This is a genomic window from Flavobacteriales bacterium, assembly GCA_016712535.1.
GTDB lineage: Bacteria > Bacteroidota > Bacteroidia > Flavobacteriales_F > PHOS-HE28 > PHOS-HE28.
This window is the reverse complement of the sequence record JADJQW010000004.1, coordinates 1-115,343: the sequence shown is the minus strand read 5'-3', so window position 1 is coordinate 115,343 and position 115,343 is coordinate 1. Positions and strand designations below refer to the sequence as shown.

Genomic DNA, 115,343 nt, shown 5'->3' with positions numbered 1-115,343 from the left:
GCATGCACTTCATCAAAGCGTGGCCTATCCGCTTGAAAAGCATGAAGGCGGCCCAATTGGGCCGCCTTCATCACTCGTAGGTATTCGTGTCGACTACTTCTTCAGGTCGAAGCGATCAAGCTCCATCACCTTTGCCCAGGCCTTCACGAAGTCCTTCACGAACTTCTCCTTGCTGTCGTTCTGGGCGTAGACCTCGGCGATGGCGCGCAGCTGCGAGTTGCTGCCGAAGACCAGGTCCACGCGGGTACCGGTCCACTTCAGCTCGCCGCTCTTGCGGTCGCGACCCTCGTAGGTGCCGGTGTGGCCGTTGCTGAGGGCGGTCCATGCGGTGCCCATGTCGAGCAGGTTGGTGAAGAAGTCGTTGGTGAGCTGGCCGGGCTTGCTGGTGAACACGCCGTGCTTGCTGCCGCCCGTGTTGGCGCCGAGCACGCGTAGGCCGCCCACGAGCACCGTCATCTCCGGCGCACTCAAGGTGAGCAGCTGCGCGCGGTCCACGAGCATCTCTTCGGCGGGGATGCTGTAGAGCTTCTTCTGGTAGTTGCGGAAGCCATCGGCCTGGGGCTCCATCACGGCGAAGCTCTCCACATCGGTCTGCTCTTGGCTGGCATCGCCACGGCCGCTGGTGAAGGGCACGGCCACGTTGAAGCCCGCATCCTTGGCAGCCTTCTCGACGGCGGCGCTACCGCCCAGCACGATCAGATCGGCGATGGACGCCTGCTTGCCGCTAGCCTTGAACTCGGCCTGGATCTTCTCCAGCGTGCCGAGCACCTTACCCAGCTGCGCAGGGTCGTTCACCTCCCAGAACTTCTGCGGAGCGAGGCGCACGCGCGCACCATTGGCACCGCCGCGCTTGTCGCTGCCGCGGAAGGTGCTGGCGCTGGCCCAGGCGGTGGCGACGAGCTCGCTCACGCTGAGGCCGCTCGCGAGGATCTTGCTCTTCAATGCGGTCACGTCGGCATCCGCGAGCTTGGTGCCGGCGGGAACAGGGTCTTGCCAGATCAGGTCCTCCTTCGGCACTTCCGATCCGAGATAGAGGCTCTTGGGGCCCATGTCACGGTGCGTGAGCTTGAACCAGGCGCGGGCGAAGGCATCGGCGAAGGCCTGCGGGTCCTTGTGGAAACGGCGGCTGATCGGCTCGTAGATGGAATCGAAGCGCAGTGAGAGGTCCGCAGTGGTCATCGCGGGGCGGTGCTTCACGTTGGGGTCGTGCGCATCGGGGATCATGTGCTCGGGCTTCACATCCTTGGCCAGCCATTGCCAGCCGCCGGCGGGGCTCTTCACCAATTCCCACTCGTAGCCGAAGAGCATGTCGAAGTAGCCGTTGTCCCACTTCGTCGGGTTCGGCTTCCACGCACCTTCCAAGCCGCTTGTGATGGTGTCCTTGCCCTTGCCGCTGCCGAATCTGTTCGCCCAGCCGAAGCCTTGTGCCTCGATCGGCGCGCCTTCGGGTGCAGGGCCCACGTTCGAATCGGGCGCGGCGCCGTGCATCTTGCCGAAGGTGTGGCCACCGGCAGTGAGGGCCACGGTCTCCTCGTCGTTCATGGCCATGCGCTTGAAGGTCTCGCGCACATCCTTGCCGCTGGCTACCGGATCAGGGTTGCCATCAGGGCCTTGCGGGTTCACATAGATGAGGCCCATCTGCACGGCAGCGAGCGGCGCTTCCAGGTCGCGGTTGCCGCTGTAACGGCTGTTGGGCTTGTCGCTGGTGGCGAGCCACTCGCCCTCGCTACCCCAGTAGATGTCCTCCTCAGGTGCCCAGATGTCCTCGCGGCCACCGCCGAAGCCGAAGGTCTTGAAGCCCATCGATTCGAGGGCCACGTTGCCCGCGAGGATGTACAGATCGGCCCAGCTGAGGCTGTTGCCGTACTTCTGCTTCACGGGCCATAGCAGGCGGCGCGCCTTGTCGAGGTTGCCGTTGTCGGGCCAGCTGTTCAGCGGGGCGAAGCGCTGGTTGCCATTGCCGGCACCGCCGCGGCCATCGGCCGTGCGATAAGTGCCCGCCGCATGCCAGGCCATGCGGATCATAAGGCCTCCGTAATGACCCCAGTCCGCCGGCCACCACTCCTGCGAGTCGGTCATCACCTTGGTGAGGTCGGCTTTCACCGCTTTCAGATCGAGCTTGGAGAAGGCCTCGTGGTAGTTGAAGTCGGGGTCAAGCGGGTTGCTCACCGATTGATGCTGGTGCAGGATGCCCAAGTCGAGCTGCTCGGGCCACCAATCCTTGTTGCGGGTGCCGCGGCCGGCCACCGGCAGGCGTTGAGCGCCGTGCATCACGGGGCATTTGCCTTCGGACTTGGGGGTGACGCCCTCGAGCGGGGCGCTGTGGTGATGTTCGTGTGCCATGGAGCTTGAATGGATTAAGGGAGCGCGAAGTTGCGACATCAGAACGCCGACCCGACTGACATGTGACAGTAGTCACGACCGTGGTTATGACCCGGTCCGGAAAAGCCGCTCGTACGCATGCTTCAAGGCAATCGTGTGCCGATGGCGCCCCACCATGGATGCACCTCGTACTTGAGGCGGCCTGCTTTCACGAAGGGGTCCTTCAGCAACTGCTCCTCCACTTCTTCACGCGTCTCGCAATCGTAGAGCAGCAAACCGCGCCAGCCGGATTCATTCTTCCCGAACGGCCCCGCCATGACGATGAGGCCCCGCTTACCCTGCGCATCCTGATGCGCGAGATGCTCTGCCTGCAAGTTGGCGGCGGTGAGGCTGTCAAGCGCTGGTCCATCGCCTTTCGTGTAAAGCACGAACCAATACTGCTTCATGTGGTAGGTGCTGTCGGCGATCGTGACATCGAAGGTCCGCTGCGCAAGGGAAGGCATGGCCGCAGCGAGCAGCAGGAGAAGGAGGTGGTGGCGCATGCTGATCTACGTTGCAGCGCGCAAGGTCGGCAACGTATCGGATGAACGCGTCATCGTTCGGGCCCTGATGCATCTGGTCAATCCCCGTCATCCGCCTACTTTGGCCGCATGCCAGCTCCTGCCAGTCCAACGCGCAAGGCGCCCGATGCGCTTCTGATCATCGCCGCTGTCCTCGCCTTGGCCGTGGTCTGCACCTGGCTGGTGCCCGCAGGCTCCTTCGAACGGGTAGAAGTGCAGACCGAAGCGGGCACCCGCACGGCCGTAGTGCCCGGCACCTACCACGCTGTGGATGCCACGCCGGTGCCCTGGTACGGCTTCTTCACCGCTCCGGTGAAAGGCTTCACGGACCATCAAGCTGCCATGATCATCGCGTTCGTGCTATTGATCGGCGGCGCCTTCGCCGTGCTGAACGCGACGGGCGCGATCGATGCAGGGCTTTACCGCGTGCTGCGATGGGCGAAGGAGCATCCGGGCCGGAAACGAGTGGTGATCCCCATGCTCATGCTGGCCTTCAGCATTGGGGGGAACACCTTCGGCATGGCCGAGGAAGTGCTGGTCTTCCTGATGATCACCATACCGTTGGCGCGCAGCATGGGCTGGGATGCCGTGGTGGGCGTGGCCATCCCCTTCCTCGGATCGGGCGTGGGCTTCGCGGGCGCGGCTTTCAATCCGTTCACGGTGGGCATCGCGCAAGGGCTGAGCGAATTGCCGCTCTTCAGCGGTTGGGAGTTCCGCATGGTGCAATGGGCCGTGCTCACAATGATCGCGATCGTGTTCGTGATGCGCTATGCAGCCAGGATCGAGAAGGACCCGAAGGCCGGACTGCTGCACGGCCGGGCCAGCGCGGGTGCAGATACCGGCGGCTTGGGCGAGCGGCCCTTGACTGCACGGCGCATCACGGTGCTGGTGCTCTTCGCGCTCACCATTATAGCGCTCATCATCGGGGTGAACAAGTTCGACTGGTACATCGAGGAGATCGCAGGCCTCTTCATCGGCATGGGGGTGCTGGCGGCGATCATCGGAGGTGTGAGCGCCGAGAAGGCGGCCAAGAGCTTCGTGGCGGGCGCGCGCGACATGGTGGGCGCGGCCTTGCTCATCGGCCTGAGCCGCAGCGTGCTGATCGTGATGCAAGAGGGCCAGGTGGTTGATACAGTGCTCCACGGCATGAGCGCCGCCATCAGCGGTCTGCCGGCCGCGGTCTCGGCCCAGCTCATGTTCTTCGTGCAGTTCGCGATCAACTTCTTCGTGCCCAGCGGCAGCGGACAGGCCGCGCTCACCATGCCGGTGATGACCCCTTTGGCCGACCTGCTGCACATACCCCGGCAAAGCGCTGTGATCGCCTTCCAGCTCGGCGATGGCCTGTGCAACTTCATCATCCCAACCAGCGGCGTCACCATGGGCATCCTCGAGATCGCCGGCATCCCTTTCAACCTGTGGCTGAAATGGATCTGGAAGCTCATGCTGTGGCTGGTCGTGGCCGGCATGGTGTTCCTCGGTGCCAGCGTGGCGGTGTTCGCTGGATAGGGGCCTCCAACGCTCCTACCTTCGGCCCCGCAACTACAACCGGCCATGGTCTTCGTTCACAGCCTGCTCCGTTACGCCGTGATCCTGCTGGTGCTGGTCGCCTTCCTGGTGAACCTGCGCGGTTGGCTGATGCAGCGGCCCATCATCATATGGGAGCGCATGGCCACGATCTGGGCCATGGTCATCTGCCACATCCAGCTCGTGTTCGGGATCGTGCTTTACGCCACCAACGCCGCAGCCTTCCACAGCAAGGATGCCGGTGCCTGGCAGAATTACATCATGCACGTCCACATCGGCAGCATGGTGCTCGCCATCGCGCTGGTCACAACAGGCCGTATGCTGAGCAAGCGCGCCCAGGATGAGCGGCGGAAGCAGATGCTCATCGCCATTCCTTACGGCATCGCCCTGGCGCTCATGCTCTACGCCACACCGTGGCCGCTCACGGAGATCGGCCGCACCTTCGGCAAGGGATGGCTATGATCCGCGCAGCATCCGTCATCTCGCCGTTGGTGCTGCTCGCGATTGCCTGCGGCAATGCGATGGCCCCTTCGCCCGCCACTGCCGATGGGGCGCCCAAAGGCGCGCAGGTCTATAAGATGCACTGCGAGCTCTGCCACGGCGCCAATGGGAAATTGGGCTTCAACGAGGCCAAGGACCTGACCGCATCGGTGCTGAGCCGAGCTGAGATGATCGCACAGGTCTCCAACGGCAAAGGGAAGATGATGCCCTACAAGAACGTGCTCACGGCCAAGGAGATCGAAGCGGTGGTGGACTACACGCGCACGCTGGGAAAGGCGAGATGATCGAATCGCTCGAGATCGCTGGCAAGGCCGAGAAGGCGGTGCTCGTGGGGCTGATCACCGACGCGCAATCGCCCGAGCAGGTGAAGGAGTACCTCGACGAGCTCGAGTTCCTGGCCACCACCGCGAGCATCACCACGCTGAAGCGCTTCACCCAGCGCCTGCACACGCCCGATGGCCGCTCGTACATCGGCAGCGGCAAGCTCACGGAGGTGAAGGAATGGATGGAGACCAACGGCGCGGACTGCGTGATCTTCGACGACGAGCTCACGCCCGCGCAGCAGCGCAACCTGGAGAAGGCCATCGCGAGGCCGGTGCTCGACCGGCCGCGCTTGATCCTCGACATCTTCGCCCGTAGGGCCCGCAGCGCGCATGCCAAGAAGCAGGTGGAGCTGGCGCAGTACGAGTACATGCTGCCGCGCCTCACCAAATTATGGACGCACCTCGAGCGCCAGCGCGGCGGCACCGGCACCCGCGGCGGCGCGGGCGAAAAGGAGATCGAGACCGACCGGCGCCTGATCCGCGACCGCATCGCGCTGCTCAAAGGCCAGCTCAAGGACATCGACAAGCAGATGGCCACTCAGCGCGGCAACCGCGGCAAGCTGGTGCGCGTGGCGGTGGTAGGCTACACCAACGTGGGCAAGAGCACCTTGATGACCGTGCTGAGCAAGAGCGAAGTCTTCGCCGAGAACAAGCTCTTCGCCACCCTCGATACCACCGTGCGCAAGGTGGTGCTCGGCAACCTGCCTTTCCTGCTCAGCGATACCGTGGGCTTCATCCGCAAGCTGCCGCACCAACTCATCGAGAGCTTCAAGAGCACGCTGGATGAGACCCGCGAGGCCGACCTGCTGCTGCACGTGGTGGACATCAGCCACCACAACTTCGAGGAACAGTACGAGACCGTGAAGCAGACGCTTAACGAGATCGGCGCTGGAGACAAACCTGTGATCGTGATCTTCAACAAGATCGACGCGTACCGGCCTGCGCCCCACGACCCGGACGACCTCGCCCCGAAACGCGTGGAGCAATTCACGCTGGAAGAGCTCAAAGCCACGTGGATCGCGCGCATGACGCATGAAGAGTGCATCTTCATCAGCGCAGCCGACCGCACCAACATCGATGGTCTGCGCAAGCTCCTGTACGAGCGCGTGAAGGCGCTGCACATCGCGCGCTATCCCTACGAAAGCGACCTGCTCTTCAAGGACGAGTACTTGGAGGGTTGAGGGTTGAAGGTTGATTCGAGGCTGAGGGTTGAGCGATACGCATCACCCCTGAACCTGCCCCTCACTCAACCTGCAGCACCCAACCTCAAGCTGATCCCATCGCGAAGCGCCATGAACCGGCGCTCCCAGAAGCGGTACACGAGCCAGCTCAATGCGATGCAGGCGATCCAGTACAGCAGCAACGGAAGCAAGAGACCTGCTTCGTGCTCCACCGCGAACCAGCGGTTGAAGACATAGCGCATGGGCTGATGCACGAGGTAGAGCGCATAGCTCACGAGGCTGATGAAGACGATGGCACCGCCCCAGCGCGGCGTGCGTGTCCATGTGGAGAGCACGGGCAGCAGCAGCGCCATGGATAGCGCATTCAACGTGAAGTAATGCGTGCTGCTGAAGGGGAGCCGATCCGCGCCATAAGCCACCGCGCACCCGAGCATGCCCGCCATGCCAACGATCCCCAGCGGCCAACGCACATGCTTCCACATGGACGGGAAGCGCTGATGCAGCCACGCGGCGAGGATGCCCCAGCCGATGGCATCGAGCCTCGTGATCGCCAGCTTGCGCAAGCCCTGCTCCATGTGCCAAAGCGTGGGTGCTTCGGGCGCCAATTCGAAGCGCACGAGCATCGGCGCGACGACGAAAAGCAGCGCCAGCAGCAGGTAAGCGCGCCGTGCCGCAATGCCCGTGAGCGCGATCGCGCTGAAGAGCAGGACCGGGAAGAGCAGGTAGAACCACTCCTCCACCACCAGCGACCACGACTCCCAGAAGAAGAGGTCCACCGGCTTATAGAGGTTCTGCAGGAAGACCGCGTAGATCCACGTATTGTGATTGATGATGCCGCCAGAGAAGCCAGCGAGGACCAACGCGATGTTCACCGCCAGGAAGAGGTAGTAGTTGGGCAACGTGCGCAGCCATCGGCGCTGCCAGAAGTCGAGCAGGCGGAGGTGCCACGGCGCCCCATCCATGGCCGCGTTGCGCAGCAGGATGCCGCCGATCAGGTAACCGCTGAGCACGAAGAAAAGGTCCACCCCATCGACGTGAGGCGGCAGCGCAATGCCTGGAACGGCCGCCCGCAGCACATCGGCGCTGTGCCAGAACACCACCAGCAGGATGGCCGCGGCGCGCATGAGATCGAGGCCGAAGACGCGGGATTGCATCGGGGTGAAAGTACCCGTGCGCCCCTCAATCGAACGCCTGCATGTCGCAGAGCCTCCGGTAGTGCCCGCCCTTGGCAAAAAGCTCCGCGTGCGTGCCGCGCTCCACGATGGCGCCTTCCACGATCACGCAGATCTCGTCGCAATGCTGGATGGTGCTGAGGCGGTGCGGGATGACGAGGCTCGTTTGGTGCCATACGAGTTCCCGGAGCCTGTCGGTTGCGATGATTGAGTTCCCCCTGCTCACCGTCTCGTGATGAGCAACGCAATCTGCTGCGGGAGGCCCGTTATGCTCAGGTAGTAGGCGCCGGGCGCTAGGTCCAGACTTAAGGGAACGCTACGTTGGCCCGCTTCCGCTCTGCCCCGATGCACGACGCGACCAGATGCATCCTGAATGACGTAATCCGCTCGTGGCAGGTCATGATCCGGTCGGATCAAAGTCAAATTGCCATTACTCGGGTTCGGCACAGCCACCAAGCCCGATGCGCTATGCGCCAATGCCTCAAGACTGACGTTGAAATCACCTTCATCAGCACCTGGCCTGGTAATCAATGGTCCTCGCTGGTCACCATCGATATCCGCGGGTACGCTTTGAAGTCTCGGGCAGCTGAAGAAGTTGGCTCCTGGCTCCAGGTGCGGGTCGTCTTCAGAAACGAAGATTGGTAGCTGCTGCACGGAACCCTGGTCGAGACCCGTGTTGGTCTGCCACCAGGAAAGTGACCGGTTGTAGCTCTGATGCCTAAAGACAATGGTGTAGTCACCTGCCGGCCCTGAACTGAAGACATTGTTGTCAGAGACCCAACCCGTCAGGGCTCCGGGAACATCTAGTGCATAATGCGAAGCCGCCGTCATGAAGATATTGTTCCGCACCACGATAGAATCGGTGCTGAGCGGTGCTGGTGCCGCCAGAAAAGCGACGCCGCGCACTGTATTGTGCAGGAAGTCCGCATTCTTGCAATCGCAGTAGAGAGTTGGTATGACGCTGGTCGTTGTCTGTAGCGGATTGAAAATCATGTTGTTCCGAACGGAATTCCTGACGCCGGATGTCTCGATGTAGTAGAGAAGGACCAGGTATGGATTTGGGCTAGAACCGCCGTTGATCGGAGCGGCCGTTGTGGCGACCCGGATGAAGTTGCGGTCGAAGGCATTCGGTATACTCCCTTTGGTGTAGGCCCTGATGGCAGAATAGTTATCCGCGTTGTAGACATCATCCGAAATGATCGTGTTGTCCTGGATCACCAAGCCGACGTGCGTGTCCAGGAACATGGACCGTATTCTCTGATTCAGGAGGACATTGCCCCTGACCCAAGTCAACGAATCAATGAGTGTTGGGCTGCTCGGACTGTTCACCCCGAAGAGATGAATCCCGGATGACCCGTACTCGAATGTGCAAGAGTCTATACGGATCCTTCGTGAGCCGCGGTCCCCGAGCAAACAAGTTTGCGATGTGTTCGGGGTGCCCACGAATCTGCAGCGGACTACGTTGAGGTCCGTACACCACCTCCGGTAGGTCATGATCACATTGCCCGATCCCTGTACCGTGTTCTCCAGGGTCATGTCCCTGAAGCTCACCCCTTGAACACTATCGTTCAACACGACCACCGAATTGTACGTCAATTCACTGCCTGGCGCGAACCTCAAGCGTACACTGGCGCTGTCATTCAATGCCGAAGCGAAAACAACCGTATCGGCTTGGGTCACACCGGGAATCGGGCGGACATTGACTTGCTCGTGGTAGCTACCTGGAGCTATCCTGATCAGTGTCGTGGAGCTTATGCCGCAATTCGCAAGGGCTTGAGTCACTTCAGCCAAAGCGAGGAAGTCGGCGCCGGCGCTGCCGCAATTGTAGGTGCCGTGCATCGGCTCGAAGCACATCACATGCGTGAGCCGCAGGGTATCGTTGGCCGCAAGGTCGTCCTGAGCGCCATTCACTTGGTCAATCCAGGCCACTACACGGTTCGAATAGCGGTTAAGGTAAGAAAGCGACGTAATCGGGAAGTCCTGGATTGACTCGGTGTAAGCCAGCGAACCGTTCCATTGGACATACTGTGGCGGCCCTTCGTTCACCCGATAGCCAATCACGATTTGATTCGCGGTCACCTGGCCCATGTTGCGCACTGTCACTCGCACCTGAGGCGTCGGGTCATTGGTGTCGCTCAACGATAATGTAAGCAGCGCGGCATCGCGGAACGAAGGGTCATAAGCCGAGAAGCAGCTCGTCGAGCAACCGCCAACGTCAATCACGAATAGCTTCATGTTGTCGGTGCAACCGTTGCAGCTCACCCAACTATGCTCCGTCCCCCAACCGGCGGCTGGGGTGAGCGCAATCACATGGAGATTGCCGCATTCATCCTGCCTAAAGTTGAATGCGGTTCCGGAACCGAATTCACCCTGATCGGCCGCTACGAATCCGCCCTCTGAATCAAAGTGCAGCACGGCATAGTCCGAATTCACCGTTCCCGAACCCATTCCGATGGCTTGTCCATTCGAGCCCTTGAGGACCCCGGTAGCCGTGAAGCCCGCCAACGCGTAAATCGAGTTATCGGGGGCAATGGCCACATCATAGAGCACGGTGAATCGATTGCCCCCGGTCCAGTGCCATTGGGGTTGCAGATCAGCCCCGGTTCGCAGGAGGTAAGAATGGTTCACCAGCGGGAACGGGCTTGCGGGATCCTGCGGCTCCACGCTTACGCCATCATAAATGAACGGGCTCTTGAAACGTCCGCAAAGCACGACTCCTCCATCGGTCGCGATGGACACACCTTGGATGCTCTGCAGGTCTCCGCCAGCTACGGCGTGCGCGGACAGCACACCCATCCCAGGAACATAGCGCAGCACGAATGCTTGGCGCCGGTTCTGCGGTATGGGCGCAGAAGCGTGGCTCACCAGCGCGGCCTGATCGAACCATGCCGCATAGCCGATTTGGGGCGTCTTCATCAAGCCGGCCACAACCAGGCTTCCATCCGGCGCCTTTCGCAACAGCGGATCACAGCGGTAGCGATCATCACTGTCGAGTGGGTCGGAATTCATGTCAATCGTGTTCATCGCTGAAGGGCTCCCGACCAAATGGGTGTAGCCGAACGGATCAAAGTTCAGCACCTCTCCTTGGGCGTTCAGGGCGAGGAGGAAGGCGTTGCCATGCTGCGGGTCGCTCGGGGTAACGGTGTATTGGTGGAGGTTGCCCGAGGGCTGCAGGAAGGTGGCACCCGACCATGCGTTGTAACCAGCCACATAAATGCTATCGCCGCCAAAGACCTGAACACCCTTCAGCTTCGCGCCAGGACTGGTGAACTGCCATTCGAGCTGGCCGAGCGGATCGAACTTCACAAGGAAGTTGGGATTCACTATCGAGACGCCCTGGATCTGGCGCACCTCATGATCGAATCTGCCGGTGACGTACGCATTGCCTTCCTGGTCCGCGGCGATGCCATAGCCATAACTGCCGCCGCTGCCGGATTGCGAGGCGCCGGAATGCGGTCCCATATACCGCCAGATCTCGTTTCCAGCACTGTCCAGCTTCATTGCAAAGAAGCTCTGCTCCATGGGGTTGCCCACTTGCCAATAGCCGGTCAGGTACCGATTGTTGTAGGGGTCCAGGCACATGTCCGCGATGTAAGCCCCAAGGCCAGCGACAGTCTCGCTACAACGCGGCAATTCCGACAGTTCGGCGCTGTCGACCACCATGATGGTCTGCTGTACCGACGCCGTGCAGATTCCCAGCGGCGAACTGGCTAGGAGCGATACGGCCTTGAGGCCCGGTGCGCCGAAGGAAAAGGGCGGCGGGGGCGCGCCGATGTATGCGGGTGGCGTTGCATCCGCACCGAAGTCCCAGGCGTGAATCACCGAAGCAACCGGACTGATGGTGATGGTCCGCTGCTGTCCGACTAGCGCATGCTGGTTATCATTTCCGGGGTCCTGACTGATGTAGAACCCCGAGGTGACCTGATACACCTGAATGCTCTGGGCGCTCTGCACGATCACCCCCGGGCAGGGCGAGCCCGCGAGGGACACACGGACCGTCGCCGTCACAGTGGCATTGCCGATCACTTCGCTCATCGGGATATCGAGCACGCCACCATTGCCCAGGTAACTGGGTCCGCTATTCACATAGTACCGGAACCCGATCTGAGAGTTCTGTACGCGCACGATCGGCGTGTAAGGCGAACAACCTTCAGCCTCGGAGAAGGACCATGCCGTGCCTGGTGGCACGTAGGGGACCGCGATGGGCACGGACACCTCAAAGGTGTCAGAGCCGCAGGAGGTGATACGATAGCCGATCACAGAGAACGTCGTGGGCGTATTGATTGACCCGGTGGGGAAGCTCAACGGCCCGCCACCGCTCAGGGTACCACCCATTGGGACACCATCGCGCAGAAGCCGGTAGATGACGCCGGACTGTGATACAGGAACCGATATCGTGGTGGAGCTGGATAGGCACAGCGTGTCCTCGACGGCAAAAGCAGCGAAGGGTGCAACATCGGGAGCGGCGCCCACGGTCATCTGCACGGTAGCGCTGCCGCTCCCGCTCGCATTAGTGGCCAACAACGCCACCGTGTAGGTGCCGGGAGCGGCGAATACCGTGGTGAAATGGTAGTCGGTTGATTGGGTCACGCCGTTGACGGACCACGCATATGAATAGGACGGGTCGCCCCCATTCGAGAATGTGAGCGTATCGCCCGCGCAGAAGACGCCGATGGGCGAAGCGACGCTTGCCAGCGGAATGCTCTGCCCCCCTGCGTTTGATGTCCGAATCGCATAACCGTTTTCCCCCACCGCGATGCCATTCTGTGCATCATGAAAGTCAATCCGGTTCACGCGTTGATAGCCGGGCAGTAAGAATTGATCCCAGTACTGCCCTCCAGTGGTTGAACGGTAAAGACCATTGTCGCCTGCGACGATGATCGTACTCGTATCCAGGACTTCTAGTACATCGCCCGGAGCCGGTCCAACCAGCACCCAGCTCGCACCACCGTCGCTTGTTCTCCAGAGCTGCGCGCCATTCGTCGCATAGCAGGTGCCCCCAACACAGACGAGGTCCTCGGCTCCGGTCGGTCCGCTCACGGCTGACCAGTTCAGTCCTCCATTTGTGCTGCGCAAGAATGCCGAAGTCCCGGCAGCCAGGTAATTGCTCCCTCCTGCCCATACGACACGCTTCAAGCCCCAGGTCGTTCCAGACGGTATCGGTGTCCAATTCAGACCCATATCCGCGCTACGCAGAATGCGGCCATTGGTGCCTACTGCGTACCCGATTGGAGATTGTGAGAAATCGAAGTCCCAGAGAATATCGATAAGGTCAACGTCCGCCGTGTGAACCATGTTCCATGAAAGACCCGCATCGGTTGTGCGGTAAATCGCCTCCACGGTTCCCGTGAACATGGTTCCCGTTATTACCGCCGTGTCGTTGTCGAAGGCATGCACGGCCAGATAGAGGCCGAAAAGGGGCGAGGGGCCAACCATGGTCGGTCGTTCGATGAAGGTGTTCCCGTTGTTACTGGACCACTGAAGCGTATCGAATGCGCCAAGCCAGACGTTCCCATTTGCGCGATAGTGGACTGACCGTAGGTCCTCAGTGCTGGGGACGGTCAACTGGGACCATTGCGGAAGCGCGGTGCCCGGCACCAGCAGGATGAGCAAGCCAAACAGTAGCGCGTTCCTCATGCTTGTGAGTATCGCGCGAAAATAGCGAGGGCCCTGACACGCCTCGCGGCTGGTCAGCCCTATGCGAACGCCTGCATGTCGCAGAGCCTGCGGTAGTGCCCGCCCTTCGCGTGGAGCTCCGCATGGGTGCCGCGCTCCACGATGGCGCCTTCCATGATCACGCAGATCTCGTCGCAATGCTGGATGGTGCTGAGGCGGTGCGCGATCACCAGGCTCGTGCGGCCCTCCATCATCTTGAAGAGCGCATCCTGAACCAACCGCTCGCTCTCGGTATCCAAGGCACTGGTCGCCTCGTCGAGGATGAGGATGGGCGGATTCTTCAGCACCGCGCGCGCGATGGCGAGGCGCTGCTTCTGACCGCCGCTGAGCCGGTTGCCCATGTCGCCGATCATGGTCTGGTAGCCGTTCTCGAGCTTCACGATGAACTCATGCGCATTGGCCACCCGAGCCGCGCGCTCGATGTCGGCCATGCTCATGCCCGGCTGTCCGAAGGCGATGTTCGCCGCAACGGTGTCGTTGAAGAGGATGCTGTCCTGCGTGACGATTCCCATGAGCGCGCGCAGGTCCTGGATCCTGAGGTCCCGCACATCGACGCCATCGATGAGCACCTGCCCTCCGGTGGCATCATAGAAGCGCGGCAGCAATCCGGCCAAGGTGCTCTTGCCGCCGCCACTGGTGCCCACGAGCGCCACGCTGCGGCCCTTCGGTATCGATAAGTCGATCGTTCGCAGCACGGCTTTCTCGTCGTACGCGAACTGCACGGCGTGGAACTCCACGCGCTCATTGAACGCGGTGATGGCCCTCGCATCGGGCTTCTCCTTCACGCTGTTCTCGATCGCGAGCAGCTCGAAGATCCGCTCCGCGCTGGCGCCGCCCTTCTTGATCCAATAGTAGCCCGTGGTGAACCCCTTCGCTGGCGCGAGCAGCTGGCTGAAGAGGATGATGTAGCCGATGAACTCGCCGCCGGAGAGCGTGGCGTTCTCACCGATCACGAGCTGTCCGCCGAAGTACACGAGCACAACCATCACCAGCGCGCCCAGGAACTCACTGAGCGGTGAGGCCATGTCGCGCCGGCGCAGCGTGAACACGTTAAGCTTGTTCAGCATCTCGTTCTCGCGGCGGAAGCGGCGGCGCATCTGCTCCTCGCCATTGAAGGCCTTCACCACCCGCATGCCCGTCAGCGTCTCCTCCACGGTGCTCAGCAGATCGGCGGCCTTCTGCTGCGCGCGTAGGCCCTCCTTGCGCAGGCTCTTGCCCACCCGGCCGATCAGCAGCCCGCTCACCGGGAGCAGCAGCAGCGCGATGAGCGTGAGCTGCCACGAGATGCCGATCATCAGCGCCAGCGAGAGCAGGATCGTGATCGGCTCCCGGAACACCATCTCGATGTAGTTCATGATGCTGAACTCCACTTCCTGCACATCGTTGGTGATGCGCGCGATGGTGTTGCCCTTGCGCTCCCCGGTGTGGAAGCGCATGGGCAGGTCGAGGATCTTGTCGTACACCTCGTTGCGCAGGTCGCGCACGGCGCGGTTGCGCAGGATGCCGATGGCCCAGAGCGCGAAGTAGCGCGTGAGGTTCTTCAGCAGGAAGCAGCCCGCCACCACCACGCAGATGAAGACGAGGCCGCCCATCTGCCCATGCTCCTGGATGTAGGCGGCCATGCGCCAGTTGAAGAGCTCCGGCAGGCGCTTGATGCCCTCAAGGCTCAACTCGAACGCTGGGCGGGCGCTGGGCGGCGGCGTTTGCCCGAAGAGCAGGTTGAGGAATGGGATGAAGACGAGCAGCGAGCCCAGATGGAACACCGTGCTCACCAGGTTGAAGACCACGTTGAGCACCGCATAGCGCCGATAGGGCCTGGCATAACGGAGGATCCGGAAGAAGTTGCGCATGCTGCGCGGCGAATGTAGGGGCGTGCAAGGGCGCGAAATTTCGCGCCCCCGCAAGCCCCGCCTACCTTCGCTGCCGATGGATAGCCTGAGACAGAACAAGGTGAACAGCCTGCTCCTAAAGGAGATGGCTGCGGTATTCCAGCAGGAAGGGAGGGCGCTGCTGCCCGGCGGCCTCATCACCGTGACCGGCGTGCGCTGCAGCCCGGACCTGGGTGTGGCCAAGGTGTACCTCAGCCTCTTCCCGGTGAAGGACAAGTCCGAAGTGATGTCGCGCATCAAGGAGCAGAGCCACCGGTTGCGCGGAGCGCTCGGCGGCCGCATCGGCAAGCAGATGCGCGTGGTGCCGGAGCTGCTCTTCTACCTGGATGACTCACTGGACCGGGCAGAGGCCATTGACAAACTGCTGAAGGGATAGCGATGCAGTACGATCCGGTCAAGCGCCGCTTGGGGGTGGTGTTCAATCGCACCCCGGTGCTGCGCAAAATCTTCTATCAACTCCTCGACCTGCTGCTGCTGCGCTGCTGGCACATCCAGCGCGAGCTGCGCACCTGGATCGCGAAGCGAGAAGCGGATGGCAAGCCGATCACTGCCATCTACGATGCCGGCGCTGGCTTCGGGCAATACAGCTATTGGCTCAGCGGAAGGCTTCCGAAAGCAAGAATCACGGCCATCGATGTGAAGGACGAGCAGGTGGCGGATTGCAACGCCTTCTTCCAGCGCATCGGCAGGCCACAGGTGAAGTTCGAAGTGGGCGATGTGACCAAGTTCCAGCAACCGGACACCTTCGACCTGGTGGTGTGCGTGGATGTGATGGAGCACATCCTAGAGGACGAAGCAGCGCTGCGCTGCTACAGCACCTCCTTGAAGGAGGGCGGCATGCTCATCATCAGCACCCCCAGCGACCAAGGCGGCAGTGATGTGCATGAGGAGGGCGAAGGCTCCTTCATCGAAGAGCATGTGCGCGACGGCTACAACATCGACGACATCAGAGCCAAGTGCCTGCGCAACGGCTTCAGCAAGGTGGAAGCACGATACAGCTACGGCGCCCCGGGCAAGATCAGCTGGAAGCTGAGCATGAAGTGGCCACTGCTGATGCTCGGCGTGAGCAAGGTCTTCTTCATCGTGCTGCCGTTCTACTACCTGCTGGCCTATCCCATCGCCTTCGTGCTGAACATGGCGGATGTGCGCATGAAGCACAGTACGGGGACAGGACTGGTGGTGAAGGCGTGGAAGTGATCGGACAATTGGTCAATCAGATACTCAGAGAGTGCCACTTTGAATGTCCACCGTGCTGTGATCATCCGATCAACTCATGCGCCGGTCGCCTGATCAATGAACCTCCCCCTCCTCTTCGCCCGACGCTACCTGCTGGCCAGGCGCAGCACCAACGCGATCAACGTGATCACGTGGATCAGCATCGTGGTGATCGCGGTGGTCACCGGCGCCATGGTGGTGGTGATGAGCGCCATGAACGGCATCGCCGAGCTGGTGGACCGCATCTACTCGCCCTTCGACCTCGACATCACCATCACGCCCGCCGAGGGGAAGACATTGGCGCGCGACTCCATCGACCTGGGCGCCCTGCTCGCGCGCGCCGATGTGGAGCAGGCCAGCTTCACCATCGAAGAGAACGTGCTGCTGCGCTGCGGCGACCAGCAGGCCGTGGCCACCCTCAAAGGCGTGGAGCCGCAATACCTCGCGATGTCCGACATGCAGCGGTATCTCTTCACCGGCAAAGCCGCGCTGGAGGGCGCGACCGGCCCAACGGCCATCCTCGGCCTCGCGCTGAAGGCTGACCTCGGCGTTCCAGAGGACGATGGCGTGTTCCAGCCGCTGGAGATCAGCGCTCCCATCCGAGGACGCAAGCTCAGCAAGTACAAGCAGGCAGCCTTCGAGCAGGCGGCCGTTGCGCTCAGCGGCGCCTTCAGCATGAACATGGAGTACGACAGCAAGTACGCCGTGGTGCCCCTCGAACTCGCCGCTGAACTGCTCCACTACGACAGCGCCGCCAGCGCCCTTGAGCTGAAGCTGTTGCCAAAGGCCGACATGGACCGCGCGGCGAGTGAAATCGCCGCTGTGCTGGGCCCGCGCTACACCGTGAAGACCCGCTACCAGAAGAATGCGCTCATGTACCAGACCAACGCCACTGAGAAGCTCGTGGCCTTCGTTGTGCTCACCTTCATCGGATTGATCGGCGCGTTCAACGTGATCGCCTCGCTCACCATGATGATGATCGAGAAGAAGGAGGACATGCGCACCCTGATGAGCATGGGTGCCGAAGCGAGCACGGTGCGCCGCATCTTCCTTCACGAAGGACTATTGATCGTCTTCGCGGGCGCCGCGATCGGCCTCGCGCTGGGCGTGGGCATCGTGCTGGCGCAGCAGCGCTTCGCCTTCGTGGAAATGGCTGAGGCGATGACCGATTCGTTCCCGGTGAAGCTCGTGGGCGGCGACCTGCTGCTGATCACGGCTACGGTGCTCGCCATCGGCTTGCTGGCCACATGGGTGCCTCTGCGCGCACTGAGCCGCAGGTTCCTTTACGCCACGGCGGCAAGGGTGTAGCTCGAGATCACCTCATCAAGGATCTCCTCGATCACCACCGGGTCCTTCTCCGTGCACAAGCGCAATCGCACTTCCTTCACATTCGGAAGCCCCTTCAGGTAGTTGCCGTAGTGGCGCCGCATCTCCACCACGCCTTCCCACGCGCCTTTCCAGGCCAAGGAACTCCGCAGGTGCTGGCGCGCGGCTTCCACGCGATCGGCAACGCTGGGTTGCGGCAGGTGCGCGCCAGTGGCGAGGTAGTGCTTGATCTCGTTGAATATGAACGGGTGGCCGATGCTCGCGCGGCCGATCATCACGCCATCCACACCGTAGCGGTTGCGCTGCTCAAAAGCTCTCTCCGGGCTGTCGATGTCGCCGTTGCCGAAGATCGGGATGCGCATGCGCGGGTTGTTCTTCACGGCGCCGATGAGCGTCCAATCCGCAGGGCCCTTGTACAGTTGAGCACGCGTGCGGCCGTGGATGCTCAGGGCCTGGATGCCCACATCCTGCAGGCGCTCGGCCACCTCCACGATGTTCTTGCTCTTATCGTCCCAGCCCAGGCGCGTCTTCACGGTCACAGGCAGCTTCACGGCCTTCACCACCTTCTCGGTGAGTCGCACCATCTTGTCCACATCGAGCAGCAGGCAGGCGCCTGCGCCCTTGCTCACCACCTTGTGCACAGGGCAGCCATAGTTGATGTCGATGAGGTCGGGCTTGGCCGCCTCGGCGATGCGCGCGGCTTCTTCCATCGCGTCCTCGCTGCCGCCAAAGAGCTGGATGCCGATGGGCCGCTCGGCCTCGAAGATGTCGAGCTTCTTGAGGCCTTTGGCGGCCTGGCGGATGAGGCCCTCGCTGCTGATGAACTCGGTGAACATCAGGTCGGCCCCGTGCTGCTTGCACAGCGCGCGGAAGGGCGGGTCGCTCACGTCCTCCATGGGCGCGAGCAGCAGCGGGAATTCCGGTAGTTGGATCGGGCCGATGCGGGGCATGGATGAAGATCCGCGAAGGTAGGGGCGTCGAATTCGACGCCCCTACCTTCGCGGCCCTCATCACTCACCATGAAATTCGGCACCAAAGCCATCCACGCCGGCGTGGAGCCCGACCCCACCACGGGCGCCATCATGACGCCCATCTACCAGACCAGCACCTACGTGCAGGCCGCTCCGGGCGATCATAAGGGCTACGAGTACAGCCGCACGCACAACCCCACGCGCACCGCGCTGCAGAACGCGCTGGCCGCGCTCGAGAACGGCACGCACGGCCTCTGCTTCAGCAGCGGCATGGCCAGCATCGACGCCATCATTAAATTACTCAAGCCCGGTGATGAGGTGGTGAGCACCAACGACCTCTACGGCGGCACCTACCGGCTCTTCACGAAGATCTTCGAGGGCTTCGGCGTGAAGTTCAGGTTCGTGGACATGGGCGTCCTGAAGAACGTGGAAGACGCGATGTCCTCGAACACGAAGCTCATCTGGGCCGAAACGCCGACCAACCCGCTGCTTCGCATCATCGACATCGCCGGCCTGAGCGCCATCGCGAAGAAGCACGGCTGCCTGCTGGGCATGGACAACACCTTCGCAAGCCCCTACCTGCAAACGCCGATCGATCTCGGCGCCGACATCGTGATGCACAGCGTGACGAAGTACCTCGGCGGCCACAGCGACGTGGTGATGGGCGCGCTGGTAGTGAAGGATGCGCAGCTCGCCGAGAGACTGGCATTCATCCAGAACAGCAGCGGCGCCACGCCCGGCCCGCAGGATTGCTTCCTCGTGCTGCGCGGATTGAAGACCCTGCACCTGCGCATGCAGCGTCATTGTGAGAACGGCAAGGCCGTGGCGGAATGGCTAGCGAAGCATCCGAAGGTGGACAAGGTGTACTGGCCCGGTTTCCCGACGCATGCGAACCATGCGGTCGCTGCGAAGCAGATGCGCGGCTTCGGCGGCATGATCAGCTTCACGCTCAAGGGCGACAACATGGCTGACGCCACACGCGTGCTCAGCAGCACCAGGCTCTTCTCACTGGCCGAGAGCCTCGGCGGCGTGGAATCGCTCAGCGGTCACCCCGCGAGCATGACGCACGCGAGCATCCCGCGTGAGGAGCGCCTGAAGAATGGGCTGGCCGACACGTTGATCCGGTTAAGCGTTGGCCTTGAGGACGCAGAGGACCTGATCGCCGACCTCGAGCAGGCGCTTCACTGATCAGCGCGCGCATCCCGCTGCTCCCGCTCCTTCCGGGCGAGGGAGAGGTAGATGGCCTTGACGCGCTCAAGGTCCTCCTCATCGAGTTCCTCCAGGTCGAGCAGGGCGTTGTTCGCCTCATGCTGTACCCGGATGAGCTCGTCGAGCTTGATCTGCAGCGCTTCCGTATCGCGGTTCTGGGTGTTCTGGATCAGGAACACCATGAGGAAGGTGAGTATGGTGGTGCCGGTGTTTATCACCAATTGCCAGGTGTCGCTGTAACCGAACAGCGGCCCGGTTACCGCCCATGAGATGATGAGCACGAGGGCGAGTATGAAGGTGAAGGGCCGGCCTGTGATGAGCGACACCCGCTTCGCGAAGCGCGAGAATGGGGAATGGACGATGGGGGGCATAGTGCTTTTATGAGCGGTGAAGATCGCGAAACGCCACCATGCTGCGGCCTAGATTCGGGCGCCATGAAAGACCTCCTGCACGATCCCCGCTTCGCCGTGAACGAACCCGGCTCCTTCAGCTTGAAGAGCCACTTGTGCGATCTCCCGAAGGAAGCCGACAAGAAGGAGCTGAAAGAACGGCTGGAGAAGGACCGCGCGCGCATCGCCGAGCAGCAGGACGTGCTCTACGCAGTTGGCAAGCACGCCGTCCTGCTCATCTTCCAAGCCATGGATGCGGCCGGCAAGGACAGCTGCATCCGCCACGTGATGAGCGGCGTGAACCCGCAGGGCGTGCGCGTCTGGAGCTTCAAAGCGCCGAGCTCGTTAGAGCGAAGCCACGATTTCCTCTGGCGCCATTCCCAGGCAGTGCCCGAGCGTGGCCACATCGGCATCCACAACCGCAGCCACTACGAAGAGGTGCTCGTAACGCGCGTGCATCCGGAGTTCATCCTGGCGCAGAACATCCCGGGCATCGCATCCGTGAAGGACATCGACATCGCCTTCTGGGAATCGCGCTACGCGGCCATCCGAGCCTGGGAGAAGCAGTTGGCCGAGAGCGGAACGGTGATCATGAAGTTCTACCTGCACATGAGCCGCGCAGCGCAGAAGGAGCGCTTCCTCGAGCGCATCGACGACCCGGCTAAGAACTGGAAGTTCAATGCAGGTGATGTGAAGGAGCGCGGGCACTGGAACGCTTACATGCACGCTTACGAGCAGGCCATCCGCGCCACTGCGGCATCGCACGCGCCCTGGTACATCGTGCCCGCTGATGACCAGTGGGAGACGCGCGCCATCGTGGGCCGGCTGGTGCGTGAGCGCATGGAAGCCCTTGACCTGAAGCATCCTGCACTCGATGAAGCGGCGCAGGCAGAATTGGAAGCCATGCGCAACACGCTCGCCGCTGAGAAGGGCTGACCTTAGTGCGCCAGCACCCGAGCGGTGAATGAGCGCTGCTCGTCGAGCACGGTCACCATCAGGATCCCGGCAGCATGCACCGGTAGCGGGATCGACCCAAGCTCACCGAGAAATCCTGTGTTGAGGAGCAGCCGGCCGGTCGCATCGGTGATGCAGACCTGTTTGTTTTCCGACCACTCATGCGTCGTTCGGATCAAGATGCCATCGCTCGTGCAACTGACCGAGGCTTCCGTGGGTGATCGAGCTTCAATCGAGGTGGCAAGGCATCCATTCACCAGCGCTTCGAAATCCTCCAGCGCGATGGTCTCGGTTGCGCCCTCGGTGAAGAGCGGACCGCTCACCACGCCATTGCTGTAGCCGAGCCAGTAGATGCCGCACACGGGCAGCTGGTAATGTTCCGGGGCCTCGAACTGGCTGGCGCCGCAGAACATGTTGCCCGCCAGATCGCATGGCTTGATCCCCCAAAGCACCGTATCGCCGTATTCCACCCAGCCGTTGTACGTGCGGCACAGGAAGCCGCAATCGCCCCAGACCCGGATGATCTCGTCGGCCGCCAGGCCGCCTCGGAAATCCTGGATCACCTGCAGGTCCACGCCATACTCCACGGTGGCCAGCTTCACGCCCAGCACCACGTGATCTGGAATTACCCAATCTGGTGGGAACGTGCCCGGAAACGGTTGCATGGTCTCGCAGAACGTTGATGGACCGAAGCAGGAGCACGCCTCAAGAGGTGACGGCACAAGGAGCAGCGAAAGGCCGAAGAGCAGAGTCCGGTTCCACATGGCGGTATTTTCAACGAAGATGAGACCAGGGCCGGCTCCTTCCGCTCGCGCATGGCGGGGTCGTTCAGGGATCCCCATGACGCACGGACTATTTTCGCGGCCCTTTGCACCTTCCATGTACCGTACGCACACCTGTGGCGAACTCCGCCTCGCCGATTCCGGAAAGACCGTCACCCTCGCCGGATGGGTGCAGCGCGCCCGCGATCTCGGGGGCATGACCTTCGTGGACCTGCGCGACCGCTTCGGCATCACGCAGCTCAGCTTCAATGCGGAGCGCGATATGGGGCTGTGCGAGCAGGCCCGACAATTGGGTCGGGAATTCGTGGTGCAAGCCACCGGCACGGTGCGCGAACGCGAGAGCAAGAACACCAACCTCTCAACCGGCGAGGTCGAGCTGATCGTCACCGGGATGAAGGTGCTCAACAGCGCCAAGACCCCGCCCTTCACCATCGAGGAGGAGACCGACGGCGGCGACGAGCTGCGCATGAAGTACCGCTACCTGGACCTGCGCCGCGCCAACATCCGCCGCAACTTCGAGCTGCGACACCGCATGGCCATCGAGGTGCGCAACTACCTCAGCGCGCAACAATTCCTCGAGGTGGAGACGCCCGTGCTGATCAAGAGCACCCCGGAGGGCGCGCGCGATTTCGTGGTGCCCAGCCGCATGAACCAAGGGGAGTTCTACGCGCTGCCGCAGAGCCCGCAGACCTTCAAGCAATTGCTGATGGTGGCCGGCTTCGACCGCTATTTCCAATTGGTGAAGTGCTTCCGCGACGAGGACCTGCGCCAGGACCGGCAGCCGGAATTCACGCAGATCGACCTGGAGATGGCCTTCGTGGAGCAGGAGAATGTCCTGGGCCTTGTCGAGGGCCTGGCCAAGCATCTCTTCAAGGCCGTGCATGGCCTGGAGTCCAATGAGCCTTTCCCGCGCATGACCTACGCCGAAGCCATGCGCGACTACGGCTGCGACAAGCCCGATCTGCGCTTCGGGATGAAGTTCCACGAACTCGGGGACCTCGGCCAAGGGAAGGGCTTCAAAGTCTTCGACGATGCTGAACTCGTTGTTGGCATCAAGGCCGAAGGCTGCGCTGGCATGGAGCCGCAAGCAGACCGATGCGCTCATCGAATTCGTGAAACGCCCGCAGATCGGCGCCACGGGCATCGTGTTCATGAAGTGGACCGACGAAGGCCTGAAGAGCACCGTGGACAAATTCTTCACGGCCGACCAGCTCGCTGGCTGGGCCGAACGTTCCGCCATGAAGCAGGGCGACCTGCTCTGCATCATGGCGGGCCGCCGGGAGAAGACGCTGAAGCAATTGAACGAACTGCGCCTCCACCTCGGCGATCTGTTGAAGCTCCGGGACCCGAAGGTCTTCAAGCCGCTCTGGGTCGTTGATTTCCCGCTGCTGGAGCATGACGAGGAGAGCGGCCGCTGGCACGCGAAGCATCATCCCTTCACAGCGCCCAAGCCGGAGGACGCGCACAAGCTGGAGAGCGACCCCGGAAGCGTGAACGCGAACGCCTACGACCTGGTGATCAACGGCACCGAGATCGGCGGCGGCAGCATCCGCATCCACGAGCGTGAATTGCAGGAGCGCATGTTCCGGGTGCTGGGGTTCACGGATGAGGACGCCCGCTACAAGTTCGGCTTCCTCATGGATGCCTTCGAGTACGGCGCGCCACCGCATGGCGGCTGCGCCTTCGGCTTCGACCGCTGGGTGGCGCTCTTCGGCCACCGCACCGACATCCGCGAGTTCATCGCCTTCCCCAAGAACAACGCTGGCCGCGATGTGATGATCGATGCGCCGAGCCGGATCGATGACATCCAATTGAAGGAGCTGGGGATTGAGGTGAAGTCCTGACATTCGCTGTCATGGACCCCAACGACGAGCGCTTCCTCCGCGAAGCCATCGCCCTTGCACGTGCCGGCATGGACCGCAACGAGGGCGGCCCCTTCGGATGCGTGGTCGTGAAGGACGGTGAGATCATCGGCAGGGGCAATAACAAGGTCACCAGCAGCAATGACCCCACGGCGCATGCCGAGGTGGTGGCGATCCGCGAAGCGTGTCAAGCGATCGGCTCCTTCCAGCTCGAAGGCTGCACGCTCTACACCAGCTGCGAGCCCTGCCCCATGTGCCTAGGCGCCATCTACTGGGCGCGTCCCTACCGCATCGTGTTCGCCGCCACGCGCGCCGATGCCGCCCAGGCCGGCTTCGATGACCAATTGATCTACGACGAGCTGCCGCTTCCTGCTGAACAACGCCGAATCGCCACTGAGGCGAACGTGCTCCGCCACGAGGCTCTGGCGGTGTTCAAGGAGTGGATGTCGAAGCCGGACAGGACCGTGTACTGACCCGCATGCACGCTCTCATCATCCTGAAATCCGTTCTACTCCCGCATGGCCTTGCCCTTCTCGCGTGGCTGGTGGTCGCCATTGTATCCCGTTGGACGCAGTACAAGAAAGATCAGCAACTGCATGCGCAACTGATGCAGGAACTGTTGTTCTACAGACGATTGGACCATCGCCACCAAAGGCGATTCCGCGATCGCGTGCGCGCTGTGGTTGAGGACAAGGAGTTCATCGGGCGCAGCATCGAGGTAACGCCTGCCGTGCAGAACAGCCTCGCCGCCTCACTCGTGCAGCTCACCTTCGGCCTGCATCTCACCACGCTCGCGCATTTCACGCGCATCATCGTTTATCCCGACCGATACCGGTCGCGCATCGGGCAAACGGACCATGTCGGCGAAGTGAATCCCGGCCTTCGCGCCATCGTGATATCGTGGAAGCGCTTCTGCGAGGACAACCATATCACCGATGACGGACGGAACCTCGGCCTGCATGAAATGGCGCACGCGCTCTGGTTCGAGGACCGAACGGGCAACCAGGACCTGATCAGGCTGGACAAAAGGCTGATGGCCCGCTGGCGGGAGTTGGCGAAGGCCGAGGCTGCCCGCATCCATGCCGGCAACAGCAGCCTCTTCAGGGACTACGCAGGCACCAATCAGGAGGAGTTCTTCGCGGTGGCCGTGGAGTACTTCTTCGAGCAGCCGGCCGAATTCAGGCAGGCGCTGCCGGAGCTCTACGCGACCATGGCCGGGCTGCTGAAGCAGGATCCGGCGAAAGGCGTTTCGCCTAACGGGACCTCCACGGCCCGTTGATGCCCATCAGCGAGACCGCCAACGGAAAGCCCCGCTGCTCGCGGGGCTTTCCTGTTGGCCGACCAGGGCTCGAACCTGGACTCTTCTGAACCAAAATCAGACGTGTTGCCAGTTACACCATCGGCCAATACAGCCCTTTTTCCAAGGGCGGCGCGAAAGTAGGGTGATGCGGGAACTCCACCAAACCAGACATCCTGCAACGCGGATGCGGAATGGTACTTTCGCCGCTTCGCGAACGAACCGCTGCTCATGGACTATAAGAAGCTCAATATCATCACCGGCTGGGTGGTGTTCCTGATCGCCGCGTGGACCTACATCACCACCATCGAGCCCACAGCGAGCTTTTGGGACTGCGGCGAGTTCATCGCCACGGCCTATAAGCTGGAAGTGGGCCACCCGCCCGGGGCGCCGTTGTTCATGATCCTGGGCCGTGTGGCCAGCTCGTTCGTGGGCCCGGAGAACGTCCCGATGGCCATGAACATCATGAGCGCCTTGGCCAGCGCCTTCACCATCCTGTTCCTGTTCTGGAGCATCACGCACATGGCGCACAAGCTGGCTTTGCGCGATGGCCGGGAGCTCACCATGGGCGCCGTCTACGCCATACTCGGCAGCGGGGCAGTGGGCGCACTGGCCTACACCTGGAGCGACAGCTTCTGGTTCAGCGCGGTCGAGGGCGAGGTATATGCGCTCTCGAGCTTCTTCACCGCCATCGTGTTCTGGGCCATCCTCAAATGGGAGAGCGTGGCCGACGAGGCGCACAACATCCGTTGGCTCATCCTCATCGCCTATCTCATGGGCTTGAGCATCGGCGTTCACCTGCTCAACTTGCTCTGCATCCCGGCCATCGCCTTCGTGTACTACTTCAAGCGCTACCCGGTGACCCCCTGGGGCGTGGTGCTCACGTTCGTGGTATCGGCGGTGATCCTGGGCACCATCCAGGCCGTGATCATCCCGGGCCTGGTGAAGATGGCGGGCTGGTTCGAACTGCGGTTCGTGAACGGAATGGGCCTGTCGTTCAATTCCGGCGTGCTGGTGTATGCCCTGCTCTTGATCGGTCTTGTCACCTGGGGCCTGATCTGGACGCAGCGCCGCGGCCAGGTGCTCTGGAACACCGTGATCCTGGGCGTGGCCGTGATCCTGGTGGGCTACAGCAGCTACGCCATGATCGTGATCCGCTCCGTGGCCAACCCGCCCATTGATGAGAACAACCCCGAGAACGTCTTCAACCTGCTCAGTTACCTGAATCGCGAGCAGTACGGCGATCGCCCGCTCTTGATCGGCCAGTTCTGGGACAGCCCCTACAGCAGCGAGCGCAAGGATGGAACGCCCGTGCATACCGCCACCTACGTGGTGGAGAAGAATGGGAAGCCGGTGCAGAAGTTCTACGACCGCTGGAGCGCGAATCATTTCGTGGAGCAGAACCCCGGCCACACGATACGCCACGAGTACATCGTGACCGATCCGCGGAAGGGTTCCGAAGTGGTTTACGAGCCCCAGTTCACCATGATGTTCCCGCGCATGTACAGCAGCAGTCCGAGCCACATCTCGGCCTACAAGAGCTGGAGCGAGTTCAAGGGCGTGCCTATGCGCGGCACCGATCGCCAAGGCCGTCCGACCCGGATCCTCAAGCCCACGCAAGGCGAGAACCTCCGCTACTTCTTCGCCTACCAGCTCGATTGGATGTATTGGCGCTACTTCATGTGGAATTTCGCCGGGCGCCAGAACGATGTGCAGGGCCATGGCAGCATCATGGACGGCAACTGGCTCACGGGCATAAAGACCATTGATGCGCAGCGCTTGGGCAACCAGGATCAGCTCCCATCGAGCCTCACGCTGAACAAGGCCCTTAATCGCTACTACTTGCTCCCGCTGATCCTGGGCCTCATCGGCTTCGTGTACCAATTGCTCCGGCACGGCCGCGATTGGAGCGTGGTGATGCTGCTTTTCTTCTTCACCGGCGCGGCCATCGTCATCTACTTGAACCAGACTCCTTACCAGCCCCGCGAACGGGACTACGCCTATGTCGGCTCCTTCTATGCCTTCGCCATATGGATCGGCTTGGGCGTGTTCGCGCTCTACGATGCCGCTCGCGGCTTCGCCATGCGCGATCTCGGGATCGTAGCAGCCAGTGCGGTCGGCCTTGGCGCACTGAAGTACATCGTGGAGGGCATCGCTGGGGACCATCATGCCGTATCGTACATCCTGTTCTACATGGCGGTGGTGGGCGTAGGCGCGGTGGCGCTCTTCGCTCTGCTCGGCCGCTTCTTGCGGTCCGATGCTGCCCACGGCCTGCTGGCTCCGATCGCGGGCCTTGCCGTTCCAGCGATCATGGTTGCTGACGGGTGGGATGACCACGACCGAGGCAACCGCTATCCTGCCCGCGACCTCGCCAGCAACTACCTCCAGAGCTGCGCGCCGAATGCGATCCTGTTCACTAACGGAGACAACGATACCTTCCCGTTGTGGTACGCCCAAGAGGTGGAGAACATCCGCACCGATGTGCGCGTGGTGAACCTCAGCCTGCTGAACACCGATTGGTACATCGATCAGATGCGGCGAAAAGCCTACGACAGCGACCCCGTGCCCTTCTCCATCCCGCCCGAGAAGTACCGCCAAGGAACGCGCGATGCGGTTTACCTGGTTCCGCGCGAGGAGAAGAACGGACCGGCCATGGACCTGCGGAAAGCCATCGCCTACGCGATCAACGACAAGACCATGCAAAGCGCAGGTGGCGACCGCTACGCGATCCTGCCCGCCGATGCTTTCACGATCCCGGTGGACCGCGAGCAAGTGCTGGCGAACCAAGTGGTGGAGCCCAAGGACACCGCCCGGATCGTGGATGCCATCACCTGGCGCATCAACCGCAGCGCGGTGATGAAGAATCATTTCATGGTGCTGGACCTGCTGGCCAACAACGATTGGACCCGGCCCATCTACTTCGCCGTTACCACCGGCCCCGACAGCTACATCGGCTTGCAGGACCACTTCCAATTAGAGGGCCTCACCTACCGCGTGGTGCCCTTGGTAACGCCCAGCGATCCTCGCACCGGCAGTGCGGGCGTCGTGGCCACCGAGCGCATGTTCAGAACGGTCACCGAGAACTTCCGCTGGGGCAACATGGAGACTGAGGGCGAGATCTACCTCGACGAGAACATCCTGCGGATGACCACCAACCTGCGCTTGCAGCTGAGCGCCTTGGCCGAGGAACTCATCGCCGAAGGACGAACCGAGGACGCCCGCACCATCCTCGACCTGAGCATCAACAAGATGCCCGACCGCAACGTGCCGTTCGACCGCGTGCTGCTGCCCACCGTGGAGGCCTACTACGCCATCGGCGAAACGGCCAAGGGCAATGCAGTCGCCGAGCGCCTCTTCACGATCATGGAAGAGAATCTCACCTGGTTCTCGAGCTTGGAGCCGCGCTTCTACGGACCGCTCTCCAAAGAAGCGGACATCACGCATGCGGTGATGGGCAGGCTGGCCGAGGTGGCCGCGAAGCAGGACAGCGCGTACGGCGGGAAGCTCGAAGCGCGATTCCAAGCCGCCGACGAGCTCTTCCGGATGAGCAAGGCCCAGCAGCAACGGAAGACGTCGCGCATGCGCTTCTGAACGGCCATGGTGCCTGTGAGGCCGCCCGCGCTGCTCCGCCTGTTCTGGCCGAGCCTGCTCTGGCGCATGCCCGCGCACCACCGCACGCTCTACCTCACATTCGACGATGGCCCGACTCCAGGGGTGACGCCATGGGTGCTCGACACGCTTCGCGAGCATGAGGCCCAAGGCACCTTCTTCCTCGTTGGCAGAAATGCCGAGCAGCACCCTGCCCTCGTGCAGCGCATCCGTTCAGAGGGCCACGCCATCGGCAATCACACCTACAGTCACCTGAACGGATGGCGCGCAACAGCGCATGACTACGCCGCCGATACGGACCTGGCGCAAGGCTTCACGGGCACGAGGCTCTTCCGGCCGCCTTACGGCCGAATCACGCGCCGGCAATCCGCCGAGCTCCGCAAGCGCTTCACCGTGGTGATGTGGGATGCGCTGAGCATGGACTTCGATGCGCGCGTGGCCCCTGAGGCATGTCTGCGCAATGTGCTGAAGCAAGCACGCGCAGGCTCCATCATCGTGTTCCACGACAGCCGGAAGGCCGAGATACGGCTGCGACATGCGCTGCCCCTGGCGCTTGAAGCGTGGCGTGAACAAGGCTATCGCTTCGCTGCGCTCCCCGAAATGGGCATCACTGCGCCACAGAGGTGACCACGTACTCGGTCCGGCGGTTCATGGCGTGCTCCTCTTCGGTGCACTGCACGCCAGGAACGCAGTGGTTCAGCAGACGGGAAGCACCGAAGCCGCGCGCTTTCACACGGTCCTTGCCGATTCCCTTCTGCGCGAGGTACGCGGCGATGGCGTCGGCCCGCTTCTGAGAGAGCTCCTGCTCTTCCTTCTGATCGCCCCTTGAATCCGCATGCACACCGACCTCGATGACCACGCCTGGATTGACGCCTAGCCGCTCCGCAAGCAGATCGAGCTCTGCGCGGGCGCGCGGATCGAGTTGCGAGCTCTTCTCGGCCCAACGGACATGCTTGAACGGAATGGGCTGCCCGACCGTGATGGGCTCAAGCACCAGCTCCCGCGCCTGACCAAGGTCAATCACGCCGCTGCGCATGCCGATGGTAGAGATCGGGATGCTCAGGCTGAAGTAGCCCGCCTTCTCCACAACCACCTCGAACTCTTCGTTCGTCTGCAGGCGCATGCTCACATCGCCACCGGCGCCCGTGAGGCGGCAATCAGAACTGAAACTGCTCAGGTTCACCGCGCACACCTTGGCGCCGCTCACGAATCCGGGACCATCCTTCTCGCGCAAGGCGCCTCGCAGCCAAACGCCCGCATCGGCCACGAGGTGGATGTCCCGCGAGGCAATCAGCTCACGCTCGATACCGGCGGTGTTCAAGTGCTGCTCGCCCTCGAAGCGGCCCTTCATCTGCGCCGTGATCCGGTACGTGCGGCCTTTCCGGACACTGAACGTGTACTCGCCCTTGGCATCGGTGGTGGTGGTGGCTGCCAAACCGCCATCGAGGTCGGACAGGCGGACCTCCGTGTCGGCTACGGGGACGTCGTGCTCGTCATCGATCACGCGGCCCGTGACAAGGAACCGCTCTTCCAACGGAGCGAGCATATCGAAGGCGAAGAGGTCATCGTCTCCTGCGCCGCCAGGCCTGTTGCTGGTGAAGAACCCGCGCTTGCCTGCGGCGTCGATGATGAAGGCGAAATCATCACGCGCGCTGTTCACGGGTGCTCCGAGATTCAAGGCACCGGAATAGCGGCCATCATCGCCGCGTGCCGCGCGCAGGACATCGAGCCCGCCGAGGCCCGGATGGCCGTTGCTCGCGAAGAACAGGCTGCCATCGGCCGTCACGAAAGGGAAGCATTCGTTGAAGGGGGTATTGATCGCAGGGCCAAGATTCTTCGGCTCGCTCCACTGCCCTTCGGTGAGCTCGCACAGGTAGAGATCGGTGCCGCCGTAACCGCCCGGCATGTCGCTGGTGAAGAACAAGAGCTTGCCGTCGGCTGAGAGCGCAGGGTGGGCGATGCTGACCTCGGAGTTGTTGTAGAGGAATTGCTCCTCCGAGCCATAGCCTGCTCCTGCACGGCTGGCGCGGAAAATGGCCAGGCGGCTCACGCCGCGCTGGCTGCGGCGCGCGCGGCCCTTATAGAAATTGTTCCGCGTGAACCAAAGCACATCACCCGATGCGCTGGCTGTTGCGGGCCCTTCGTGGTAGCGCGTGTTCACGGTGCCTCCCAGCAGGGCCACGTTCGCAAGGTCCCCGTTCTCGGTGACATCGGCGGTGAAGAGGTCAAGGAAGGGCTGCGCGTTCCAAGCGGCGCGCCGCTCGATCAAGCCTGTTCCCTGGCGCGAGCTGCTGAAGACCACGCGCTGCGGGCCGATCCACGCCGCAGCCAGATCCGCACCGCTGGTGTTGATGCTGACCCGTCGCACATTGAAGCGGTCCTGGTCCATTTGGAGCTTGCGCGCGAAGAGGGCGATGTTGCTGCGGCGCTCAACCCCTTCGGCCTCGATCAAGGCGAGGTAGCGGTCCATCCACAGCTCGGCTTCCTCATAACGCGCGTTCGCCTTGAGCGCTTCAGCATAATGGTAAAGGTCGATCGGTTCCCGGTTCAGGAACTTCACCACGACAGCGTACCAGCGCTCGGCCTCGGCCATGTCGCCGAGCCTTGTGCTGCAGATGGCCAGGCGCTTGGTCACGTGCTCGTTCACGGCGCCGAGCTCAGCGGCCGTGCGATAGAGCTCAGCTGCGCGCGCATAGGCCATCTGCGCGTAGTACCGATCCGCCTCGCGCACGTAGGGGTCCGCATTGCGCTGCGATAGCAATGGGCCGGATAAGCCGATCAGCAGGAGCGTGAGCAGGATCGCGCGCATGGGTTCAGAAGTAGCGCGGCGAGGAGGCCCGTCCGGTGAAGAAGCGCAGGTCGTAATTGAGCATGAGCTCGTGCGTCCCAGCGTTGTATGCGCCGATGCGCGTGGTGGTGAGGTCGAACGCGTAGCCGATGCGCAGCTGGTCGTTCACCTGGTATTGCCCGAGCACGCCGAAGGCATTGCCAAGGCGGTACATGGCGCCCAGCCAGATGCGCTCACGGAAGAGGAAGTTCGCATTCACATCCACCGAGAGCGGCGCTCCTTGCACCATGCGCAGCATCATCGAGGGCTTGAACTTCACGCTGCGGTCGATATCAAGCACATAACCGGCTGCGAGGAACCAATGCCTGCGCTCCACCGCGGTCACGATGCCCGCTGCGGGTATCGCGTCGATCTCGTTCTGCAGCAGCTTCGGTGCACTGATGCCGACATAGTAGGCAGGTGAATGCCAGAAAAGGCCGAAGCCGAAGTTGGGCAGCCACTTCCCTTGCACGCTTGCATTGGCGGCATCGGGATCAACAGTGGCCAACGTGGCCAGATCGGCTTGATAGAGGTTGGCGCCGCCCTTCAGGCCGAAGGCAAGACGAGTGTCCTTGCCGGTGCGGATACGGTAGGCGTAATCGCCATAGAAGCCCGTCTGCCGCGTAGGGCCGATCCGATCATTGAGCACCGAGAGGCCCAGCGCCATGCTCTCCTTCTTCAGCGGCGTGTGAGCTAGCAGGGTCTGCGTGCTGGGCGCGCCCGCGAAGCCCACCCATTGGTGGCGGCTCAGCGCCATCGCCGTGAAGATATCCGCGCTGCCCGCATAGGCCGGGTTCACCGCCAGCATGTTGAACATGTACTGGCTGTACAGCGGGTCCTGCTGCGCATAGGATGCGCGCATGACGATGAGCGCAAGGGCAAGAACGGCTATGCGGATGAGGCTCCTCATCGGTTCAGGTAGATGAAGCCCGTGAGGGCATCCTTGCCGTTGCCCAGATCGAGCACGTAGAAGTAAGTGCCTGCGGGCGCCTCGCCCTGCGCGGTGCTGCCATCCCACACCACTGCTTTGTTGTCGTAGGCCGAAGCCTCGTAAAGCTCAGCGCCCCAGCGGTTGAAGATGATGATGCTGTTGCTCGGGAATCCTTCGATGCCAGGGATCACGAAACGGTCGTTGGTGCCGTCTCCGTTGGGCGAGAAGCTCTCTGGCACGAACACATCGTTGGCGAAGTCGCAAGGGGTGGCTCCAGTGATGCGCACTTCGGAGCAGCCGTACTGATCGCGCACGAAAGCCTCGAAATCCTGACCGGTGAGCAGCGGCTCGCTGGTGAAGGTGAATGGTGCCGATGCGCTGATGCTCCCTGTGAGGCCGATCACTTCATAGGTGGCGGCATCGCCTTCCGTGATGGTGAAGGTGACGACATAGGTCCGGTCACGCGTGATGCACTCGCGCTGCACATCGCCCACCTCAACCCCGCCCACCACGTTCACGCTCACCTGAGCCGCAGCCGGCGCACACCCGGGTACGGTCACGGTGTAGCTATAGGCATAGGTGCCCGGATCGATGCCCGTTGTATTGAGCGTACCGCCCGATAGGCCGCCGGACCCATTTACATCCTGCCAGATTCCACCGGCTTGCGGAGATCCTTGCAGCCCAGCGATGAGGTCGAGCGCCTGCACCGTATCGCACGCGAGCAAAGTGCCATCCGACCCGGCATCAGGCGGTTCATTCACGCTGATGCCCACGACAGCGCTCGCGTCGATGCAAGGTGCGGTGCCAGCAACCGTGTAGGTGTAATTGCCTGGCGCATGCGTGCCGGGGATGAAGAAATCGCCGTGAGCTTGCCCGCTCGGGTTGGTCCAGCTTCCATCAACATCGGGATTGCCGGCGAGTTGACTGAAGAGATCGACGGTGCTCGATGTGCTGCAGAGCGTGAGGTTCGCACCGGTGCCCGCCACGGGATAAGGCGCCGCCGTGACGCGCACAACGGCCGTGACCAAGCCGCAAGCGGGGTCGTTGATAGTGTAGGTGAAGGGGAACTGCCCGCCGGTGGGCAACAAGCTCGGATTCAAGATGCCATCAGGGCCAAGCGCTCCGGTTCCGAATCCATCGGTCCATGAACCGCCCGTCTGCGGGCTACCGCTCAAAGCGGTGAAGAGGTCGAAGGCCGTGAGGTTGCCGCAAACCACAACGATGCTATCGCCGCCAGCTGCGCCGCCAACGCCCACATCGACGGTGATGGTGGCCACGGAAGTCGTGCAAGGCGAGATGCCCGCTACCGCATAGCTGAATGGCCAGCTTCCATTGCCGGCTTGGGAGGGATTGAAGCTGTTGCCATCGAATGCGCCCGAACCGTTCACATCCTCCCAGATGCCGCCAGCCTGTGCCCCCGCCCCAAGCGCAGCGAAGAGCTCGATGTCGGTTTGCGACAGGCAGGCCTGAAGGGTATCACTGGTCCCGGCGTTGGTGGCGGGATTCACCGCGAGCACGAGCGTTGCGCTGGCATTGGGGCAAGGGGCGTCGCCAACAACGGTGTAGAGGTACTCGCCCGGCAGATCAGTCGCCGGATCGAAGTTCTCACCGTGCGGCACGTTCCCTCCAGTCACATAAACCCACGAACCGCTGGCTGCGGGCTGCCCCCCCAATAGGGTCCGCATCAATACGGAAGCTCCGTTGCTGCACAGTGCCACGGCGGCATCGGTTCCTGCATTCGGCGCTTGCGGTTCGGCCACCACAACCGTGGCGGTAGCATTCGGACAGGGGTTGTTGCCGAGCACGGTGTACACATAATTGCCAGGCGAGTCGATCTGAGGGTTGTACACGCCGCTATGGCCTACTGCTGGCACCACGGAGGTGTATTGCCAACTGCCGCCAGCTTGCGCATTCGGCCCAAGCAGACCGAAAAGGTTGACAGGCCCATCGGTGGAGCAGATCGAGAATGGGGTGCTCAGGCCGGCATTCGAGGCCGGCGTGACGGTCAGCTCAACCGTGGCCGTATCAGCAGGGCAGATGCCACCGCCGCCCACTACGTAATGGAACACCCCGGATCCATTGCCTGGGAAATAGGTGGCTGGAATCGCGACCCAGTTCTGGTTGAACCATTGGCCGCCGGCATCCGGCCCGCCCGAAAGGCCATTGCCAAGATTGATCGGAGCGCTGATCGAACAGGATGACAACTGGTTGCCCACGCCTGCCCAAGGCCCGTCGAGCACCTCAATCGTCACACGGGCGGTATCACCCACGCATTGCGGCAGCGATGGGAGCACGTAATCGAATCGCCAAGTGCTACCGCCCGCAACGGCGCTGGTGTTGAAGATGAAGCAGCCATTCACGCCCGAAGCGTTGTCCACATTCACGAAGCAGCCGCCTGCTTGCGGGGATCCGCCCAGCAGTGCGAACAGGTCGAGCACATCGCCGCGGCAGGCTTGCAAGGAACTATCGCCGCCCGCATCAAGCGCTGTGACGATGCCGAGGCTCACGGTTGCGCTCGTGGCCGGGCAAGGCCCATCGGCAGCATGCGCATACGTGAATGCGCAGCCTTGGCCGGCGACCAAGGTGCTCGCATCGAAGATCCCTCCATTGAGCAAGCCGAGGCCGCAGTTGTTGCTCCAGACCCCTCCGGGCGTGTAGCCGCTCAGGCCATCATACAGGTCGATGCTCGTTGATCCTTCGCATGCCGTGATCGAACCACCAACGCCTGCAACTGCCTGATCCGTTATGGTGATCACCACCGTGGCGCTCTGGCTCGTGCAAGGGAAGACACCCGGAACCGTATACGTGTATTGCCCTTGCGCGGCCGTATCCGGATCGATCACTGGGCCGATGGGATCGTTGTTGTACGACCACGTGCCATTGCCATCGGGTGTGCCGCCCAGCAAGGCGATGAGCGCCACCGGACCTTGGCTGCTGCACAAGGGGCCGAGCGTGGAAATACCGGGATCCGGAGCTGCGCTCTCCAGCACATTCACGAATGCACTGTCATTGGAGCAAGGGCTCGTACCGAAAACCTTGTACTTGTACTGGCCGGCTTGCGAAACACCGGGCGTGTAGGTGCCCAAGCCGCTATGCGCAGCACCTGTTGGATCATACCAGGTCCCGCCAGGCTGCGGTGCGCCTTGCAGGAGATCGAAGAGCTCGATGGGCGGGGCGTTGCTGCACACGAGGGCGACACCGTTCCCGCCGGCATCAACGGCAGTGAATTGCTGCACCGTTATATAGGCCGAATCGGCGCCGCAACCGTTATTGCCCGGGACGCGGTACTTGTATGCGCCGCTCACATCGATGCCGGGCGAGAAAATCCCGGTGTGGGTGCCGCCTGATGGGTTGAACCATGCGCCGTTGGCATCCGGGGAGCAGGTCAGAAGATTGAACAGAAGGAAAGGCGGCGCGCTGCTGCAGGTGGTTGTCAGCGAATCGCAGCCCGCAGTCGGCTGGGCATGGATGGTGACTGCGACCACCGCCGAATCTTTCGGGCATCCACCGGCAGCCGCATGGCGGTACACGTAATTGCCCGACTGATCAATGCTCGGCAGCACGGTGCCCGAATGAGGCGTGACGCTATTGAAGAACCACTGACCGCCGGCCATCGCGGTTGGCCCAAGCAGCGGGAAGAGCGGCGTGGCGCCATCCGTCTCGCACAACGATATACTCGTTCCCGCACCGGCCTCCCGGAAAGGCGTGATGGTGACGGTGAGCGTTGCAGTGGCCACCGGGCAGCTGCCCGTGCCCATCACCACGTATTCGTAGGTGCCTGGCAAGCTCGTACCCGGCGAGAAGACCTGGCTCACGCTGGCGGTGCTCGGCAATGGACCGCGCCATGTTCCGCCCAAGGCTGGATTGCATCCGAGGAACAGGCGCATGTCGAACGCACCGTCGTTGGAGCATTTCGTGACTGCGCCATTGCAGCCTGCATTGCCGGGAATGCCAACGGCTACGGTGACCGTGCTCGATGCTGAGCCGCAGCTATTCGTCACCGTGTAGGTGTATAAGCCGGGAGCACTCACCCCGGGCGTGAAGGAGCCACTGAATGGCGGATTGCCTGACGATGCAGGGCCCACCCATGTACCGAAGGGATCGGGCGAGCAGCCCAAGTAGTTGAAGAGATTCACTGTGGGGCCTCCGGTGCAGAGTGAGGCCGGGCCTGGGCAACCTGCGTTCGGCGCAGGGTCCACGAAAACACTCACGAGGGCGGTGTCGTTCGAGCAAGGTGCATCGCCCGTAACGACATACAGATAATCCCCGGGCGCGCTCGATCCGGGGGTGAAGATCCCAGAAGGGTGAGGCACCAAACCAGGTGCGAGCCAGAAGCCGTTGTTGTCCGGATTGCAGGTCAGGCCGGAGTAGAGCAGGAAGGGCGGAGAGTTAGTGCAGGTGCTCACGGATGCGTTGCAACCTGCATTCGCGGTTGTGGTCACGCTTACCGTGAGAGATGCAGAGACCAAGGTGCAGGGCGGCGTGCCCGCGACCCTGTACTCATAGACGCCCTGCGCATCGAGCCCCGGCGTGAAGGTCGATCCGTGCGGTTGGTTGTTGAAGAACCATTGCCCGCCAGCATCAGGGGTCCCATTGAGCGCGGCCGTCATGTTGAAGGCCGGATCGCTGCTGCACAATTGCACGGAGTTGGGCTCGCCCGCCACTGGACCATCCTCCTCGGTCACAGTCACCGACGCGAACACCGTGGTGCAAGGCGGGCCTTGGTTGAAAACGTAGAAGAACGTTCCGGGATCATCCATCGATGGGACGTAAGAGCCGCTGAACGGCGCGCCGTTGGGGCTGTTTCGCTTCCATTGACCGCCGACCTGCGGATTGCAGCCGAGGTAGGCGAAGAGCCCCTGGGCCGATTGCACCGTGCTGCAGAACACCGCCGTGCCATTGCATCCCGGATTCTGGGCCGCAGTCACGCTCACAGTCACCGTTGCTGAATCAGCGGTACAGCTCAGAGCGCCTGTGAGACGGTAACGGAACTGGTAGCTGCCCGGGGCTGCAACGAGCGTGGCGTTGAAAACCTGTCCATCCAGCGCCCCAGTCGAGTTGAGATCAATCCATTGCCCACCCGGCTGCGGATTGCCGCCCAAGCCATTGAATAGGATCACCGAGCTGTTGCTGCTGCACGCGGGCAGCGTGCCGTTGGTGCCCGCATCGAGCAGGGCCACGATGATCACATCCACATGCGCATGGTCGGCAGCGCAACTGCCGATTCCCGGCACGTCATATCGGAACTCGTAGGTGCCCGGCGGCAGGCTTCCACAATTGAAGAAGTTGCCGCTGAGCTGGCCCGTGGGAGCACCCTGTTCGGTCCACGATCCATTCAGATCGAAGGTGCCCGTGAGCACGGTGAACAGATCCACGCTCGCCGTGCCTTGGCAAACCGTGATGCTGCCATCGCCGCCTGCGTTGGGCGCAGGGTTGACCGTGACGTTTATTGTTGAGGTGGCATCGGTGCAGGGCGCGGTGCCCTGAACGGTGTACACGTAGTCACCCGAAGCATCGGTCGCGGGATCCAAGAAACCCGAATGCGCACCGCCCGGCCCGCTCCATGTTCCACCGTTGTTCGGAGTGCCACCGAGTTGCAAGAAGAGGTTCACCTCCCCTTGGTTGCTGCAGCGTATGAGTGATCCGCCAGTGCCGGGGTTCGGCGCGGTGGTCACGCTCACCGTCACCACGGCGCTTGCCGCCAAGCATGGGGTCTGGCCCGACACCGTATAGGTGTAGCCGCCAGGTGAGCTCTGCCCGGGGGTGAATGTGCCGCTGTGCGCGGTGCCGTTCGGACGCGTCCAACTGCCACCGGCATCCGGATTCCCGCCGAGCACATCGATCAGCTCGAAAGGCGCATCGTTGCTGCAGACCACCGTTGAAGCGTTGGTTCCTGCATTGGGCGCTTGGTTCACGTTCACCGTTACGAAGCCGGTGTCGTTCACGCATGGCGACGTGGCGAGCACTACGTACTTGTAGGTGCCCGGCGAAGTGGTGCCTGGCGTGAATGTGCCGGAGACAGGCTGGTTCGCGGCATCGAGCCAGAAGCCCGTGCCATTCGGATTACCGCCGAGCGCGCCCAACATTCCGAAGGGCGCATTCGTGCTGCACACGGTGATGGTCCCATTCACGCCGGCATTGGGCGCGATCACACGGTTCACCTGCACGACGGCACTCAAGGGACCGCATGGGCTGTCGCCCTGCACGGTGTACGTGTAGTTGCCGCCCGCTTGCGCGCCTGGCTGATAGATGCCGTTATGCGCGCCACCTCCGGGAGCTGTCCATGTGCCGCCGGTTTGCGGATCGCCACCAAGCAGGCCGAATAGATCAACGGCTGCGTCGCTGCTGCACACCGTTATGCTCCCGTTGGTTCCGGGAACCGGCGGGGCAACCACGTTCACGGTGACGGTGGCTGTTGCGGGTACGCATGGCGCCAGGCCGGTAACGGTATAAGTGTAAACGCCCGGCGCGCTCGTTGCGGGATCGAAGGTCCCACCAATGGCTCCACCGCCCGGCGCGGTCCACGTGCCGGTGGCGTCAGGCGAGCCGCCGAGCACGCCGAAGAGGCTGAACGAAGCATCGTTGCCGCAAACGGCGATGCTGCCATTCGTGCCCGCGTTGGGCGCCGGATTCACGTTCACCGTGATCGTTGCTGCGGCATTCGCGCAAGGCGCCAGACCGAGCACGGTGTATGTGTACGCGCCCGGCAGGTCGCCAGCAGGGTCGAAGGTGCCGTTGTGCGTACCGCCTGGTCCGGTCCACGAGCCGCCTCCATCCGGATTTCCCGAGAGCAGCGCGAAGAGGTTCACATCAGGATCGTTCGAGCAGAGCGTGATGCTGGAGCCATTCCCCGCGTTCGGCGCGGTGTTCACCGACACGTTCACCGTTGCGGTGCTTGGTGCGCACGGCGGCAGGCTCGTGACCGTGTAACTATAGAGGCCAGGCAAACTGCTGCCCGGGGTGAAGCTGCCTGAATGCGGGTTGTTCATTGGGTCCCGCCAGGAGCCACCTACGTTCGGGCTGCCGCCCAAGGCCGTGAAAAGGTTGAAGACGCCATCTGTGGAGCAAAGCGTGATGCTGCCATTGGTTCCCGCATTCGGCCGCTGGTTCACCGTGATCGTGAGCGTCGCTGAAGCATTGGCGCACGGTCCAGCGCCAGCCGCAGTGTACACGTACGCCCCAGCAAGGTCATTCGCCGGATTGAACTGATCTCCATGAGCGCCTCCCGGACCCACCCAGCTCCCACCGCCGTCGGGCGTTCCGAGTAATTGCGCTACCATGCTGAAAGGCGCATCGTCGCTGCATACCGTTATGCTGCGCGATTGGCCGGCATTGGGCGCAGTGGTCTGCAGCACCGTTACTGTGCTCACGGCCGATGGACAAGGCGGCGCACCGGGCACCGTATAGGTGTACACACCGGGCGTTGAAGTGCCAGGGGTATAGGTGCCCACTACAGGCCCACCGCCTGGACCGGTCCAGGCACCAGTGGGCTGAGGACCGCCGCCGAGCACGCTGAACAGCTGGAATGCAGCATCGTTGCTGCAGACACTGATGCTGCCGCTGGTGCCCGCATTGGCCGGCGTGTTCACCGTGACGATCACCGAGGCTGAGGCACTTGCGCAAGGCGAGGTGCCAGTGACCGTATAGGTGTACGTGCCTGCTGGATCAGAAGCCGGGTTGAATGTGCCGCTATGCGCTCCGCCCGGACCGGACCAGGTTCCGCCGGGATCGGGCGATCCGCTGAGGAAATTGATCAGCGCAGCTGAAGTACCGGTCGCACAGAAGGTGGCCGTTCCATTCGTGCCCGCATTCGGCGCAAGCACCTTGGTCATGGACACCGTGGCGCTGGCATCCGGACAAGGGGCGACGCCCGGATGCGTGTAGGTGTAAACGCCGCCGGGATCGGTGCCCGGAACGAAGGTTCCGCTATGCGGCGCACCGCCAGGGGCGGTCCATGTCCCGCCGGGATCAGGCGTGTTTCCGAGCAGGCTGAAGAGATTCACATTCGCGCCGTTCGAGCAAACGGTGCTATTGCCGTTGGTGCCTGGCCATGGCGTGGTGACGATGCGCGCGAACCAGCCCGTTGCCGTTCCGCCGATGTCGCTGCGCCAACGGAAGGTGAGGCAGCCCGAGGCATCGGCGCTGGTGAAGGTGAGGCCGGCGAGTGAATTCGCGCTGGTGCCCGTATTCAGCAAAAGGCCAGCGATGCCCACGCCATCGAAGACCTCGAGCTGATCTCCCGGAGGCGGACCGCCTGCCACATTCCACGAGATGAACCGGACGGAGGTGAATGGACCGGAGCCCGCGCCACCGGCCGGGCAGATGGTCACGGTCACGTCTTCGTTGTTGCCGTAGTTACCGCCGCCGCCGCCCGAATCGTAGAACTCACCTGTGCAAGAATCGAATTGCTGGTCCTGATCCGCGATGCACACCTGGCTTGAGGCGCCCATGGCCCCAAAGAGCAGCATGGCTAGGAGCATCAGGCGCGCGGTCATGCCGGATAGGAAGATAGAGGTGCCCAAAGGAGTGCCCAGCCGTTTCGCGAAAAGGGGCCGCAAAGTACGGCAGTATAGCCCGACAGGGTCAAGCAAAGGCGCGTCGCTCTAAGGCATATCGACCATGGGGCGCAGGCTATCGACGAATCGATCTGGTACTCGCTCGCGTCTAGACGCCGCCGAGTGCTTCCGGTTACTCTGCATGCAGGGCTGCTGCTTGCTTCCGGATGGTCACCGCTAGGGTCACCTCGTGCGTGCCCGTGCTGTAGTTGCGCAGGTTGCTGGTGATCACATCGTAGCTGTAGCCGAACTGGAATTGCTTCTTGTGCCAGTAGCCGATCATCGCGCACCAAGCATCGTTGGTGCGGTATCCGGCTCCTATCCAAACGGCCTCCTTGTAGCGGGCGGTAAGGTTCACATCGAGCTTCATGGGCACCGGCGAAACGTACTTCAGCATGAAGCTCGGCTCAATCCGGAGGTCCTCTCCAACTGGCAGCCGATACCCCCCCATGGCATAGTAGTGCCGTTCCATGCGGCTGAGCGTACCGGTGTTCTCGTGAAGGAAAACCACCTCGTTGTTGAGCAATTGCGGAGCAGCAGCGCCCAACCAGAAGCGCTCGTGGTGCAGGAGGAAGGAAAAGGTGGCGTCGGGTTTCACTTCGCCGCGCAACTGATCATCGAGGATCGGATCGCCTTGGTCGTGGAAGGTGATCTTGCTGCCATCGATCAGGAATTGCAGCATGCCGAAGCCAAGGCCGAAGCCGAGCTTGAGGTCCTCCGTGATGGGGAGATGGTAAGCATAACTGAGCTGGAACCCCGTGCGCCGCGTGGGGCCCACATGATCGGTGTAGAGGTAGCCGCCCACCCCCATGCGCTTGCCGATGGCAGAGTGCCCGCTCAGGGTGAAGGTGCGCGGCGCATCCTGCACGCCCACCCACTGGTAACGGTGGCCGCTGCGCAGCTCGAAGGCCGCGCGGCTTCCGGCCACGGCCTGATTGAATATGTAGTCGTTGTGCATGTACTGCGTGAGCTGCGGCAGCTGCTGCGCATGCATGGGCATCGCGGCCATGAGCACCGCGGCGATCGGAATCAGGAGGCGGAGGTTCTTCATGGCGTCAGCGGATCACGGTGAGCGGACCGGTATAGGGCTCAGGGAAGCGCGGGTCGTTGAGCTTGATCACGTAGTAGTAGGTGCCGACCGGAACGAAACCGCCCGAATAGCGGCCATCCCACGGCGTCTTGTAGCCTACGCTGCGGAAGAGCATGTCGCCCCAGCGGTTGTAGATCTCCACCTCGCACTCCGGGAAGAGGTTGATGTAATCGATCACCCAGGCGTCGTTCCAGCCATCGCCGTTCGGCGTGAAGCCGTTGGTGATCACCACTTCGGGCACCACTGTGACCAGAACAGAGTCGAGGGCGACGCAACCATTGGGAGCGGTGACCAGCACGGTGAACCAGGTGGTCTCCTGCGTATCAGCGATCGGGTCGGCGGTGCTGCCGTTGTTCAGCAGGGAATCGGGCTGCCAGTTGAAGGTCGATCCAGCAGGGCCTGTGGGCGCGCCGCCCAGCTGAGCGGTTTCGCTGAGGAAGATCACTTGGTCAGGACCCGCATCTGCAATGGGCAGGTCGAGGATGGTGACCGTGACCTGATCGCTGTCTGAGCAAGGACCATCGCTCACGGTGAGCGTGAAGGTGTATGTGCCCGGCGCGAGGCCGCCGAGGTCTAGCACCGGCGATCCGCTGATCAGTTCGCCTTGGTCATCGAACCAGGCGTAGGTCACTGCACCGGTGCTGTTCGTTCCATCGAGCGTTACGCCCACGCCCGAGCATTCCGTTTGGTCCGGACCGGCATCAGCAATCACTGTTGCGAGCGCACCGACGTCCACCGTGATGGTGAATGCGCAGCCATTGTCATCCGTCAAGGTGAGCGTGTAGCTGCCCGGAGCCAGATTGCTGATGTCCTCATCGCTGGAATTGAACCCGCCTGGACCGCTCCAGCTGAACGTGTAGCCCGGCGTTCCTCCGCTGGCAGTCACGGTGATTGCGCCATCACTCGCGGTGGCGCAGCTCGCATCCACCACCTGATCCACGGCGACATTGAGTACCGGCGGTTCGGTGATGGCGTAACTGAACGCCTGGCTGCAGCCTGCGCCGTCCGTGATCGTCACGGTGTAGGTGCCGGGGCAGAGCGCGGTGGCCGATGCCGAGCCCTGGCCGTTCGGCGGAACCGGGTCCCAGGTGTAGGTGTAAGCTCCGATGCCGCCGTTCGCGTTCAGCACGATGCTGCCGTCGCAATCGCCGTTGCATTGCACATTGGTCACCGTGGCATTGTCAGTGATCGTGGTATAGGGCAGCACGGTGAAAGCGTAGGTGGTGTCGCAGCCAAGCGCATCCGTGATGGTCACGGTATTCGTTCCGGCGCAGAGCCCGCTCACATCGGTCACATCCTGCGCGATGAGGTTGCCATCGGGATCGCGCCAATCGATGGCGTATGGCTCAGCCCCGCCACTGGGCGTGATCGATGCCGTGCCGTCGCAGGGGCCGAAGCAGGTCTCGTTCGTCCACAGCAAGTTGGCCTCGATCGCATCGCCTTGCGTGATGGTGAAGGGCACGCTGAGCACGCAGCCGTTCGCATCGGCGACAGTCAGCGTGTAGTCACCTGCGCAGAGGCTGCTCACGTCGAGCGTATCCGAAGCGATGATGTTGCCGCTCGCATCTGCCCACGCGATCGCATAAGGCGCCACGCCTCCATTGATCGTCGCGCCGGCTGTTCCCTCGCAATCGCCGAAGCACAGGTTGTCCGTGGTGATCACCTGCGCATCGAGCACCGGCGGATCAACTAACGTGAAGGTCTCCGACAGCGTGCAGCCGTTGGCGTCGGTCACGGTCACGGTCCAATCGCCCGCGCAGAGGCCAGTGATGCCCGGCTGCGTTGGATCGCCTGGAGGCGTCGGTGACCAGAGATACGCGTATGGTTGTATGCCGCCCGTGGCCACCACGGTAATGCTGCCATCGCAGGCGCCGTTGCAGGTGATGGGCGTGATCGTGTCCGTGAGGCTGAGTGGCTGCGGCTCCAGGATCAGCACATCCTGCGTGATGGAGCAACCTGCGGCATCGGTGATGGTGACGCTGATCTGTCCGGCGCAGAGACCCGTGATGGTCGGCGTGATCTCACCGCTCGGTTGCCAGAGTATCTCGTACGGTCCTTGTCCGCCGCTGGGGCCAACGGTTGCGGTGCCATCACAGAAGCCTGCGCAGATGGCTGGCGTGGTACTCAGGTTGGCAACGATCGGATCCGGCTCCGTGACGAAGGCCGTGTCGATGGTGATGCAGCCGATGCCGTTGGTGACCTGCACGAGGTAGAGGCCCGCGCACAGGTTGCTGAGCGTGTTCCCCGGCTCATTCAGGTCGTTTCCATCCGCATCGAACCACGCGGTGGTGCATGGGGGCTGCGAGCAGGCGTAATCCACGCTCACCACGCCGTCGCAATCACCGGGGCAGCTGGTGATGCCATCGGTCATGGTGAGCTGCTCGCCATCGGCATCGCTGATCGCAACGAGCTCCGTGATGCTGCATCCGTTGGCATCCGTGATGATGGCGTCATAGAACCCCGCGCACAAATCGGTGATCGTGTCTCCTGTCCCGATGATCGAGGCGCCGCTCATCCAGGTGATGAAGTAGAGCGGGGTTCCACCGGTGATGGCCACTGAGGCGGTTCCGTTGCACAGCCCGCATTCGCTGAGTGTCGTGCTCACAGTGGCTTGAAGGGGCTGTGGCTCATTCACCGTGTAGTCCAGCGTGAGGCTGCACCCATTCGCATCCGTGACCGTGAGCGTGTAAGTGCCTGGGCACAGATCGGTGATCGTTGGCGTGCCTTGCCCGTTCGCGTTGGGCGACCAGGCATAGATGTATGGCTGAGTGCCGCCGGTGACGATCACGCTGATCGATCCATTGCAATCACCAGTGCAGAGCGCATCCTCAACCGTGGCGGTCGCATCGAGCGGCTGCGGCTCGGTGATGAGCACCTGAACCGTGGTATCGCAACCCGTGGAATCGGCGATGAGCACTTCGTACACGCCAGCGCATAAGCCGGTGACCTGCGGCGTCGATTGACCGCCCGGCGACCAGATGAAGGTGTAGGGCTCGATGCCGCCTGTTGGGCCAACTGTTGCCGTTCCATCGCAGGCGCCAGCGCAGCTCACCGGCGTGCTGCTCAGGTTCGGGACAATCGTCTGTGAGGGCACCACCTCGGCGTCGGTGAAGCTCACGCAGCCGCTTCCGTTGGTCACTTGCGCTGTGTAGACGCCCACGCAAAGGCTGTCCACCATGCCTTCATTCACCGCGATCACATTGCCGCCCGCATCGAACCAGACCAGGTTGCACGGTGGTGTGGTGCACACGAAGCTCACGCTCACCGAACCGTCACAGCTGTTGCCGCATGTGGTCTGGCCGTTCACTGGCGTGAGCGCCTCGGCGTTACTGTCGCTCACCTGCACGACCTGCGAGACCGCGCAGCCATTGTCATCCGTCACCTCCACCGTGTAAAGTCCACCGCAGAGATTGCTGATGCTCTCACCGGTGCCGACAAGCGCGCCACCGAGGAACCAGTTCACGGCATACGGCGCGGTGCCGCCAGTGATGGTTGCTGTGGCCTGTCCATCGCAATCCGGACAAGTGCTGGGCGTGGTGCTCACGCTGACCAGCAAAGGCTGCGGCTCGATCACGTCGTAGCTCGCAATGGAAGTGCAGCCATTGGCGTCCGTCACCGTCGCCGTGTATTGCCCCGCGCAGAGATCCGTGGCCGTGAGCACGCCCTGTCCGTTGGGAGGAACAGGATTCCACACCACGGTGTAGGCTTGCGTTCCACCGGTGATCGTGAGCGCGATGCTGCCATTGCAATCACCAGCGCACGTGATGCCGGTTACAACCGCATCAATGGCAATCGGCAACGGCTCGGTGATCAGCACCTGCGCAGTGGTGTCGCAGCCGCCGTCGTCGATGATGAGCACGGTATACACGCCAGCGCAAAGGCCCGTGGCCAACGGAGTGCCCTGGCCACCTCCCGGTTCGGGGGACCAGGTCCATGTGAAGGGGGGCGTGCCGCCGTTCACCCCTACAGTCGCCGTGCCATCGCAATCGCCCGCGCAGCTCACCGGCGTGCTGCTGATAAGCAGCTCAGTGGGCGCAGGCGCTACCACGGTTGCCGTATCGACGCTCACGCAGCCCGACGCATTCGTGACTTGCACGAGGTAATCGCCGGGGCAGAGGTTCGAGAGTGAATTGCCATTCTGGTTGAGATCATTGCCTTGTGCGTCGAACCAGGCGATCGCGCAGGGTGCATCAGCGCATACGAAGTCCACGCTCACGCCGCCATCGCAGGTGTTCGGACAGCTCGTGCTGCCGTCGTTCGCTGTGATGTCCTCACCCGCCGAGTCGGTGATCGGGACCGCTTGCTGAAGCGTGCATCCGTTCGCGTCGGTGACCACCACCGTGTACACACCGGCGCACAAATCGGTGATGCTCGTTCCGGCGCCAACCAGGCTGCCGCCAGCGCTGTACCATTCAACAGAGAGCGGGTCAGTGCCGCCCCCAACCGTTGCCGTGGCGGTGCCGATGCAGACCTGGCACTCGCTCGTTGTCGACGCCACGCTCAAGGTGAGCGCGTCTGGCTCCGTCAGGTCGAAGGAGAATGGCACGCTGCAGCCACTGTCGTCAGTGATCACCACGTCCCAAGTTCCAGAGCAGAGGTTCGTCGCACTCGATTGTCCTTGCCCGTTCGGAGGGATGGGCGCCCAGGTGTACGTGTAATTGCCGGTTCCGCCCGCAGTGTTCAGCACGATGGAAGCATCGCATTGCCCGTTGCAGGAGATCGGCGTCACCGTGGCGTTTGCATCGATCGCTGGTGGACCGGTGATGATCACTTGCGCATCGGTGCTGCAGTTGTTCGCATCGGTGATCGTCACCGTGTACACGCCTTCGCAGAGGTCGGTGACCTGCGGCGTGTCCTGCATGCCCGGCATCCACATGTAGGTGTAAGGCGCGGTGCCGCCGGTCGGTCCCACTGTAGCAGTGCCATCGCACGCGCCAGCGCAACTCACCGGCGTGCTGCTGCTGTTCGGTTCAATCGGTGCGAAGGGATCCACCGTGAAGGTGAAAGTGCTGTCGCACCCGATGGAATCGATGAGCGTTACCGAATACGTGATGCCCGCGCAGAGGCCCGTGGCCGTGGTTGTGCCTTGTCCGCCGCCTGGCGGCGGTGACCAAGAGATGCTGATCGAACCTGAGCCACCCGTTGGTGTTACCGTGGCGGATCCCGTGCAAGCCCCAGCGCAGCTCTCCGGCAGCACCACCAGGCCAGCACTGAACGGCGGTGGCGCACCTACGAAGAAGGGTGTTGAGGCCTCGCAGCCCACGGCGTCGATCACGGTGACGCTCCATAGGCCTAGGCACAGGCCTGATACCGCTTCAGTGCCTTGTCCAACGGGCGGGTTCGGCGACCAGACATAGGAGTAAGGCGGGATTCCACCAGTGGGGAAAACCTGCGCGGTCCCATCGCAGGCGTTCGGGCATGTCGCATCTGACCATGCCACGTTGTTGTCGATCGGCACCTTGGGCAGGATGTCGAAGACAACCGTGGTGTCGCATCCAATGCCATCGTCGATGGTCACGCTCCAGATGCCGGGGCAGAGCTGCGACACACTATTGGTGCTCTGACCTGCAGGCGGGGGCGGGCTCCAAACGAAGGTGTAGGTCCCCGAACCGCCTATGGGGTTCACCGTGGCGGTGCCGTTGCAAGGCCCGTTGCAGTCTTCATCGGTCTGCGAGGCGTTGGGCTCGATCGGCGTTGGGCCGGTGATGTTGATGAAGAGCACCGTGTCGCACTGCGCGGCATCCGTGATCTGAAGCGTGTAGATGCCTTGGCAAAGCCCAGTCACGTTCGGTGTGCCCTGCCCGCCGCCGGGCACAGGGTCCCAAAGCCAGGTGTAGGGCTCAATCCCGCCTGTTGCGTTCACGGTTGCAGTGCCATCGCAGTCATTGCCGCAACTGGTGGGCGTGGTGCTGAACTGCGCATCGATGCCCGATGGCGTGCTGATCGCGAAGGGCGTGACCAACGTGCAGCCATTCGCATCGGTCACGGTGAGCGTGTAGGCGCCGGGGCAGTAATCCGTGGCGTTGGGCGTGCCTTGGCCTGCGCCGGGAGGCGCCTGCCAATCGTATTGGTACGGCCCTGCTCCACCGCTGACGCTCGCGGTGGCCGTGCCATCGCATGCGCCGCCGCAGCTCGCAGGGGTGGTCACAAGATCAACTGCCAACGGCGGCGGCTCAATGATGGTGAAGGCGATGAGCGTGTCGCACCCGAGCGCATCCGAGACCAGCACGGTGTAGTTGCCTGGACAGAGGTCGATGGCGTCTGGGGTGCCCTGGCCGATCACATTCGGAGCCCACACGAAGCTGTAGGGCGTATTGCCACCGCTCACGGTCACGGATGCTGTGCCATCGCATTCCCCGGCGCAGCTTGCATCCGTAGTGGAAAGCACGGCATCGATCTGCGGCGGGTCGGTAAGGGTGAAGGTGAGCGTGGTGTCGCAACCGCCGCTGGTGATGGTGACTTGATAATCACCGGCGCACAAGGCCGTCGCATCCGGCGTGCCTTGGCCGGTCACGTTCGGCGCCCATGCATAGGTGAATGCGCCATTACCGCCGCTGGCCTGCACGCTGATGCTGCCATTGCAATCGCCGGAGCAGCTCGGATCGGTTACAGTGCTCGTCACCGAGATCGGCGGAGGAGCGGGAACCGTGAAGGCGATGAGCGTATCACAACCGACGGCATCGGTGATGAGCAAGGTGTAGGCCTGCGCGCAAAGGCCCGTCACGTTCGGCGTGCCCTGGCCGGTGGGCGGCGGCTGCCAGTCGTAGGTGTACGGTCCAACTCCACCCGTCACGATTACGCCCGCCGATCCATCGCACGCGTCCGGACAGCTCGCAGGCAGCACTTGGAGCGAGACTTCCAATGGCACGGCATCCAGTATGGTGAAGGCCTGCGTGATGGTGCATCCGTTCGCATCGGTGATCAGCACAGAGTACGGACCTGCACAGAGATCCGTGGCGTTCGGGGTGCCCTGGCCGGTCACGTTCGGCGTCCACAGATAGGTATACCCCGGCGCGCCTCCGCTCACCGCCACGCTAGCGGTGCCATCGCATGAGCTGCCGCAGGTCACATCGGTCTGCGTGGGCACCACCACGATCGGCGGCGGCTCGTTGATGGTGAAGGCGATCAGCGTATCGCAGCCATTCGCATCGGATACGAGCAAGGTGTAGCTGCCCGCGCAGAGCCCGGTAACGTTCGGAGTGCCCTGGCCGGTCACGTTCGGCGCCCACAAGTAGGTGTAGCCCGCCGTTCCGCCGGAGACGGTCACCGAAGCCTCGCCATCGCAGACACCTGCGCAGCTGGCATCGACCGGCGTGAGCTGCGCATTCAGCGGCGGCGGCGAAGGCACATTGAAGGTGAGCGTGGTGTCGCAGCCGTTCGGCGTGGCTACCGTCACGCTGTAGTCACCGGGGCAGAGCGCTGTCGCATTCGGTGTTCCTTGGCCCGAGACGTTCGGCGACCAGGTGATGGTGAAGGGCGGCAGCACGCCGGAGATGATGAGGCTGATCTCGCCATCGCAGGCATCGGAGCAGCTTGCTGGCGTCAAGGTTCCCTGCACGTCGATGGCAGGCGGCGCTGCGATGGTGAAATCCTGGGTCGTGATGCAATTCGTCGCCTGATCGGTGATGGTCACCGTGTAACTGCCTTCGCACAAACCGGTTGCGGCATTGGTGCTTTGGCCCCCGCCGGGCGGCGGCACCCAGCTGTAGGAGTAAGGCCCTATGCCGCCACTGGGATTCACTGTGGCGGTTCCATCGCATATGCCGAAGCAGCTCGCATCGGTCTGCGCCGGGTTCGGCACGATCGGCGGCGGCTCATTGATGATGAAGTTGATCGTGGTATCGCAGCCGTTCGCGTCGACCAGGAGCACGCTGTAAGGACCCGCGCAAAGCCCGGTGGCGTTGTTGGTGCCTTGACCCGCACCCGGCGGCGGCGCCCAGGTGACGCTGATCGCCGGCGTGCCTCCGGTAGGATTCACGCTCGCCGTGCCATCGCACACACCGTTGCATGTCACATCCGTGAACGTCAGGTTGGGCGTGATCGGCTGCAGGTCGAAGGTGAAGGTGGTATCGAAGGTGCAGAGGTTGGCATCGGTGATCACCAGCGTATTGACGCCCGCGCAGAGCTGGTTGAACGAGGAGCCCGTGCCCGCGCCGTTGTTCCAGTTGTAGCTGTGCGGCGCTACTCCGCCGATGGCCAGCGCGGTGCGCGATCCGTTGCAAACGTCAGCGCAGGCAGGCGGTGAGCCTGCGCCGAAGAAGATCACGCCCAAGGGGTTCGGCTCGGTGACATTGATGGGCACGCCGCAGCTCACGCCCTGCCCTTCATCGGTGACCACCACGATCTGCGGTCCGCCGCAAGCGCCGATCCAGGTCTGCGTGTTCGGGCCGCCGAAGAGCCATGAATAGGTGAAGGGGCCAACGCCACCGGTCACGTTCACGGTGATGGTCGCGTCGCATTCGCCCCGGCAACTGATGTTGAAGCCATTGTAGCTGGTCGTGGCGGAGGTCGTTGCCACGAAGGGCGTTTGCCCGCCACCGGTGGCGCACACCACCACATCGCGGTCATTGCCCGCTGGCGGAATGGCGAGGTCAGCGCTGATGGGCGCATTGCCCACCGTGATCACCGCCTGTTGCTGCTCCACCACGCGATCGATCACGCCGGGCTCCGGCGCTTGCGCCAGCTGGATCACGCTGCGGCCGGCCATCAAGCGTTTGGCGCCACGCCCTTCGCTGCAAAGGGTTCGCGCGCGCACGAGTGCGCCCGCTGCATGCACGGTTCCCGCCCTCCAGGTGATATCGCCATCCGTCAGGTGCAGGTCGCTCACGATGCTCCACGAACCGCCGCCATCGAAGCGCAGTTGGCCGCGCAGGGGGATCGCGCGCGCATCGATCACCTTCCCTTCCCCATCACCGCTCAAGCGCACCGTGCCATCGAAGGCCCAATGCACGCTTCCGCTCAGCACGAAGTCGCCATGCACGCGCAGCTCATTGCCGGGAGCACCGGTGAAGCGCGCGAAGCCTTCACGCGCATCCACGCGCAGGTTGTTGCAGCGCGCATTCCCTTCGAGCCTCACCACATCTTCGCCTTTCATCCGCAGCACCGCATCATCAATTGTCCCGGGAATCCCGGCGCCGCCCGGTCCGTGCTCGGTCAGGCTCCAGTGCGCGGCATCGCTCCAGGCGCCGCTGCCGCCCACCCAAAAGAGGGTGCGGCGCTGGCTCAGCGCCGTGCCGGCGGTAAGCAGGAGCAGCGCGGCGATGAGGAGGTGGCGGTAGTGGGTGCGCATCGCGGATCAGGTTCTAGTCGAAAGCGGGGCAGTTGATGGCTCGGCGGCCGATGCTCTCCTGGCTGCATGGCGTGATGGCCAGGATGATCTCGTGCGTGTTGGAGCTTCCGAGGCGCAGGCGCGATGTGGTCACATCGTAGCTGTAGCCCAACTGGAAGAGCTTCGCGAAGCTCACTTTCATGTTGAAGGTGACCGCATCGCCGGCACGGTAGCCCACGCCAAGCCCGAACTTGCGGTTCCACTCCACCATGCCGTTGATATCGAGGGCCCACGGTGCGGCCTTGCTCTTCTTCAGCAGCAGGCTGGGCGCGAGCGAGACCTTGCGGCCGATGCGGTACTTGTAACCGCCGCTGAGCATGAATTGCCGCGCAAGCCGCGAGTCCGTGCCGATGCCGTTGATGCGGTTGGCGAGGATCTGGTGCATGCTGATGCCGCCCCAGGCCTTCTTGTTGTAGAGGAAGATGCCCGGTGTGAGCTCCGGCGCCACCAGGGTGTTGGCTCGGCTATTGAGCGCGGGGTCGTTGTAGTCCACCAAGGTGCTGGCGCCCACGTCGTACTTCACTTGCTGCGCTCCACCGAAGAAACCCATGCTCATATGGTAGTCGCGCGACATCTGTATATGGTAGGCGTAGGCCAGCGAAAGGCGCGTATAGCCCCAGTTGCCCGCGTTGTCGCTCTCGGCGAAGAAGCCCACCCCGTGCTTGTTCTTCTTCACCGCCCCCTTCTTCTGGATGGTGGCATGAATGCTGGCCCAGCCGGTGTTGGGGGCGCCATCGAGGCCCACCCATTGGCGGCGGTAGCCCAAGCGCACGTCGAGGCAGTCCTTGCTGCCGGCCACGGCCGGGTTCACGCTGAAGTGGTTGAACACGTACTGCGTGTACTGCGTGAGCTGCTGGCCCTGCCCCAGGAAGGGCAGCAGCAGGGCCATGAGCAGCGGTGCGGCCTTCATCGGATGATCGAGACGTAGCCCGTGTATGGATCGGAGCGGCCCTCGAGCGGATTCAGCTCGATGTAGTAGTAGTAGGTGCCCTCGCTCAGCGGCCGGCCATTGCGCGTGCCATCCCACGGCTCGCGGTAGCCATTGCTGTTGAACACGCGCTGGCCCCAGCGGTCGTAGATCATCACCACCGCGCCGGGATAATCCTGGATGCCCGGGATCTCCCAGGCATCGTTGCGGCCATCGCTGTTGGGCGTGAAGGTGTTGGGCGGATTCACCAGTCGCACCACATCCACCACCACCGTATCCGTGTAGGTGCAGCCATTGATGGTGGTGGTCACCGCGTAGGTGGTGGTGCTCGACGGGTTGGCGATGGGGTCCGGGATGCCATTTCCGCTCAGGCCGCTGGTGGGCGACCAATCGTAGGTGGTGCCGCCGAAAGCATCGAGCTGCACCGCGCCGCCCTGGGCGATCTCCGCATCCGGGCCGGCGGAGAAATCAACGCCGATCACATCCACGCCGGGGCCGCTCACATCGATGCCGAAATCGCACTGCGCGGGGGTGATGGCGCCTCCATTCTGCGCACCGCTCACCACCACCCAGTACTGCGTATTGGGCGTGAGCGGCTGCGTGGTGATGCTGAACGGCATGCTGTCCGTCTCGCACGGGCCCACGAAGCCGAAGTTCGCGGGATTGCAATTGGCGCTGCCGGAGAGCACCGCCATGCTCAGCTCATTGTCCATGCCGCCCACCAGCGGGCAGTTGATGCCATTGAGCGATACGGTGGCCGTGCCGCCCACGCTGTTGGTGGTGAAGGTGTACCACACCTGGTTGCCGCCCGGCTGGCAGTACACCGGCCCTGCGCCGTTGGCTCCCGTGTTGTTGCCCGTTGCGGCCTGCTGCGCGCAGAGCTGCGATGCCGTGGCGCAATTGCTATTGGCGGGCTGCGCGAAGGCGCTCGCGGCGATCAGCGAAAGCAGGGATGCGAGTACCAGGCGCATGGGTGCGTGCGGGGGGCACGCGCACGCGCGCACTGCCCCGCCGCAAGTTGCCCGCAGCGTGCGCGGCGCCCGGCAAGGGCCGCAGCGCATTTTCACACAGCGTTCTGTTAAGGGGCGCGAAGCAGGAAGGCGAGTGACCCCACCAGGAGTCGAACCTGGATCAAGAGTTTAGGAAACTCCTATTCTATCCATTGAACTATGGGGCCGGGCGCCGGAGCGACTGGGCCTCCCTGCGGAAGGCGGGCGCGAAAGTAGGATCGTGCGCTCATCAAGGCGCGGCATCGAACAGGTCGATCTGGCCCACCTGCGTCTCTCGGCCATCCTCATTGAGCAGGATGGCATAGCTCCCGGCGGGCTGCGCCGAAAGGTCGACTGGGTACTCTTTGTTCAATTGCTCCGGCACCTGCCATTCCATCAGCGCTTCACTGCGTCCATTCTTCACGAATAGGCGCGCTGGCTTGGCGGTGAACACATCGACCACGGCCATGCCCCTTCCCGGACGCCTCAGCAGCAACGCATCCGTGCGTGGCCTTGGATCGAGCGGCGCGTCGGCCTCCACCCTGAACTGGTACAGCGTGCCTTCCTTCGGCGCGCTGCGCACCGCTTTCAGAAGATCAGCCCCCCCGCTGATGATCCGGACCGATGCCGCATCGGCCTTGCCGCTGTCCACGGCATGCAGCAGATAGCTGCCCGGCGGCAAGCGCAGTGTTTCGCTCAGCACCGTGTCGCTGCCCGACTTCCAAGCGTGATCGATGTGCACCGGACCGCGCGTGCTCTCCAGGCGGATGCGGCCGCCATTGCCTGCGGGCAAGCGCATGCGCACGGTGAGCGGGCTTGCCCAGGCATCAGCCGAAGTGAAGGTGCCGCTCAGCGTATTGTCGGCCTTGTTGCGGTCCTTTCGACCGTTGGGGTCGCCGAGCGATACGGTGAAGGTGTTCAGTCCCGGTCGCATGTCGATCAGGTGCGTGAGCTTCACCTCAGTGGTGGCGCCAGGAGCCAGCCGGCCCGTCCAAGCGAACATGCGCGGCGCGAAGCCCACCGTGCCGTAACGCACGGAGATGCCCGACAGCGACTCGGTGCCCTTGTTGGCCAGCACGATGCGCGGCTCCTGCACTGCTGGGTTGAACGCAGCGTTAGCGGGGTCGTCGCTCGGGACGATGATGGCCACCACGGCGGCATCGAAGCGCGCAGGTTTCCGGGCGGCTTTCTGCGCAGAGACGAAGAGCGGCAGGAGCACCGCGACAGGGAGCAGGACTGGTTTCACGGCGCCGAAGCTCCGCACGATGGGGCGTTCGCGCAACAAGCACTTCTACATTCGTAGCTGAACGCATGCCGGCGCGCTACCTCACCCACGTGCTCATCGCGCTGCTGGCGCTGCTTTGCGCGCAGGCCTGGAACCGCATCAGCATCGGCGCCATGGCCGATTCGCCGGCGCGGGCCAATGTCCGCGATGGCCGTGCCCTCATCAGCACCGACGATGCCTCCTACCTGCAAGGCGTCGATCGGCTGCTCGGCGCGCGGCCCGACCTCGAGCAGGCGCCCGAGGCGCACCGTCCATCGCTGCGGGCGCCCGGCTACTCCCTCTTCTACCTGCTGCCCCGCCTGGTGCTCGACCCCCTTCCTGCCATCAGTGCACTGGTGTGGATGCAATGCCTGCTCTATGCGTTCGCAGTGGCCATGCTGTGGGACACGCTGGTGCGCGGAGGCATCGATGGCCGGATCCGCTGGCCGCTGATCCTTGCATTGGCCATGATGCCCACCTTCCACGGCTTCCTCTTCCACACCTTCACGGAAGGCATCACGCCATCGCTCTCGGTGCTGCTGCTCTGCTGCGCGTTTCGCGCTTGCCTGCCGAGGCAGGATCGGCACGCCACGCATCGCCGCTGGCTCTTTGCCGGGCTGGCGCTGTGGTCGCTGATCATGTTCACGCGGCCCGCCTTGCTGTGGACGGGCCTCGCGCTGTTGCCGGGATTGCTGCGGACCGGCTGGCTGCGTGCATCAACCTTCGCGCTGCTCGCTTTGGCACCGCTGCTCGGCTGGTGGCTGATGAACGTGGTCCGCGCCGAAGCCCTGGTGGGACTGCACCCGCTGTATTCCGCCAGCGCTGCGGGCATCGAGCGACCCACGCACGGAGCGTTCTGGGATCTGGCCAAGAGCTGGGGCACACGCGGCGATGCCTTCCATCCGGTGATGGAGGACGCCTTCGCTGCAGCCCTGCTATGCGATACATCTGCCACGCATGCCGAGCGCTTCCTCCGGCTCGCGCCTCCCGGAATGCTCAGCAGCGAGCAATCCGTCGGAATTGAACGCGCCTTCCTGCGCTGGCAGCGCTTCACCTGCGCGCAATTGGCGCCTGCGCTCGGCACGCCGGAGGGCACCATCCGCTCCATCACCCGCGAGGAACAAGGCATCCTGTTCGACCTGGAAGCGATCACCCGGGAATGGCGCCGCGCGCATCGTTGGCATCATCATGTGGTGGTGCCGCTGCGTGTGCTCAAGCAGATGATCGCGCACTCGAACCTCAACCTCTGGGCCTTCCAGCACACGTGGCGCGGCCAACCCCTGATGGAAGCGCTCCGGTGGTCCTCCGCGATCCTGCACGCCGCATTGCTCGCAGCGGCGTCATTGGCCTTCCTCGTGCGCGTGCCGCTGCCCGTGCGCCTGCTCTCCTTCGGCTGCGCCGCCTACCTGTTCTACCTGGCCTACGCGCAGCGCGGCGTGGAGGAGCGCTACACCTTGCCGGTGCTCTTCATCGGCGTGGTGTGCGCTGCGTTCGTGTTCCAGGGGCGTTCCTCTCGCAGTGCAGGTGCCAATTCACCAACTTTGTTGCCATGAAACCGCCGAAGCGCTGGATGCGCCGCGCGCTGCGAGTGCTCATTGGCGTTGGCCTTTTCTGGGGATTGCTCACGTGGTGGGCCGAAAGGCCGGGGCGGCCTTTCAGCGAATACATGCTTGCCGATGAAGCGGATGCGCGCACGGCGCTGATCGTGTTCGACCCGGACCCCATCTATGACCTGGATGCTCAGGTAGCGGCAGCCATGGCGAAGCGGCTGCACAGCATGGGGTGGAACGCCCGTGTACAGGACGCAGCTTCGATGGACACTGAATCGCCCCTCGATGCGGAACTGCGCATTGTCATCGCGAACACCTACAACTGGGCGCCGGATGGAGGCGTGCTGGATTATGTGCAGCGGGAGCCGGGGATGGCCAAGGCGCCTGTGATCGCGATCACCTTGGGGAGCGGCTCAACGGCCAGGGCGCATCGTATCTTCCTTCAGGCGATAAAGGCACGCGGCGCCGACGTTGTGGGCGCCAGGGAGCTCTGGCTCATGCGGCCGAATGATGAATCGCGGACGCAAGAACCGAACACCGCCGTTGCGTGCGACCTGGCCTCTGAGCTCGTGGCGCGCTGCGCAGCGGCATTGCCGTGATGCTCGGCCTTGAGCCAGCGATATTTGCCGCATGACCAAAGCCCGCATGCAGCTTCAGGCCGCTCCGCCCGAATGGCGCGAAGCGAAGGCCTTCACCGACATCACCTACCGCAAGAGCGGCGGCGTGGCGCGCATCGCCTTCAATCGCCCGGAAGTCCGCAACGCCTTCCGTCCGCATACGGTGAGCGAGTTGCTCGAGGCCTTCCACGATGCGCAGGAGGACACCGATACCGGCGTGGTGCTCTTCAGCGCCGAAGGGCCGAGCCCGAAGGATGGCGTGTGGAGCTTCTGCAGCGGCGGCGATCAGCGCGCGCGCGGACATCAAGGCTACGTGGACGGAGCCGGCACGCCGCGCCTGAACATCCTCGAGGTGCAACGCCTGATCCGCTTCATGCCGAAGGTCGTCATCGCTGTCGTGCCCGGCTGGTGCGTGGGCGGCGGCCATAGCCTGCATGTGGTGTGCGACCTCAGCCTCGCGAGCAAGGAGCACGCGGTGTTCAAGCAGACCGATGCCGATGTGACGAGCTTCGATGGCGGCTACGGCAGCGCCTACCTCGCCAAGATGGTGGGACAGAAACGCGCCCGCGAGATCTTCTTCCTCGGCCGCGACATCACCGCCGACCGCGCCTTCGAGATGGGCATGGTGAACGCGAGCGTGCCGCATGCCGAGCTGGAGAGCACCGCCTGGCAATGGGCCCAGGAGATCCTCGCGAAATCACCCACCGCGATCAAGATGCTGAAGTTCGCCTTCAACCTCACCGACGACGGCCTGGTGGGCCAGCAGGTCTTCGCCGGTGAAGCCACGCGCCTGGCCTACATGACCGACGAGGCGAAGGAGGGCCGCAACGCCTTCCTCGAGAAGCGCAAGCCGCAGTTCGGGAAGGGGAAGTGGATCCCGTAGTACCGTCCCGCCGGAGGCCGGGCGATCGCAGCGACGAAGGCGGAATCGGCCATCCGGCGTCTCACGAATCTGCATTCGCGTGATGGCTTGGGTGAGACTCCGGATGCGCGGGTTCCAGCTGCTTCGCAGCTCCCGCGCTCCGGAGTGACGAACGAAAGGAGTCCCGCGTGAGGGGGTACAGCAGGTGATGCGCGCCTTGGGCAATGCTTTCGGCCGGAGAACATACCCGTGCAAAAAGCCCCCCGGTACCCGTGTAAACACCGGTAACAGGGGAGAGTAGGGGCCGATAGGTTCGCTGGTGCAAATCCAGCCCCATGCACAGCAAGGTCGACCCCAACCTCTTCTTCCTCGATTTCGAGCGTGTGAGCGAGGTGCTCCTCGCCATCCTGCTATTGGCCTTGCTCATTGAGCGCGCCCTCGCCTTGCTCTTCGAGAGCCGCGCCTTCATCGAGCGCGTGGCCTATACGGTGAAGCACGAGGGTGGCGCCGACCAAGGCACCATCACCGATGCGCAGCCCCGCAATCGTGGCATCAAGGAGCTCATCGCCCTGGGCGTATCCTTCTATGTGTGCTGGTGGTGGGACTTCGATGCGCTCAGCATCCTGCTGCCGGTGAGCCACAGCAAGATGACCCTGATGGGCATGCTCATCACGGCCATGATCATCGCCGGCGGAAGCAAGGGCGCCGCCAAGCTCTTCAGCGATTGGATGGGCATCAAGAGCACCGCGCAGAAGGAGATCGATGCCATCCGCGAGGCGAGCCGTACCCGCGCCGCCGCGCAGAACAAGCCCTGAGGCCATGCGCGCGCTGCTCCTTCCCCTGCTCGTGCTCGCGCTCGATGCCACGGCGAAAGTGGCCATCGTGAGCCGAAGCAGCTACGTGCGCCAAGGGCCGAGCACGGACACCGAAGAATGCTACCATGCGCAGGCGGGCGACACGCTGGTGCTGGAGGACGAGGACGACCACGACGGCTATTACCACGTGCGCGCGCCGGGCAATTGCCTCGGCTACGTGTACCGCAACCGCGTGCGGCTGCGCGATGCCGAACCACCCCTGTGGGCGCGCGGCGGCGGCACGCCCACGGGCCCCGGGACGCCGGGCGGCCCCATCGCCACCGGCGTGCCCAAGCCGCTCAAGGCCTGCTCCTTCAACATCAAGTTCATCGGGCAGGGCAATAACAAGCAGTACCAGCCGCTGGTGGACCTGCTGAAGGACTACGACCTGGTGCTGGTGCAGGAGCTGGTCTCGGCACCCATGGACCTGGTGTACCCGGACTACATGCTCAGCGGCACGCAACAAGCCCGGACCTTCTTCCAGCTCATGGAGGATTACCGGTTCGCTTACGCCTTGAGCAGCGCCAAGACCGGGCGCAGCAGCAACACCACCAACGGCAGCACCAGCGAGTACTTCGTGGCCTTCTATAAACCGCACGTGCTGCAATACCTGCACGCGCCCAGCGGCTTCGTTGACCAGCCGCTGGTGGGCAACCCCACCTTCGACCGCGTGCCGTGGACCTTCCACTTCGCCACGCTCGATGGCACGCTCGACTTCGCGGTGACCAACGTGCACTTGGCCGCCGACGAAGGCGCCGACGAGCAGCGCCGCGATGAGCTCGCCTTCATCGCCGAGCACGCCGCCAACGGCGAGCCCGACCACCTGATCGTGGGCGACATGAACATCCAGGACTGCGACGAGCTCGTGGATGCCACGCCCAGCGGCTATCAATCCATCAACGCCGCCTGCCTGGCCACCAACGTGGCCCGCACCGGCAAGCCCTTCGACCACGTGATGTACCGACCGCGATTCACCGCCACGGACATCGACCCGCACCACTTCGTGCCACTCGACCTGGTGGCCCTCATGGAGCCGACATGGGACCCCGACGACGGGGACTATCCCGGCACCGGCAACTTCAATGTGGGCACCTACGGCTCCTACTACAGCGACCACAAGCCCGTGGAGTTCAAGTTGATCTACGGGGTGAGGGATGATGATTGAAGCAGGCACCTCCGACATCGCACCATGGAACAGATCAGGAGCACCCGACGACTACGGAGCGATTTCATCCCCGAGGAGAATGAAGACGACCTCTCCAGCAATGCGCACCGCCAACTGCTCGGCATCCTCGGGATTGCCCTGCCGCTGATGGTGTTCATTGCCGCAGGCTGGCGGCCGGTGAATGGCGCAGCCGATCGCTGGGCACTGCTTGAGAGTATCAGCGGATACTACCACACCGGGGCCGAAGCGGTCTTCATCGGGATCGTGGTCGCGCTCGGGATCTTCCTGATCACCTACGATGGCTACGACAACCCCACGGGCTGGAAGGACCGGCTGTCCGCGCGCATCGCGGGAATCGGCGCGCTCGTGCTCGCCTTCTTCCCTACCGAGGTCGAGGGCCACTACCCGCCGCTGACCTGGTGGGAAGACTACATGGGCACCGCCCACTTCATCGGCGCGGCCACGCTCTTCATCAGCTTCGCCTACATGTCGTACTTCCTCTTTCCCATCACCGACAAAGAGCTGGACCCATCGAAGCAGCGGCGCAATGCCTTGCACCGCGCATGCGGGATCGTGATCGCGTGCTGCCTGATCTGGGCAGGCATCGCGGGCTTCGTCCTGGAGCAAAGCATCTTCTGGCCGGAGACCGTCATGCTGCTTGCCTTCGGGGTCTCGTGGCTGGTGAAGGGGAAGGTGGTGGAAACATCAGAAGTGCTCGGACGCCGTGCGAAGCGGGGGATGGGGCAGATGTTCGGCGGGGCTGAAGGCTGAAGTAGCGCGCATGACAATATGCCAAAGCCGCGAACACTGGGAGTGTGCTATCACTAGTGGAGGTCATCTGCGATTGCCCTGAACTCCTTCAACGCCGCCTCTAGGTCTTGCACGATCTCCGCCGCCAGCACCCCCGGCTCAGGCAGGTTGGCACTGTCCTCCAAGCTGTCGTCCTTCAGCCAGAAGATGTCCAGGCTGGCCTTATCGCGGGTCATGATCTCGTCGTAGCTGTACTTGCGCCAGCGGCCTTCCGGTGACTTGTCGCTCCATGTCGCCTTGCGCTTGTGACGGTCTGCAGGGTTGTAGCACTTGATGAATTCCGTGAGGTCTTCGAACTGGAGCGGGTCGGTCTTCAGCGTGTGCTTGATGTTGGTGCGGTAGTCGTAGATCCATACGTCCTTGGTCCAGGGGGTCTTGGCGCCGGGCTTGTTCTCGAAGAAGAGCACGTTCGCCTTCACGCCCTGTGCATAGAAGAGGCCTGTGGGCAGACGCAGGATGGTGTGCAGCTCCGTGGTGCGCAGCAATTGCTTGCGCACGGTTTCGCCGGCGCCACCTTCGAAGAGCACATTGTCCGGCAGCACCACGGCGGCGGTGCCGCCCGGTTTCAAGATGCTGCAGATGTGCTGCACGAAGTTGAGCTGCTTGTTGCTCGTGGTGGCCCAGAAGTCCTGGCGGTTGTAGGTGAGGGCCTCGCGCTTTTCCGTGCCCTCGTCGTTAGTCACCGTCACGCTGCTCTTCTTGCCGAAGGGCGGGTTGGTGAGCACGTAGTCGAACTTCTTCGCAGGCGCCGCGCGCAAGCTGTCATCGCGGGTGATGTCCGCCTCGTGGTCCATGTCGCCCACGTTGTGCAGGAAGAGGTTCATCAGGCACAGGCGCGCCGTGCTGGTGACGATCTCCCAGCCGTGGAAGGTCTCGTACTTCAGGAACTTCAGCTGGTCCTTGTTCAGCTTGAAGTTCTTCGGGTTGGTCAGGTGGTCGTAGGCCGCGAGGAAAAAGCCGCCGGTGCCGCAGGCCGGGTCGGCGATGGTCTTCTCGGGCAGTGGACGCACGCACTCCACCATGGCCCGGATCAGCGGACGCGGCGTGAAGTATTGCCCGGCACCGCTCTTCGTGTCCTCGGCGTTCTTCTGCAACAGTCCCTCGTAGATATCGCCCTTCACATCGGCGCCCAGCAGCACCCAGCTCTCGCCGTCGATCAGCTGGATCAGCTTGTGGAGCTTGGCCGGGTCGGTGATCTTGTTCTGGGCCTTCACGAAGATGTCGCCCAGCATGCCGGTCTTCTTGCCCAGCTCGTCCAGCAGCTTCACGTAATGGCTCTCCAGCTCGGCGCCGCTCTTGCCGCGCAGACTCTGCCAGTCGAAGCCGGTGGGCACTTTGGTGTCGCGCTTGTAGGGCGGCTTGCTGTACTCATCAGCCATCTTCAGGAACAGCAAATAGGTGAGCTGCTCGAGGTAATCACCGTAGCCCACGCCGTCATCGCGCAGGGTGTGGCAGAAGTTCCAGACTTTGTTGACGATGGCGGTGGAGGTCATTCTGCTAGCTTAGGGATTATGACCTTGACGGGAAAATCGACGGATTATAAGCTTGGGCCGACCAAGTCAAATGTTGTAGGTTTGAACCCGCAAAATGCACCTAAGGGTGAAATCGTTGGCGAGGACGGTTCGCTTCTGGGGCCAAAATTCGGCTTTAGATGAACTATCGGATCGTCAAGTACGTTCAACTTTCGGGGAGACGGGCAACGGTTTACACGCTTGTGAGGACCGATGGAAGTGCCAGCCTCTTCGACACCTTGCTGAAGGAATGCGCAACCCAATACCCCAAAGAGACCGAGAATCTGGTCGCCAAGCTGCGCACCATGGGTCAGCAGACCGGCTTGCGCACGGACCTTTTCCGAATTGGCGAAGGCTTGCCGGGCGACTTGGTCGTAGCTGTCTCCGATGATGTGACCGCCACCTTACGCGCCTATGGCATACGATACGGGAACTCGATACTCCTGCTGGGGGCAGGTGGTCCGAAGTTGGTGCGTGCCTGGCAGGATGACCCGAAGTTGAAACAAGCAGCCGAAGAGATGATCGCCATCTCCAAGGCCATGAAAGAGAAAATGCAGAACCGTGAGATCGGTTGGACATCCGACGAGATGGAATGGACCGGTGACCTCACATTAGAATTGGATGATGAGCAAGACACCTGAGCCTTATCGCAGCGCCATCCTGGACGAACTGCTGGCACGCATCACGCCCCAGCAGCAGGAGAAGGTGTCGATCAAGATGCGTGCAGCCGTGCGCATCGCAGATCGCCTCGAAGAACTGCGCATGCAGAAGAAGGAACTGGCCGAGGCGTGTGGCTTGAAGGGTTCCTCCATGGTCACCAAGTGGCTGAGCGGCGGGCACAACTTCACCTTGGATACACTAGTGGACATCGGCCATGCGCTGGGTATGAGCGTTGCCGACCTGCTGCGCCCCGAGGAAGAGAGGGTGGTGTTCTCCACTACGGTCAGCGTGCAAGCACCTGCCCTCTCGCAAGAGCGCCGTACTGTGGCCATGGGCGAAATGGCTTTCGTGAGCCGTTCCTCCAACGCTGCCGGGGCTGTGCCCATGGTGAGCGAACCACTGTACCACTATGGACAGAAGCAACCCTGCTTTGCCTGATGAGCGACGCCAAGCCTCCCTACAAGTACAGCCTGAACCTCCTTCAGCTGAACGAGTCGCACATCCATCCGGTGCCTCCACAGGATGAAGCGGCCTCGGGATTGAACTTCAGCGTGAACCTTGAGAACGCCGTGCATGAGCAGAACGGCTGGGTGCTGTGCAACGTGACCGTTAACATCGTTACCCAGAAGAGCGCCGTGCCCGTGGGTAAGCTCAGTGCAACGGTATCCTTCTCCGTGGCCGACTTCAACACGCTCGTCTACAAGAACGAGCAGGGCATCGCGGTGATCCCGCCCGATCTGCTGGCCACGCTCAACGGCATTGCCATCAGCACCACGCGCGGCATCATGTTCGGCGTGTTCAAGGGCACGCCCTTGCACGGCGCATTGCTTCCGCTGATGGATGTGAAGGCCTTTGCGCCGGAACTCCCACTGGAGGGTAAGTAGGGCACCGCACTATACTGCGCGTGCCATAAATGTGCGGATCCGGCATTTGCTGCATGTCCAGTATAGTGCCGACCGTCGTTCAGCGGGCCTTCTTCCGTTCCCGCAGCACCGCCTTTATCCGCTTCACCTTCTCTGGATCCTCGCCGGTCTCCACATAGCGGGCGGCGATGGTGTGGCAACCATTGCAGGTGCCTTGAAGGGCGATGTCGAACAGATCGTTCACCATCACCCGGTAATTGATCAGGCGGCGGTTCGGCACATGGCAGGTGCCGCAGAAGAAATTGTGCTCCAGCGTGCGCAGCCACTCCTCGTCGCCATCGAAAATGCGCATCAGCTCGAAACGCGTGATCTCCACATCACTTGGGTCTCGACGGTGTTCGGTGCGCTTGGGCATAGTCAGCGGCCGTAGCCCACGCCATCATCGCGCAGGGTGTGGCAGAAGTTCCAGACTTTGTTGACGATGGCGGTGGAGGTCATGGTGTCGACTTGTTCGATGTACTCACTTGATCGGATGAACTGATAGGCTGAAGCATAGCGCGGAACACGACCTCCATGATGGCGAAGACCAGGACCAAGGACAGCAGGTTCACGATGCGCAGGAACAAGATCTCCACCAAGACAAAGGCCAAGAACAGGAACCAGTAGTGCTTCTCTTCCACGAATAGAAGGTGGCCGATGGTCGCGAGCATCCTCCTCCTTGGGGCGGGATGAGAAACGGATCTTTGATCGCTATTCGTCTTGCATTGCTTAAGCAGCGCCCATGTGATACCCGCAAGACAGGCCCAAACAACCAACAGGAAGCCCCAAGAGGCTCGGTGCCCTCCTTCCAACAATTCATGGAGAACCCCGATGACGATAGCGGAACCGTGCATGGCTCCATGCGCCGTTTGGTGGACGTCGCGTTCACCATCGAGGAAATTGCCAATGACGATCACGTGAGGGCCTGATTCTTCCATGCGCTTCTTGAGCATCGCGCGCAGGAATGGTGCCCCTTCATCCTCCATGATCTCGTTGGTGCAACGACCGAGAGGCGTGGCGGCGTTCAGACCTCGCAAAGCCTGCAGTTCGTGCTGATGCGATAGCGAATAGGTGTCGCTTCCGAAGCCTAGTTCATGCCCCAGCCTCTTCAGAAGGCCTTCTGATTCTGGCAGGGTGCCTCCCAGTAGTATCGGATTGAACCAGGTCCGAATGAACCGGTCCACATGTGGCCCATGCTCCCGGGCAGAACCCAACAGCCCACTGAAACGGTCGATGCGCTCCACCTTGTTCATGCGTGTGTACGCGCGGTAAGGCAGGCTCAGCGACAACAACCTATCGCCCTTGACCGAACGCCGAAGCAGTGTATGCTTGTAATAGAGGCCATCCTGTTCCCTTTCCCCCACTTCTCCAAAGGTGCCGATGAGTTCATCGTTGTGGTAGAAGGATACATCACGGCACAGTTGCTCGTCGTGCGCCAAAGCCAACTTTCCCTTCTTGGCCAAGTCAATTAGTGCCGCCTGTAAGGGCTTGTCGTGCGCTGTAGGAATGTCGAAAAGCACATCGACGATGACCATGTCGAACAAGGCCGTGTCAGGCGCCAGGTACTCCAAGAACGAAGCGAGCTTCTCCCGATCGGTAACAGCAACGGATGCGCCGCTGTCGATCTGGTTGGGCGCTGGTATCAATCGCAGGTCCTGGGATACATCGATCAGCGTGCAATTGCGCTCAAGGAACTTCTCAGCCTTCGAACGCGAATCGTGTATGCCTTCCAATACAAATCCACCGAACTCCAAGGAACTGATCTGCTCACCGAACCGCAGCGGCAGGAACGACTGCAAATACACTACGATCGTGGTCAGGGCCAAAGACCACACTAATGTGAACGTTATCGCATTCCGCTGTGACCGCCGGATGAAACCAGCCAGCCCGATGAGGACGACGCCGACGATCAGGAAGAACCCAAGGAAGTGGATCAGCTTTTCCACGCTCAATGGATAAGACCTGCACCTATCAGCAAACGCTCAACATCACTGCGGATGGGAGGACCATAGTATGTCTTGGTGAAGGCTTCTACCCGGTCGACCAGCGCATCCCGGTCCAACCCGGAAGCCTCATTGATCGCGGTGGCAAAGGCGACCAACCGTGTGCGGTCGTAAGCGCTAAGGAAGATGAAACGAGCGGAACCATTCAGCCTTGGCTCTGTGCTGCTGGTCAGGCGAATGTTGCGCACGCAGGTTGTGTCCTGTTCACCAGGACCCGAGGAGGAACAAGGATCCCGGAGCACATGCAGGGCAGGGTCACTCTTTCGCTTCCTGATGGAGGGCATCACCATCTGCTCATCGTTCTGCACGGTGATATACAACTGCCCCGGCCCAGCACCACGTAGTCCCGCAAAGTCCAAAACCAAGGAATCGACCACGACCAAGCTGTCGCTCCAGAAGACATTCAACTGCTCAGGACGAGAGAACTTCAACTGACTATCCCCTCGGACCACGGTGTACTGCACTCCCTTACCAGGTTTGACCCGGTCCACACGATCAAGGACGAAAGGTTGCACTCCATCCTTGGCGACCAATGTGATCGCCGCCTGTCGGGGTAAGTCCTTGCCGAGAGCCGTCCGCAACGCATGCAAAATGGAGGTCTCTGAAGTAGCACCGTCTTGAACTATGCGGAGCTCCACCGCTTTCTCCTGTGCCCGTGTGAATGGAGGCGGTAGCTCAACCCGCGCCGCTTCGACCTGGGCAGACGCCGTCCACGGAAGGAGGAATACGGCCATGCACAACCCGATCCGCTGCAATTGCCCTAGGGCATTCAACGAGCGAAGGGATGTCCTGCCAACTGTGCGGGCGTTCATCGGGCCACGATATTGAAGGAAGCCCAATAGCGGGGGGAAGCGTATTCCGGCATCGCGGCGAAGTGCCGCTGCGTGCTGCGCAGCGCCTCGAACGCATGGCGTTCCTTGCCGCTCCATCGCCGATAGAACTCCTGCATGAACATGGTGGTGAATTTATCATCCACCTTCCAATAGGATACCATCACCGCTTTCGCGCCGACGATGAACAGCGCACTCTGCAGCCCATCAATTCCGTCCGATGTGGCCACGGTGCCTTGGCCGGACTGGCAGGCGCTCAGGACCACCAGCTCCGTCTTGGACAGATCCATATCAGCGATCTCGGCCGCGCTCAGCAAACCATCATCAAGCGCAGCAGAACGGGTTCCGTTCGCGAGGTAATCACCGCTGCCTGCAAGCAACAAACCTGATCGCAATAGGGGGTCGCGGCTGAACGAGGAGAGCGAATCATTCAAGCGGTACATGCTCATGAGCTCGTCCTCATTCTGCTCGAAGAAGCCGTGTGTGGCAATGTGCAACAGGTTCACTTTGCCAAGGGACCGCACGTTCGCTTCCGTTGCATCAACCCCGAGGAAGGTCTTTACCGCCCTTTCGTTCATGGCTACAAGAGGCGCGTCCTTCACGATACGAGCTGAGGCTTCTATCTCGGGTTGCGTATGTGGCAGTGCCTTCACTCCGTCCTTACCGGTGAATTCCCGCACCTCGCCCTGTGCGGTCGAAATGCGTGCGGCATTGGTCACATTCGCCTCGCGGGACGCATTGCTTGAATAGTACGTTGGTGCGCCGAAGAACGCAGCCTCCCTCACGTAATCGAAATAGCCGGTGACCTCCTTGTAGCGCAGCGCGTGCATGCCATGTACGTGCTGTATGCTTCGATCCTCACAGAAGCGTTTCGAGCCTTCCCAGAGGTAGGACCAATTGAGCAGACCCAAAGCACCATCGCCACATACATACACCAAGGATGTCTTTCCCAAGGCCGCGCTCAGGGGCGCTACCAGCGCATCGCTCAACGCTTGGATGGCTTCCGGGGCATCCTTGCCTTGCGTGTGCCGCTCATTCACAACGGCAATAAGGGAGTCGATGCGCTCGGCATCATTAACGCGGATGACTGTGGGTACGCCCGTGTTCCGGCGTACCATGAGCAAGTAAGCCGGTTCATAGGCGGTCAGCCCGGCATCGAACAGGTGGACGCGATGTGCATCGATCACCGCGGTCTTGGGATTCAAGGCTGCTTCCACCGTGAACCGGTCTACATAACCAGGCTGATCCCGAACGTCCTTCATCCATTCCCGGTAGAGGAGGGAGAGCAGTGCCTCTTGGGCGCTGAGGGTGTCCTCCAGCGAGCGCGCGCGTTGGAGCATGGAGGCGGTAGCGCTCCTGTCGGTCATGATCCGACCGATCTCCTTCTTGGTGCGGTGCCAGTCAGCATATGCTTCATCATAGACCTCATCCGTGAAGCCCATCCGCTTATCGTGTGCCGCTTGGATCTGTGCGCTGGCCACCTTCAGTTTCCTGCTGTCCAGAATGGACAGGAGCTGTTGCTCCTTGCCCGGCAGTGCCAACAATGCGGTCAATTCCAACGCATCGGCACTTTCATAGGCCCCCAAAAGGTCCCGGGTGTTCCGCGACGAAAAGGCTGCAAGACCCTCATTGCGATAAGTGTTCGTTACCGTGCGATGGGAGGCAAGGGTCCGTGCTGCTGCTTCAGGATCGCCCTGCGCCAGTTGCAACTTGCCCCGCATGTAAGCCAGCTTGGGACGCATGATTCGCCAGGTGAGCGGTATCCGCTCGGCTACGTTCAACAGCGAATCGCACCGCTGATAGTGGCCGGTCGAAAGCCAGTATTCGAACCATGTGGCCGTGTACGCCGCGTACATGCCACCGTAAGATTCCGGCGTGCGACCGCGCATGCCCATCAAGTGGTAAGCTACCTCGGCCTTGCGCAAGGTGGAGAGCGCGGAATCCGGTTCCCCTGCACTGGTGCGCAACAAGGCTTGCCCGCATGAGCACTGTATGTAACGCATTCTTTCTTCGTTCGTCCTCCCGTTCATCTTCGGACAATCGACCGAGTAGATGGAATCGAGGTAGGCATAGGGCATGGCGACGCAATTATTCGTCGCATAGTCCAGATAGTGGCTCGCATAATTCGTTGCGCCGATGGCATAATCAACGTTGCTCGCCTTATAGCGCTTGCCAAGGGCCAGGTACGCACGCTTATCCAGTTCCAGAGCGGCGGAAGATTTGCCAAGGCCGGCGATGGCATGCGCGTAAGCGATGTCCGCGACGTTCTCATCCCGAACGGTGGAACTGTACCATTTGGCAAAGGCACGATCGAACTTGTAGAAGTGCTCGCACCAGAATGGATCAAGTACCGTCCAGTTGTACAGGGCAGCGTGGTTGAGAAAGCGGGAGTATGCGCCCAGGTCGGTGACCCGGTCGAAAGCCCCCAGTTCCGGGGCGCCCAGGAGGGCCTTGCCTTCGGTATCGGGCACGGTACGATACGCCGGGTTGTAGTATGCGAGCCCACGACGAACGACCTCTTTCACGGTGGCTTCATCTTGCGCCTGCATGTAGAAGGTGAAGAGGTCCGACAGGCCGACCCTGTCGCGCCCCAACGTGGGATCCGCCAACAATTTGGTCTTCACTTCCTTGGCCAGCTCCAACCCTTCTTCCCGGCGCCCTTGCAAGAGTCGGGCGTAGGCGCACTCCATGACCGCATCCAGGTAGTATGGATCGTTCTTGCCAAGGCTATTGGCCAGCAGTTGCCGGGCACGATCGGCCGCAGCCTCGTGTTTCGCAAAAGCCATGCACCCCCGGTACCTGTCCGCATCGTAGTAGAACTGGATGCCGGCAATGCTGTCGCGTTGGAATGCGGGCAGCGAACTTGATCTATGCTCGGAGTAATGCGCGGCATAGGTCGTGTCCGCTTGGGCTTCCGCCAGATCCAGCCTGCCCTCGGTGAGGTACCTGCTGTACAGGCTCTGCTTGGGTGCGGTGCACCCTAGTACCAACATCGATCCAAGGAGGCACGATCCGGAAAAGGCGGTGATGCTATGTCCCATTGGAGTGCCTTGCATTCTTATGTCTCCTGATAATTCCCCTTGATCTTCTGCGCCATCACTGACTTCTAGCATCCGAGGTCGCGACCAAGGCCCACGCCATCATCGCGCAGGGTGTGGCAGAAGTTCCAGACTTTGTTGACGATGGCGGGGGAGGTCATGGGCCGTTATTCGAGCGACAAGATCGGCACAACAAGCCAAAGACGGCGGCTATCTTGCTCTCATGACCACCATCGAGGACGAAGCACTTCAACTGTTGCGAAAGTCCGTCGGTACGCCGACCGCGGAATTCCGCGATGGCCAGTTGGAAGCCATCGTCGCGCTTGTGCGCGATCGCAAGCGCCTGCTGGTCGTACAGCGCACGGGTTGGGGCAAGAGCTCGGTCTATTTCATCGGGGCGAAACTGTTGCGGGAGAAAGGTGCTGGACCCACCCTTATCATCAGTCCCCTGCTTTCGTTGATGCGCAACCAGTTGCTCGCTGCGGAGCGCATGGGGATAAAGGCCGTAACGATCAACAGTGCCAACAAGGAAGAACATGATGCCGTGATCACCGCAGTGCTTGCGAACGAGGTGGACGCGATCCTGATAAGCCCGGAACGGTTGGCGAACCAACGCTTCGTGGATGAAGTGCTGCTGCCCATCGCGGCGCGCATCGGCATGCTCGTGGTGGATGAAGCGCATTGCATCAGCGATTGGGGGCATGATTTCCGGCCGGACTATCGACGCATCGTTTCCATCCTCAAACGGCTGCCCGGCAACCTCCCCGTTCTGGGCACCACGGCTACGGCCAACGATCGGGTGATCAAGGACCTGCAAGACCAACTCGGGGATATCACCATCGAACGGGGCACCCTGGTGCGGACAAGCCTCGGACTTGATGCACTCCGCCTGCCGGACCAAGCTTCGCGGCTGGCCTGGCTCGCGCACTACCTGCCCAAGCTACCGGGCTCCGGGATCATTTACACGCTCACCACGAAAGACGCCGAACGCGTTGCGAAGTGGTTGCAACAATGCGGCATCACAGCCGAAGCCTATCATGCGGGAATCGCCGCCACGGACGATGCGGATACCAACACGCGCCGTGCGCAGCTGGAGGACGCGCTCCTGAACGGGACGCTCAAAGCGCTGGTGGCTACCACGGCTTTGGGCATGGGCTTCGACAAACCCGACCTCGGTTTCGTCATCCACTACCAAGCACCCTCATCCATCATCACCTACTACCAGCAGGTGGGCCGCGCCGGGCGAGCCATTGACAAGGCCTACGGGATACTGCTGGCCGGTGACGAGGATGAAGAGATACACGCCTACTTCCAGGAGAACGCCTTTCCGGCCGCCAGCACCGTTGCGCGAATTCTCGCCCCTACTGGAGAAGGTCGACGCCATGGCCCAATGGCAGATCGAACAGGTGATCAACTTGCGTTACGGCCAGATCGAACGTGCGCTGAAGTTCCTCGCGATGGAGCAGCCCGCACCAGTGGTGCAGGAAGGCTTCAACTGGAAACGCACCGCCGTTCCGTTCAAGCTGGATACCGAACGAATCGAACGGCTCACCGCACAACGCAAGCGCGAATGGGAACAGGTCCACTTGTACCTGGAACACAAGGGCTGCTTGATGAACTTTCTGCAAGCCGCATTGGACGACACTGGCGTGACCTCGTGCGGCCGCTGCTCCAATTGCCTCAGCAAGCATTTCCGGACCGAGCTTGATGCCACCACCATTTCCAAGGCCGCCTTGTTCCTGAAGCATGCTGAGTTCGAGTTGAAATGCCCGACCCGTGTGCCGCCCGGCACCTTGACCGGGCTATCGGAGAAGGGCAAACTCCTGCCGCACCTGCGACCAGAGTTGGGCCGTGTGCTCTGTCGCTGGGGCGACGCCGGCTGGGGAAAGCTGGTGGCCGCACAGAAGCACGCCAACCGGTTTGAGGACGACCTCGTGGATGCTATGACCGAGATGATCACCCAGCGTTGGCGACCAGAGCCGTTTCCGGAATGGCTCACCTGTGTACCTTCATTGAACCACCCGCACTTGGTGCCCGACTTCGCCCAACGACTTGCCGTACGCCTCGGCATCCCATTCAGGCAGGTCGTGTCGAAGACCAAGACCAACGAGCCGCAGAAGCTTATGCAGAACAAGCACCACCAATGCACCAATCTGGAAGGCGCCTTCGCCATCAACACGCCTTTGCCGGAAGGTCCTGTCCTCCTGGTGGACGATGCGGTCGATTCCGGTTGGACCTTTGCCATCATCGCCGCGCAACTGCGCCAAGCCGGAAGTAACTTGGTGTATCCCGTGGCGCTTGCCAGTACTTCGCACGCCTGACCCATGGACCTACGACCGGACGACCATGTGACCCTGCTGCTCACCGCGCACCTGCCCGGTGGGGGATCCGTGCATCCGCTCGCACCGGGCGAGTGGTCGCGCTTGGCTGCATGGTTGAGCGCGCAAGGCATGAAGGCCAGCGACCTGCTCGTGGGCGATCCCAAGCATACGCTCGCAACGTTCCAGGACAAGGCCGTTACGTTGGAACGGCTCCTTCCCTTGCTCGACCGGGGTTTCCAAGTGGGCCTGCTTCTGGAGAAATGGCAGCGTGCGGGTCTATGGGTCATCACGCGCTCATCGGCTGATTACCCCAAGCTGCTACATGAACGATTAGGCGACCAGTCGCCGCCAATCTTCTATGGCGCAGGCGACCGCAAGAAGCTCGACACGAAAGCCCTCGCGGTGATCGGCTCGCGCAATGCGGCGGAAGATGATCTCCACTTCGCTCGGCAATTGGGCCATTCAGCCGCGCAACAAGGTTGGACCATCGTATCGGGCGGTGCCCGTGGCGTGGACGAAGCTTCCATGCGCGGTGCTATCGAAGCGAACGGCACCGTGATCGGCGTGGTGGCCGACAGCTTGTTGAAGACCGCTACCAGCCACAAGTACCGCGATGCCATCCAACGCAGCGACATCGTGCTGCTCTGTCCCTTCCACCCCGAATCGGGCTTCAGTGGGGCGAACGCCATGTCGCGCAATAAATATGTCTACTGTCTCAGCCGCGCGGCCGTGGTGGTGTGCTCCGATAACGGCAAAGGCGGCACATGGGCCGGTGCCACCGAAGACCTGAAGAAGAAGTGGGTGCCCGTGTGGGTAAAGCACCAGGCCGACCTGCGCTCGGGAAACCGGGCCTTGGTGGAGCGTGGTGCATTGGTGCTACCCGATGCGGACCCGCATGCTTTGCGCATGGAGGAGCTGGAACGCGGTTCGCTAACCGCGCACGAATTGTTCGCGGGGCAACCGGCCGAAGTGCACGAACCACCGGTGGCTTACGAGAAGCCCAAGAAAGCAGCGCCAGTGAAGAGCAACGGAACAGCCACGGCACATTCCGAGACCGATGACATGGAAGCCGTGCTCAAAGCCCTGACCACACCCATGACGGACAAGGCCCTCGCCAAGCACCTCGGTATGACCACCGAGCGCATCGACAAGCTGCTCGAGCACTTAGTACACCTGAACAAGGTGGAACCGCCTGTGGGGCGCAAGAAGAGCTACAAGTTGGCGGAGCCCGACTTGTTCAGCGCGGGTTGAGGCTCACAACCCCTCATAATACCCCCTGATCTTCTTCGCCATCAGCACCTTCCGCTCCTCCAGGAAGTCGTCGTAGTCCTTCACGTCGTAGCCGAAGATGCCATCGGGGATGCAATTCTCGCGCAGGCTCTTCTTCAGGTCGGCTGCATTGCGCAAGCCGCTCACGCCATCCTTGCCCTTCTCCACTTTATCGGCCACGGCGGTGAAGTAGGCGGCGGGTGTGCGGTCGCCGATCTTGATGTTGCCCGGCTGGTCCATGAAGGTGAGGTTGCTCAGGCGGTTGTATTGTGTGCGGCCCATGCCGTGCTTCTTCAGCAGCGCCTTCGGGAAGATGTGGTGGATGTCACCGCGTGTGAGCAGCATGTCGTGTACGGTAAGGTGGCGGCTGAAGAGGCCGTGGTCCTTGTGGTTCACTTGCGCGGCCAGGTACACGCCGTAGAACGGACTGCTCACTTGCGGACTTTCCATGTGACCGGGTAGCACGCTGTTCCAGAAGGCATCACTGAGGTCACCGGCCTCGATCTCGCTCAGGTAGTCGCTGGCGTTCTTCTCGTTCAAGCGCTTGATGTCCCGGTCGAAGCGGCTCTCGAAGCTGCCTGTAGCCCGCTCGGTGAGGATGCTCATCACGTACCAGCGGCGCACCAGGCTTTGCAGTTCATCGCCGCGGTCCATGCCCTGGCGGCGCAGGTGCAGGTAGAGCAGGTAGGCGAAGTTCACCGCGTTCTGGCTACGCATCAGCTTGGCGTGGATGAAGCCCGCGGAGCGCAGGATGAGGGTGAAGAACTTGAAGTCGCTCTCGTTGATGAAGCGGGTTACGCCCGCGTTGAGGCGCTGGAACGAATGCTCCACCACGCTCTCTTCGAAGGTGCGCTTCTCGAAATCGCGGCCGCTCAGCAGGCTCACCAGGTCGCTCATCTTGCCCCGGCCGAACTCCACGCCGCTCGCCACGCGCAGCATGTCGGTATAGTCCGGGTCGTAGAGGTCCTCGGTCTCGTTGCGCAGCCACTTCATGGCCTTGAAGTGGTCCGTGGCGGCGAACTCCGCGTCGTGTTCCTTGATGTGGTCGTAGTACTGCGGCTCCTTGCACAGGTGGCAGAAGTAATCGATGGCCTTGCGCAGCAGTGGGCCGCCGTGCGTTTCGTTGCTGGCGATCTTGCTCATGGCGAAATCCGCCTGGCTCAGCACCACGCCCTTGCTGTTGATGCGGATGAAGATCTCCGTCACCGTCTCGATATCCAGGTCGGCGTTCAGCTCGATCACGCCGATCTGCCGCTTGGCCAGGTTGGCCAGCTGGCCCAAACTGCGCTCCACCACCTCGGGGTCCGCGCCGGGGTTGGCGGCGGTGTACTCCTTGTTCAATTTGATCAGCGAAAAACCGCTGCTGAAGAACACGCTGATGTCCGGCAGCCAGAGCTTGTCCTTCTGGATGATGGGCGTTTGCACCTCGAAGCGCTCCTCCAGCGGGTGGAAGGCGATCTTGATCTTGATGCGGGCGTAGTCCTGGTCCACCACGTACTCGTCCATCAGCGCGGCGCGCAGGGCGGTGATGCGCTGCTGCCCATCGATCAGGATCTTCTTGCCCTCACCGAGGTTGCCGTTCTTCAACCGGATCGTCGGGTTCTTCCACGTGATGATGTAGCCCACCGGATAGCCCCGGTAGATGCTGTCCATCAGGTCGCGCACCTTGCTCTTGTCCCAGACGAAGGGCCGCTGGATCTCCGGTATGGCGATCTCGCCCTCCTTCACCCACGAGAGCAGGCTTTCGATGAGGGGTTGTTGGATGGAGTATTTCTGGGTTTGCATTGTGTCTATCGATGTACTCTGAAGTAGGTCAGCCCACTAATTGGGATATCCTTCAATTTGTATCGCCCAAAGCCCCATTCGTCCTCCCGGTTTTGGACAGCGACCCACACGAACAGGCCGAAGCAAAGTGCAGATTCATTAAAGTCACGGAGACAGGCGGTGGTGTAGATCGGCTCGTAAACCGTTCCCATCCAATCGCTTCCCGGTATCCAACTCGAGGTCTGGATATCAGTACCATCAAAGCGTTCATTCAGAGCTACCATGATGGCATCATACTGTGCGTCGCTCAATCGCCCGCGCCAGCGATCAAAGTCTTGGCGATAGGGTATATCTGTGATTGGTCGCAGCGTGTCAATGTTCAGGATCATCGTATGTGATTGTGAGGATACTGGACTGGATCATGTCGTTTCCGCCCACTCCTTCGCAATGGTCTCGGCTTGCTCTAGAACAAGCTCCGTTGCCCTTGCCTGCTTGTCCGGTGGATAGCCATACCGGCGAAGGATCCGCTTCACAGCAACACGCAAGAGGGCTTTCACAGCATCGCGTTCGGTCCAGTCGATGGTGACGTTCGAGCGAATGCTCTTGACAAGATCTTGGGCGATCAGCTTAAGCGTAGGCTCACCGAGTACCTGCACGGCGCTGTCGTTCACCTCCAACGCATCATAGAAGGCGACTTCGTCATCGGATAAGCCAAGGTCCTCTCCGCGCTTGTCGGCTTCGCGCATCTGCTTGGCCAACTCAATGAGTCGTTGGATCACCTCCACCGTTTCGATCGCGCGGTTCTGATAGCCACGGATGGTCTGTTCCAACATCTCTGCGAAGGACCGGGCTTGCACCACGTTCTGTCGTTCACGACGGCGTACCTCTCCATTCAGCATCTTCCGCAAGAACTCCACCGCCAGATTGCGCTGGGGCATGTCCTTCACCTCATCCAAGAAGGCATCGCTCAGGATGCTCAGTTCCGGCTTCTTCAAACCGGCAGCAGCAAAGATGTCTACCACGCCACCCGGAGCAACGGCCTGCGATACCAACTGCCGTATGGCTTGGTCCATGTCCTCGCGGCTCTCTTCCCGGTCGACGACCTCGCGCTTGCGCAGCACAGCGGCAACGCTTATGAAGAAACGTACCTCCTCCACGATGGCGGTAGCACGTTCATGTGGACTAGCCAAGGCAAATGCTCTTCGCAGATCGTTGGTTGCAGACAGGAAGCGCGACTTGGCCGAATGGGTCTCATCACCGCCTTGCGCCAAGATATGTTCCTGTGCTCTGGGCAAGAGATTGAGTTTGTCTTGTGGTGCACCAGTGGTCCAAGGTGAACGATCGAAGTCATGGAAGAATGCTCCACAGACCTCGAACTTCTCCTGCATCACCGATAGGGCCTGCTCCTTGTCATGTGTAGCCTCTCCAGCGCCTCCGCTTTCTGTATATGTTGCGGTCGCTTTGCGCAGTTCGTTTGCTAAGCCCAGGTAGTCAACCACGAGACCGTTCGGCTTGTCGCGGAATACGCGATTTACGCGTGCGATTGCCTGCATCAGGCCGTGGCTGCGCATGGGCTTGTCCACGTAAAGCGTGTGCAGGCAAGGCGCGTCGAAGCCGGTCAACCACATGTCGCGCACAATCACCAGCTTCAGTGGGTCGTCGGGTTTCTTGAATCGCTTGGCCAGTTCCTCTCGGCGGGCTTTGTTGCGGATGTGATCCTGCCAAGTATCGGGGTCGCTGGCGCTTCCGGTCATAATCACTTTTAGCACGCCTTCCGCATCGTCGGTGCTATGCCATTCGGGGTGAAGCTTCGTGAGTGCATTGTACAGGTCCACGCAAATGCGGCGGCTCATGCACACGATCATGGCTTTGCCATCCACCACTTGCACACGCGCTTCCCAATGCTTCAATAGATCCTCCGCGATCAACTCCAATCGTTTCTCTGAGCCTACCAGTTTCTCCAGCGCGGCCCACTTGGTCTTTAGTCGTTCGCGGCCTTCGAGCTCCTCGCCTTCGGTTGCTTCCTCGAAGGCAGGATCCAAGTTTGGTCGTTCTTCCTCCTTCAGGTCGATACGAGCCAAGCGGCTCTCGTAGTAGATGGGTACCGTGGCACCGTCTTCCACGGCGCGCTTGATGTCGTAGATGCTGATGTAATCGCCGAAGACCGAGCGTGTGTCGGCATCGTCCTTCTCTACCGGTGTGCCGGTGAAGCCGATGAACGATGCGTTGGGCAAGGCGGTGCGCAAATGGCGCGCGAAGCCTTCAATGAACCCGTATTGGCTACGGTGTGCTTCGTCGGCGATCACCACGATGTTGCGCCGATCGCTCAGTATCGGATGGTCGGTGAACGCTTCATCTGGTAGGAACTTCTGGATGGTGGCGAAGACCACGCCTCCACTAGCGACGGCCAACAACTGCCGCGCTTCGGCGCGACTGCCTGCGCGACTTGGCCGCTGGCGCAACAGTTCATGGCCTCGGCTGAAGGTGTCGAAGAGTTGCTCGTCCAGGTCGTTACGATCCGTGAGCATAACGATGGTCGGGTTCTCCATACCGGGATGCTGCACCAACCGTCCGGCATAGAACAACATCGTCAAGCTCTTGCCACTGCCCTGCGTGTGCCAGATCACACCCACTCTACGGTCGCCCGGTGCGGCGTCCGTGCGCTTGAGGGCGGAATAGCCAGTTGCCGGATCCTGCGCGTTGGGGACAACTGTGGTCGCGCGAAGTGTTTCCTCCACGGCCACGTTCACCGCGTGGAATTGGTGGTAGCCTGCGACCTTCTTCAGCACCAGCCCACCGGGGTCATCCTCGAACACAGTGAAATGCCGCAACAGGTCCAGGAAACGGCGCTGCTCAAACACGCCGCGCACCATCACTTCCAGTTCCGGTGTATCCGATGGGGCGAGCTTGTCGCCTTCAATGGTGCGCCATGGCGCGAAGCGTTCTTTGCCGGTGGTGATGGTGCCTACGCGAGCGAAGAGCCCATCGCTGGCCACGCAAAAGAGGTTGTGCTGGAATAATGCCGGAACCTGCTTCTTGTAGGTCTGCAATTGCTTGAAGGCCGCTTCAACACTTGCCTGCGCGCTCGCAGCGTTCTTCAGTTCCAGCACCGCCAGCGGAAGTCCGTTCACGAACACCACCACATCAGCACGCCGGTTCACTTTGCCATCCACCACCGTGTACTGGTTCACCGCGAGCCAGTCGTTGTTGCTCAGGTCCTCGTAGTCGATGTAGCGCGCGGGCGTGTGGCCCTTGGTTCCATCGGCACGCTGCATGGGTACCGCATAGCCGTCCACAAGTATCTTGTGGTAGGCTCGGTTCTGGGTGATCAAGGCGGCATGTTGCGGAACCGTTATCGCGCGATAGGCTTCGTCGATGCCGTCCGTATCCAGCTCCGGATTCAGGCGCTCAATGGCATCGCGCAAGCGTTTGGCAAGCCACGCATCCGTGAAGCCTGCGCGTTCCTCGAACATCTCGCCGGGGGCCATGTGCGGCCCGTAGAGGACAGGGTAACCCAAGGCTTCCAACCACCCCAGCGCCAATTGTTCTATGTAGTCCTCATTCATCACCTTCCTTTTCTGTGCGGGTTTCCGCGTCCGCATCGTAGGCCTCCAGTTCCGCATCGTAGGCGCTCATGTCCACCGCGAAGAGCACTTCGCTTGCCGCATACGTGTAGCCGAAGATCTTCACTTTCTCATGTAGTTCATCCACGTACTCATTGAACACCGGCTTGTCACTATGCCTACGTCGGCTGTCATCCCTTGGCCCGGTATGGTCAAGGTGCATCGTGAACAAGTATGTGACCAAGGCGTCTGCCGTTCGTGCCGCGAACATCGCTTGTGCTGGCAACAAAGACAACGCGAACGCATCTTGACCATGAGAAGACATCCCAGCATGATTTCGCACTTCGCACAAGGCAGAAACCATAGTCTGCGTGGCGCCTACCAGCTTCCGAACCTTGCCCTGTAGTTCTGTGTCACCTGAATGGTCCTCAGGTACCAGCCTGATATTCTCTAATAAATGTCTGAAGAGTGCCGGCAAGTCGCTGCTGCCGTCATACACAACACTACGGTCTGTTAGAATTGTCTTGCAGCACGTCTCTACCAACGCCTTAGCGATATCGAAAACGTTGTTCGGGTAGGCGACAACGCTTGTCTCGATGAGCTCGATTTGCTGTTGCATGTGCCCAGCCCCTTTTAGGCGCGAAAGCACCTCGCGAGCTCCGGACATGAGGAAGGCTTCGGCCATGGCGATCAACCTTGTAAGCGCACTTCGCCACTCATGAGCTTGGGCAGCAGTGTATCCCGCAATGTGGCGAGGGTGACCGTTTCATCATGAAGTTGTTCCTTCTTAGCAAACAGCGGTGCCACGATCTTCTCGAATTGTTGAATGCGTTCTGCTGGTGGCAGCGGGAAGGTGGGCTTCTCCAAACCGTCCTGCGCCAAGCCATTCACGGTGGTGCCGTTGGTGTAGCCGATCACCTGTTCGCGCAACTGCGGTGCACAAAGGGCCAAATAGATGAAGTGGTTCGTAAGCGGTGAACCCGCCTTGGGTACCGCACGGAAGATGTGGTGCGTGAACAGCCCCATCTCGCCGAAGTACTTGGGTACAATAGCCGGACAGCCGATGAGCAGATGCTCGTGCCCTTGCTCGGTGTTCGCCACGATGACATCGCCTGGCTTGAGAACGTGTCGCTCTTTATAGTCGCCAGTGTACCACTTGACGCCATCGTACTTGTAGCCGCCACCCTCGTAAATAGCGTTGAGGTTATGCAGTGGCAAGCCTTCGCTTTCTGAAAGCCCACTGCCTTTGTAACTGAGGCCCTTGGTCACCTGTACGTGCTCTTCAAGTGCGACTTCTTCCCAACCGTCGGCTTCATCGACGAACCACTTCCTGAACAACGCCCGCGCCAGCTCCTCCAAGGTGCGGTTCGTCTGCCGGTTCAGCTCGATTTTATCGTCAAGGGCACCGAGGACGGAGGCGATTGCCAATTGGTCGTCGTGGTCTGGCACTTCCAATTCCAGCGCGAGTGCATCCTGAGGATTCACCCGTTGATGGCTTCCTGAAGTGCCTGTGACTCGCTGCTCCAGTTCTTCAGAGAAGGTTGGGCTTTGGCACAGGTAGGAAAGGAATCTTCGGTCAATGCCCTTTTTGGGCCGCAGTACAAGGAACTCAGTTGAAGCATAGCTCGGCAACGAGGCGTCGATCTCTGGTAGCCAAACGCGCGGGATCCGAGGGTTAAGCTTGGATACCAGAATAGCATCTTTAGGTACTGTGAACTTGTTGCTCTTGATCGACGAACCGGATTCAAGTTTTGGTGAGCGCCCTTCATCGAAAGCGGGCAGGCTGAAGTGAAACACTAGCCCTGCGCCGTGCTGCGCAGGGTTCTCTTGTTCCTTGTGTAAAGATGCAAGTTCAGAGAGAGGAAGGACCTGCCGCTCACTCATTGTCAAAGGTCAGGTTGGCGAGATTTGTACGGATAATGTCATCCAACTTGGAACCGTCGTCCAATTGACTTATCAACGTGGCGTTGAGGCGGTCGTATTTCTTGTCGAATGGTTCGCCGTCCTCTTCACCAGCCGCCGCACCCACATACCGACCGGGCGTAAGTATGTACTTGTGCAGTCGTACGTCTTCCAATGTGGCAGACTTGCTGAATCCCGATACATCCTCGTATGGCTCATCCCCATCTCCCCGCCAGTTGTGGTAGGTGTTGGCAACGCGGTTGATCTCCTCTTCGGTAAGTACCCGGTGCGTACGGCCCACCATTTCACCTTTCAGCTTGCTGGCATTGATGAAGAGGATACGGCGGCTGCGGTCCTTCAGTGCACGGCCTTCGCGGCCACGGCCGTTCTTCTTGTCGCGGGCTAGGAACCAGAGGCACACCGGTATGGCGGTGCTGTAAAAGAGCTGGCCGGGCAGGGAGACCATGCAATCCACCAAGTCGCGCTCGATCAGTTGTTTGCGGATCTCGTCTTCGCCACCGGTCTTGCCGCTCATGCTACCGTTGGATAGCACGAAGCCCGCCACGCCATGCGGTTTCAGGTGGTGCAGGATGTGCTGCACCCAAGCGTAGTTGGCGTTGCCTTCTGGTGGTGGTGCAATGCTCCACCGTACATCGTTTCGCAGGTGCTCGCCGCCCCAGGTCTTGATGTTGAATGGCGGGTTCGCCAGGATGTAGTCGAACTTTTGGTCGGGGTGCAAGTCGCGATGGAAGGTGTCCGCGGGTTCAGGCCCAAGGTCGCACTCTATGCCCCGGATGGCAAGGTTCATCTTGCACAAGCGCCAAGTGGTGGGGTTGCTCTCCTGACCGAAGATGCTGATGTCACCCACGCGGCCACCGTGTTCCTCCACGAACTTTTCGCTGAGCACGAACATACCGCCACTGCCACTGCACGGGTCGTACACGCGGCCCTTGTAGGGTGCAAGCATTCGCACCAAGGTGTTCACCACGCTGCGAGGCGTGTAGAATTCGCCGCTGTTTTTGCCTTCTGCGCTGGCAAATTGGCTTAGGAAGTATTCATACACACGGCCCAGCACATCCTTGCCCCGGCTCTCCTTGTCGCCGAGCATCATGCCACTGATCAAGTTGATCAAGGGGGCCAACTGCACCACGGCCATATCCGGATGGGCGTAGTCCTTAGGCAGCACGTTCTTCAGCGCGGCGTTCTCGCGCTCCACGGCGAGCATTGCATCATCAATGGTCTTGCCCAGCGTATTCAGCGTGGCCTGAGCCCGGATGTGTTCCCAACGTGCCTCCTTGGGCACCCAGAACACCCGGTTCATGGTGTACTGGTCACGGTCTTCCAGTATGGCTTGCACTTGTGCTTCGCGGTCCTTCAGGCCCGGTGGCAAGTGGTCGTCATGCTCAGGGTCGTCGATGTTCTTCTTGATCTCCGCGCGTGCCTCCGCAAAGGCATCGCTGATGTACTTCAGGAACAGCAAGCCGAGCACCACATGCTTGTACTCGCTGGCGTCCATCTTACCGCGCATCAGGTCGGCACTGCGCCAGAGCTCAGTTTCAAAGCCAAGTGGTTCGTTCGCCTTGGCGATGCTTTTGGCAGCCTTGCGGGCAGTGGTGGTCTTCTCTTCAGCCATAGTTTGTGTTCGGTACTCAAGTTACCGGTCCGCTACTGCGCTCGGTGTGTGTAGGATCAAAGGTGGAACGCGATCCCGCATTTCGCGTGACGGATTGAAGCGGAAAGCCCGCAAGCCCGGTAATCCGGGCGCGGACTTGGAGCGGAAAGCCGGACCCCGAGGCTTTGCGAGGGGGCACGCCCAAAACATCCTGCGTTCCAACGGACGGCTGTCGGTCTTGCAGCACTTGGTAACGCCCACGGCGTCCACCAGCACGAAGTGCGTTTTGTTGGTGGTGGCGCTGGGGCTCACCTTCTTCAGGCTGTCGGCATCGAGGGTGCGGGTGCCGCGGCCCTTCATCTGCTCGAAGTAGTTGCGGCTCTTCACGTCGCGCATGAAGAGCAGGCACTCCAGCGGCTTCACGTCGGTGCCGGTGGCGATCATGTCCACGGTAACGGCGATGCGCGGGTTGTAATCGTTGCGGAAGCGCGCCAGCAGGCCCTTGGGATCCTCCTCGGTACTGTAGGTGATCTTCTTGCAGAAGTCGTTGCCTTCGCCATACTCCTCGCGCACGATCTGGATGATGTCGTCCGCGTGACTGTCGGTCTTGGCGAAGATGAGCGTCTTGGGCACCTCCGTGCGGTGCGGGAAGATCTCCGTTTCCACCGCCTTCTTGAAGGCCTTGATGATCGTGCGGATCTGGCTGGGGTTCACCACGTCGCGATCCAGCTGCGTGCCGGTGTAGGTGATGTCCTCATCGGCCTGCTCCCAGCGGCGCTTCCGCGTAAGGCGGTCGCGCTTGTCCACCTGTTGTTGCGCCTTGATCTCGGCGCCTTTCTGCGTGATGCGCGTTTCGATCAGGTACTCGTCGTAGCCCACGTTCACGCCATCGGCCACGGCCTGCTCGTGCGTGTACTCGCTCACCACGTTCTCGTTGAAGAAGGCGTAGGTGCGGCTGTCCGGCGTGGCGGTAAGGCCCACGAGGTAGGCATCGAAGTACTCCAGCACCTGCCGCCACAGGTTGTAGATGCTGCGGTGGCACTCGTCGATGATGATGAGGTCGAAGAACTCCGGCGGGTAGTTCGCATTGTACTGGAGCGGTGGCTGCGGCTTCTTGCCGAGCACGCGCTCCACATCAGCGCCGGTCTGCTCCTCCGCGCTCGCATCCAGCGGCTCGCCCTGCAGGATGGAGTACATGCGCTGGATGGTGCTGATGCACACCTGCGCGCCGGCATCGATGAAGCTGCTGCTGAGCCGTTGCACGGTGTACAGCTCGGTGAACTTGCGGCGGTCGTCGTTGGGCGTGTAGCTCTGGAATTCCTGCTCGGCCTGCTCGCCCAGGTTCTTGGTGTCCACCAGGAAGAGGATGCGCCGCATGCGCACGGGCGGCTTCAGCAGGCGGTAGATGCTGGTGATGGCGGTGAAGGTCTTGCCGCTGCCCGTGGCCATCTGTACCAGCGCGCGGGGTTTGTTCAGGGAAAAGCTCTTCTCGAGGTTGGTGATGGCATTGACCTGGCAATCGCGGAGCTTGTCGGGGTCCAATGCACCGAACTGCTTCAGGCGCGAACGCAACGGTTCGGTCTTGAGCAACTCTTGCAGCGTCTCCGGCTTGTGGAAACTGAAGACCTCACGAGCGCGGGGCTTGGGATCGCGTTGGTCCCAATGCTTGGTGATCTCGCCCGTGCTGAGGTAGATGAAAGGAAGGGTGCTCTTGCCGACGGTCCAACGCAGTTTCGCGCTCGCGTACTCTTCGGGCTGGGCTTCATGGGCGGTGAAGCGCTCAGCTTCTTCGGGCTTCTTGGCTTCCACGACGCCGACCGGCACGCGATCCACGAAGAGGATGTAATCCGCTGGGCCAACATCGGTGTCGTACTCGCGGACGGCGACACCCAAAGAAGCCGAGGGTTTCAGGGCTTTCTTGTCCTGAACGGTCCAGCCGGAAGCGGCGAGCATGGCATCGATGCGCTCGCGGGCGAGTTGTTCCGGGGTGGGGGACATGGAGGGGTTCAAATTACCGCTCTCGGCCCAACCCGCTTGAAGAGAATCCCCCAGCAAACACTCATGCCCAATGAATAGCCGGTTAGCGGGTCCGCCAAGGCCTGAAAAGCTGGTGCATGACCGTTGTATGGTCACCACTATGGTATCACGTCCAGGTCTAGCGTGTTCACACTGTACTGCTGCACAAGAATTTGTTGCACCGTGTCCACAGGTATATCTTCATTCCGGATGCTGAGCCAATAGGTGCCTGGCACCAGACCCGTGTTTCGATAGTGGCCTATGCCTTGCGGCTCGAGTGTGAATACAGCCAAGTCTTCCAATGCTCCCAGCGCAAAGGCCTCGGTGGTGTATGCCTGCACAACCAGACCCGGTATTCCTTGCAGGTTACCGTCGTGGCAGAAGAGGTCGAAACCGGTAGGTCCGATGGTAACGCTATAGGCGTTGAGTACGCTGGCTGTGACACCAAGGACCTCGACGGCGTCAATACCCTGCGCACCACTGGTGATCCGCAGCCAGTACTGTTGCGCCGCCATTCCTTCCTTGCGGTACACGCCATTGCCAACGGCAGGCAATTCGAATGTAGCCAAGGCCGGGTCGTTCGAGGCGGCCAATACCGGTGAGACATACGCTCGTATCGTAAGCCCCGGTATGCCAGCGCCGTTCAGGTCGATGCAGGAAAGCTGCAGGATCGTGATTGGCGGCAGATCGATGGTGGTCTCACAGATCGTTTGTGCCTGCACATCGCAGGTGTACGTGGTATCCAATCCAAGCAACGCGTTGCGCGCACGCACGTGATAGGTCTGCGGCGGGATGCCCACTTTCTGATAGCTTCCGTCAGGTCCAGTGGCGCCTTGGAAGGCGGCACTCGCACAATCGCCCGCCTGGGCCAGGGCAGCGGTGGCGAACGCGCAGACGTTCACTTGCGGGATGCCGGCCCCGTTGCTATCGCGGATGACGAGGCGGAGCCCGGTAGGTGACGGCACGACGAAGCGGCACGTGATACGGGTGATCCCGCGTGAATTCACCGGGACCGACACCGTTGTGTCCAGCTGTTGATCCAGGCTACGGATGCGCGCATAATAGGAGGTGGTGGCCGTTTCGGTCTTGGACACCCGGCCGAACGAGTCGGTGTTCCCTTTGAAATAAGCCAGGTTCGAATCGTTCTGCTGGGCCAGTGCAAGGCTGGTGTACACGCGCACCCGAAGATTCGGCAAGGGTCCATCAGCCGCATCCGTGCAGGTGATGAGGAAACCGTTCTGGTCTGAATTCCCGGGTCGCAGATCGAGGTGCTGCTGCCCGGCTCCATCCGCTTGGATGGTGATGCGCCCGGAGTATTGGAGACCTTCGCGCATCTCGTGGGCGTACACATCGTAGCTCTCCTCTTCGGCAAGCCCCTTCACCAAGGCATTGCCGCTGGCATCGGTCTTCACGCTGAAGAGGTAGTTGATGGCGTCGTCGGTATTGGCCACGTAGATGTACTTGTCGGAATAATCCTGCGGCGTGCCCGTGCCGTTCACATCGTTAGTGATGGTGACATGGAGGCCAATGTCGCTTGAACCGGGCAGGGAATCGGGTTTGCGGCACCCGGACAAGAGCATCACCACGACTGGCGCAAGGAGGAGGGGCTTCGTCATAGCGCGAATAGCTTAAGGAGGCTCGTGAACAAGGAACTATCCAATGTAACCGCAATGGCGGGAGTTGCTTGATAGACCGACCCGGTCTCCAGCACTTGGCCGTTCTTGAGGTCCACGACATCGCTGCGGTACCACTGGCACAGCAGGTTCACGTTGAATCCTGGATAGAGGTCGTAGCTCAGGCCGAGGTAAAGGTCATCCTTGGGCTTGGGCAGGCCCACGCCTGCGGCGATGGCGAGTCTGCGCGGGTGGAAAGTGAACCGGTTGTCGTCCACCTCGGCACCTCCGCCGAAAACATGGAACTTCAAGCCGACCATGAAACGCGCCTGTTCGTTGGCGCGCTGCACATCGGTTAATTGTCCGCCGGTCACCGTAACCGTGGTCCGTGCCACCGAATCACCGAAAGGCACCGCATAGGATACACCGCCGAATAGCCGGATGCGCTGCAACTCATAGAGGTCGAAGGTGCCCGTCCGTAAGGTCTTCTTCTTGCTCTCGTCCTTCTCATCGAGTTGCATGAGGGTATAACTCACGCGTTGCTTCGCTTTCAGTGTGGTTTTCATCTCCACTTCCACGCTGCGCATGAGCGTGGTCTCCTCGGCGGGCTGAGCATCGACCTTGAACACGTCGAGGATGGAGTCCAGTTGGGCGTAGCGATGGCTTGCCCCTTGCTCAAGCGCCTCATGCTCGGGTTTTATCTTTCGTATGACGGCGTCACATACCGGCTTGCGGCTCAGATAAAGCACGGACTTCTGCCCCCCATCAAGCGCATTGATGTACTGGTGCATCTCCGGATCGCTTTGTCGGGAGGTGGAGATGTTCGCATGGAAATCTCTTGATTCGATGGCCGCAGCGGCCGTATTGCTGATCAAGCTTGTCAGTGCTCCCAATTGAGCGTTCACCTCCTCCGCCACGGCGGGATCGTGCGAGGTGATGGCCTCTGTTGTAGCCGTGAGTTCCAAGAGTTTTGCATCCCCCCGGTAGTTGTGTACCAGGAAATGGCGCTTCTCGAAGGTGTAATACTCCCCGCGAAGCGTGGGTGTCATGGAGCCGTAGGTTTTCGCCCCGTCGAAATGCCGCATGAAGTGTTGTCGATCCTTGTTGCTCAAGTACAAGAGCACGTCGTTGAGCACCACTGAAGGTTCCCGGAGGAACTTCGTGACAGCGTTGCGCGCGGCTGTTGAATCCGTGACCTCCTTGTTCCTTTTGAGCATGAGGGTCAATTCACTTTGAGCATCCTTCCGGGCCTTCACCAATTGTGCGAGTTCGGCAGGTGTGCGTTCCGCTGAGCAACAGGCCAGTTGCTTGTCGTAGGCATCCACCTCCCCACGGAGCAGCACGACCGAGAGCGTGTCCGAGGATCGTTTTGGTTTGGCGGGCCGCTTGAAGGGGTCCAGGGTAGCGACTCCGTTCGTGTACCAAAGCCATTCGATCATCCAATGCGCGATGAGGGAATCGCTCTGTGCGATCACCGTCTCCACCTTCGTCTTGCTCTGGTCCCACTTCGCCTGCACAGCACCGCACTTGTTCCCGTCTACTTCGTCCCTTGCTTCTTTCGCTATGGCCTCCAATTCCAAAGCACCACGATAAAGTCCTGCTTTGAGTGGTGCGATGTGGCGCTCATGCCGTCGCTTCGTTGTCGTGAACCAGGAGCGGACTTGCTCCGTGCGCTCTGGGGTCCGTTTCACGCTTATGCGCAAAGGCCCTTCAGCGATCTTTGGCTTGGGCTCAGTTGCAAAGTCATAAAGCAGCGTGCCACTAGCACTGAGTTTGGCGCTTTTCAAAGACCCCGTGTTGCTTCCTCGTCCCTGGCCGATTTCCACGATATAGCGGTATTCTCCGATATTGCTCGCCACCGCTGGTCGCTGAAGGTGTTCAGGCAGGAAAAGCGCCTCACCATTCGTGATCTTACCGCCATTCATCTTCTTGCGCAATCCATCTGCGTATGCCGATATGTCCCAGCGGGTATCCGAGCCACCCATGTCGGCGTTATTGAAAACCCAATTGAGTTCTCCACGAATCATACGACGCCATGTGGCCTTCAAGTGATTCTCCCAATGATCTAGTGGATCGCCTTTGAAGGTAACGGGCGACCCATCGGGCGATGTGAGTTGGATGGTGAGTCCCTTGAGTGTCCGTTCTTTGAGAATGCACTTCGTAATACAGCCGCTCGTGCGTGCATTGTTGTAGATGTATTGCGGCAGCCCATCAAGCAATGCGCCGTCGGTTCCGATCCGAATGACCGGGTGCGATACCCCCCGTACATCTTCCGCGTTCCACGGCCGATTCCGGAAATCATCTGTTTGTGCGTATGACATGGAGGGCAGCGCTGTGGTTGCGCCCCAAACGACGAAGGCCATTCCTGTCAGTCGCGATTGCATCATTGTGGAATTAGTTGGGTCTTTCATCCGGCGTACGTCTCACTCGCCCGGGTGCATCGGTCGAACCAATCGACCATTTCCTTCCGCGTTCGGCAGTCGTGCAGGACGCTGCCGAGCAGGGATTGGAATGGAGCAAGCCGTTTCTGCTTGTACCGTGCGATTGATTCATCCGACAGTCCGTCGATGTGCGCGATGTTGAAGCGCTCATTGAAATCGTATGCGATCGGCTTCAAGGCGCCCTCATCGGTGATCACCAGAGGATTCACCAGATCGGAGAGCAGGCGTTCATGGTATGCTGTATCCTGGCAGCTCCCCAGCAGGCCCGCATAGGCATCGCGCTGCTGCCACAAGCCCATAGCGGGCACCAGGTCGCAGGAAACCCTCACGCTCGCAGCGAGCTCATCGCCCAATGCCAAGGCTACGAGATAGAGCCTGGCCCGGTCCGTTTCGGAATACGGTGCGAATCCCTCCATCGTGCGCGCACGGCCCGCGAGGGCCACGGGCCTGATCTGTAACGCGCGGGCACCAAGGCTCGCCAGATGCATCGCCAATTCAGGCAGTTCCGGTAGCGCATCGCGCGTGATGGAAATGGCTGCGGCCACAGGTCGGCCTTGATCGGCCAGATATTCCAGTGCATGACAGGCATGCGCATAGGCGCCTGCCCGGGCCCGAATGCGGTCGTGAGTGCCAGCGAGCCCATCGAAGCTGATGGCTATGCCATCCAAGAGCGCGAGTGTGTCTTCCATCCGGGCATTGACCAGCAGCCCATTGCTGATCATGGTGACCCGATAGCCCATTTCCTTGGCCTGCTCGATAAGCCCACGCAGCGAGCGGTAAACCAGCGGCTCACCACCGGACAGGCTGATCATCTCGTAGCCCTCGGTCTTCAGGACAGCCAAGGCCCGGCCAATCGCCACCGGATCAAGGGCTTCCTTGTATTGCATGCCGGAGGAGGAATAGCAATGCAGGCACTGCAGGTTGCAGAGCCTCGTGGGGTGCAAGTGGATGGTGCGATCGGGCAGGAAGCCCGACCGCCTCTCCATCCGCTCTAGCGTGGCATGTTCAGCGAAAGCCCCAGTCATGGACGCCCTTGCAGTTCATCCACTTCAAAGGCCACGTGCACGCGGAACCGGTCCCAACCGATGATGCCATATGGGAACACTTCCCACTTGACGATTCCCAGGCCCTTGGTGAGGCCATCGAGCTTCGGTCGCTTATTGGTGAAGTAATCGCCGCAGATCCCGTACGGGCAAGGTCCGAGCTTCCCAAGCTCCATTCCTTTGATCAAAGCGCGGTCGGCGATGCGATTGATCACGGCATCGCTGAGCTTGTAATTCGCCAGCCTCTTGCTTAGTGTGGACGACAGTTGTTTGCTTGTGAGGTTCGCCATGCGTTCAAGGATTAAAGGGTTTAAGGGTTGTTTGTGTCGCTTGCGTTGTTCTGATTGACTGCCGCGGATGAAACAGGCGGAACACCTGAGCGGTGTCTATCCAAGGCAGCTAACGAACACGCATCGGCAAACTTCTTCGCCACATCGCTCCCCCCCTCCCCCCACAGCCGGTTTCTTACACGGGTCGTCCGGGCTTTTTACACGGGTCCTCCTTGTGATCCAAATGGGGCCTTGGCGAGCCCAATCCATCGCCGGGCGCCGGTTCCGTGGCGTTGCGAGCTGGAAACGCAATGCGCCGGCGCTGCTTCGTATGGCCGTACGCACCGGTGTTCACCACAAGCAGAATTGGCCTGCGGATGCTTGAATTCGCGGCAAGCAAGACCCCATGAGCGAGCATGTGAACGGAACCCTGACCGTGGCTCTGGCCGACGACCATGATTTGATGCGGGCGGGCATCGCCGACCTGCTGGAGCGGCATGCGCGTTACCGGGTGGTGCTGCATGCGCGCGATGGCCGTGAGCTGGTGCGGGCGCTAGAGGGCGGCGCGGAGGCGGCGCTGGCCATCGTGGACCTGCGCATGCCCGATATGGATGGCATCGCCGTGCTGGAATGGCTGCGCGCACATCGCCCGGGGGTGCGCACCCTGGTGTACACCTGGGACACCAGCGAGGCCACCGTGATGCACTGCTACCGCAACGGGGCGGACGGCGTGCTCTTCAAGGACGAGGTGCCCGAGAAGCTGCTGACCGCCCTCGACACCGTGGCCGCCGGCGGCATCTACCACAGCGCTTTCAGCCAGCGCGTGCTGCTCGAGAACCCCGACGGCCTCACCGCGGAGGAGCGGCGGCGCAACAGGCTATTGGCGCAGATCTCCACACGCCAGCTGGAGGTGCTGCAGCGCATCTGCCGCGCCGACGATCCCACCTACGAGGTGATCGCGCAGGAGCTGGGCCTGAGCCGCCGCACCGTGGAGAAGCATGTCGGCGAGCTCATGGCACTCTTCGGCGTGCACAGCAAGACCGCCCTGGCGCTGTCCGCCGTGCGCGTGGGGCTGATGGAGCTGGGCCGTTGAGGCGTCGGCAGTGCATGCACGGTTGAGGCGAGCCTATGCATGGAAGGCTGAGCCGCATGAGCGTATGCCCTTCACATCCGCCGGGATGCACGGAGCAACCGCAGGGATGAACGAGGCATCTGCAGGGATCCGCGAGACATCCGCTGGGATGAGCAAGGCACGCGCAATGATGCACGAGGTATCCGCAGGGTTGCGCGAAGCATACGCAGGGATGCGCATGACCACCGCAGGGGTGTGCAAGGCATCCGTAGGGATGAGCAAGGCATCCGTAGGGGTGTGCAAGGCATCCGCAGGGATGCGCAAATCATCCACAGGGCAGCGCAAGGCATCTACAGGGATGCGCAAGGCATCCGCAGAGGAGCGCACGGCATCCGCAGGGATGCGCAAGACATCCACAGGGATGCACAAGACATCCGCAGGGGAGCGCACGGCATCCGCAGGGATGCGCACATCATCTGCTGGGAAGCGCAAGGCATCTGCGGGGATGGCCCGTGTGCACCAGCGGCATCACGGATGGGAACGCTGGAATGGCAAGGCATCCAGAAGGGGATGGGTAGAATTACCCACCTGTGCCTGGGTAATTCCCGCACCGGGAAAACGACACCCCCGGACCGGCTTCCACGATTCACAGGCTGCGTCGGAATTCACCGGCGCATAAAACCAACAAGACCATGAAACAGAATCTGGTCATACTACTGGGCCTGAAAGGCCTCACCCCCGCAGCCTTGGTGGAAAAAGGCCGCAACCACATCGAGGATTGCACGGGCAACGCGGACCTGACGCTGCCGGCCAACTTCCTCACCGACTTCGCGGCGGCCTGCGACGCGCTCGAAGCGGCGAACATGGCGGTATCACAGAACGGTGGCAAGACCGACACCCTGCTGCGCAACAAGCGGCGCGATGAGGTGGAGGAATTCGTGCGCAAGCTGGCCGGTTACGTGGAGGCGCAGTGCACCAATGATGAAGAGAAGATCGTGGGAACGGGCTTCACGGTGCGCCCCGCCAGCGCGCCCATTGGTCTGCCTGCGGCGCCGCAGAACCTGCGCGCCAAACGGGGTGTGCTGGCTGGTGAGGTGGGCCTGCGCTGGGACCGTGTTCCGGGCCGATTGATGTACGAAGTGTGGATCAACGCCGGCGACCCCAACGTGGAGGCGGGCTGGACCCTGCTCACGCAGACCAGCAAGAATTACCTGGTGGCCGACGGCCTCACCACCGATGCCGTGTACTACTTCCGCGTGCAGGCCATTGGCACCGCCGGTGCCGGCCCTGCCAGTGACAGCGCGGTGAGCAAAGCCGCGTAATGCGCCACTGAGCGACGCCTTCTTCCTCACACGTCTCCCGCCCCGGGTCCGCAAGGATGCCGGGGTTGGGGGCGTGAGAACCAACCGCACCATGAACACGACCACACCATCCGGACAGCGCAGCGCCTCCGACTTCGAGCGCGAATACCTCGATTGGTACACCCGCGTGAACGATGAGGCATGCACGGCCTTCGACCCCAGCGCCTTGGTGGCCTTGGCGCGCGCGCAATACCCGCACCGGCCGCAAGTGGCCGAGGCCTTCAAGCGCCTCACCGCCATCTGGCACCACACGGAGCTGTACAGCTATTTCCTGTCGCACCGCGCGCGGGCTGCGCACTGGCGCTACGTACCCGGCTTCCCCTTGCACCATCCGCTGCTGGGCGAACTGCAGGTGGACCTGGTGCGCGATCCGCACCATCCTGACCGGCTGACCATCGCCGGCGTGGAATACCTGGACCGCGTGCTGGGCCGACTGCCGCACGACGATGGACAGACCACCCTGGTGCAACTGTGCGGGAAGAAGCGACGCGCATGATCAGCACCAGCGCGCTCACCGGCCAGGCGGAGGCGATGCTCCGTCCATGGCTCCAGGTGCCGCGGGTGCTGCCGCGCCTGCGCTGGCTGGTGCACACGCCATACGCGCGCCTCTGGCACGCGCAACTGGACGGCCGCCCCGTGGGCATCGCAGCCGTGCTGCGCTTCGGCCCGCAGGCGCGCATCGTGCTGCTGCACCACCGCACTGCAGCCCGCGATGCGCGCGGCGAATTGATCGCGCAGCTGCTGCACGATCTGCAGGCCGAGGGCATCGGCACCATCAGCGTGGTCGCCCACGAAGCGGAGGCGCCCCTCTTCCATGCGCACGCCTTCGTGGCGCACGAGCGCGTGCTGCGCTGCGCGGGCGGCCGTTTCCTGCAGGCTACGCATGCCGAAGTGGTTCCCCTGCAGCCACGCCACCGGTTCGGCGTGCTGCACCTCGACCGCCGCGCCACGGGCATGGACCGCCATGCCTTGCTCACCGAGCACGAATTCCTGGGTCAGGTGTACGAGGAGCGCGGCGTGGTGCGCGGCTTCGCGCTGCCGCTGCTGGGCGATGGCCTTATCGTGGCCGATGCGCCGCATGCCGGATTGGAGCTGCAACGCTGGCTCTTCCCCACGCAGCGCCACCTGCTCCTGCCCGATACCTGCCCGGCGCTGGGGCACTTGGGCGAGCGCGGCTACGCCTGCGCGCCTGCGGGCACGCGCCTGGTGCTGGGGCCTGCTGATGCGCGTCCGGAGCTGCTCTATGCGGAACCATTCGCAGCGGTGTGAACATCGTATTCAATCCTACCCGCTATACTTGGTCGGTTCCTCGTCCATGGAAACGCCCGCCATCCCCATCGCCCTGGTCGATGACCACACGCTGTTCCGCAGCATGATGGCGGAGATGCTCGACGGCATTCCCCAGTACCAAGTGGTGCTGGAGGCCAGCCACGGCGTGGACTACATGCGCGCCATTAAGAATGGCACCGAGATCTCGGTCGCGGTGGTTGACCTGCACATGCCGCTGATGGACGGCTACGAGACCATCGCCTGGATCCGCGCCAACACCCCGGGCACGCGCGCCTTAGCGCTCACCTTCGAGAGCAGCGAGGAGGCCCAGGAAAAGGCCTTGCGCGCCGGCGCCTGCGGTTTCCTGCGCAAGGACATCAGCAAGAGTGTATTCCTCGATGCACTGAATCAGGTGGCCGTGCTGGGCCATTATCACGATCCTTCGGAAGTGGTGCAGGCGCAGGCCTTGCGCAAGGAGCACGAACGGCGCCGCACGGTGGCGCTGAGCAGCCTCACCGACCGCGAACTGGCCTTCATCAGGCTGGTATGCAATGAGCACGAGCTCACCAATGAGCAAGTGGCCGATCGCATGGGGGTGCACCGCCGCACCGTGGATGGCTACCGGGAAACGGTGTACCGCAAGTGCGATGTGAAGACCAAGGCCGGGCTGGTGGTCTTCGCGTTCAAGTGGGGCATCCTGCCCTGATCAGGCCACCCGTGCAAGAAACCCCCTTGCACCCGTGCGAGCACCGGTGCTTCGATTGATGCCCCTCCTGTTCTTTTGGAAGCCAAACCCACGCAGCATGCCCAGCACTCGACGCCGCCTTCGCTCCCTGCTCATCGCCCTGCCCGCCGGCCTGCTGGCCTGCGGCCCTTCCGGCTCTGAGCAACAGCCTGCCACGAATGGCCTTGAATCCATGGATGCCGCGCTGAAAGCCGCGTTGCCCGAAGTGTTCGGCACGGAGCACCTGCATGTCCCCAAGGGCGAATTGGCATGCGCCGAAGCGGACTTCGCCGACCATATCCATTACGGAGACTCCGCCAGCCATGCCCCCATTCCGATGCCTTCGGGCGGCATACAGATGAAGGTAAGCGAGCTATTGACCGTGCTCGGTTCGGTGGAGCCGTGCGAGCCGAACGGTCCGATTGAGCGTGGCGTGGTGGTGCACTACGGCCTGAACAACGCCTCAGAATTCGATGTGCGCTTGCAGGTGCTCTGCATCACTTATGACGAGGCCACGGAAGAATATGAGTACGCCGGTTCCGACGATTGCTACAGGATCAAGGCGGATGGATCCCTTGAATCAGAGCCAGGCGGGCTCGCTGCCTGGAAGGCCACCGGCGGATGGCACCGCTACGCCAGCCGGGTGATGATCCGGTCGAACAGCGACCCGGTGTGGAATCGCATCGATGCAGCGGTTGAGCCCAACTCAGCCATCCATGGAGAGGATGCGGTTCGCGACCTGATCACGCAGAACGGATTGAGCGAAGGCGAGGTGGCCTTGGTGCCGATCGCCACCCCTTCATTCCGGGAAATGGAACCGGACAGCAGCTATGAGGAGCGCGGCTTCCACCAAGGCCTGGCTTGGGTTCCGGTTGGAGTGGACCTCGACGATTCCATATACGTGAACGAGCCTTTCCGGGCGAAGGCGCTCGATGTGGGCTCGCCTTGCCCGCACTTATGTCCGAACACGCCATTCAAATTCTGGGTGACGGCCACCCCGCCGCGGCATACGTGCAAGTGACCCGGGAACAGCACCTGGCTCTTCGTCCCCATGCTCTTGTATCATCTCCGCGAGCTGCTCATGCTGGCGGCCATCGGGGCGGCCTTTGCCGCATTCTGGAGCATCAGCCGGCCAAGACCCCGCCTTTTCCGTCTTGGTGGTGCGCTCATTGCCCTGGCATTCCTTGTTGAGCTGGTCGGCTACATCACCAAGCTTCGGCAAGAGGTCAATGCCCTGTACTACAATTCGTTCATCTTGCTCGAGTTCCTGCTCGTGCTGGCCATGGCCCATGCTCAACAACCCGCATGGGGCAAGGCGCTGCTGCTGGCAGCCGTGCTCGGGCTCACCGGCTACCTGGTGAACGCGAGGTTCGTGGACTGGATGCACGACGTCCTGTTCGAAGCGATCGTCCTGTTCGCCTTCCTGCTTGCCCTGGTGCTCGGCTGGGTGCTTTGGCGCATGGCCAACACAAGCGCTGACCCCTTGCACCGGATTCCGGCCTTCTGGCTCTTCACGGGCATGCTGCTCTACTTCATTGCGCTGCCACCTGTGATGGGCCTGGCGCGCTACCTGCGCAAGCAGGACCTGGAATTGGCTTCCACGCTCTGGACCATCATGCCCGTGCTGTGCACCGTTCGCTACCTTCTCGCCGCCTATGCCGGCTGGCTCTTTGTCCGCCAACAGCGCGTTGAGCATGAGTGAGTCGCTGCAGATCGTCTTCGCCATCATCGTCATCACCCTCGTGCTGCTGCTCATGGCCGGCGCCATGGCGGGCCTTATGGTGGTGAATTCCAACAGGCGGGTGAAGCACCGATTGGAACTGGAGGCGGAGCACCGCCGCTTGCAGCAGGAAGTGGCTCGGGCCGAGCGGGAGGCCACGCAGGAGACCATGCATCAAATCGGCCGGGAATTGCATGACAATGTGGGGCAATTGCTGACGGTGTCGCTGATCGGCTTGCGTGCCGCAGCAGGGGATAGCCGTGGAAAGGGCAAGCTCGGCGCCGCCGTAGAGGCACTTGAACTGGGGATTGAAGAAGTCCGGCGACTGGCGCACAGCCTCAGTCGGGAGCTCTGGTTGAATCGGACCCTGGCCGAGGCGCTCGCTTTCGAGGCCGCGCGCATTGAGCGCGTGGTGCGGATCCGTGCACAGGTTCAACTCGAAGGCGAGCCCCGCACGATCGATGCCGACACCAGCACCATTCTCTACCGCATCTTCCAGGAAGTGGTGAACAACGCGCTCAAGCACAGTCGGGCCGATGCGCTCTCCATCACCTTCCGCTACGGCCCGCCCATCACGCTCATCGTATCGGACAATGGGCAGGGCTTCGACCCGGATGTCACAGCGGGCAACGGCGGCCTGCACACCTTGCGCCACCGATGCGAGCTCATCGGCTTCAGCGCGCATTGCTTTAGCGCCCCGGACCGTGGATGCACATGGACCTTTGCGGAGCGCAGTGCCACGGTCCGATCGGACCTGGCGAAAAGCTGACGGAATGCACGGGACCAAAGGCCGCAACGCCTTCCTCGAGTAGCGCAAGCCGCAGTTCGGGAAGGGGAAATGGATCCCGTCCCCGGAGGCCGGGCGCAGCGGCGCGGAGGCGGTCATCCGGCGTCTCACGAATCTGCATTCGCGTGATGGCTTGGGTGAGACTCCGGATGCGCGGGTTCCAGCTGCTTCGCAGCTCCCGCGCTCCGGAGTGCCGATCACAGCGCGTTGCGCGTGACGTAGTAACGCCAGCCCACGATCAGCTTCTGGGCCTTGGTGAGCCGCAAGAGGTCCTTGTCCCAGAGCTTGGGCAGCAGCAGCTTGTTGAGGCGCGCGAGCAGGCGGAAGAAGGACTTCTTCATGGTCAGTGGTGCTGCAGGCCGCATTCCTCATCGGCCCATTCGAGCTCAATGGTGGCGTGGTGGATGCCGAGGTCCTTCAGCACCTCGCGGGCCTTGGCCTTGATGGCCAGCGCTTCCGTGCGACCCACCTCCTCCACCACGATGTGCACGGTATGCACGATGAAACTGCCGTCGAGCGTCCACGTGTGCTGGTCGTGCAGGTCGATGATGTGCGGGATGGCCATGAGGCGCGTGCGCACCTCCTGCATGTCGATGCCGGCGGGGATCTCCTGCATGAGGATGCCGGTTCCTTTCTTCAAGGTGCCGATGGCGTTGACCAGGATGTACGCGCTGATGGCGATGCTGAGCAACGGATCGACGATGGCCCAGTTGGTGAAGTGGATGAGGATGCCGCCCACGAGGACGGCGGCCCAGCCGAGCACATCCTCCATCAAGTGCAGGTACGCGCCACGCTCGTTGAGCGTCTGCCCGCCGTGGAGCTTCCACGCGGCGAGTCCGTTCATGAGAAGGCCGAAGAGCGCGAAGCCGATCATGCCCAATGAATGCGGCAGCTCGGGGGCCCAGAGCTTGGGCACGCTCACGGATAGCATGAACAGCGCACCCACGATGAGCACCACGCTGGTGAGCCATCCTCCGAGCATGCTGTAGCGGCCGTAGCCGTAGCTGTAATGCGCATCGCGCCCCTTCATGGCCACGCGCTGCAAGTACCACGCGGTGCCCAGCACCAGGCAGTCGCCCGCATCGTGCATGGCATCGGTGAGCACCGCGATGGAGCCAGTCCACCAGCCGCCGACCACCTCCACCACCGTGAAGGCAAGGTTGATGAAGAAGGCGGTGCGGAGCGCTACGGCACTAGCGGCGGAGACGTGACCGTGGGCGTGCTCGTGGTGGTGGTGAAGATGTCCCGCGTGCGAATGGGAATGCGCGTGGTGGGGCATCATGTCATCTGAGGCTGCATTCGCGCTGACAGGCTCCATGCTAATCTGCGCCAGTTCCAAAGCCCATGATCGGCCACCATCAAGGCACCTGCGCAAGGAGACTGGAGATCTCAGCTTCCCTGACATTAACCTTATCGGACTTGTCATACATGGTAAGCATCCAAATGACCTTGCCGCGATCCGTACATAGCGTGATCACACTAGCTCCACCACTTTTCCCCTGTCCTTTGGAACTGATGCGCATCCGGACCTTGTAGCAACCCCTTCCCAAGGAGGTGCCCGCGTGCGGATCGCTGCGGAGCTCGTCAATCAGCGCCGCGAGATCGTTCTTGATCAATGGATACTTTCGCGAAAGTGCTTTGACGCGCCGATCGAATTCTGCCAGAGACCTGAACTCAAAGCTCATCCAACAGTTCTTGGATCGGCCGACCAGCCAGCTTTCCCTTCTTGGCGGCCTTGAGTTCCTTGACCGCACTACGGACGCTCCGGAGTATCTCGGCGTTCTCGCTTCCTGCCTTCTCCGCCTTTTGGGCTTTAACGAACGGCAGGCTCTTCAGGAGTTCCAGGAAGAACTCCGCCTTGCTGTCCTTGACTTCGACGACGAGTTTCACGACGGCGCAAAAGTAAGCGCGTAAGCCAGCGGAATCACAGCCGCTCCAGCGCATCCATCAGCTCCTGGTGCTTGCTGCGCAACACCGCGATGCTCATGCCGTTGGACATGATGGCCTCGTCATCTCGCACTATCGCTGCAGCACGACCGGCAGTCTTCCACTTTGTTCCCCATCGGACCACCGCAGCAGATATGTGCCTGAGGCCAAGGACGACGATCTGGTGAAGGACCGGTGCGCAAGCCCAGGTCCATCACCTCCTGGCCCGTGAGGTCGATCACTGTGTAGCGAGGGCTACTTCCGCTATAAGCCACGGTGAAGAGGTCGCGCCCGGGATTGGGGAAGATGGATAAGCGGGGTAATGTGATGCCGAGGGTTGTAATCACCGTAGGATCACTGGGCTCGAAGCAGCTAATGTTCGCGGCGAAATCGCCGGTCCCTGTGTTATTGCTCGTGAATACCACCGTGAGGCAGCCCGTGGGGTTAGCGAAGCTAGCCCCGATGATACCCGGCGAATCACTGCCGCTCCAGTTGCCAATCAGCGGCGCCGAGGTGTTGTCGCCATCGTAGATGCTCATCTGGTCCACCGGGGCCAAGCCCGCAGTGTTCAAGTTGAAGATGACCCATTGCAGGGAGATGGCCGGACCGCTTCCGTCAGGACAAAGGACCATGGTGAAGTTCTCGTTGTTGCCATAGGCTCCGGCATTCCCGCCACTATCCAAGAGAGCGCCCTGGCATGTCGTCACGCTGGGTTGGCTGATGTAGAACTCCTGGCGGAAGCAATGCTAACAAGTGACATCCAAAAGGTCGGAGCGGTCAGAAGTAGAGAACTGAAAGCACGCATGGAATGGTGTATGTTGGTGGTGTCCTTGTCAATTAACCGTCATAATCGTTCCAGCGCATCCATCAACTCCTGCTTCTTACGGCGCGACACGGCGATGTTCATGCCGTTGGACATGATCACTTCGCCGCCTTCGCCCTTGATGTACTTGCGGATGTGCTTGCGGCTCACGAGGTGCGAGTTGTGAACGCGAATGAACTCCTGCTCACCTAATAGATCCTCGAACTCCTTTAGTGTACGCGAGATCACCAAGCGCTTGTCGTCGCGCAAGTGCAAGGTGGTGTAGTTGGAGTCGGATTCGCAGACGACGATCTCGTTGACATGCACCAGCTCCAGGCCATCGCTCACTGGCAAGGCGATGGTGCGATCACCAATGGAGCGATCGATGTTCTTCAGTAGCATGTCCACCATGACCGGCTTCTCGGTGGCGCTTACCGCCTGCACGGCCTTCGCAATCGCATCCGCCAGCTCTTGTGCATCGATCGGCTTGAGCAAATAGTCCAGCGCACTGAAGCGGATGGCCTTCACGGCATAACTCTCGTGCGCAGTGGTGAAGATCACATGCGGGCGCCTATCGCCCAGGGCGCGGAGCAGGTCGAAGCCGGTCTTGTCCTTGAGCTCGATGTCAAGGAAGAGGATCTGGGGCGAGGTGCGACGGACGAGGTCAATTCCGGTTGGAACATCGACGGCGGTCCCTAACAGATGAACTTCAGGGTGCAGGCGCTTCAACAAGCCAGTGAGAAGGTTGCGCGGTGCGTCCTCGTCATCGACGATCACGGCGGTGAGCAAGTTTGCCATGGTCTCTTTGAATTGAATTGGTGCCTCAGCTATCGTGTGAATGTATCATGACGTTCTATTTCCGAAGTTGTTCCGAACAAATGTTCAAGGCGGTCGAACAACTGGCAATCCTTGGGAGCATGACGGGCTGAGTCAGCATTCTCGGTCACGATGCACGTACTGTCGTCCAAGGTCACACTCCGAACGGCAATCTGATTGCACGACCATAAGTCAAGCAACTCAAGCTGGTACGACTTCCGATCAGCTTGGTGCCCTGCGCGGGCTTGTGCTCGACCATCATTGTCCGCATCTCCTTACCCTCCAATATGAACCGGACCATCGCGCTGCACCCAATGGGTAACGTTAGGAAGAAATCGCCATTCGCGCGTGGACGAGCAACGACCCTTCGCCCGCCAACGACCTGTGCCACAATTTGTGCTCGACCGCCCTTCGGTAGTTGGCCGCTCCACTGTCCTCGGACATACAGGCAAGCTCTTGCAGGTAGGGCTGCCCAACCTAGGACAGCCAATGCAGCTAGCAACAGCACGACAGGAATGAACAGCGGAATTCTGACCACCTCGCGAAGGTGGGTGGCAGCCAAAACTGCCCCAAGCACCACAGAGCGAACGGCGGACCTGGATGAGCGAATGGCGCCGCACCGACTATCGCGCGATGTCCTGGATCGGCAACTCCACTTCCACACGCGTACCCGGCTCAAGGTCCATGAACCGGAACCCGGCCTCACCTCCGCGTTGCTTGCCAAGTAGCGAAAGACGGTCCTGTGTTATGGTCGTTCCCAAGGAGGATTTGGGCGGGGCGCCATCGGGCGCGGGATGCGTCGAACTCGCTCCCCGCCCCACACCATCATCCTCAACTGACATGGTCAAGCGATTGGGGTACTTGCGGACAATAAGCTTGATGTGCCCCTTGCCCTCCTTGCGGGAGATTCCATGCCAGATGGCGTTCTCCACGAAGGGCTGCATCACGAGCGGGGGCACCATGGTCTCAGCCTGGTCGATGGCTGCATCCACCTCGATGCTGTAATCGAACTTGCCGTTCGTCCGTACCTGCTCCAGTTCTATGTACAGGCGCAGGGCATCCAGGTCCTGCTCGAGAGGCACTTCGTTATACCTGCTGTTCTCCAGGACCAAGCGCATGAGCCGTGCGAACTTGGTGAGGAAGCCGCTGGCCAGGTCGCGCTCGTTCTCCTGCACGTAGCTGTTGATGCTGTTGAGGGCGTTGAAGATGAAGTGCGGGTTCATCTGGGTACGGAGCACGTGGGTCTGTAGGCGAGCAGCGTCGCGTTCAAACCGTTCGCGGCGACGTTTGCGGTCGATCCGATAGAAAACCCCGCCTCCTCCCAGGAAGAAGCAAACCGCCAACACCCAATGCAAGGGCGCGGTTGCGATTTCGATGGGCCCGAAGTTGTTCGATACGTCTGGCACTCTCTGTACGGTCCAACTCGGCAGCGTGACGAATACTGTCTTCGAACTGCCGCCGACCCGCTGCTTCCGGATCGAACGCTTCAGTACATCATCCCGGCTCTTCAGGTTGACGATGGAATCACGAAGTGTGATGTACGACCAAAAGTGCAGTGTTCGCCTTCCTGTCCTTTCCAAGTAGCCTCAATGCGTTGTACACACAGAGTGCCGCATCACGTTCCAACGTCAGCATGCCGCTGGACCTGGCAGCTTCCATTGTTGCTGAACATATGCGGAGCGCTTCATCCGGACGGGCCGTATGTAAGTAATACTCCCCGGCCGTGCCTGATACACTCGCCAACAGCCGGGCGTCACCTGATTCCCTGGCATGGATCAATGCCGTGTCGAAATGAGCCTTTGACCTATCGAGCATATCCTGGTACATGAATACTGATCCCATGTTCGAGTGGGTTGCCGCAAGGCCGTAGTGATCGTTGATCTCCTTGCAGATCGCAATGGATGAATCGAAATAGGTCACACAGGTACGATAGGTCTTGTCTCCGGAAGTATCACAATGAACAAGGCCCATGCTCCGGAATACGCGTGCCATTCCCCCTCGGTCATTCAGTCGCCGATACTCGGCCAACGCATCACGGTAGCGCTCCATGGCCAGATCGAAGTGCCGCTGCAGGTACAAGACCCAGCCCAGCTCCCTTGTGGCATAGGCCGCTCGAGAGCGATTGCCCGACTTGAAAAAAAGCGTCAGGGCGGTTTCATAGCATCTGGAGGCGCGATCAAGGTCACCGGACCAGACGTAGACCTGACCGCGAATGACGTCCGCTTCGGCGAGGACAGTGGGGGTCGCGACCTTTTCGGCATACCACACGGCCGAATCGCATGCCGCCAAGGCTTCGGGCATTCGAGACAACTTGGCCTTCGCCTCCGCCATCAAAGATGCCACTGAGCCGCGTGCTTGTTCCATGAGAGCTGATCCCATCGGACACGAAGAGCCGAGCATGGCCGGAATGGTATCAGGATGGGTATCAAGCCACTTTCGCGCTGCATATAACACCTCATCAATGGATTCCCGCTCTATAAGGGGTTCAGCGGAGGGAATCCTCTTTTTCAATCCCTTGTTTGGCAGAGCTCGAATGCACAGCCAGGAATGTCACAAGCAGAAGAACTTTTGCTCCAGGATGCACGCCCTGAAAGTAGGCACTAGCTCGGAAGTTTGGATTACCAAACGGGAAGTCTAACACCAGCTCTTTGGACCAGCATACGTTCCTTCACTAGAAACTCGCGCGTTCAATTCGCCACGATGAACGGCGTACCTCCTTGTTGCGAACCGGTCTCCCAATGCCCCAGATAGGTTCCCGATGAAAGGCTGGTGAGACCCACATCGTAGAACCCAACGCGATGTCTTGAAGAGGCAACTTCACAACCTGTCGCATCAAGCACCTGTAGTTCAACTTCTGCCCCAGCGCCGGCCAACTCCCCAGCAGGACATATCTCATGGTGTTCATGGAGGAATGCTACTCACTGCGAAGCTACCTGCCCGCTATTTGAGACTAAGCGATCAATTACTGGGTATTGTCATTTCTACCCGTGTGCCCATGGGCACATCCACATATCGGAACCCCCGCGTCACCGTCGCGTTGCTTGCCCAAGAGCGCAAGCCTGTCCTGCGTGATGGTCGTTCCCAGGAGGTCTTTGGAGAAGAGCCGTCGGAGGGTGCGGTTCCTGCACGCGGTTGCCGCCCAACGCCGTCGTCTTCAACGGTCATCATCAAACGCTTGCCATCCTTACTCACCGTAAGCCTGATATGCCCCTTTTCTTCCTTGCGGGAGATGCCATGCCAGATGGCGTTCTCCACGAAGGGCTGCATAACGAGCGGGGGGACGAGCGCAGTTTCTTGATCGATGGAGGAATCGACCTCTATCGTGAACTCGAACTTGCCGTTCATGCGAGACTGCTCCAGTTCCATATAGAGCCGCAAAGCCTCCAAGTCCTGCACCAACGGCACTTCGTTATGCCTGCTGTTCTCCAATACCAAGCGCATGAGACGGGCGAACTTGGTAAGGAAGCCGCTGGCCAACTCGCGCTCGCTCTCTTGCACGTAGCTGTTGATGCTGGTGAGCGCGTTGAAGATGAAGTGCGGGTTCATCTGGGTACGGAGCACCTGGGTCTGCAAACGGGCGGCGTCTCTCGGAAGCGCTCCTTCTGGCGCTTTTATCGATGCGGTACACCAATCCACCACCGCCCAGCAGGATGAGCCCACCGATACCGAAGGCCCACGACCGGATGCGGACATGCATGCCCTCCATCAGTGCGATGCGGAACAAATTCTCCGTCCCGGCCATAGTAGCAGCATGCGCGATGCTGTCCGCCAATTGCTTGCGGTCGAAATCATAGCGCATCTGCAGGCGCACCGTCTTCCTGGCGTTCTCCGCGTTGTTCAGGCTGTCCTTCATCTGCTGGTGCAGCTCCAGCATCTCCAAGGCCCGCGACCAGCGCTCCTGTTCAGCCAGGGCCTCATGCAGCACTTGCGCAGCCCGCATGATATTGAGCGGATAACCACTCTGCTTCGCGATCGCCAACGCCTGCTCCGCAGCGATTTCCGCCTCCTTGACCCTATCCTCCTTCAGTTTAACTGCAGCGATACTGTAAAGGGCGAAAGACTCCGACTCACGGTCATCGATGCTGCGGTCCAAGGCGAGAGCGGCGTGGTAATACCAAAGTGCCGAATCCAACCGGTCCACATCCTCGAAGAAGTGGCCCATTTTGTAAAACGCTTTGGCCAAGGCATGCGGTACCGCGAGCTCCTTGCTCAACGCGAGGCTCGCCGCATCTGCGCCAATGCCTTGGCGCGATCAACCTTGTTCTTCCATACGATGCCGAGGTGCCCGCGCACAAGCGCTTCCCACCCCTATCTCCGGTGGCGACGAATAGCGCCAAGCTCTTCTCGAATTCAGCCAGCGCCATATCCAAATCGCCTTGCACATCCAGCACATTGCCCAGGTTCATGTGATTGGTGGCCTGACCGATGCGATCGCCGAGCGCTGTGTTGTGGTCGAGCGCATTGTGGTAATAGCGAATGGCTTGTTCTGGCAAGCCTTGTGCATGATAAATGGCCGCGATATTGTTCTGGCAAGTGGCTAAGCTCGATCGATCGTCGATCCGAGTGTATATCTCCTCGGAAGCAAGGAAGCGTTCCAAGGCCTCGGACGGAAGACCGCGCGCTTCATGGTTCATACCGATGTTCAACAGGGCGCTTGCCTTTCCCCGTTCATCCTTCAAACCTCGAACACACCCCCAGGCTGCTGTCGAGATAGGATCAGGCGCTATCCATGGCGCCAACAGCCGTGTGATACTGGCCGATGTTGTTCAGTGCATAGCCTACACGCTCCATGCTTCCTGCTCGTTGGTACACCTTCAGTGCGTTACTCAGGCATTCGCGTTGCAGCACGTGGTTGCCGCGCGCCTCGTGGATGAGGCTCTCGTTGTTCCATGCATCCGCCACGCCTGAACTTGATCCATTCGCTTGATGCGCGGCGCGGGCCTGTCGAAAGTAGGTCAATGCGCTATCCAACCCCCGAACATGAAGTACGAGGCGGCCAGGTTGTTGGTCGCGGTGGCCTTCTGGTGCAAGAGTGTCGTGCGCAAGAGCTTGTTGCTTCCCGTCCCGCCCGATGCCTTGTCCGCAAGCGCGATAGCATGGCGGCAAATGACGCGTTGGTGTCCGGGTCGGTGGTGTAGATGAGTTCGCTCAGGGCGACCATAGCTGCGATGCGCGCGGTATCATTCGGCGCCTTGGCAATAGCTCGTCGAACAGAATCCATGGCCGCCGATTGGGCCCGGACGAGGCCGCAGTTCAAGAGCAGCGCAAGGGCGAAGAGAAGGAGCGGGTAACCGGTCGACTGCTACCAAGGGCTATGCAGCGGGCAACAACTCATGATTCATGCGGCGTTCAGCAAAGGCAGGCATCAACTCCACTGCCGCCCGCCTGCAAGCGGAACGACATGAACAGAGGCCGCACTTGTCTCTTGCTTTGTAAGCACCTCCAATCGCGCGCGTGTTATGGCCGCACCATCGACATCAACGATTGGGCCTGCTTCATCCTGATGCGCCGCTGCGGCATCGTGCTCTTCGGCGAATGCATCATCCTCCAATGAAAGGACCAAAGCCTTGCCATACAGGTGGACGCGAATGGTGAGCCGGCCGATACCATCCCTCCGCGCAAGACGGCGCCAGATGGCTTCTTCGGCGAACGGCTGAAGCAGCATGGGCGGCACCATCACCTCCTCGGAATCGATCGGAGGTTCAACCTCTATCGCGTACTCGAAGCCACCCTTCATGCGCACCTTCTCCAATTCCAGGTAGTCCCGCATCACGGCCAGGTCGCTCGCAAGAGTTACTTCTTCTTTGCGTGCATTCTCCAATACGGCGCGCATGAGCCGCGCGAAGCGCGTTAGAAAAGCGGAGGCGATGTCGCTCGTTGGCTTGAACATAAGCGTTGATGCTCTGCAGGGCGGCGTGAATGAAGTGAGGGTTGATCTGGGCCCGCCAGACTTGGGTTTGTAGCTGGGCCGAGCGTCGGGCGTAGCGATGTTTGCGGCGACGTCGGTCGAGGACAGTGGCGCCGCCCCCACCCAGAAGCAGGAGCAGGCCTGCACATGCAACTAAGGTCGCCGTATTGCGCTCCTTGTTCGCGGAGATGTTTTCGATTGTTATCTCCCCTCTCCGCGAATGCGGCTGCTTGGCTGTGCGTGAAAGACTGTCGGCTGTGGAATCTTGCTCATGCTCGAACCGCATTGTAGCCTTGATCCAGGGCTTGTTCGTCTTCGAGCTTGTTCAAACTATCCCTCAGGTTCAGGAACTTCAACTTGAACGATAAGCCGCAGCGAGATTGCTGTTCGACTTGTACAACTTGGCCAGGAGTGCATAGCCGTTCCTTCTGTTCTTGGCCGACCCGATGCGCTCAGCCAAAGCCGTTCCCTCCAAGGCCAATCTGATGGCATCTTTAGGTCCACCCAGTCGCTGCATGTAGCCCGCCATGTTCATTAGATTATTCGAGTATATCTCATGTAATCCAAGTTTCTTGCTGATGCCCATGGCTCTCCTTGTATAGGCCAGCGCTTGAGGAAGGCTATCCAAGGCTTCCATTGTGTGTGCCAAACCCTCCAAGGTCTTGGCCACGCCTACGCTATCCCCAAACTCTACTGCCAGCCCCAAGGCCTCATTGAGAAGACCAAGCGCTTCCAAAGGTTGCCGAACCTGACGATAGTGCTGTGCCATGGACTGCGCGCTCCAGACCTTTCCAATATTGTTATAGTTGTATGCCATTGCGTTCGAATCGCGGATGGCCATCGAAACCCGCAGACTCTTGTGAAGTGGATCAATAGCCTGAGGGTGGCGTCCCGCATGGAAGTTGATCTTGCCAAGTTGTTATAGCTCTGCGCAAGACCAAGGCTGTCATTGATCGACCTCTCGAATGGTCAGGGCTTCGCGTAAGAGTCCCAGCCCTTTTGATATCTCCCCTTTGCTGACATGGTAGGCTGCGATGTAGTTGAGCAGATTTGATCGAGCGAAGCGCAAATACCTGTTCGATGGTTTGGATACAAGCGCTGAATCCGTAAGGGTGAGTGCCCGATGAAAGTAGACCAGCCCAGAATCCGCCATCGGCATGGCGAAGGCAAGTGCAATTTCCGCTAAGAGCGTTATCCTCGCAGAATCCGAATGCGCTACCTGGAAGGCGCCCTTGAGGAGAATCAAGGTCATTTGACTGTCCCTTCGCCTGACTGCACAAAATGACCACGCAGACCAGGCAACACGCAAAGCCGAATAAATATGGACCATTATGACGCATCTGCACTGCAAGCTGGCAGAACCAAATTAACACGATGCTAATTGCCCCTTACCGCAATACGGTAACATGCCCCCTCATTCTTTTCCTGCCCACGAAGTTCTTTGCATGCAGCTCGATCTGCCAGATGTACACGCCATCCTGCACCGGCGCTTCTCCCAGACTTCCATCCCACGCCTCGGCCTCATCATCCGTTTCGAAGATCATTTCACCCCAGCGGTTCCAGATCGTGAGGTTGTACTCACGCACGGCGAAACCATCCAGCGAGGGCAGGAAGACATCGTTGATGCCATCGCCGTCCGGGGTGAAGGTGTTGGGCACGTAGATGAGCAGGTCCGGGTCGATGATAACCTGCTGGTAGGCGGTGTCCAGGCAGCCATGTACGCTAGTGACAATCTGCTGGATGACGTAGGTGCCGAAGGTGGCGTAGGTGTATTGGTTGCCTTTCGGTTGAGGTGCGCCATCCCCGAAGTCGTAGGCCCACTAACAGCGAGCTGTGCCGTGTCCACTACTTGGATTTCCGGGGAGAGGATGCCCGTTCGGGATGGGTCCGCTAGAACCCCGCGATGGGCAGGGGTACCGTGATGAGGTCCGTAAGAGAAAGGGAGTCCTGGCAGCCGTTGCCGCTGGTGACGACCAAGCCGACCGAATAGGTCCCGGCGGGATCGAAGGTGACCGTCAGTTTGGGCCCTGTACCCGCGAGCGCCCCGTTGATGGACCATTGCCACGCGCGTTCGTGCAGGGCTCGCGGAATGGTGCTGGCGTCGGTGAATGTCAGGGCTCGTTCACGCACCGGACCGTATCGGTCGGGTCGAAGGCCACCTGGGGCAAGGGCCGATCTCCAGGGTGTCGGCGAGGAGGGTGATACAGCCCTGATCGCTCTGGGTCTGGGTGATGGGGAAGAACCCGGCGGAGGAGAAGTCGTGTGAACGGCGACAGGCACATCATAGCTGACCGGCGGAGTGTCCATGGTCCACGGCGTCGCCTCGATGGTGCCTTGCGGAATGGTGGAGGTGCTCGTGAGCGTGGTGCTGTGGCCAAAGCAGTTGGGGGCGATTACCATGCTGTTCACCGGGGCGGGATGGATGACAATGCTGCGCGTGGCCGTGTCAACGCAGCCGGAATGCAGAGGTCACGATGAGCCTATCCGTATAGGGGCCCCAGAGCTGCCAGGCGTGTGTTGGGTCTGTGCCGGTGGCATCCAGGCCATCACCGAAACGCCAATCCCACGTGTCGATCACATCCACGCCGCTGTTCCATGCAATGGTGGACTGGTCCGCGTAGGGGACCGTATCGTACTGGCAGGCATCGGCCGAAGTGAAAGCGGCCACCGGAACCGGATGGATGATCACCTCCTCTTCCATCGTATCGGCACAGCCACGGTCAGACGTGGCCGTGAGGGAAATGGAGAGTGTATCGGCAACGGGATAGGCGAACGGCCCCACCTGCTCACTGGTCAGTAGAGGTTGCCCGGTGATGGCCCATGCCCAGGTCTGAATGGTACCCGAAGTGATCGCACTGGTGTTGGTTATGCTCAGGGTCGAGTAGGTGCATACATCCGCCGCACTGAATTGCACTTGGGGGAGCGGATGCACGGTGAGCACCGTGTCGTTGGTGCTGACGCAACCCTGTGCGTTCGTATAGTCGTAGCGGATCCCGATCTGCTGTGCAGCAATCGGTGCCGGAAACACGGCCGCTGGGTCGAAGAGGCCAGGCAGTGGGGTCCAGATCGATCCATCATACAGGGCACTGAATGTTCCTTCGGGAAGGTCCACGAACGGGTGGAGGTCGAACGGGTCGGCGTCGATGCAGGCATGGATGCTATCGAAGACAACGTCCGTTGTGTCCTGGATGGTGAAGGGGATGGTGAGGGAACTGGTGCACTCATTCGCATCCGTGAACGAATAGGCCACCTCGTGATCTCCGCCACCGATGACGAGCGGGTCCGTGCTATTCGATGGCCATGTGAAGCTTCCGGGCCACGGATCAACAACCGGGTCCGGTAACGCGCCTGCGTTAATGCAGAATGGTCCGAAAGGATCCGCTGTGACATCGGGTAGCGGGTTCACCGTGATCTGTAGGGTATCCGCATCAACGCATTGGGCGTAGGTGCTGGTGGCAACAAAAGTGCTGCTGGCTGAGGATGCAGGGAAAAGCTCCAAGGCGGGCCGGGTGTAACCGCCGCAGAGGGCAGGAAGGCGATGCTGCCGATGCCGAAAGGCGCCGCAGCGGTGAACTCTACCAAGGTCGTGTCGGCTGCGCAAATAATACTGTCATAAGCAGCCTCCACGCTGTACGGCAGCACCACAATGGGGTCGACGCAGGGGAAGAAGGCATCACACTGGTTCGGAAAGACGACCTGCAGCGTGGGGCAGTACGTGCCCGGTCCGGCATAGCAGTGGGATGTCATCGCTCCACCACCTCCGGTTCCATCATCAAAATCCCAGAGGTAGGTGATGCCTGCCGCCAGCGGATTGAACACCTCGAACTCGACGCAATAGGGCGCGCAGTTCACGCTATCGGCCGGCTCCCAGGACCAGGGGCCGAGCACATCCGCAAGGCCCAGCAGATCTTCAAGGGTATCCACAACGATACAGTTGCTCCAGGCGCCGGGGCCTCCAACCTCTATTTCCAGGTCATAGACACCTGCACCGACCGTGAACGACACGCACGGGTTCGAGTTGTTCGCAGGGAGGACCTGTGAAGGTCCTTGAGGAAAGATGTAATGCAGGGTGTAGATATAGCTGTTGCCTGCGAGGGTGCTCGTGTCGCACACCGTGATGATGTACTCGCAACCAAGCGGACTGATGCTCACCTCGAACGCTGGTAATGGTGTATAGACCTCCACGGTCAGGCAGCTGGTGTCCGGGCAGTTGTACTGTGCGTCGATAATGCTCAAGCAGACCTCGTGAATGCCATTCGCGATGAACGTATGCGCCATGTTATGGGCCCCAGGAGCAGGGACACCGTCCACCGTCCACACATGGCCGGTTACTCCTCCAACCATCTCGGTGAACTCTACTTCCTGCCCCAGGCATGGCGTGGCATCGTCGATGCCGAAGGAAGATGCTGCTGGAACAGGGAAGACCACTTGCATAGTCTGGTCATCCGAACAGGTGCCCTGGTCCCCTTCCAGTTGCACCTCCAGGTAGCCGGGCGGGTCCTCAGGCAGAGCGACACGGCATCCGTGGTGCCAGGAATCGCCGTCCACGTGCCGAAGGGGAGCAAGCGGTAAGACCATTGGTAGCTGTTCAGACTGTTGTCCGCAGCCAGGTCCACGCAGTAGGGCCCACAGGGTTCGGTGACCGAGTAGCTGAAGGTGGCGAAGTCCGGTGCCGTGCTGATGGTGATGGCATCCTGATAAACCGTGGTAGCCGTGCACCCATTGATGTTCGTGGCGATGGCCGTTATCGTTAGCTGTCATCGTTCTCGTAATTCACAGGCCGGGAAGATGTTCCCGCCCTGGAACGGCATGAAATAGCCGGACGCTGGCGCCGGGCTGTCCGTAAAGGATACATTCCAATTCGTGCAATCATCGATGTCGTCGGGAGGCGGCGTGCATCCCTGGGCCGTGGCCACAAGCAAATCCCCATTGCCGAAGTCGATCTCCCATTCCACATTGAAGGTCTCGGTGGTGCTGAACTCCACGCACAGGGGAGGACATCCACTCGTGGGTGTGAATTGGAGTTCCGCGCTGGGCACATCAATATACACCTCGAAGCAACGTGTATGCGGACAGGTGGAGGTGTCGGCGGCTGCGGTCAAGCATACCGTATAGACGCCTTCGTTCGCATAGACGTGGGTGGGAGTATGGATGTCCGGTGCATCGTCCGCAGAATCGCCGACCAGATCAGTTCCATCACCAAAATCCCAGAAAAGGCTATCGTCGAATAGGGATTGGTTGGTGAACGACACTTTCGAAGGGAGTGGCGCAATCCTGTGCGATGGTGAAATCGGCGACCGGCCCCAGATGCAGATGGCGTTGGGGTAAGTGGAATCGGCCGCGCAGCCCAGGTTGGAAATGGTCAGCGTCACATCGAAGCAGCCGGTGTCGTTGTACATGTAGTTCACGGATGGTCCTGGCGTGGTCACGGTCCAGCCATCGCCGAAATCCACAGGTAGGAAGAGCCGTTCGGATTATCCGCCTGCAAGGCAACGCCCGCGCCGGCGCACAGGGCTTGAGGCACCGGTCCGAACCCGGCATCCAGGGCCGGTGATACCAGGATGTCCTGGCAATCGGTGATGATGCAACCCGATGCCGTCGTCACAGTAAGGCAGATGGTGTAGTTGCCGACCGCGTCGTATGACCAGATCGGATTCGGCGCATTGCTATCCTCCCCGCCACCATCGAAATCCCAAGAATAGCTGTACGGTGTCTCGCCGGGAATGACGTTCAGGTTGAACTGCGGCGCGATTGTCTGTCCCACACAAACACCAAAGGAAGACCTGTTAAACTCAACTCCGGCAGGTCAATCACGATATCGATCTGCTCCGTGGCCGTGCAGCCTTGGTCATTGGTGACGACGAGCTGCACGACGCTGCTCGCGGTGAAGGTCCACGTGAAGTCGTTGGTGTTGGCCTGTGGCGTGCCATTGACGCGCCAGCTATAGCTCAAGGTGCCACTCCCGCTGGATTGGTTCGCGAACGTCAACGTGACCGGGCTGAAACACACTGTGGTATCGCCTGGTGTGAAGGCTGCCACAGCGGGTCGAAGACCGCGATGGTAAATGTGGTGTCCGCAGAACAGGTCGAGGAGTACTCGATGTGCGCGCAGACCTGATAGGTCCCAGCGTCACTGAATGTATGGTTCCATACCAAGCCGTTCCCATCGACGCTTCCATCGCACCCGATATCCCATTGCACCAGGCTGGTGATGCGGGCTGCGTCCCGACGGCAGAGAAGGTGACCGGCACGTTCGCGCAAGTGGGCGAGGGGTTGACCGTGATATCCAGGACCGGAGCATCGAAGATCGTGACCGGGTGGCAGACCTCGTTGCTGCATCCACCGGAATTGGTCACCTCCAGGCAGGCTTCATAAGTCCCCGTGCCAACCCCGTTACAAAGCAGGTCCGTGGTGGCAGCGTCGCAGACCACATCGCCGGTGGACGTGTTGGTCAGCTCCCATGAGGAGGTCAACCCAGGCCCCGAGCCATTGACGAGATTGAGGTCCAACGGGGCCGGACAGTCCAGCACGCTGGTGGGGTTGAAGGCAGCCGTCGGATAGTCATCACTCACCACGATCGCGATGGAATCGAGCACCGCATCCGGACAGCCGTTCGCATACACAAGGTCGGGATAGTAGGTGCCCGAATCCGGGAAGCAGCAACTGAAGGTCGGGAGCCCATTGCCGGCCTGTGCGCACGGCAGGCCGGTCCAGGTCCAGCTATCGATCTGACCGGTAGGCGTGCTCGCATCGGTGAAGGTGATGCATTCCCCTTCGCAGATATTGGTTGCCGACACCGTGAACGAGGCGACCGGAAAGGGATTCACGCAGAACAGATCATCAATGACCGGGTAGGCGGTCCCATTCAACGTCACGGTCGCATCCCAGCATCCCACACCAAAGAGGGCGGTGTACGAACAGGAGCCAACCCCACCAGTAGAAGATCCAGCGTCATTCGTGAATGACCAATTGACCGAGCTACCCGGCCCGCAGGGCACGCCATTCACCTGGAGCGTGAGGATCTCCTGCCCGCAATACGGCGGCTGGTTGTTGGGGGCGATGGTCACATTGAACTGACCGAAGAGGCCTAGTGGGAGGCATGCCGCTCCATACGATATCACCGCCCACCTTACCGCTATGCATAACCAGGCATTCATCTTCAACCGCAGTGAGCGCTTCTATTCAAATCGAACCGGCAGGCACGGTCAAGAGCGGGCATCATATTATTCAAATATGGGGAATGAGAATGAAAGGAGAGCGACCTTGGCAGCACACGGTTGAATAGATTCGAGTCTTCCACGGGCCATTGCTGTTGCATAGCCTACAGGAAAGAAGGGCTGCTGGAAACTTCAGCAGCCCCTTTCCGGGCCTCTATCTAGTGCGCCACTATGATTGGGATGCAGCCATTCCGGTTGTTGCCGATCCACTGGACCACATAGCTGGCGGAAGGGAGGTGACCCAGTTCCATGACAAGCTCACCACCACGGTATTGGTACACCGCTACTTCCTGGCCAAGCATGTCATGCACCCGCACAGCGAGTTCCCCGCCATGCTCTGTGCTCCGGAGGATGAAGCGGCCGGCGCTCGGGTTCGGGAAGAGGAGCGGATTCGAATTGCCCTCAAGATCGTTTACTCCCACAACACTATTCCTTAATCGAGCTATGCGATTCCTACCAACACCATCGAAGCTCGTGAAGTACACACCAATCACCACGCCATCCCCAACGGCGACCGAAGAGACAATCTCCGACGACGCGCCGGAGCCAGGATCGAACCCTTCGTCCAGCGTGCCGTCACTGTTCAATCGCGCAATGCCGTTCCTGGGCTCGTTGTCGTATTCGGTGAATTCACCTGCAATGATGATGCGACCATCAGGCAGGAGATTCATCGACATCACTCCGCCATTCACCCAAGCCCGGCACCTGCGGCAAAGACCGGGTCTATACTCGCCATCGGGCAACAGCCTGACGATACCAACTGGTGTTCCTCCGGGGAGCAATTCCAACCTGTCCGCCAACGAGAATGGCACCGTCGGATTGCTCCGCAAGGCACATCACCATATCGCCGGGGTTCAGTTCAGGATTGAAGCTCAAATCCAAATCACCATTCGGATCAAGCTTCGCCAAACTGTTGCGTGGAATCCCATCATACGAGTCAAATGCACCTCCCACGAGTAGATGACCACTGGCTAAACGCTCAATCGCAACCACATATCCGCTGAATCCCGCCTGCTCGGCAAATGAGGCATCAACGCTTCCGTCCATGAACAGCCGCACGATACCTCCCCGCTGGAAGCCGCCGAATCCGGTGAAAAAGCCACCTGCAATCAACCCTTGCCCAGGCTGCATGCATAGCGCCAAGACGCCGGCATCAGGCCCTGTTGCTCCCTCCATGGGATTGAAGCTCTGGTCCAGTGCCCCGTCCTGTTCCAGCAGGGCAATATGGCGCCTTTCGTAGCCATCGAAATGGCCGAACGTTCCCCCTACGAACCAGCGACCATCGCCAAACCGTTCCATTGGGAAGATGAAACCGTCAGGCCCAGCGCCCGGATTGAACGTGGCATCGAGGCTACCATCAGCATACAATCGTGCCATTCGCTTCCGAACCTGGCCGTTTACCATGCAGATATCTCCCGCTAGTAGGACTCGACCGTCCGCCTCAGCGCTCACGGAAACCACTCCGCCACTTACACCTGTGCCCGGGTTGAAACCCACATCGAGTTGACCTTCTGGCAGCAACCGTACGATGCGCCCGTCAAGACAACCGTCGAACGTTCCAAATCGACCGCCGACGAATAACCGGCCATCAGAGCGGCGTCCCAAGCAGAACACTTCATCATCGGCTCCTGTTCCAACAGCGAACGAATCGTCGATGGCACCATTGGAATCCAGTCTGGCCACACGCCCTGCATTCTCACCATTGAATTCCTGTGAACAGACCGCCAACAAGGAGTTTGTCATCTGGCAGAACCAGTACCGCTCTTACTTCATCGTTCGCCCCGAACTGACGCTGAAACTCTGATCGAGAACCCCGTCAGAATGTGGGCGTGCTATACGGCATGCATTCACGCCATTGTACGAGGTGAAGCTACCGCCAACAACGATTCGCCCATCGCTCGCAGTGAGAGGGTGCGTATCGAGCCTTCTGCGCCATTGCCCCAGAGCGAAGTTCCGGATCTGCACCATTAGCGTCGAGTCGCACTACTCTGAAATAGGGATAGAGCGTGGTTCCAACTGACATAGTGGATAGCCGTAGTCAGGATTTTCTCGATCGCCCGGTTGAATCATGCAAGGCCCCCGGATAACTGCAATTTGCGCATTCGCCGAAAACGTCATGTCCAGAGCTCCAGCACTCGTGAGCCTGGCCAAGAACATCATGGACTGCCCGCCAACTTCTAAGAAGTTTCCTTTAATTAGGATTCGCTGGTCAGCCTGTATGGCGATCGCGCGAACCTCCCCATCTGGGCCGGCCCCTACGCTGAAGCTGGCATCAACGTCTCCGTTTGGTGTAAGTCTGGCGACACGGTTGCAGCTCTGGCCGTTGATGGTCGTGAAATCGCCTCCGACAATCAAGCTTCCGTCCGCCTGCAGGGCCATACAACGCACGGGACCGTCAGCTTCAGGTGCATATGTGGGATCCAATGTCCCATCCGGTTGAAGCCTTGCAATTC

Annotated in this window: 91 protein-coding genes, 2 tRNA genes and 2 pseudogenes; 33 read left to right on the top strand and 62 right to left on the bottom strand. The window is 61.3% G+C overall.

Annotated elements, in window-relative coordinates; genetic code table 11:
* Nucleotides 1-93 precede the first annotated feature (93 nt).
* A complete protein-coding gene (gene katG / locus IPK70_14975; protein ID MBK8228460.1) occupies nucleotides 94-2,343 on the bottom strand; it encodes a catalase/peroxidase HPI in 2,250 nt (749 codons plus the stop codon).
* 122 nt (nucleotides 2,344-2,465) lie between these two features.
* A complete protein-coding gene (locus IPK70_14970) occupies nucleotides 2,466-2,864 on the bottom strand; it encodes a hypothetical protein (protein ID MBK8228459.1) in 399 nt (132 codons plus the stop codon).
* A 108-nt stretch (nucleotides 2,865-2,972) separates the two neighbouring features.
* Between IPK70_14970 and yfcC the strand changes: the two genes are divergently transcribed.
* Genes yfcC through hflX form a run of 4 tightly spaced genes read left to right on the top strand, consistent with a single transcriptional unit; the run spans nucleotide 2,973 to nucleotide 6,411 of the window.
* A complete protein-coding gene (gene yfcC, locus IPK70_14965; GenBank protein ID MBK8228458.1) occupies nucleotides 2,973-4,388 on the top strand; it encodes a putative basic amino acid antiporter YfcC in 1,416 nt (471 codons plus the stop codon).
* Between the two features lie 45 nt (nucleotides 4,389-4,433).
* On the top strand, nucleotides 4,434-4,868 hold the full coding sequence (locus tag IPK70_14960) for a hypothetical protein (GenBank protein MBK8228457.1): 435 nt from the start codon (nucleotides 4,434-4,436) through the stop codon (nucleotides 4,866-4,868).
* Nucleotides 4,865-5,191 (top strand): c-type cytochrome, encoded by a 327-nt coding sequence (locus IPK70_14955; protein MBK8228456.1) that lies wholly within the window; start codon nucleotides 4,865-4,867, stop codon nucleotides 5,189-5,191. Before IPK70_14960 ends, IPK70_14955 begins: the two co-directional genes overlap by 4 nt.
* Complete coding sequence (hflX, locus tag IPK70_14950) at nucleotides 5,188-6,411, top strand: GTPase HflX (protein ID MBK8228455.1); 1,224 nt, start codon at nucleotides 5,188-5,190, stop codon at nucleotides 6,409-6,411. Before IPK70_14955 ends, hflX begins: the two co-directional genes overlap by 4 nt.
* Nucleotides 6,412-6,476: 65 nt before the next feature.
* Here hflX and IPK70_14945 read toward each other — a convergent pair whose 3' ends face one another.
* From IPK70_14945 to IPK70_14930, 4 genes are all read right to left on the bottom strand, one after another.
* A complete protein-coding gene (locus IPK70_14945; GenBank protein MBK8228454.1) occupies nucleotides 6,477-7,565 on the bottom strand; it encodes an acyltransferase in 1,089 nt (362 codons plus the stop codon).
* Between the two features lie 25 nt (nucleotides 7,566-7,590).
* The gene (locus tag IPK70_14940) at nucleotides 7,591-7,809 is read right to left on the bottom strand and encodes a hypothetical protein (GenBank protein ID MBK8228453.1); all 219 of its coding nucleotides are present in this window, start codon (nucleotides 7,807-7,809) and stop codon (nucleotides 7,591-7,593) included.
* On the bottom strand, nucleotides 7,806-13,196 hold the full coding sequence (locus IPK70_14935; protein MBK8228452.1) for a PKD domain-containing protein: 5,391 nt from the start codon (nucleotides 13,194-13,196) through the stop codon (nucleotides 7,806-7,808). Before IPK70_14935 ends, IPK70_14940 begins: the two co-directional genes overlap by 4 nt.
* 83 nt (nucleotides 13,197-13,279) lie before the next feature.
* A complete protein-coding gene (locus tag IPK70_14930) occupies nucleotides 13,280-15,109 on the bottom strand; it encodes an ABC transporter ATP-binding protein (GenBank protein MBK8228451.1) in 1,830 nt (609 codons plus the stop codon).
* Between the two features lie 76 nt (nucleotides 15,110-15,185).
* Here IPK70_14930 and rbfA point away from each other — a divergent pair, with 76 nt between their 5' ends.
* The 3 genes from rbfA (at nucleotide 15,186) to IPK70_14915 (ending at nucleotide 17,671) form a co-directional block, all read left to right on the top strand.
* The gene (rbfA, locus tag IPK70_14925) at nucleotides 15,186-15,524 is read left to right on the top strand and encodes a 30S ribosome-binding factor RbfA (GenBank protein ID MBK8228450.1); all 339 of its coding nucleotides are present in this window, start codon (nucleotides 15,186-15,188) and stop codon (nucleotides 15,522-15,524) included.
* A 2-nt stretch (nucleotides 15,525-15,526) separates the two neighbouring features.
* On the top strand, nucleotides 15,527-16,345 hold the full coding sequence (locus IPK70_14920) for a class I SAM-dependent methyltransferase (protein MBK8228449.1): 819 nt from the start codon (nucleotides 15,527-15,529) through the stop codon (nucleotides 16,343-16,345).
* 96 nt (nucleotides 16,346-16,441) lie between these two features.
* On the top strand, nucleotides 16,442-17,671 hold the full coding sequence (locus tag IPK70_14915) for an ABC transporter permease (GenBank protein ID MBK8228448.1): 1,230 nt from the start codon (nucleotides 16,442-16,444) through the stop codon (nucleotides 17,669-17,671).
* Here IPK70_14915 and dusB read toward each other — a convergent pair.
* A complete protein-coding gene (gene dusB / locus IPK70_14910) occupies nucleotides 17,647-18,639 on the bottom strand; it encodes a tRNA dihydrouridine synthase DusB (protein MBK8228447.1) in 993 nt (330 codons plus the stop codon). The two genes, IPK70_14915 and dusB, sit on opposite strands and share 25 nt — an antisense overlap.
* A gap of 69 nt (nucleotides 18,640-18,708) precedes the next feature.
* Here dusB and IPK70_14905 point away from each other — a divergent pair, with 69 nt between their 5' ends.
* Nucleotides 18,709-19,848, top strand: a complete 1,140-nt coding sequence (locus tag IPK70_14905; protein MBK8228446.1) for a cystathionine gamma-synthase — start codon at nucleotides 18,709-18,711, stop codon at nucleotides 19,846-19,848.
* Here IPK70_14905 and IPK70_14900 read toward each other — a convergent pair.
* Entirely contained in the window at nucleotides 19,842-20,240 is a 399-nt protein-coding gene (locus IPK70_14900; GenBank protein ID MBK8228445.1) for a low affinity iron permease family protein, read from the bottom strand. The two genes, IPK70_14905 and IPK70_14900, sit on opposite strands and share 7 nt — an antisense overlap.
* A 63-nt stretch (nucleotides 20,241-20,303) precedes the next feature.
* On the opposite strand from IPK70_14900, the gene IPK70_14895 reads away from it, so the two are divergent.
* A complete protein-coding gene (locus tag IPK70_14895) occupies nucleotides 20,304-21,194 on the top strand; it encodes a polyphosphate kinase 2 family protein (GenBank protein MBK8228444.1) in 891 nt (296 codons plus the stop codon).
* 2 nt (nucleotides 21,195-21,196) lie between these two features.
* Here the strand turns inward: IPK70_14895 and IPK70_14890 are convergent, their stop codons facing one another.
* Entirely contained in the window at nucleotides 21,197-21,976 is a 780-nt protein-coding gene (locus IPK70_14890) for a hypothetical protein (GenBank protein ID MBK8228443.1), read from the bottom strand.
* A gap of 115 nt (nucleotides 21,977-22,091) precedes the next feature.
* Here IPK70_14890 and aspS point away from each other — a divergent pair.
* The 3 genes and pseudogenes from aspS (at nucleotide 22,092) to IPK70_14875 (ending at nucleotide 25,135) form a co-directional block, all read left to right on the top strand.
* Nucleotides 22,092-23,838 (top strand): annotated as a pseudogene (gene aspS / locus IPK70_14885) (aspartate--tRNA ligase).
* Between the two features lie 11 nt (nucleotides 23,839-23,849).
* Nucleotides 23,850-24,329: a nucleoside deaminase gene (locus IPK70_14880; protein ID MBK8228442.1), complete on the top strand. Its 480-nt coding sequence runs from the start codon at nucleotides 23,850-23,852 to the stop codon at nucleotides 24,327-24,329.
* A 5-nt stretch (nucleotides 24,330-24,334) separates the two neighbouring features.
* Nucleotides 24,335-25,135: a zinc-dependent peptidase gene (locus IPK70_14875; GenBank protein ID MBK8228441.1), complete on the top strand. Its 801-nt coding sequence runs from the start codon at nucleotides 24,335-24,337 to the stop codon at nucleotides 25,133-25,135.
* 54 nt (nucleotides 25,136-25,189) lie between these two features.
* On the opposite strand, the gene IPK70_14870 is transcribed toward IPK70_14875, so the two are convergent.
* Nucleotides 25,190-25,262 (bottom strand) — tRNA-Gln (locus tag IPK70_14870).
* A gap of 122 nt (nucleotides 25,263-25,384) precedes the next feature.
* Here IPK70_14870 and IPK70_14865 point away from each other — a divergent pair.
* Both IPK70_14865 and IPK70_14860 read left to right on the top strand, forming a co-directional pair.
* A complete protein-coding gene (locus IPK70_14865; GenBank protein ID MBK8228440.1) occupies nucleotides 25,385-28,744 on the top strand; it encodes a DUF2723 domain-containing protein in 3,360 nt (1,119 codons plus the stop codon).
* Nucleotides 28,745-28,750: 6 nt separating this feature from the next.
* Complete coding sequence (locus IPK70_14860) at nucleotides 28,751-29,389, top strand: polysaccharide deacetylase family protein (protein MBK8228439.1); 639 nt, start codon at nucleotides 28,751-28,753, stop codon at nucleotides 29,387-29,389.
* Here IPK70_14860 and IPK70_14855 read toward each other — a convergent pair.
* From IPK70_14855 to IPK70_14815, 9 genes are all read right to left on the bottom strand, one after another.
* Nucleotides 29,370-31,571 carry an OmpA family protein gene (locus tag IPK70_14855; protein ID MBK8228438.1) on the bottom strand — a complete coding sequence of 734 codons (2,202 nt, stop codon included), beginning with the start codon at nucleotides 31,569-31,571 and terminating at the stop codon, nucleotides 29,370-29,372. The two genes, IPK70_14860 and IPK70_14855, sit on opposite strands and share 20 nt — an antisense overlap.
* 4 nt (nucleotides 31,572-31,575) lie before the next feature.
* Entirely contained in the window at nucleotides 31,576-32,499 is a 924-nt protein-coding gene (locus IPK70_14850) for a type IX secretion system membrane protein PorP/SprF (protein ID MBK8228437.1), read from the bottom strand.
* Nucleotides 32,496-41,015 carry a gliding motility-associated C-terminal domain-containing protein gene (locus IPK70_14845; GenBank protein MBK8228436.1) on the bottom strand — a complete coding sequence of 2,840 codons (8,520 nt, stop codon included), beginning with the start codon at nucleotides 41,013-41,015 and terminating at the stop codon, nucleotides 32,496-32,498. The genes IPK70_14850 and IPK70_14845 overlap by 4 nt, the downstream gene beginning before the upstream one ends.
* Before the next feature lie 193 nt (nucleotides 41,016-41,208).
* Nucleotides 41,209-42,126, bottom strand: coding sequence for a type IX secretion system membrane protein PorP/SprF (locus IPK70_14840; GenBank protein MBK8228435.1), 918 nt, complete (start codon nucleotides 42,124-42,126; stop codon nucleotides 41,209-41,211).
* A 4-nt stretch (nucleotides 42,127-42,130) separates the two neighbouring features.
* On the bottom strand, nucleotides 42,131-51,454 hold the full coding sequence (locus tag IPK70_14835) for a gliding motility-associated C-terminal domain-containing protein (protein MBK8228434.1): 9,324 nt from the start codon (nucleotides 51,452-51,454) through the stop codon (nucleotides 42,131-42,133).
* 13 nt (nucleotides 51,455-51,467) lie between these two features.
* A complete protein-coding gene (locus tag IPK70_14830) occupies nucleotides 51,468-52,403 on the bottom strand; it encodes a type IX secretion system membrane protein PorP/SprF (protein MBK8228433.1) in 936 nt (311 codons plus the stop codon).
* The gene (locus IPK70_14825; GenBank protein ID MBK8228432.1) at nucleotides 52,400-53,392 is read right to left on the bottom strand and encodes a gliding motility-associated C-terminal domain-containing protein; all 993 of its coding nucleotides are present in this window, start codon (nucleotides 53,390-53,392) and stop codon (nucleotides 52,400-52,402) included. The genes IPK70_14830 and IPK70_14825 overlap by 4 nt, the downstream gene beginning before the upstream one ends.
* A 134-nt stretch (nucleotides 53,393-53,526) precedes the next feature.
* Nucleotides 53,527-53,598: transfer RNA gene (locus IPK70_14820), tRNA-Arg, on the bottom strand.
* A 62-nt stretch (nucleotides 53,599-53,660) separates the two neighbouring features.
* Nucleotides 53,661-54,656 carry a hypothetical protein gene (locus IPK70_14815; protein MBK8228431.1) on the bottom strand — a complete coding sequence of 332 codons (996 nt, stop codon included), beginning with the start codon at nucleotides 54,654-54,656 and terminating at the stop codon, nucleotides 53,661-53,663.
* Nucleotides 54,657-54,721: 65 nt separating this feature from the next.
* Here IPK70_14815 and IPK70_14810 point away from each other — a divergent pair, with 65 nt between their 5' ends.
* From IPK70_14810 to IPK70_14785, 6 genes are all read left to right on the top strand, one after another.
* Nucleotides 54,722-56,227 (top strand): hypothetical protein, encoded by a 1,506-nt coding sequence (locus tag IPK70_14810; GenBank protein ID MBK8228430.1) that lies wholly within the window; start codon nucleotides 54,722-54,724, stop codon nucleotides 56,225-56,227.
* Nucleotides 56,224-56,823: a hypothetical protein gene (locus IPK70_14805; protein MBK8228429.1), complete on the top strand. Its 600-nt coding sequence runs from the start codon at nucleotides 56,224-56,226 to the stop codon at nucleotides 56,821-56,823. The genes IPK70_14810 and IPK70_14805 overlap by 4 nt, the downstream gene beginning before the upstream one ends.
* Before the next feature lie 46 nt (nucleotides 56,824-56,869).
* Nucleotides 56,870-57,724, top strand: coding sequence for a 1,4-dihydroxy-2-naphthoyl-CoA synthase (locus IPK70_14800; protein ID MBK8228428.1), 855 nt, complete (start codon nucleotides 56,870-56,872; stop codon nucleotides 57,722-57,724).
* Between the two features lie 314 nt (nucleotides 57,725-58,038).
* Nucleotides 58,039-58,518: a hypothetical protein gene (locus IPK70_14795; protein ID MBK8228427.1), complete on the top strand. Its 480-nt coding sequence runs from the start codon at nucleotides 58,039-58,041 to the stop codon at nucleotides 58,516-58,518.
* A gap of 4 nt (nucleotides 58,519-58,522) precedes the next feature.
* The gene (locus IPK70_14790; protein ID MBK8228426.1) at nucleotides 58,523-59,722 is read left to right on the top strand and encodes a hypothetical protein; all 1,200 of its coding nucleotides are present in this window, start codon (nucleotides 58,523-58,525) and stop codon (nucleotides 59,720-59,722) included.
* Nucleotides 59,723-59,746: 24 nt separating this feature from the next.
* Complete coding sequence (locus tag IPK70_14785; protein ID MBK8228425.1) at nucleotides 59,747-60,493, top strand: hypothetical protein; 747 nt, start codon at nucleotides 59,747-59,749, stop codon at nucleotides 60,491-60,493.
* Between the two features lie 53 nt (nucleotides 60,494-60,546).
* Here IPK70_14785 and IPK70_14780 read toward each other — a convergent pair whose 3' ends face one another.
* The gene (locus IPK70_14780; GenBank protein ID MBK8228424.1) at nucleotides 60,547-62,025 is read right to left on the bottom strand and encodes an SAM-dependent DNA methyltransferase; all 1,479 of its coding nucleotides are present in this window, start codon (nucleotides 62,023-62,025) and stop codon (nucleotides 60,547-60,549) included.
* A gap of 158 nt (nucleotides 62,026-62,183) precedes the next feature.
* On the opposite strand from IPK70_14780, the gene IPK70_14775 reads away from it, so the two are divergent.
* From IPK70_14775 to IPK70_14765, 3 genes are read left to right on the top strand one after another with little or no spacing between them, the layout of a single operon-like run.
* Nucleotides 62,184-62,684, top strand: a complete 501-nt coding sequence (locus tag IPK70_14775) for a hypothetical protein (protein ID MBK8228423.1) — start codon at nucleotides 62,184-62,186, stop codon at nucleotides 62,682-62,684.
* Nucleotides 62,668-63,141, top strand: a complete 474-nt coding sequence (locus IPK70_14770) for a helix-turn-helix transcriptional regulator (protein ID MBK8228422.1) — start codon at nucleotides 62,668-62,670, stop codon at nucleotides 63,139-63,141. The genes IPK70_14775 and IPK70_14770 overlap by 17 nt, the downstream gene beginning before the upstream one ends.
* Complete coding sequence (locus IPK70_14765; protein MBK8228421.1) at nucleotides 63,141-63,587, top strand: hypothetical protein; 447 nt, start codon at nucleotides 63,141-63,143, stop codon at nucleotides 63,585-63,587. Before IPK70_14770 ends, IPK70_14765 begins: the two co-directional genes overlap by 1 nt.
* Nucleotides 63,588-63,666: 79 nt before the next feature.
* On the opposite strand, the gene IPK70_14760 is transcribed toward IPK70_14765, so the two are convergent.
* From IPK70_14760 to IPK70_14745, 4 genes are all read right to left on the bottom strand, one after another.
* Nucleotides 63,667-63,981: a hypothetical protein gene (locus IPK70_14760; GenBank protein ID MBK8228420.1), complete on the bottom strand. Its 315-nt coding sequence runs from the start codon at nucleotides 63,979-63,981 to the stop codon at nucleotides 63,667-63,669.
* A 79-nt stretch (nucleotides 63,982-64,060) separates the two neighbouring features.
* The gene (locus IPK70_14755; protein MBK8228419.1) at nucleotides 64,061-65,551 is read right to left on the bottom strand and encodes a hypothetical protein; all 1,491 of its coding nucleotides are present in this window, start codon (nucleotides 65,549-65,551) and stop codon (nucleotides 64,061-64,063) included.
* 2 nt (nucleotides 65,552-65,553) lie between these two features.
* Nucleotides 65,554-66,342, bottom strand: a complete 789-nt coding sequence (locus IPK70_14750) for a hypothetical protein (GenBank protein ID MBK8228418.1) — start codon at nucleotides 66,340-66,342, stop codon at nucleotides 65,554-65,556.
* A gap of 74 nt (nucleotides 66,343-66,416) precedes the next feature.
* The gene (locus tag IPK70_14745; protein ID MBK8228417.1) at nucleotides 66,417-69,431 is read right to left on the bottom strand and encodes a CHAT domain-containing protein; all 3,015 of its coding nucleotides are present in this window, start codon (nucleotides 69,429-69,431) and stop codon (nucleotides 66,417-66,419) included.
* 268 nt (nucleotides 69,432-69,699) lie between these two features.
* Between IPK70_14745 and IPK70_14740 the strand changes: the two are divergent.
* Nucleotides 69,700-71,797, top strand: a pseudogene (locus IPK70_14740) (RecQ family ATP-dependent DNA helicase).
* A 3-nt stretch (nucleotides 71,798-71,800) separates the two neighbouring features.
* Nucleotides 71,801-73,048 carry a DNA-protecting protein DprA gene (locus tag IPK70_14735; GenBank protein MBK8228416.1) on the top strand — a complete coding sequence of 416 codons (1,248 nt, stop codon included), beginning with the start codon at nucleotides 71,801-71,803 and terminating at the stop codon, nucleotides 73,046-73,048.
* A 3-nt stretch (nucleotides 73,049-73,051) separates the two neighbouring features.
* Here IPK70_14735 and IPK70_14730 read toward each other — a convergent pair whose 3' ends face one another.
* The 11 genes from IPK70_14730 to IPK70_14680 all read right to left on the bottom strand — a co-directional run bounded on the left by IPK70_14730 (nucleotide 73,052) and on the right by IPK70_14680 (nucleotide 89,310).
* Entirely contained in the window at nucleotides 73,052-74,851 is a 1,800-nt protein-coding gene (locus IPK70_14730) for a DUF262 domain-containing protein (GenBank protein MBK8228415.1), read from the bottom strand.
* A gap of 5 nt (nucleotides 74,852-74,856) precedes the next feature.
* On the bottom strand, nucleotides 74,857-75,219 hold the full coding sequence (locus IPK70_14725) for a hypothetical protein (protein ID MBK8228414.1): 363 nt from the start codon (nucleotides 75,217-75,219) through the stop codon (nucleotides 74,857-74,859).
* 30 nt (nucleotides 75,220-75,249) lie between these two features.
* The gene (locus IPK70_14720) at nucleotides 75,250-78,396 is read right to left on the bottom strand and encodes a type I restriction endonuclease subunit R (protein ID MBK8228413.1); all 3,147 of its coding nucleotides are present in this window, start codon (nucleotides 78,394-78,396) and stop codon (nucleotides 75,250-75,252) included.
* Entirely contained in the window at nucleotides 78,389-79,078 is a 690-nt protein-coding gene (locus tag IPK70_14715) for an abortive infection family protein (protein MBK8228412.1), read from the bottom strand. The genes IPK70_14720 and IPK70_14715 overlap by 8 nt, the downstream gene beginning before the upstream one ends.
* Nucleotides 79,079-79,083: 5 nt before the next feature.
* On the bottom strand, nucleotides 79,084-80,277 hold the full coding sequence (locus IPK70_14710; protein MBK8228411.1) for a restriction endonuclease subunit S: 1,194 nt from the start codon (nucleotides 80,275-80,277) through the stop codon (nucleotides 79,084-79,086).
* The gene (locus IPK70_14705) at nucleotides 80,270-81,928 is read right to left on the bottom strand and encodes an SAM-dependent DNA methyltransferase (GenBank protein MBK8228410.1); all 1,659 of its coding nucleotides are present in this window, start codon (nucleotides 81,926-81,928) and stop codon (nucleotides 80,270-80,272) included. Before IPK70_14705 ends, IPK70_14710 begins: the two co-directional genes overlap by 8 nt.
* Before the next feature lie 21 nt (nucleotides 81,929-81,949).
* The gene (locus tag IPK70_14700) at nucleotides 81,950-83,905 is read right to left on the bottom strand and encodes a DEAD/DEAH box helicase family protein (GenBank protein MBK8228409.1); all 1,956 of its coding nucleotides are present in this window, start codon (nucleotides 83,903-83,905) and stop codon (nucleotides 81,950-81,952) included.
* A 137-nt stretch (nucleotides 83,906-84,042) separates the two neighbouring features.
* Entirely contained in the window at nucleotides 84,043-85,539 is a 1,497-nt protein-coding gene (locus tag IPK70_14695; GenBank protein ID MBK8228408.1) for a hypothetical protein, read from the bottom strand.
* Complete coding sequence (locus tag IPK70_14690; GenBank protein ID MBK8228407.1) at nucleotides 85,536-87,227, bottom strand: hypothetical protein; 1,692 nt, start codon at nucleotides 87,225-87,227, stop codon at nucleotides 85,536-85,538. Before IPK70_14690 ends, IPK70_14695 begins: the two co-directional genes overlap by 4 nt.
* A gap of 716 nt (nucleotides 87,228-87,943) precedes the next feature.
* Nucleotides 87,944-88,963 carry a radical SAM protein gene (locus tag IPK70_14685; protein MBK8228406.1) on the bottom strand — a complete coding sequence of 340 codons (1,020 nt, stop codon included), beginning with the start codon at nucleotides 88,961-88,963 and terminating at the stop codon, nucleotides 87,944-87,946.
* Between the two features lie 35 nt (nucleotides 88,964-88,998).
* Nucleotides 88,999-89,310: a hypothetical protein gene (locus tag IPK70_14680; protein ID MBK8228405.1), complete on the bottom strand. Its 312-nt coding sequence runs from the start codon at nucleotides 89,308-89,310 to the stop codon at nucleotides 88,999-89,001.
* 385 nt (nucleotides 89,311-89,695) lie between these two features.
* Here IPK70_14680 and IPK70_14675 point away from each other — a divergent pair, with 385 nt between their 5' ends.
* Complete coding sequence (locus tag IPK70_14675; GenBank protein MBK8228404.1) at nucleotides 89,696-90,382, top strand: response regulator transcription factor; 687 nt, start codon at nucleotides 89,696-89,698, stop codon at nucleotides 90,380-90,382.
* Between the two features lie 33 nt (nucleotides 90,383-90,415).
* Here IPK70_14675 and IPK70_14670 read toward each other — a convergent pair whose 3' ends face one another.
* Entirely contained in the window at nucleotides 90,416-90,853 is a 438-nt protein-coding gene (locus tag IPK70_14670; protein ID MBK8228403.1) for a hypothetical protein, read from the bottom strand.
* Between the two features lie 200 nt (nucleotides 90,854-91,053).
* Here IPK70_14670 and IPK70_14665 point away from each other — a divergent pair, with 200 nt between their 5' ends.
* From IPK70_14665 to IPK70_14635, 7 genes are all read left to right on the top strand, one after another.
* Nucleotides 91,054-91,683 (top strand): fibronectin type III domain-containing protein, encoded by a 630-nt coding sequence (locus tag IPK70_14665; protein MBK8228402.1) that lies wholly within the window; start codon nucleotides 91,054-91,056, stop codon nucleotides 91,681-91,683.
* 91 nt (nucleotides 91,684-91,774) lie between these two features.
* On the top strand, nucleotides 91,775-92,218 hold the full coding sequence (locus IPK70_14660) for a hypothetical protein (protein ID MBK8228401.1): 444 nt from the start codon (nucleotides 91,775-91,777) through the stop codon (nucleotides 92,216-92,218).
* On the top strand, nucleotides 92,215-92,991 hold the full coding sequence (locus IPK70_14655) for a hypothetical protein (GenBank protein MBK8228400.1): 777 nt from the start codon (nucleotides 92,215-92,217) through the stop codon (nucleotides 92,989-92,991). The genes IPK70_14660 and IPK70_14655 overlap by 4 nt, the downstream gene beginning before the upstream one ends.
* Before the next feature lie 46 nt (nucleotides 92,992-93,037).
* Entirely contained in the window at nucleotides 93,038-93,697 is a 660-nt protein-coding gene (locus IPK70_14650; GenBank protein ID MBK8228399.1) for a response regulator transcription factor, read from the top strand.
* A 97-nt stretch (nucleotides 93,698-93,794) separates the two neighbouring features.
* Entirely contained in the window at nucleotides 93,795-94,736 is a 942-nt protein-coding gene (locus IPK70_14645; GenBank protein MBK8228398.1) for a hypothetical protein, read from the top strand.
* A gap of 30 nt (nucleotides 94,737-94,766) precedes the next feature.
* A complete protein-coding gene (locus IPK70_14640) occupies nucleotides 94,767-95,417 on the top strand; it encodes a hypothetical protein (protein MBK8228397.1) in 651 nt (216 codons plus the stop codon).
* On the top strand, nucleotides 95,410-96,204 hold the full coding sequence (locus IPK70_14635) for a hypothetical protein (GenBank protein MBK8228396.1): 795 nt from the start codon (nucleotides 95,410-95,412) through the stop codon (nucleotides 96,202-96,204). The genes IPK70_14640 and IPK70_14635 overlap by 8 nt, the downstream gene beginning before the upstream one ends.
* A 215-nt stretch (nucleotides 96,205-96,419) precedes the next feature.
* Here the strand turns inward: IPK70_14635 and IPK70_14630 are convergent, their stop codons facing one another.
* From IPK70_14630 to IPK70_14505, 26 genes are all read right to left on the bottom strand, one after another.
* Nucleotides 96,420-96,563, bottom strand: a complete 144-nt coding sequence (locus tag IPK70_14630) for a hypothetical protein (GenBank protein ID MBK8228395.1) — start codon at nucleotides 96,561-96,563, stop codon at nucleotides 96,420-96,422.
* A gap of 2 nt (nucleotides 96,564-96,565) precedes the next feature.
* The gene (locus IPK70_14625) at nucleotides 96,566-97,540 is read right to left on the bottom strand and encodes a cation transporter (protein MBK8228394.1); all 975 of its coding nucleotides are present in this window, start codon (nucleotides 97,538-97,540) and stop codon (nucleotides 96,566-96,568) included.
* Nucleotides 97,541-97,580: 40 nt separating this feature from the next.
* A complete protein-coding gene (locus tag IPK70_14620) occupies nucleotides 97,581-97,907 on the bottom strand; it encodes a type II toxin-antitoxin system RelE/ParE family toxin (protein MBK8228393.1) in 327 nt (108 codons plus the stop codon).
* Nucleotides 97,897-98,112 (bottom strand): hypothetical protein, encoded by a 216-nt coding sequence (locus tag IPK70_14615; protein ID MBK8228392.1) that lies wholly within the window; start codon nucleotides 98,110-98,112, stop codon nucleotides 97,897-97,899. Before IPK70_14615 ends, IPK70_14620 begins: the two co-directional genes overlap by 11 nt.
* A 119-nt stretch (nucleotides 98,113-98,231) precedes the next feature.
* Nucleotides 98,232-98,855 carry a hypothetical protein gene (locus tag IPK70_14610; protein MBK8228391.1) on the bottom strand — a complete coding sequence of 208 codons (624 nt, stop codon included), beginning with the start codon at nucleotides 98,853-98,855 and terminating at the stop codon, nucleotides 98,232-98,234.
* Nucleotides 98,856-98,992: 137 nt separating this feature from the next.
* Complete coding sequence (locus IPK70_14605; protein ID MBK8228390.1) at nucleotides 98,993-99,748, bottom strand: response regulator transcription factor; 756 nt, start codon at nucleotides 99,746-99,748, stop codon at nucleotides 98,993-98,995.
* A 641-nt stretch (nucleotides 99,749-100,389) separates the two neighbouring features.
* Complete coding sequence (locus tag IPK70_14600; protein ID MBK8228389.1) at nucleotides 100,390-101,004, bottom strand: histidine kinase; 615 nt, start codon at nucleotides 101,002-101,004, stop codon at nucleotides 100,390-100,392.
* Nucleotides 101,005-101,290: 286 nt separating this feature from the next.
* Nucleotides 101,291-102,130 carry a tetratricopeptide repeat protein gene (locus tag IPK70_14595; protein ID MBK8228388.1) on the bottom strand — a complete coding sequence of 280 codons (840 nt, stop codon included), beginning with the start codon at nucleotides 102,128-102,130 and terminating at the stop codon, nucleotides 101,291-101,293.
* A 594-nt stretch (nucleotides 102,131-102,724) separates the two neighbouring features.
* On the bottom strand, nucleotides 102,725-103,312 hold the full coding sequence (locus IPK70_14590; GenBank protein MBK8228387.1) for a histidine kinase: 588 nt from the start codon (nucleotides 103,310-103,312) through the stop codon (nucleotides 102,725-102,727).
* Between the two features lie 527 nt (nucleotides 103,313-103,839).
* On the bottom strand, nucleotides 103,840-104,364 hold the full coding sequence (locus tag IPK70_14585; GenBank protein MBK8228386.1) for a tetratricopeptide repeat protein: 525 nt from the start codon (nucleotides 104,362-104,364) through the stop codon (nucleotides 103,840-103,842).
* Between the two features lie 118 nt (nucleotides 104,365-104,482).
* Entirely contained in the window at nucleotides 104,483-104,737 is a 255-nt protein-coding gene (locus IPK70_14580; protein MBK8228385.1) for a hypothetical protein, read from the bottom strand.
* A gap of 394 nt (nucleotides 104,738-105,131) precedes the next feature.
* The gene (locus IPK70_14575) at nucleotides 105,132-105,656 is read right to left on the bottom strand and encodes a histidine kinase (GenBank protein ID MBK8228384.1); all 525 of its coding nucleotides are present in this window, start codon (nucleotides 105,654-105,656) and stop codon (nucleotides 105,132-105,134) included.
* A gap of 370 nt (nucleotides 105,657-106,026) precedes the next feature.
* Nucleotides 106,027-106,515: a hypothetical protein gene (locus IPK70_14570; GenBank protein ID MBK8228383.1), complete on the bottom strand. Its 489-nt coding sequence runs from the start codon at nucleotides 106,513-106,515 to the stop codon at nucleotides 106,027-106,029.
* Between the two features lie 105 nt (nucleotides 106,516-106,620).
* A complete protein-coding gene (locus IPK70_14565) occupies nucleotides 106,621-106,926 on the bottom strand; it encodes a hypothetical protein (GenBank protein ID MBK8228382.1) in 306 nt (101 codons plus the stop codon).
* 136 nt (nucleotides 106,927-107,062) lie between these two features.
* Entirely contained in the window at nucleotides 107,063-107,332 is a 270-nt protein-coding gene (locus IPK70_14560) for a gliding motility-associated C-terminal domain-containing protein (GenBank protein ID MBK8228381.1), read from the bottom strand.
* Nucleotides 107,333-107,564: 232 nt separating this feature from the next.
* Entirely contained in the window at nucleotides 107,565-107,804 is a 240-nt protein-coding gene (locus IPK70_14555) for a hypothetical protein (GenBank protein MBK8228380.1), read from the bottom strand.
* A 316-nt stretch (nucleotides 107,805-108,120) separates the two neighbouring features.
* A complete protein-coding gene (locus IPK70_14550; GenBank protein ID MBK8228379.1) occupies nucleotides 108,121-109,080 on the bottom strand; it encodes a hypothetical protein in 960 nt (319 codons plus the stop codon).
* Entirely contained in the window at nucleotides 109,077-110,222 is a 1,146-nt protein-coding gene (locus tag IPK70_14545) for a PKD domain-containing protein (GenBank protein MBK8228378.1), read from the bottom strand. The genes IPK70_14550 and IPK70_14545 overlap by 4 nt, the downstream gene beginning before the upstream one ends.
* Before the next feature lie 209 nt (nucleotides 110,223-110,431).
* The gene (locus tag IPK70_14540; GenBank protein MBK8228377.1) at nucleotides 110,432-111,127 is read right to left on the bottom strand and encodes a PKD domain-containing protein; all 696 of its coding nucleotides are present in this window, start codon (nucleotides 111,125-111,127) and stop codon (nucleotides 110,432-110,434) included.
* Nucleotides 111,100-111,438 carry a PKD domain-containing protein gene (locus tag IPK70_14535; GenBank protein ID MBK8228376.1) on the bottom strand — a complete coding sequence of 113 codons (339 nt, stop codon included), beginning with the start codon at nucleotides 111,436-111,438 and terminating at the stop codon, nucleotides 111,100-111,102. The genes IPK70_14540 and IPK70_14535 overlap by 28 nt, the downstream gene beginning before the upstream one ends.
* Nucleotides 111,405-111,626, bottom strand: a complete 222-nt coding sequence (locus IPK70_14530) for a hypothetical protein (GenBank protein MBK8228375.1) — start codon at nucleotides 111,624-111,626, stop codon at nucleotides 111,405-111,407. Before IPK70_14530 ends, IPK70_14535 begins: the two co-directional genes overlap by 34 nt.
* Nucleotides 111,616-112,740, bottom strand: a complete 1,125-nt coding sequence (locus IPK70_14525) for a PKD domain-containing protein (protein ID MBK8228374.1) — start codon at nucleotides 112,738-112,740, stop codon at nucleotides 111,616-111,618. The genes IPK70_14530 and IPK70_14525 overlap by 11 nt, the downstream gene beginning before the upstream one ends.
* A gap of 308 nt (nucleotides 112,741-113,048) precedes the next feature.
* Complete coding sequence (locus IPK70_14520) at nucleotides 113,049-113,582, bottom strand: T9SS type A sorting domain-containing protein (GenBank protein ID MBK8228373.1); 534 nt, start codon at nucleotides 113,580-113,582, stop codon at nucleotides 113,049-113,051.
* Between the two features lie 31 nt (nucleotides 113,583-113,613).
* Entirely contained in the window at nucleotides 113,614-114,633 is a 1,020-nt protein-coding gene (locus IPK70_14515) for a delta-60 repeat domain-containing protein (protein MBK8228372.1), read from the bottom strand.
* Between the two features lie 21 nt (nucleotides 114,634-114,654).
* On the bottom strand, nucleotides 114,655-114,858 hold the full coding sequence (locus tag IPK70_14510; protein MBK8228371.1) for a delta-60 repeat domain-containing protein: 204 nt from the start codon (nucleotides 114,856-114,858) through the stop codon (nucleotides 114,655-114,657).
* A gap of 15 nt (nucleotides 114,859-114,873) precedes the next feature.
* Nucleotides 114,874-115,343 (bottom strand): hypothetical protein (locus tag IPK70_14505; GenBank protein ID MBK8228370.1); only part of this gene is annotated, 470 nt, incomplete at its 5' end.

Bases quoted from the DNA above. Each gene is read 5' to 3' on its own strand.
- IPK70_14890 (MBK8228443.1), bottom strand. From the start codon at position 21,976: ATGTGGAACCGGACTCTGCTCTTCGGCCTTTCGCTGCTCCTTGTGCCG.
- IPK70_14805 (MBK8228429.1), top strand. From the start codon at position 56,224: ATGAAACCGCCGAAGCGCTGGATGCGCCGCGCGCTGCGAGTGCTCATT.
- IPK70_14800 (MBK8228428.1), top strand. From the start codon at position 56,870: ATGCAGCTTCAGGCCGCTCCGCCCGAATGGCGCGAAGCGAAGGCCTTC.
- rbfA (MBK8228450.1), top strand. From the start codon at position 15,186: ATGGATAGCCTGAGACAGAACAAGGTGAACAGCCTGCTCCTAAAGGAG.
- hflX (MBK8228455.1), top strand. From the start codon at position 5,188: ATGATCGAATCGCTCGAGATCGCTGGCAAGGCCGAGAAGGCGGTGCTC.
- IPK70_14650 (MBK8228399.1), top strand. From the start codon at position 93,038: ATGGAAACGCCCGCCATCCCCATCGCCCTGGTCGATGACCACACGCTG.
- IPK70_14830 (MBK8228433.1), bottom strand. From the start codon at position 52,403: ATGAAGGCCGCACCGCTGCTCATGGCCCTGCTGCTGCCCTTCCTGGGG.
- IPK70_14900 (MBK8228445.1), bottom strand. From the start codon at position 20,240: ATGCCCCCCATCGTCCATTCCCCATTCTCGCGCTTCGCGAAGCGGGTG.
- IPK70_14565 (MBK8228382.1), bottom strand. From the start codon at position 106,926: ATGACCTTGATTCTCCTCAAGGGCGCCTTCCAGGTAGCGCATTCGGAT.
- IPK70_14840 (MBK8228435.1), bottom strand. From the start codon at position 42,126: ATGAAGAACCTCCGCCTCCTGATTCCGATCGCCGCGGTGCTCATGGCC.
- IPK70_14880 (MBK8228442.1), top strand. From the start codon at position 23,850: ATGGACCCCAACGACGAGCGCTTCCTCCGCGAAGCCATCGCCCTTGCA.
- IPK70_14705 (MBK8228410.1), bottom strand. From the start codon at position 81,928: ATGGCTGAAGAGAAGACCACCACTGCCCGCAAGGCTGCCAAAAGCATC.
- IPK70_14625 (MBK8228394.1), bottom strand. From the start codon at position 97,540: ATGGAGCCTGTCAGCGCGAATGCAGCCTCAGATGACATGATGCCCCAC.
- IPK70_14720 (MBK8228413.1), bottom strand. From the start codon at position 78,396: ATGAATGAGGACTACATAGAACAATTGGCGCTGGGGTGGTTGGAAGCC.
- IPK70_14635 (MBK8228396.1), top strand. From the start codon at position 95,410: ATGAGTGAGTCGCTGCAGATCGTCTTCGCCATCATCGTCATCACCCTC.
- IPK70_14725 (MBK8228414.1), bottom strand. From the start codon at position 75,219: ATGATCCTGAACATTGACACGCTGCGACCAATCACAGATATACCCTAT.
- IPK70_14855 (MBK8228438.1), bottom strand. From the start codon at position 31,571: ATGCGCGCGATCCTGCTCACGCTCCTGCTGATCGGCTTATCCGGCCCA.
- IPK70_14630 (MBK8228395.1), bottom strand. From the start codon at position 96,563: ATGAAGAAGTCCTTCTTCCGCCTGCTCGCGCGCCTCAACAAGCTGCTG.
- IPK70_14795 (MBK8228427.1), top strand. From the start codon at position 58,039: ATGCACAGCAAGGTCGACCCCAACCTCTTCTTCCTCGATTTCGAGCGT.
- IPK70_14960 (MBK8228457.1), top strand. From the start codon at position 4,434: ATGGTCTTCGTTCACAGCCTGCTCCGTTACGCCGTGATCCTGCTGGTG.
- IPK70_14955 (MBK8228456.1), top strand. From the start codon at position 4,865: ATGATCCGCGCAGCATCCGTCATCTCGCCGTTGGTGCTGCTCGCGATT.
- IPK70_14685 (MBK8228406.1), bottom strand. From the start codon at position 88,963: ATGGAGAGGCGGTCGGGCTTCCTGCCCGATCGCACCATCCACTTGCAC.
- IPK70_14595 (MBK8228388.1), bottom strand. From the start codon at position 102,130: ATGGAACAAGCACGCGGCTCAGTGGCATCTTTGATGGCGGAGGCGAAG.
- IPK70_14845 (MBK8228436.1), bottom strand. From the start codon at position 41,015: ATGACCGCGCGCCTGATGCTCCTAGCCATGCTGCTCTTTGGGGCCATG.
- IPK70_14905 (MBK8228446.1), top strand. From the start codon at position 18,709: ATGAAATTCGGCACCAAAGCCATCCACGCCGGCGTGGAGCCCGACCCC.
- IPK70_14760 (MBK8228420.1), bottom strand. From the start codon at position 63,981: ATGCCCAAGCGCACCGAACACCGTCGAGACCCAAGTGATGTGGAGATC.
- IPK70_14865 (MBK8228440.1), top strand. From the start codon at position 25,385: ATGGACTATAAGAAGCTCAATATCATCACCGGCTGGGTGGTGTTCCTG.
- IPK70_14970 (MBK8228459.1), bottom strand. From the start codon at position 2,864: ATGCGCCACCACCTCCTTCTCCTGCTGCTCGCTGCGGCCATGCCTTCC.
- IPK70_14515 (MBK8228372.1), bottom strand. From the start codon at position 114,633: ATGACAAACTCCTTGTTGGCGGTCTGTTCACAGGAATTCAATGGTGAG.
- IPK70_14930 (MBK8228451.1), bottom strand. From the start codon at position 15,109: ATGCGCAACTTCTTCCGGATCCTCCGTTATGCCAGGCCCTATCGGCGC.
- IPK70_14695 (MBK8228408.1), bottom strand. From the start codon at position 85,539: ATGACGAAGCCCCTCCTCCTTGCGCCAGTCGTGGTGATGCTCTTGTCC.
- IPK70_14710 (MBK8228411.1), bottom strand. From the start codon at position 80,277: ATGAGTGAGCGGCAGGTCCTTCCTCTCTCTGAACTTGCATCTTTACAC.
- IPK70_14920 (MBK8228449.1), top strand. From the start codon at position 15,527: ATGCAGTACGATCCGGTCAAGCGCCGCTTGGGGGTGGTGTTCAATCGC.
- dusB (MBK8228447.1), bottom strand. From the start codon at position 18,639: ATGCCCCGCATCGGCCCGATCCAACTACCGGAATTCCCGCTGCTGCTC.
- IPK70_14860 (MBK8228439.1), top strand. From the start codon at position 28,751: ATGGTGCCTGTGAGGCCGCCCGCGCTGCTCCGCCTGTTCTGGCCGAGC.
- IPK70_14620 (MBK8228393.1), bottom strand. From the start codon at position 97,907: ATGAGCTTTGAGTTCAGGTCTCTGGCAGAATTCGATCGGCGCGTCAAA.
- IPK70_14785 (MBK8228425.1), top strand. From the start codon at position 59,747: ATGGAACAGATCAGGAGCACCCGACGACTACGGAGCGATTTCATCCCC.
- IPK70_14660 (MBK8228401.1), top strand. From the start codon at position 91,775: ATGAACACGACCACACCATCCGGACAGCGCAGCGCCTCCGACTTCGAG.
- IPK70_14575 (MBK8228384.1), bottom strand. From the start codon at position 105,656: ATGTTCAAGCCAACGAGCGACATCGCCTCCGCTTTTCTAACGCGCTTC.
- IPK70_14730 (MBK8228415.1), bottom strand. From the start codon at position 74,851: ATGCAAACCCAGAAATACTCCATCCAACAACCCCTCATCGAAAGCCTG.
- IPK70_14700 (MBK8228409.1), bottom strand. From the start codon at position 83,905: ATGTCCCCCACCCCGGAACAACTCGCCCGCGAGCGCATCGATGCCATG.
- IPK70_14770 (MBK8228422.1), top strand. From the start codon at position 62,668: ATGAGCAAGACACCTGAGCCTTATCGCAGCGCCATCCTGGACGAACTG.
- IPK70_14745 (MBK8228417.1), bottom strand. From the start codon at position 69,431: ATGTTGGTACTAGGGTGCACCGCACCCAAGCAGAGCCTGTACAGCAGG.
- IPK70_14680 (MBK8228405.1), bottom strand. From the start codon at position 89,310: ATGGCGAACCTCACAAGCAAACAACTGTCGTCCACACTAAGCAAGAGG.
- IPK70_14735 (MBK8228416.1), top strand. From the start codon at position 71,801: ATGGACCTACGACCGGACGACCATGTGACCCTGCTGCTCACCGCGCAC.
- IPK70_14945 (MBK8228454.1), bottom strand. From the start codon at position 7,565: ATGCAATCCCGCGTCTTCGGCCTCGATCTCATGCGCGCCGCGGCCATC.
- IPK70_14875 (MBK8228441.1), top strand. From the start codon at position 24,335: ATGCACGCTCTCATCATCCTGAAATCCGTTCTACTCCCGCATGGCCTT.
- yfcC (MBK8228458.1), top strand. From the start codon at position 2,973: ATGCCAGCTCCTGCCAGTCCAACGCGCAAGGCGCCCGATGCGCTTCTG.
- IPK70_14605 (MBK8228390.1), bottom strand. From the start codon at position 99,748: ATGGCAAACTTGCTCACCGCCGTGATCGTCGATGACGAGGACGCACCG.
- IPK70_14675 (MBK8228404.1), top strand. From the start codon at position 89,696: ATGAGCGAGCATGTGAACGGAACCCTGACCGTGGCTCTGGCCGACGAC.
- IPK70_14750 (MBK8228418.1), bottom strand. From the start codon at position 66,342: ATGGCCGTATTCCTCCTTCCGTGGACGGCGTCTGCCCAGGTCGAAGCG.
- IPK70_14895 (MBK8228444.1), top strand. From the start codon at position 20,304: ATGAAAGACCTCCTGCACGATCCCCGCTTCGCCGTGAACGAACCCGGC.
- IPK70_14790 (MBK8228426.1), top strand. From the start codon at position 58,523: ATGCGCGCGCTGCTCCTTCCCCTGCTCGTGCTCGCGCTCGATGCCACG.
- IPK70_14640 (MBK8228397.1), top strand. From the start codon at position 94,767: ATGCTCTTGTATCATCTCCGCGAGCTGCTCATGCTGGCGGCCATCGGG.
- IPK70_14570 (MBK8228383.1), bottom strand. From the start codon at position 106,515: ATGGCCATCCGCGATTCGAACGCAATGGCATACAACTATAACAATATT.
- IPK70_14915 (MBK8228448.1), top strand. From the start codon at position 16,442: ATGAACCTCCCCCTCCTCTTCGCCCGACGCTACCTGCTGGCCAGGCGC.
- IPK70_14655 (MBK8228400.1), top strand. From the start codon at position 92,215: ATGATCAGCACCAGCGCGCTCACCGGCCAGGCGGAGGCGATGCTCCGT.
- IPK70_14715 (MBK8228412.1), bottom strand. From the start codon at position 79,078: ATGGCCGAAGCCTTCCTCATGTCCGGAGCTCGCGAGGTGCTTTCGCGC.
- IPK70_14825 (MBK8228432.1), bottom strand. From the start codon at position 53,392: ATGCGCCTGGTACTCGCATCCCTGCTTTCGCTGATCGCCGCGAGCGCC.
- IPK70_14590 (MBK8228387.1), bottom strand. From the start codon at position 103,312: ATGAACCCGCACTTCATCTTCAACGCGCTCACCAGCATCAACAGCTAC.
- IPK70_14510 (MBK8228371.1), bottom strand. From the start codon at position 114,858: ATGGTGCAGATCCGGAACTTCGCTCTGGGGCAATGGCGCAGAAGGCTC.
- IPK70_14835 (MBK8228434.1), bottom strand. From the start codon at position 51,454: ATGCGCACCCACTACCGCCACCTCCTCATCGCCGCGCTGCTCCTGCTT.
- IPK70_14810 (MBK8228430.1), top strand. From the start codon at position 54,722: ATGCCGGCGCGCTACCTCACCCACGTGCTCATCGCGCTGCTGGCGCTG.
- IPK70_14775 (MBK8228423.1), top strand. From the start codon at position 62,184: ATGAACTATCGGATCGTCAAGTACGTTCAACTTTCGGGGAGACGGGCA.
- IPK70_14665 (MBK8228402.1), top strand. From the start codon at position 91,054: ATGAAACAGAATCTGGTCATACTACTGGGCCTGAAAGGCCTCACCCCC.
- katG (MBK8228460.1), bottom strand. From the start codon at position 2,343: ATGGCACACGAACATCACCACAGCGCCCCGCTCGAGGGCGTCACCCCC.
- IPK70_14780 (MBK8228424.1), bottom strand. From the start codon at position 62,025: ATGACCTCCACCGCCATCGTCAACAAAGTCTGGAACTTCTGCCACACC.
- IPK70_14765 (MBK8228421.1), top strand. From the start codon at position 63,141: ATGAGCGACGCCAAGCCTCCCTACAAGTACAGCCTGAACCTCCTTCAG.
- IPK70_14850 (MBK8228437.1), bottom strand. From the start codon at position 32,499: ATGAGGAGCCTCATCCGCATAGCCGTTCTTGCCCTTGCGCTCATCGTC.
- IPK70_14645 (MBK8228398.1), top strand. From the start codon at position 93,795: ATGCCCAGCACTCGACGCCGCCTTCGCTCCCTGCTCATCGCCCTGCCC.